The sequence below is a fragment of the Methanosarcina acetivorans C2A genome (assembly GCF_000007345.1).
Classification (GTDB): domain Archaea; phylum Halobacteriota; class Methanosarcinia; order Methanosarcinales; family Methanosarcinaceae; genus Methanosarcina; species Methanosarcina acetivorans.
The window spans coordinates 3921659-4037001 of the sequence record NC_003552.1 but is presented as its reverse complement, the minus strand read 5'-3'; the positions used below and the strand labels follow the sequence as shown (position 1 = coordinate 4037001).

Genomic DNA, 115343 nt, shown 5'->3' with positions numbered 1-115343 from the left:
TGCCTGCAACGCTTATTCGCTTCTGGCTTATCTGCAGGATTTTTGCCAGGGTCCGGGTAAAGTGGTGGGTATCCCAGTCGCGTTTTGTGAGTTCGAGAACAAGGTATCTCCCATCCTTTCCTTCCTCTCTATTTGTAATCTCTTTAACAATAAAATCCTCCACTTCCTGCCGGAGTCGACCTCCGAGACCTTCGGTGTTAGTAGAGTAAAGATTTATTCCGATCTGTTTTTCAATTTCTGGAACTTCCATGGGTTGCAAACACTCCTCTTTATAAATGGGTAAAATTTAAGGCTGGATTCTTTAAGTAAGGATAATTAAAAAGGTAAAAACTACTGATTAACAGCTAATCGGCTGATTGTCTGATGCAGATCCCTCCGGATATATTTTCTTCCTGAAAGGGTCTCACTTGTTAATATACGGAACCGATTTCAATCCCCGGGACTTATGTCAATGACTTTAACTGTGCTTGTGTTTATGAAGGTCCAGCTCCTGTAAGTTTCGTTTTCCCCGACGGCATGGACCTTTGTCTGGGCTGTTTTTCCGGGAAGCCCGCCTGCATAAAGGCTGGAAGTCGGGTCGAGCATGAGCCAGGAACCGTATTCGTCAGTCAGGTAGTTTACGTCAACATTTCCGTAATAAGCCCTTATTCCTTTAACTTCGGCTTCAATTGCATCGGTTCCGTTGCCTATATAAACGGCTGCAAAGGCATGGTTATCTGTCAGGTAAACCCGGGTAGTCCCTCCCACAGCTTCGATCATGGAGGAAAGAAGAATTGCCTGATCCTCGCAGTCTCCGGCTCCTATTCTCAGAGTAACATTGGCTGGTTCCCATATGTCGTTACCCCTCGGATCACTTACGTATTCGATATCTTCTTTTACCGTGTCAAAGAGGGCGCAGATCTGGTAGATATTATAAGCTCCGGGATATGAACGAGCTACTTCGGCTGCTCTGGCTCTCACGTCCGGTTCGGATGGCTCCACAAGTCGGTTTATTGTTTTAAAGTAATAGGAAGGGTTATATCGGTATTTCGGAGTAATTTTTTCGGGCATTGGCTTTAGATCGGTAACGACTCCGTTCATAAAATAGGGCTCGTACTCGTGCCATTTCCCTTCCGAGGTCGAGGCAAGCAGCCAGAGGACTATGTTGATGGTGGCTTTTTCTTCTTCAGGGACCTCAACTGCGATTACCCCGAGATTTTGCTCTTCCCCCGGAACAAGCAAAACTCCGCAGTCTTCGGAAAAGATACGGTTTACGGAGGCGTTAACCGAAACTCCGTACCTATCAATAAAGATCGGGTTTCGACCTTCGTTTTTAATGCTGATTTTAACATAACTTATTCCACCCTGGTAATACTCCGAGGTCTGGTAATTGCTGCTCAGAGAAAAACCGGGCTGCAATGGAGTTCTCAGGACTGGAGTAAGTTCTTTATTCGAAGTGGAGTACGAAGGGACTGCCGGAAAAGTAAAAGAAGCCCTCTCAGGTATGAATACCTCTTCAGAGATTTCAGGCTCCGCGCCCAATCCAAGATAACCTTTTAAGTCATTCGTAAAATTGCCAATTGACTCCGAAAAGAGAAACCCGATAATTGTAACAAGTACAAGGCATATAAATAAGACAGCAATAATCGAGAGTGCGTTTTTTTCTGGTGCGTTTTTTTCTGAAAACTCCGGGTTATTCATTGATGCCCTCCTGAATAGAATAACAGGCAGAACTTTTTTCTGTCCGTGGAAACATCTCTTCAGGTATCCTTTTCTCACTTTTTTAGAACGGGTTCAATCCTTTTTGTGGCATTTAAACAAGTTTGAGATCCCGCGTAACCTTATCTATAACCTCTTCTTTTGCCGGGCCTATCCCAAGCACCGTGACCGTCCCAGCCGGAATTTCCGTAAGGCCTGCGTCCTGTATCAGGGCTGTCGGGAGTCCTTCCCGTCTTGCTTTTTCCTTAAGTTCATACAGGTCCTTAATGGTGGGAACTCTCAGGACAATTTTTTTTTGTCCTCCTTCTTTCCATTTTTCAAGGTCGCTTTTGCTTGCCCATTCAGCCGCAGAAAGAGCTGCGTGAGCTACCTGTACGGCAAACTTACCTTTTGAAAGCTTCAGGTCGTCCCGGGTAACTATACACTGTTTGTATTCGCTCATCCTTTTCCTCGGGCATAGTCAAGGTCAACCTATATCTTAAATGTTTTCTGTACAGCTTTCCGGACCGAGCTTGACTGTTTCTTCAGGGGTTTCTTAAAGTCTTCTTTTAAAGCTTTGGTTTTACAGGCTGCTTACTGTTTTCACAGGTCAGATAGTTTACAGATATGGGGGATAGTTTATAGATATTGGTATATTTACAGAGTTGAAAATATCTCTATTGGAGATCTTCCTAATATTGGAGATCTTCCTAATATTGGAGATCTTCCTAATATTGGAGATCTTCCTAATATTGGAGATCTTCCTAAAATATGTTTACTATCCACAATAACATTTATAGTTAATTCATAAAATATTTTGCAGGTATTCCAGGATATATTCGGCAGGGTTAATCCCCCATGCATCGAAAATCCCTTTTCCTGAAGGCGTTCCGTTGACTTCAAGTATCCTGGAGCCCTGGCCAGTGCTTTTATCTTCAGTTTTTTTATTTTCATTGCCAGTTTGAGCTTTGGCCCCTTCTATTATATCAATACCCGCAAATGTCGTGCCTACTGCAAGGGCGGCTTTTTCCGCGATTTCTTTTTGTTCCTCTGCAAGTACACAGCGGTCTGCACTTCCTCCTCGGCTGAGGTTGTTTACCCAGGAACCTGCAGCAGCTTTTCGGTAAATTGCACCTATTGCTTTGCCTCCCACGACAAAAGCCCTGATGTCCCTCCCAGGGTTTTCTATAAATTCCTGAATATACAGCATCCCCCTCTCTTCAAGCAGCTTTTCAAGAATCTCTTCCACAGTTCCAGGTCCTGTTTTCCGGTCTGAAAACCTGATTTCTCCGTCTTTTACCCTTGCGATATCCTTTCCCTTATATCCAAAAACAGGTTTTATGACGGCATCTCCGAACCCGGACGCTGCCCTTAAGGCTGCTTCAACGCTCTGGACGGCTACAGTCTCAGGCACTGGCAGCCCGGCTCTTGCCAGGAGGTAAGAAGCATGGTACTTGTTTGCTGCATTCTGAATTGCTTCCGGAGAGTTCATGACCGTGACTCCTCCTGCCTCCAGTTCCCTCAGGATATCAAACCTGAAAGACACTCCTTCAAAAGCCCCTGCCCCTACATCTCTGACAATAAGGGCGTCAAGATCCGAGAGCAGGATTTCCCCTGCTTTAAAAAGAGTTGCCGGCTCGGAAGTTTTTGAACTTATGCTAACCTCTGCTATCCTGAGGTCCAGAATAAAAGGAAAAAAGCCTTTTTCCTTCGCTGCAGTGATGAGTGCCCGGGCTGTCCAGTCTTCCGGGTCGGTGATCGCGATCCCTATTTTTTTCATGTTTTTTCGTCCCGCTTTTGTATATTTTTAATTTTTCATAAGTTACCGATTAGTATTCAATTTAAAAATCAATCTCTTTTAACTGGTTTTGGCAAAGTTGGATGGTTACAATAGTTAAATGTCACAACAGTTCAATATTACAATAGTTAATTAGATATTTATTTCCAGTAGTTCTTGGTGGATATAGTTCCCCTCAATATGTTTTGCAGATATATATGCTGCATAATTGCTTGATTCTTTTGCATCACGTTTTCTATAGTACCTCGAAGCAATATAAGATGCAAAAAATACGTCTCCTGCTCCTGTTGTATCTACGACTTTTTTGACTCTATGTGCTCTATATTCTGTTCTTTTTCCGGAATCGGACACGATATATCCGCCTTTTTTTCCGGTGGTAACTACGATTTCTTTTAGATTATAGTGCTTAATTAGTTCTTCAGGAGTCATTTTATATGTTTTCAGGATTTCACCAAATTCTTTAATTTCAGCTTTTATCACATCTGACATATTTAGAACGTCATGTAAATTCTCTGAAACACAGTATTTGATTTTATTTTGCTCGGCTTTTCTAACATAACCCTGAACATCTAAGCTGACAAAGAATTTTTTCTCAGTTTCCTTAAAAAAAGATGGATGTATATCCTCAGGATGTAAAGGCCCCAAATGAATGTGTTCTACGCGATCTATCTCTTTCAACTTTGTACCAAGATCAATTGGAATGGCACAACAAGGCATTTCCTGTTTCCTATTTTCCTCATCAATATAGTTAATGAACTCAGTTGTTCTCTCGGTGTGTCCGTTTATGAATCTTATTTTTTGATTTAGAAAAAAATCAATAATGTCTTTATTGGTGTGAGATACATTTGATATAATAATAGGAGTTAAATTCTTTTTTTTGAATGTAATTCCTGCATAAGTAACAACTCCGCCTATTTTAACAGTTATAGTCCCTTTTTGGACAATTTTATCTACAGTTGCCGACCCAGCAATTACTATATTTTTATTCATTTCCCGGAATCCCAAATATCTCTAAATTTCTGATCTCGAAGTAATTTTCTGAAGCGAAGATTCAGAGGATAGAGTTTAGGTTCTTGAAATTCAACCCCTCCAGTTTGGATTACCTGTACTATTTTTTTTGCCTGACTGAAGAGGCCCGTATCTATTGTAGCTATGGCTGCGGAGTTTTTGCTTTCAACAAGAGATCTCATTTCTCTGGTAGCATCACAACCAACTACGAATACGTTATTTAGTTCGGAATCTTCCACTGATCTGATAACTGCAAGTGCAGTTTCGTCATTTCCAGCAAAAATTCCTAAACTTGTTTCAGAAGGACAGCTTTTGATTATTTGCGATATGTAAGGGAGACTTTCAAATCTATCGACATCTCCAATGGTAAAAACCTCAACCTCGTTATCTGGATCAAAAAATTTAATTCCGTCTATAAAACCTTTGTTCCTCATGTCTCCTCCTGGTCCTTCGATAGCACAATAAAGGCGGTCAGGCATTTTTGACATCCTGTCATATAGAGCAAATGCGGCCAGGATTCCAACTTTGAGATTATCTATTCCCACAAATGATATTCTATTTGAGGGATCATTTAGTAAATCTGATGGAGGTTGCTGATCTATAAATACCAATTTTCCCGATGGGCACTTTCTTATTATTTCTTGAAACAGTTTTTTTATTCGGAGATTGCTTAAATCTTTTGGGACGAGCAGCACAATATCATTTTGTTTTGTTATTGAGAGTATATTTTCAAGTTCCATGAATATATCATAAGATGTTTCACCCTGTGGTGGGCAAAAATGCCAGGTTGTATTTTTGACTTTTGATAGTTCAGCTTCTATAATTGTCTGAAGGCGAGAGTAGTATTCATTATGTGACAAAGTTGGAGAAACGTAGTAAATTTCGACTTGTTTTGGTTGAGATTTTTGAACTTCATATATTTCGGAACGAATTTTAGTAACAGCAGGCCCGATCTTTGGCAACAATTCTGTTATCGAATATTTTTTTAATTCTTTATTTTCATCTGGTTTACTGATGCGACACACAGTAACTCCTGCCAGGTCAGATGGTAATTTGACGTTTTCTTCATCGCAATAAACTATGAAAACACGTTTTCTTCCAAGGCGACCCATAAATAATCCAAGTTCAAATAATACGTTATCTCTTGGTAGTTGTACTACTTTATCTCTGCTAATTACAACATCATCGGGTGTTAATACCAGAATTGCAAACTCAAATTTTTCTAATGATTTTTCTAATGATTCAAGAGTTCCTTCATTAAGACCGAAGATCCCTTGATACCAAATGGTACAAGTTGCATATTCTTCCAGTTCAAGTTGAATTGCTTGTGCAATTCCCAGCCCTTCTTTTGAAGAACCTATAAAAGCCGAAACTTTTTTATTTTGCATTTCTGATCTCCCCTCTGATTATATAACCACACATGTTCACTTTAGATCCAGTTTGCCTACTTATATTACATTATTAAACTCAACGAAAATAATATAATATTTTTAATATTGATAACATAATCATATTTTTAATATTGATAACATAATTATATTTTTAATTTGAAAAATGACAAAATTGTTGTCTGCATTACTGTGCAAGTATTGTGCATTATATCTGTAATTAAGATTAGACTTGTGATTTATCCAATAAACTCTAATTTTTTATTATTATCTGTTTTAATTCTATTTCGAAAAACACTCACATATTCATTTAAGACCTACAATTTTGTGTATATTTTTAAACATTATAAATTAATCGAATTTATCAACATAAAAACAGTTGAATTAAACAGATTTCATACTGCATGTAAGAGGTTTGCCTGTTTGCTTGATTGTATCAAATTTTCAATACATTTTTTACTGCTATAGGAGCGCGGAGGGTCATGGTGTGCCACGAGGCTGCAGAAAAGATGAGGGTAGACCCCTCGGACTCGCTTTACAGGAAGTTATTCCAAACCACCCATAAGCTGCTTTGGTCAAAAGCCACGGTAGTGAGCATTATGGGAAAAGGCGAGGCTATGACTTCGTCAGGTGTGGGTTAAGGAGCCGAATGAAAATGAACCACTGAAGACGTATCGAAAACGCGATGATGTCGTCAAAACCAGGTGGCGTGACTAACCTGGGATAAGTCTGGAAGATACTCTGTTTACTGACCAGATGGTGACCGGTATATAGGTGGCGGGAACTTAACTCGTGCTTTTCTGTGGAACGTGGGAACCTGCTCATCGATGTAAAGAGAAACCTCCAAGCGGTGGACCCGCAAGGACAAAAGTATCGATGCGATGAACAGGGGCGGAACAATTCGTAGTAGTGATGAAGTGCCTGTAATGGGCATGGAGCGAAGGGATTGTATTATCCAGTTTTGAACTGCGGTCAACCTTGTCTTCAAGGGAGGAACCAATGGACAAAACAAGGCTTTATGGCTGGATAATGGGAGCCGTATGAATCGAGAGATTCAAGTACGGATCTGAGAGGGCCTGGGGGTGAAATTCCCCTGGGCTACTTACCAATGCCCAGACTTTCAAGTCTGGGATGAAGTGAACCCTCGCAGGTTTTTCGATATACACCTTAAAAATCTAAAATCGTTACTTTTTTCAATATAATGTTTTTTGACACCATAGCCACAGGGGTTTGCAGCCACCTATGGCTAGGATGTGATAAGCATTGGAATTGCGTAGTTTTAGCCATGGCTATGGTCAGACCACCTACCACATCGTATTGGCGCCTAAGTACAGATTCAAAATATTCTACAACAAGAAAGTTAAAAAGGATTGCGTCAATCCTCAAAAACATTTGTACTGAGAAAGGCTATAGAATACATGCCATGGAAGTAGTAGAAGATCATGTGCACTTGTTTGTGGAATTCCATCCAAGCACCTCACTATCCAAGGTAATTCAACACCTAAAAGGAGGAAGTTCTTACAGATTATTTAAGCTTCATCCTTAATTAAGGGAAAAATACTGGGGTGGAAGTTTATGGTCAAGTGGCAAGTTCTATAGATCAATTGGGAATGTAACTGCTGACACAATCAGGCATTATATTAACGAATCCCAAGGAAAACCAAAAAAAGAGATTAGATCTAATAGAATAAAGAAATCTGGACAATTGAAACTAACCGATTTCTAACTTCCCCAGAAATCGGCGGATGACCCGAAGCATACCCTACCTTTTAAGGTAGGGTGGCCGTCCGCAATTTGATTTTAATTCTTGCCACAAAAGGAAAGTAATCTATTCCACGAAGCAATCAATAATTTGGCATGAAAGTTCCGGGGTACTTTCATTTTTTGTGCCTGTAATTCGGGAATTTCATGTGCGTTTTTTAGAAATCGAGGTAAACCCACAATTCACAAATTTGGGTATGTAGAGTTCTTGAGATTGCTCCTACCCATTAATTCTTCTCTCTTATGTCGTGTCTTAATTAAAGTTGACTCTACAATGGGGATAGGACTTACTTATTAGATCTGAAAAACGGTGGCATTAAACTGGTAAATGTCTAAAGTGTAAAGTTTAAGCACAATGTCTAAAGTATTTGATTTAATACATAGGGATAGTAAGACTGATGTAATTATTTCACAGGTTGAATTTAATATCAACAATCTCCACTATCCAAATGTAGAAATGGTTGGTATTTTAAGGCAAGCTCTTACGGTTGATTTTACTGCTGTTTCATTTAAGAGGTTCAAGTCCCTGCTTTTTTCGGTAATCATTGATTGCCATGTGGGTTGCTTCTCTGGAAACTACAGAACACTCCAGTTTTCCCGGAGGAAGACCTTCAAGCGCTTCAGCCACGTCTTCGTTTGTAAGCTCCCAGGCTTCTTCAAGGGTCTTGCCTTTTATCAGTTCGGTTGCCATGCTGCTGGATGCGATTGCTGCTGCACATCCAAATGTCTTGAATTTTACATCTTCAATCCTGTTGTCCCGGATTTTCAGGAAAATTTTCATCTGATCCCCATGCGGGTTTCCGGCTTCTCCTATGCCGTCAGCGTCCTCTATTTCCCCCACGTTTCTCGGATTCATAAAATGGTCCATCACCTTTTTATTGTACACAAAAATCCCTCACCTTTTTATTATACACAAAACTTCCTCACTTTTCTCTAACTCCCTGGATTGCCATATATTTCTCTGGATTCTTTTCTCTGGATTCTCGATTTCCATCGGCTCTGAACTCTCTAACCGTTTCCGTATGCACGCATGATTCTGTATCACTTTTCACATTTACTTTCCGGCTTGTAGAATGGAGATATGGCCCTCAATTTTCCGACGACTTCAGGCAGCACTTCAAGGACATAATCGATATCTTCTTCGGAATTTGCATCTCCAAGGGTCAGGCGCAGCGTGCCCTGGGCAGTTTTCGGAGCTAGGCCTATTGCCCTTAACACATGCGAAGGTTCGGAAGAACCCGAAGAACAGGCGCTGCCTGTTGAACAGCAGATTCCCATCTGGTCAAGCATGAGCAGCAGGGATTCTCCTTCGATATATTCAAAACTGAAGTTCAGGTTCCCTGGAAGGCGTTTTTCCGGATGCCCGTTGAGCCTGCAGTAAGGAATTTCAAGGATTCCGGCCATGAGACGGGCTCTCATTTTACTGAGCTTTTCATTATGTGCCTCGATGTTTGCAGTTGCAAGTTCTATTGCCTTTCCCATGCCCACGATCCCTACAACATTCTCTGTCCCTGCGCGTTTTCCCCTCTCCTGCGCGCCTCCGTGCATGTAATTGTCGATTTCCGTCCCTTCTCTTATGTAAAGGGCTCCGATTCCTTTCGGCCCGTAGAATTTATGCGAGGAAAGGGAGAGCATGTCCACATCCTTATGTTCTCTCTGCAGGTCAAGGGGGACTTTCCCTATTACCTGTACGGCATCTGTATGAAAAGGAATCCCATGTTCTCTGGCAATCTTTCCTATCTCCAGAATGGGCTCGATTGTCCCGATTTCGTTATTTGCATACATGACCGAGATCAGGACGGTATCCTTTTTTATTGAGGCTTCCACTTCCGCAGGGTTCACAAGCCCGTATTCGTCCACAGGCAGATAGGTTACTTCAAATCCCTGCGTTTCCAGATACTCGCAGGGGTAAAGCACTGCATGGTGTTCAATTGGTGTGGTGATAATGTGCTTTCCTTTCTTCTGCCTGGAAAAAGCCGTGCCTTTGATAGCCCAGTTATCCGATTCGGTCCCCCCTGAAGTAAAATAAATTTCTTCAGGCTGAGCAGCCCCAAGAGCCTTTGCAAGTTTTTTCCTTGAGGTTTCCACAGCCTCCTTGCCTTCTCTACCGATAGAATACAGGGAAGAAGGGTTGCCGAAATGTTCTTTCAAAAAAGGCAGCATAGCTTCAATCACTTCCGGTTTTGTGAAAGTGGTGGCTGCATGATCCATGTATATTAAATGCGTTTCTCCCATCAGAACACCCAATGAAAATAGGAGTTTGCTCGATATGAATTTATTGTGTGCCTTTTGAAAACGTTCAGTTTGCATCATGAAGGTGTGAAAGTATCGTAAATGTGAATGAATCTGGGGAAAATAGTCTTGGGAAAATAATCTGGAGGAAAGCATCTGGAAGCCGATATATGGAGGTAAGTATCTGGAAATAGCAAATATCCCGGTTGTGTTGGGTCTTGGTTACACTGTAAATAATTTCTTAATTATTGAGAAGGTATTTATAATTCTATTTCTTTAGTCCAGTCCGAGTCAACAGGAGGCAAAAAAGGTTTTGCTAAAACAATTTTCGATTATTCTTGGCATATATTTTCTGGGTGAGTTCCTTCAAAAGATCTTCGGATTGCCTGTTCCGGGCAATATCCTGGGCATGTTAATCCTTTTTTTCGGCCTGTATTCGGGTGTGATCAAGCTCGAAATGATAGACAGGATCAGCGATTTTCTACTTGATAACCTGGCTTTTTTCTTCCTTCCGGCAGGAGTTATCCTTATAACCTGCTTTGCGGTGCTTGAGGGAAAATTGGTCGCAGTCATCGGGGTTTCCGTTATCTCAACAGTGATAATTCTGGGAGTAACCGGGCTGACAGTAGAGTTTGTCAAAAAATTCCTCCAAAGAAGGTCAATGAAGGAGGTCTTTTCTGGAAAAGGGAAAAGTAAGACAGGGAACATTCCTGAAAAAACACTTGCAGTCAAAAGAATTCAGGCATCCGGAAGAGTAAAGATACATAATAAAATGCAAACACGCGAAAGAAAAACAAGAGAGGTGAACTGAATTGCAGGCCGGTTTTTTGAGTGAGTTTGTGAATACACCCCTTTTTGGAATTCTTCTTTCTTTAGTTGCTTTCCAGATAGGTTCCCTGCTCTATAAAAAGACCCGTTCTTCGGTCTTCAATCCTCTTCTTATAGGTTTTGTGCTTGTGATCCTTTTTCTCCTTTATTTCAGGATAGATTTCGAAACTTACAATGTTGGTGGAGATTACATTTCCTTCTTCCTCGGGCCTGCAACCGTTGTCCTTGCCGTACCCCTCTACAAAAAAATCCAGCTCCTGAAAAGCAATTCCCTTCCCATAATAACAGGCATAAGTGCAGGCTGTATTGCGGGCATTTCAAGTATCTTCATCTTCTCCAGCCTTTTCGGGCTTGATGAAGTCATAACCAATTCCCTTGTCCCGAAATCCGTGACCACCCCCATCGGAATAGAGATCTCAAAACAGATAGGAGGCCTTCCTGCAATAACCGTAGCTGCAATTATAGTAACAGGAATCATAGGGGCTATACTCGGACCTTTCATTTGCCGTTGCTTCCGCATAAACGATGGGGTTGCAGTCGGTATTGCAATCGGTACAGCTTCCCATGCTCTCGGGACAACAAGGGCAATAGAACTCGGGGAAACCGAAGGAGCAATGAGCGGACTTGCAATAGGGATTGCTGGTTTGGTTACAGTTTTTCTGGCACCGATGTTGCTTTATCTTTTCTCAATCGTGTTCTAAGAATCGCAATGCGAACCTTAAGGCTGCCCCTATTAAAGAGGATATTATTTCTTAATATCCCGGCTCTTCTCTTTTTTTATCATGTTCCGCACAGAACCGGATTTAACCTGCCAGCCAGATACAAAAAAGAAAACCTGAGTTCAATAAAGGTACTTATATAGTGGTCGCAATCTGGAAGGAGTCTGCCAAAGGCTTAAGAAAATATTTCGTCTGACCACGAAACTTATCTCCTCTCCTCTTTCATCTTATTCTTCGTCTTTTTGGGAAAGACCGCTCTCCTGTGCCGACGGGCCAAAAACGACAAAATACAGCGAATAATGCTGTACGGATTAGATAGATCTATAATTTGGTCCGCATGAGTGAAGAGAAGAAGTAACGTTACTCGTCCATAGGTTGGTCCTCTTGAGCGAGCAAAGCCCACTGCTGGAACCTGTAAATTAGCCTTCTTGAGCGCAGCTCACTTCTCCATAAATAGTCTGCTTGAGCGGAGCGAAACAGACCGCGCACTGCAGAGCCGCAACTCTGCCGAAACAGACCGCGTACTCCCGAGGCGCAATTCGGAGTTACCTGAAATCCGTATACACTCGCATCTGGAAGTTGCCCTGTTCGATCTTTTTTCTGATGATTCCTTTTGCAATTCCCACATAGATTTCTCTGATCTGGGGAATTAACATGGAAAAGCCTATGGCGTCGGTCAGAAAACCGGGGGTCAGGAGGGCAAAACCCCCTATCAGGACAAAAAGCCCGTGCAGGAGTTCATTTCCAGGCATATATCCCTGTCTTGTTGCGTCCTGAATCTGGTGGAATACCCGAAAGCCCTGGCTTTTTGTCAGGTAAGCCCCAAGGCTTGCAGTAATCAAAATAACGAGCACGGTGTTAAAAGCTCCGATTATACCCCCTATCTTTATAAGGAGATAAATCTCCACAAGGGGAATAATCAGAAAAAGGGAAAATAGTTTGAGAAACATGGTGGTCAGTTTCAGAGATCCTTAAATGGTTATTAAGCGTTTATTTGTTTTTTTCGGTACTGAGCATTTCATTTTAAATTTCTAAGCAATAAAGAGAGTATAGTTCTCATATATTGTTTTTTTGGAGCCCTGTGTTTTTTGAAGCTTAATCCTGTAAGCTTCGAGACCTTACAGGCAGAAAGAATCAAAACTAAGAATCTGATATGGTTTTTTTGAGACTATATGCCTTCCAGCCCTTAAGGTAATTGAACTTGCTCCGGGTTGACTGGAGAGTTTTTTTCTGTTTTTTATCTTTACAGTTCTTCTGTTGAAAAGCCAGGGCTTTTGGAATTAACTTTTTTGACCCACAATGTAAGCTGCAATATGACCCGCAATATAATCTGCAATGTAACTTAAAACGTAACCTGAACATATAACGAATTTTATCTCCAGTTTAATACGAAACAGTAATTTTTCAATGTTTGATTTATGCCTTATTCGAAATTTTTTAAATACCTTCTCTTCGGGATAATACTATCATTTGATATGCTTTTTTTTTCCATTCGTATTTTTATTTATTTCTTTTTCAATTTTTCAATCTGGTTTATCGTATCATTTTTTATGTTTTTATATATCTTATTGTATTTTTATATTTTCTCCTTTCCTGCATCCTTGTTTTTTATCCTGCGAAATCTATTTTTTTAGGAAAACGCTGTCGTTCAATGCAATTAGTTGTTTTATTTTGGGTTGCAAAGGGATAAAGTGTTATATGATTATTGTAATATTATACTGATTCTCATATACACTATTCAAACACTAATATTATGTCAAATAGTCTTACGCACTATTCACTTACTAATATATTCAATTAATTGTAAAACTATACTCCGGATGTTACACTGACAACCCCCCTAAATCAATTAACACTCAGTTTTCTGAGGTGCCGGATAATGAACTTTGAAGCAATTGACGATTTCGTATACGAAGTAATTGGAATGATCGGATCCGATCAGAAAAATCTCCCCTGTGCAGTCGATTTTGCTCTGGAAAGCTCAAAAAAGAAAGCTTTTTCCCCAAAACTCTTACTTGACCTCTCCAGGGCATGCAGGCAGCAAAAAATGCATTTGGAAGAATACGTTTTAGCAAAAGTTTGCTTAATGCAGGCTTCCGGGAAGCTCCGTGAAGATTCCTGCTATGCGCTGGGCACTGCAGCACATGTACTGGGCTTTTCCCCTGAAGCCGAAGCAAGCTACTGTGAAGTTCTTAGCGAAAACCCTGAAAACGCAGATGTAAGATGCGCTTACGCTGAACTTCTTCTAGAGCTCGGAAGGATTCAGGATGCAGAAAATGAGTATAAAGCCGTACTTGAAGCCTCTCCTGAAAATGTGAAAGCAAACGCCGGGTACGCTTATCTCCTTACCGAATACGGGTATGGAATTGAAGCAGAAGAGTGTTATCTTCGAGCCCTTGCCGGAAACCCGGACTATGTCCCTGCCAGAGGCGGGTATGCAAACCTGCTATTTGAGCTTGGAAGGCTCAGGGACGCCGAAAAAGAGTACAGGCTCGCCATGAAGCTGGACCCCGAAGACCCAAGCCTCCACCACAATTTCGGTGTTTTACTCTCTTTCCTTGGGCGTTCTTCGGAAGCCGAGGTCGAGTACAGGAAGGCTCTTTCCCTTAACCCCAGGCACAGGAGAACTCTTTTCAACTACGGGAACCTCCTCGCAAGGGAAGGCAGAGTCTCGGAAGCTGAAGAACAGTACATGGAAGCCCTTGCCCTTGACCAGAACGATGCAAAAGTTCATTCCAATTATGCAAACCTTCTTGCCCGCTTCGGAAGAAGGTACGAGGCTGAACTGGAATACAAAAAAGCTCTCAGTCTTGACCCTGAAAGTGCTGAAGGACATTACAGCTACGGCAACCTTCTGACGGAACTCGGGCGCTTCCCCGAAGCAGAGGAAGAATACAAAAAAGCCCTTGCTCTCAACCCTTATTATCCCCCTCTCCACTACAACTACGGTCTGCTAATGAGAAAAATGAGGCGCTTTGACGAGGCCAAAGTGCAGTATACAAAAGCAATGCAGCTTGATCCGGATATCGGGAGCAAAATGACCGAGACCTGGATTATCCTGGACTAAGGACAACCAGGAAAATGTTTCAACATAACAGGGTATTTTTACTTGACAGATATTTCAACTTAATAGGATGATTCACCTGAAGAAGATCTAACAGGTTGTTTCAACTGAAGATGTTAAATTCATTATCTTGGTATCCAGATAAAAACGATTAACAATCCGGCATAATAAGCCTCCAGTTTGAAGTAGTGACTCAGCTGGAGCAACTTTTATTTTTCCCAACTTTTTTGCTTTAATCAGGTTGTGTCTTTACCTTTTCTGGCTAAAATTCTTTTCTGACCGAAATTTCTGTCTTATCGGTTCCGGTTTTTAAAGGTAATAATTTTTATTTCTCCTTTCTCGATAACGGCAAAAGCAGCAGCATTTCCAAGCCCCACATAATCCGGGCAGGAAAAAAGGGAAAGTAGTTTGCCGTCGAACCACCATTCATATCCGGTCCTGAGAGCGGTATGTCCTCTTACAATCCTTTTCAGACCATTTGTTTCCAGAAAGCCGTCAACAATATCCGGCCCGAATTCCTTTACCGTGGAACCCCTTAATGAAGAGCTCATCCCCGGGTGTTTTGAGGGGTCATTCCATAGATAGGGAAAAGCCCCTTCTTTTGTGATGGTATCGATACTTTCGATGCCATTGATTCCTCCGTGCACGCAGAAGATCTGTCCGGAGATCACCGCTGCTACCGGCAGCCTGTCATATGTCCTGCTGATATTCAGGAGAAAACCCCGGTCAAAACCAATTTCCTCAAAAAAGCCGTAATAGAGGTTCATATCCACGGTTTCGTGGTTTCCTCTGAGCAGGAAAATGTTTTGCGGCTCTTCAAGTTTCAACCGGAAAAGTTTTACCAGGACTTCTGTCCCCTGCATCCCGCGGTCCACATAGTCTCCCAGAAAAAGCATTTGTTTGCAGCCCAGTTCTTCTCTCATTCCCATTACAAAGTCGAGGGCATCAAGGTCCCCATGGATATCCCCTATAAGCATAATCGATTCCGCAGGTTCCGGGTCAATCCGGAGCACGGCAGGCTCGGACTCAAGTAAGTCATTTATCTTCGGGAGGAGAAGTCCAAGTTCTTCTTTCATTTTTGCCTTTTCATGGTTATTTGCTGATGTTACGGAACCACCCCGATATATTCCCTGAAAAAAAGTCCGCAGAGGCTTCAAAGCCTTCCCGGAGACTTCAAAGTCTGCCTGTCGGCAGTATTTTCTGTGAAGTAGTTTTTTCTCTAAACTAAGAGGAAGTTTTACTCGATAAGCATTTCTGGTAAGCATTCCTGAGTCAAGCACCGAAAGGTCAGTCTGCAGTTTTTATCTAATTATAAATTACTGCGCAAATATGCAGCTATAAACCTGATTACCTTCATATACTGAAACAGGAAAAGCCAGTAAGCAAAAAAACCAGTAAACAGAAAAACAGAAAATAGGAAAAAGAGGTAAAGAATAAAGAGCAGGATAAAGAGAGATATGCTAAGGAGTTGTCACAGAGCAAACTATGCACAGGTTTCAATTCGATGCCTTGATTTTCAAGATCGATATCATCAATTGAAAATCAACTTTATGAAAAATCTGCCTAATCTGTTTTGTGACAGTTACTAAGTTTAAGGATCTGAACGGGAGTATGGAACATGGAACTTGATATCAGTGAGCAGGACCCTGAAGAGATGGACCTTGCCGATGTTGCACTTGAGTATGAAGAGCTTGTCTCTGCAATATCTATTCTTGAAAAGAGGCGGGAAGAACTCAGGACCCGCATTATGAATACCTTTGCAGAAAAGGAAATTGATGTCCTGAGAGTGGGGCATGTTGAACTCAAACGGCACAGAGTGGACTGGAAACTCTGGCACGTAAGAAAGCTAAAGCCTTATCTCATGGAGCGCGAACTCTGGGATATGGTCGAATCGGTTGACAGGAAGACTCTCAGTAAACTGATAGAGAAAGGTTTTCTGACCGAAGAAGAACTCGAGGGTACGTATGATGTGGAAACAAGGTACAGTTTACATGTGAGCAGAGTTTAATTTAGTGATCGGATCTTTGCGGTACTGGAGTTCAATTTGTTACTTCATCTGGCTGGCAAGTCAGTCCAAAACCCGCAAGGTACAGGACGAGAATAGTGAAAGATAAACTTTCCGAACTGTTTTTCTTTTTGCCTTTCCTGCTTCTCCTGGCTCCTATTTTTGAGACTATCTTTTCTAATCTTTTAAATAATTTAATATAGCTAATCTTCTCTAGCCAGGCCATAGATACAATGGATCCCCTGGTAATGAAATGGTTTATGAAGCATCCTTGAATGCAAACGTCAGTAATTTCATTTACTTGGATGCACGTAGTGAATAGAATGATTTACAGGCTCTGTAGGGAAAAGGGGGAAATCGTACCAGCCTGTGCATGATCTCGCATCCGGGGGCTGCAAAGTAGTTCAAGAATACTATAAATCAATACAAGTATTAGCTTAATAGACATTATTTTGTGTTATTTTCGATTTTCATAAATACAGAATATGATTGCAGTCGAGTATTCATAAATATAATTTCTGGCCAGACCATCGAACTATTAACGATCAGGGAATAATTTTAGATTCAAAGCAGGTTGAAGAACGAATAGTTTGATGAGATGGTCAGAAAACATATAAGGAGTTGTATATGAGGAATTTATGGAGTTAAAATGTACTTTCCAGGTTCACATGAAATCCATAACAGATGCCCTAAGAGGCATGAATTATGTTAGCTTTGCCTTTATTTAAGCTTGCCTGATTCTGCTTCCTAAGGAATAAATAACTTAGGAGTTAAACGAATGATTAGGAATAAAATGGGAATAGGAATACTTTTTCTGGTAATACTGGTTGGTATGGCGTTGATACCAGCCGTAAGTGCACAGAAAGAGGACAATTATTCTGTAACTGCTGAAGAAGCCTTCAAACATGCAAATATGCGCATGATGACGTTAATAGCAACCGAAAGCTACTCTGAAAAATGGGAAGGAGCATCTATTGATCCCGAACCATTGGAGCTTTATGATATAAACGGTCAAAAATTGTATTATGAATTTTCAGTATATAATGAAAGTACTCTGATAAGCAGAATCGACATCGGTGCTAATAATACGCTGGGAAGTGCACTCCGACTCATCAAAATTAATCCTAAACCCTATAACGTGGTTGAAGTCATGGAGAAGTCAATAGAAACCGCCAGAACAAAATACCCAACTGGAAAAATCGTGTCAACGAATATGGTTGTATATGACTATCCTAGTGTAGGGGCAATGACCATAGTAAAAGATCAGACTACTGGAGTTGAACATCGGATATTTGTAGATGCATACACCCTTGAAGAGGTGCAAGACAAACCTGCGACTGAAACCGAACTTGGAGTTCGGTCGATGTATGAACAGGTATCAAAGAATAAAATAGACGAGAATTTAAAAGACTGGCAAAAGAGTGAACAGTTTACTAAAAAATTAGAACAGGAAGTAAATAATACAGGAATTGATACCAGTGCGCCAATTACTGAAGAAAATATAAAAAAACTAAGTAACAAACTAAACACCAGTTCAAAAGTGGTATCATCACCATGTAACTCAACAGTAATGCCCACAACAACTGAATATATAGGAGTAGAAGAAACTAATTTATCAGTCTCTAAAGAAATAACTGCTGTAGAACTCAATAATTCAAAAAATGATAATTCTGAATCTGATTATGGCAGTAGCTCAGACGGAAATGAATCGAGTAAAAATAACTCTATTCCAGGTTTTGGGTTATTGGGAAGCCTGGCCTGCCTGTGCGGTGGATGGAAGTTCAGGAAAAAGTAATGCAGGACTTGGATTCTCAGATTGCGGGTTTACATAATTATGGTTGTCCAGATCATGGATATATTGGCCCTACCTGTATAATGACTTACAGCTGTATGATGGATGAAGACTAACGGTGTACAATCTATGACCAAACTATCGAAACTAACAGAAATCATTTAAATTATTTTGTGCAGGATTAAATTCTGCACTTTGTTTCATAGTGTGCTTGGAGAGCTTATTTTATGAAAGCAAGGACAAAAACTTTAGCAGCTATTTCTTTTGCAGTTCTGGCAATATGCCTTATTTTCTTTTTGATGATTTATCAACCTGGAGCAGGCACGTATGTCCGCGCGGATAAACTTCAAGATACGCCAGAAAAATACGTGGAATTCAGTTTAGCAGATATCGCGAAATACCCATATGTCGAAGAAGCGATAAGTAATCCAGGAAAAGATATTAAGCTCCCTTCTGATTATAATGAAAATATGACGGAGTTTGCTAACATCATGTGGGATAATAGGACTGAATATATAAAACTGAATAATGAGTATTATCATATAAGTTATTATTCTGCTGATTAATAAGGTGGCGAAATAGTTAAGCACAATTAATGATACGCGCAATTTTTGACTCTTTTTTCTCTTTGGCTGAAAATGCTCTCAAGCATTTTCATTTTTTGTACCTGTAATTCGAATGCTATTCACGGCATTCACTGCACTCAGGACAGAATTTGGGGACAAGTTAGTTTCATTCTCCAGATGAAACCTGAAATCAATCCTCAGGTTCACAATTACCCGCTTACACAAGCCTTATTTTTGTTCTTTTTTGCTTCCACTTCTGCAAGCAATTCTTCGGGAGGCATGCCGGTGAAATTAACATATTTCTGGAAGCCAGGCAGATATGCTTTTCCGATCTTTGGTCGTTTGTTAACTATTTTTAGCCACTGTGCTACGGTTGGATCGTTTCGCAATTTGTCATCGGCTCCCTATTTTTATTGTCTTTATAAATATTATTAAACATTTATAGAACATATGGTGTCTTGAAATTTAGTGGCCGGACGAATATAAAAAGATATTTATTTATAGCCTGTCAAATAAATTAACTATAAAGGTAAAATTTAGGAGGTTTTTGGGCATGGAGATAGATGCCGTAGACAAGCTGGTTTTTCATGTAATCGAAAAGGTTGCAGAAGATGAATGTCTCCTCGATGAGGTCGTTGAGTTTGTCATTTCTTTTTCCCGTGAGCACTCGCTTTTGCCAGAAACCCTGCTGAAACTTTCCTTTATTTTCGGCAATGATAAGATGCACAGGGAAAGGTATGTATTTTCCAGGGCAAGTGCCTTACTTTTCTCCGGGAAAATGCAAGAGGATGCCCATATGGAGGCAGGGAAAACAGCTTCTCTGCTTGGGCTTGGGAACCTTGCGGCCAGGGAATTTGAAGAGGTTCTTGAGGATAACCCGGAAAATATAGAAGCTCTCTGCGGGTACGGAGCCATGCTCGCCAGGCTCGGGAAACTTGAGGCTGCAAGAGCCCAGTATGAAAGAGCCCTTGAAATTCATCCTTACCATATTGATACGCTCTGCCATTACGGTTGCCTGCTTTACAGGCTCAGGGACACGGACGGCGCTGAAGAAGCGTATAAAAAAGCCCTTCTCCTTGACCCGAGGCATGTGGGAGCACACTGCGGGTACGGGATTTTACTTTACAAGCGCGGGCAAATGAATGATGCTAACTACCATTTTTCCCGGGCACTTGAACTTGACCCCGGGCATGTGGAGTCCAATTTCCACTACGCTCGCCTCCTTGTAGAAAAAGGGGAGCCCCTCGAAGCGGAAACCTACTACATAGTAGCCCTCAAGGCCGATCCGGAAAACTCCAAACTGCACCTGTACTATGCCCGTCTGCTTGCAGAACACGGGATAGTTCATGGGGCAAGGGTGCACTACAGGTATGCCCTTAAAATTGATCCCGGGGATGTGGAAGCCCACTGTGAGTATGCAGGGCTGCTTGCCAGGTTCGGACACAGGCATGAGGCCGAAGTCCAGTACAAAAAAGCCCTTGAACTAGATCCCGGGCATTTCGGGAGCCTTCGCGGATACGGGGATCTGCTGAAAGAAAAAGGGCAGTACGCAGAAGCCGAAGAAATCTACAGGCAGGCCGAGTATTCCAGGCGGCATTCCTGGTAATAAGGCCTGGTAACAATATAATTAAAAAATAATAGTCCAATTTTCTTAGTCAAACTTTCCTGCCAGGTCAGGTGTGGTTTCAGGTTAGCAGAGCCCTGATTCAGAACAGCCTCACGGGTTCATTTCCTCTTTTTTCCATGAGGCAGGCCGGAATATCCAGGACCTGAAGGACTGAATCGATTACTATTCCGTCGGAGGTTGCGACAACAAGCTGCTTTTCAAGCTTTCCTCCTTCGGTTTTCAGGTCAAAGTCCGCAGTTTTTGAGGTATAGGCGCCTCCCGGAATCCCCTGTTCTTTAAGTTTGCGGCGGATAAAACCGGCAAGTTCTCCGCTCCTGCTGATCTGGGCATCAAGCAGGAAGGTCAGCGACTTCGGGCGAGCTTCGGAGATAAATTCAAGAACCAGGTCCAGAGCTTCCCCGATATCTTCAGCCTGCTTCGCCTTGCTGAAGTAGTAGCGGGTATCCCGGATATATCCGTCGTCGCAGAACCACATGGGCTCATTTTTCAGCAGGCTGTCCACACTCAGGAGGACATTGTACCCGTCAAGGAGGAGGTCCCGGTCTCTTATGCCGTTGCAGGCTATTTTTTTCCTGACCCTTGACACTACTTTATCTGGGGGCATGATCACCCTTGTGAGAATATGCCGTTCTTCGGCACTGAGCTGTGAGTGGTCCGCTACAAAGCGGATGGTTGCAAACTTGGGATAACCCCAGCGCAGAATGCTTCTGATGTCTCTTGCGGGCTTAAGTAATCTTTCTTTCAGGGCTGGCTCGGAAAAAACGGGAGACCTCTCTTGCATAATTTCCCCTTTCTGGAAGGAAGTTCTTTAAATGAGTGAAGATATATGTTATATATACTTATTTGCGCGAATAAAAATGGCAATTTGTGCTGTCTGGCAGTCGATGTGACTGTTTGTTTGCTGGTTTTTATTCCGGTTTTATTCGATTTAACCCTGGTTTTCAGTTGAAAGCCAGCTTATGTTTCGGCTGTGAGGAAGGTCTATGGCTCCGGTGGAGGATTCTGGTATGGAAGTTTTGTGGCTTGCTCAGGAGGAGGTAAAGAGCGTTGTTGATATGCATTCTGATATGCAGGTAGTGGAAAGTGCTTTCAGACAACATGGGCTTGGCAAGGTGCAGATGCCTCCCAAATCCTATCTTTACTATACGGTTTACAACGGCGACCTGAGGACGATGCCTGCATATCTTGAAGAAGAGGACATTACAGGCGTAAAAATCGTAAATGTCCACCCCGGAAATCCCATGCGTAACCTCCCTACCGTAATGGCATTAATCATACTCATCTCCCCTGAAACCGGAGCTCCTGTGGCAATTATGGACGGGACCTACCTGACAGACATCAGGACGGGAGCAGCCGGAGGGGTTGCTGCAAAATACCTTGCAAGAAAGGACTCAAAAGTCATAGGGCTTGTAGGGGCGGGAAACCAGGCAAGGACGCAGCTTGAAGCCCTCTGTGAGGTTTTTGAGCCCGAAACTGTGAGAATCACTTCAAGGACAAAGGAAAGCTGTGACCAATTCATAAAGGAAATGTCCGACTTCGTGCCCTGTGAAATCCTTTATGAAGAAAGCGTTGAAAAGGTCTGCGACTGCGATATCCTCGTCACGACAACCCCAACCAGAAAACCGATCGTAAAAGCCAGCTGGGTCAAGGAAGGAACCCATATCAATGCAATAGGGGCAGATGCCGTAGGAAAAGAAGAACTGGACCCCGAACTTCTCCTCCGTTCCAAGATCATTGTCGACGACATGGTACAGGCGCTCCATTCAGGGGAAGTAAACGTACCTCTCTCCAAGCACTACATCTCGGAAAACGACATTCACGCCCAGCTCGGAGAAGTTATAGTCGGCCTCAAGCCCGGCAGGACAAGCGAAGAGGAGATTACGATCTTCGACTCCACAGGGCTTGCTATTCAGGATGTAGCAACCGCACATATGGTTTATGAGAGGGCTGTCCGGGAAGGGCTTGGCAGACAGGTCCGGATGTTCTGAAATCTCTTTACCATTTCCACTTCTACTTTTTCTGCTTCCATTTTCTGTTTCCCTTTTCCTTTTCCCATTTTTTTCTGATTCTATTTTCTTTCACTTTCCGCTTTTGGATGGTGCCTGATTACTGTTTGATCAATTCCGGAACCGGAGAAGAAATTTTTCAGCTTTTCTATCCTTCGCTGCGCGAGATTTGTCTCAGTCGTCAGCCGGACAAAAGTGACGTACAAAGCGATACCTGAATGGAGAGACAAAATATTCTGAGGAAATGTTTCCGGGTTCAAGAAAATATTTTTCTCAATCCATAGAAACCATTTTTTAACTCCAGCTAAAAATAGGCGCCTCCGTCAGCTTGTCTGGCGGCCCTCACAAAAGGAAAGCTTGTTTTTTTCACAAAGGACGGGAAAGAACACGCGTTTCCCATTGATGGTATTGGAGCCGAAGAGCTCGGAAGAAAGGATTCCTGCCGCTACTGTCAGGTAAAGATCCCGACTAGTGCCGACCTAGCCTGGGGAACTGGGAAGTCTCCGGGGTTCTTGCGGGCAGGTGCACCTTTGTGGAAGTTATAAATGAAAAAGGGGTTGAGTTTCTCAGAAATGCTGTCAGTGCAAGTTTTGTCGAACTGAACCTGCACATGATCCGCAATCCAGGGGCTATTAAGATTCTTGCGGCTGCACATAACAGAATTATTATAACGAGGGGCTTCCTCTGAAATGTAAATCTTAAAATAAATCATCCAGTTAATATCTGCCGGACTTTCCATGCAGACATTAATAATAATATTTGATCAGTTGGGAGTTCCCTGAATTTTCTTTAAAAAGTATTTTTATTCTCAGATCTTACTTTATTAGTTTTAAAATTCTTGCCTACACCGGACCTTTTACAACATTATTTGAATTTTTAAAATATTCGGTTTTGACCTTGTATTGATCTGAGAGAAAAAAGGCCGGAGTTCCAGGAACTTTTTCTATGAAATCCAAGGTCAGGTAAACTGTTGCTGTCTGACTTGTAATGCTCTTACAGATCTGGAAATACCCGAAAATAGCCGCTACCCTTCAAACAGAAATAGAACTGTGGAATTGAAGGATTGATATAATAAGAGATTTTTCATACTTCAAACTTTTAATATATTCCTTATTTTTAAGGGTCGAGTTTTGTAAGAAAACTTCAAGCTTTATAAAAGATATTAGAGGCTTTTGAAGTTTGAGTTTGGTGATCTTAGATCAGTAAAATCAATTCAGAAGGCATAAATACTATGCAGCAAAAATAGGTACTGTTGAGCGGTTAACTTTCTGGGATTTATCGCCCTCTACGAGCAAACATACCTAGCCCCCAAATGGTATCAAATTTTCTTTCCCAAATACTCCCCATATTCTCTCCCCCCACAACCGCTCAACAACCTCTTTTTCAGATACTGGTTCTCAAAAAGCAGTGTAACATTTCTGTTTTCTACTCGCATAACCCTCTGTTTCCTCCGTCTCTTTCTCTCCCCCCTCCGGCAGAAAAACAGAATACAGAAAAAGAAGTCATACATTTCAGCAAAAACTCTTACAGACTGCCTTGCTTAATTTCAGACTGCAGTTTTTCCTTTAATGTTAATATCGGAGCAGATAATCAGGAACCTGTTCTTCGATTGTCCGGTTTCTTATTTCATTTAAGTAATACAAATTCACAATGCATAAATAGTTAGCAATAAAAATAATTGAATATTGAGCGGGTTTTGGACATAAGTTGTGCATCCCCTAGCATTACACTACCCCAATAGTGCCATTTTTCTTTCCGAGTATTCTCGTGTCCTTCCGGTCCCCGCTCAAAATCTGTTTTACAATTTATCTCAACGCCGAGAAGTTTCGGAGTTAGCTGTAAAGGTATTATATAAAAGGTTCAGGTACTGCAGGATAGCAGCGCCTGAAGAGAGTGTTTTCAGTCTTTTGTTTTTCTTTTCAGCGGTATTTTTCAGATCCCTGCAATCTCGTAGAGCTTTTCCATATCAATATTTTGCTCAAACCTATTTGCAAGTTCTTCATAGGCATCGTTTTCGCTTATGATCTCTTCAGGCCTGTACTCAAGCCCCTTTTTCTCACAGAGGTACCGGACAAGGGCATTTCTTATATTTTCGTTATCAAAGAGCCCGTGAAGATACGTGCCGATCACCAGGCCTTCTTCATCAATGGCGCCATCATCTCCGAAAACAGTCCGATTCGAATCCGTAACGCCCATGTGAATCTCATAACCCTTTATATCTTCCCCGTCTATGGATTTCAGGATAGGCCCATAACCGTTAACTTTTTTCGTTACCTGGATTGTTCTCTTTTTATACTCTCCGAACTTTGTCCCTATATCCAGGAGCCTGAGGCCCTCAAACTCTGCTTCGACGCCGTTTTCCACACCCGAGTCAAAGATAGTCCTGCCAAGCATCTGGTAGCCACCACAGATCCCAAAAATCGGGATTTTTCCTTTGAAAGCCTGGATTTTTTTGTCCATTCCACTTGCCCTGAGGTCAAGAAGGTCGTTGATCGTGTTCTTTGTTCCGGGAATCATGATAGCATCAGGGTTTCCGAGGTCTTCGTCAATGTCCACATAGTGGACCTTTACAAGTCCCTCAAGGGGTTCGAAATCCGTAAAATTTGAGATTCTTGGAAGGCGAATTACTGCGATTTCAACTTCTTTTTCGTTCTTTGCCCCTTCTTTATCCCCGAGGGAGACCGAATCTTCGGAAGGGATGCGGAGCTTGAAGTGAGGTAAGACCCCGAGCACAGGGATTCCGGTTATTTCCTCAAGCTGCTTGAGTCCGGGTTTTAGGATTTCAGGATCGCCCCTGAATTTGTTGATTATAAACCCTTTGACATTTTTCTTTACATCTTCAGGCAGAAGGGCAACAGTGCCGTAAAGGCTTGCAAACACACCTCCCCTTTCAATATCTCCTACAAGGATTATGGGAGCCTGGGTAAGCCTTGCAGTCCCTACATTTACGACATCCCTTTCATAGAGATTGATCTCTGCAGCCCCTCCGGCCCCTTCCATAACAATGATGTCGTGTTCCTTCCAGAGCCTTTCCAGAGCCCCTTCAAGTACCCCGTTCATCTCTTCAATGGAGTCATAATACTGGCCTGCACTCTTGTCAGCATAGGGTTCGCCCAGCAGGATTACTTGGGAAACACAGTCTCCTTTGGGCTTGAGGAGGACAGGATTCATGTCTGCAGTGGGTTCGGTGCCTGCGGCTTTTGCCTGGATTGCCTGTGCAATCCCGATTTCCTTTCCGTCTTTTGTGATCCAGGAATTCAGGCTCATGTTCTGAGCCTTGAAGGGGGCAACCCTGTAGTTTCTGGACAGTATCCTGCATATGGCAGTCACGACTGAACTTTTTCCAACATGAGAGGCGGTTCCCAGGATTAAGAGGCTTTTCTTCTCCATTTTTACCATACCTTCTGCTCGAACACGTATTTTCTATATTTCAGGTAAAGTTTTTCAGGTAAAGCTAAAAATTTCAGTGATAACGGCACTGATGTTTTTGTTCTCAGAGCGGCAAATCAAGTAAACTTGTTTAGATTTAATAATTGTCATCTTATACTTCAACTATAGAATAAATACTTTCGGATTCATTGCAGGTTTTGTTTATTTAATTCAAAAAAATCTTTATTTCCTCCAGTATTTTATCTTCTCAACCTTAATTGGCGGAGTTGCGCCAGCAGAGTTGCGGCTCTGCAGTGCGCGGTCTGTTTCGGCAGAGTTGCGGCTCTGCAGTGCGCGGTCTGTTTCGGCAGAGTTGCGACTCTGCAGTGCGCGGTCTGTTTCGGCAGAGTTGCGACTCTGCAGTGCGCGGTCTGTTTCGCTCCGCTCAAGCAGACTGATGGGTTAAGAAGTGAACTTCGCTCAAGCGGACTACTTGATGGGTTTTTGCAGTTAGTTTCGCTCAAGAGGACTAGTTTAACAATTATCAGATTCTCAACACAGGAAAGCAGTATTTCCCAGAAAAACTTAAAGAAAAAGGAAGAGGCAAAAATAATGACAATTGAGGACTCTATTGAATTAAAACGAGAACCTAACCGATCAAACCGGCAGTTATTTGGGTATTATTTTTCTTTCAAATCTGTTTTTCCGTCTCTTTTTGCAGGACTTCCAGACAGGCTGGTGGAGGCTTTTGTATTTACTGTTAATTGAAAAACAGTTTCCGGGTTAAGCAAAGTATTTGTCTGAATGGCTGGCCTGCTCAAGCCCGGTGCGGTGAAGGGTGAGAAAAATGAAAGATTCCCTTTGGGTACCGGAACATATCAGCAGTTAGTCAGGAACCACCTGTAATCTGGAAGGAGGAAATAGATTGTTTTTCCTGCTGCACTTCTTTTAAATAAGATCAGAACAATCTTTTTGTTAACGAATAGGGGAAAAAAGACCATGAAAGCCTTGTTTTTCTTACTTGTTTTATTTCTTGTACCGGTCTTCCAGGCCTCTGCAGCAGATACTTCTCAGGTCGACGGAACACGCCAGATCCGAATAACCGAACTCTTCAGTGACCTCGAGTCCTATGATGTGACACTCTACTCAAACCAGCCGGAAGAGGATCTGACCCTTGAGGTCTCTCTGGTCAGGCCGACCAGAGGGGATGAAGAGGTCATTGCCACACAGACATTCCCAACCGGAAGTTTTCCTGCGAACACGAGGGTCATAAAAGTCGGCTTATGGGATGTCAAAAATGCCGAACGTGGGGCTTATACTATAAGGGCAAGGCTTCTTGATCAGGGAAAAGCACTTTCGGAATCGGAATATGACTTTGTTTACGGCAGCAACTCCGCTTCCAGACTTCAGGTAGATGATCTTGTTCCCAATTCCGAAGGCATCACTGTTGCGCTCTCTCCCAACCAGGCTTCACTTTTTGATATCGAATATATGCTTGTAGACGGACATGATGTGCTTTACAGCACAAAAACCGAAAAAGCATCCCTTACCAGTGTTCCGGAAGCCTTTTCTGCCTCCTGGGGGACTCTCCTCGAAAACAATAAAGAGTATACAGGAAGAGTGAAGATTCAGATATATTCCCCCATGAGAGACTTTATTGCATCAGCAGAGAATTTCACAGCCATAGATGATGCAGAGATAACTGACATCTATGAAGATGAAACCGGAGCAAGTGCAACGGTTTTAGGGCGTTCCCAGGTGCCTTTTGAAGGAAACCTTGTTTTTTCCGTATATGAACTGCAGGAAAATTCAGGTAATGGCAGTTCCGTGTTTGTCGAGTCCGTCCGGGAAAAAGTTCCCGTACTGCTGACTGATGATGACGAGACGGTTGAGGTCGCCTGGACAGAAAGGCTTACGTCAGGAGTCTACAGGCTTGAAATCGAACTTCTCGGCAACAATGGAGATGTTATCGAACGCAGGGAAACCATTATTGAGTCTGACCTTTCTCCCTCCAATGCAAGTGCAGCAATTCCTGGTGCAGGAAATGAAAGCTCAGGAGAAAATGATGAAAACGGAATCCCTGGCTTTTCAGTTGCTGCCGGAGTTGCAGGGCTTGCAGTGGCTTTAGCCCTTTTCAAAAAGCTGCATTAAATCCTTTTGTGTGAAAACATTGAACAGATAAGAAACAATCTGGACAGCAAGCAATCTGGACAGTAAACATCCGGATAGGAAAAAATCCAAGTAAAGTTCAAAAGCCGTGAACCCCATGCGTTATGAACTCTTTATCGCCCTCAGGCAGATCCGGGCAAGAAAATTCCAGACTCTTCTTTCGGTAGGTGCAATAGCCCTTGCTGTGATGGTACTCACGATTTCCCAGGCGCTAATGGTGGGTTTTACCGAGGAGCTTTACGACACTACCGTCGACAAACTCCCTCAAGTCTCGGTCTCTCCGCAGGAAGGTGAAGATTACATCTATCTCTACGGGACACTCATGGAAGAGATAAGTTCTATCGAAGAGGTCACTGCAGTTTCTCCTTTTCTTACCGGGCAGGCTTCTTTCAGGTTCAAGGATAACTCCCTCAATGCCGAGCTCAAAGGTGTGATCCCTTTACGGGAAGATGAAATCAGTTCGATTGAAGCAGATATGGTTGAAGGTAATTTCCGTGAGCTCGAGTTTTCTGTAAATACAGTGGTTATAGGCTCAAAGCTGGCGGAAAAACTTGAAGTCAACGTGGGGGACTCCATAGATGTGTCTTTTCCGAATGCAAATCCCCTTTCACTTCGAGTTGTAGGGATCTTCCATACAGGCTCTCCTCTGGACGAATCCCTTGCTTACACCTCTCTGGATACTGCTCAGGAATTTTACGATGTTCCGGATGTGGTTAATGGCATCTCAGTCCGGCTCCAGGATTTTAACATGGATCGGGAAGTCGCAGCCGAGATCGGGAAAACCGGTTATGAGGCAAAAGGCTGGACCGAGACAAACCCTGCAATCCTCCGTACCATTGCTATCGAAAGCACTTCAAACAATGTCGTTTACGGGCTTATTATCGTCATAGCCTCTTTTGGAGTGGTCAGTACCCTGAACCTTTCGGTTATCGGGGCAACGGGTCAGATAGGCATGCTCCGTGCTATGGGAGCCCCTGTCTCAAGTATCCAGAAGATTTTCATCCTCCAGAGTGGGATTCTGGGCCTGCTGGGTGCCCTTTTCGGTACCTTTGCAGGAGTTCTTATATCCCTGGCTATAGGCGGGTATGAAATCCCGGCAGCTTCTTCGGATGTCTACGGTGGTATTTCCTTTATCCCGATTGTTGTCCGCGCTCAGGACATCGTTTTAATTATTGCCGCCGTTTTTTTGTTGAACCTGATTACCGGAGTTTATCCTGCGCGGCAGGCGGCAAAACTGGACCCTGTGAAATCAATAAGCACAAGGTAAAACTTCCGGAGTTCTGATCTGGATGTTCGAAGGGATATAACCTGCAGGAAATAAAGCCTGATAATCCGGCCTCCGTTAGAACAATAGGTATGGAAGCATGAAATGAAAAAGGTAATAACGAGTGCCGGTAAGACCTGAGTACAAAATGAAACCTCATGTAAAATAAGGAGCATAGATAAGTATATATGAATACATATTGGTATGACTGCGCAGATAAGTATAGTTGAACAGGTATGTTCTACGCACGGAAAACTGTCTGTTTAATTAGTACTTTTTGCCCTTTTTCAGCTTTTTTTCAGCCATTCATTCAAAATAGTTTTTGAATGCAAAAAAATTGGTGGTTGCCTTAAAATAATTGTTTGCATTAAACATTTCAACGCGAGACAATATGTCAGCCGGATTAAAATTTCAATCCCGGTAATTATATATCTTTTTTGACGAATGATTACTTACTTCGTAAGCATAGCGAACAATAGCGAACAAAAAGACCTTGTGCATGAATTCTCAGCAACTGATCACTGCATGGGAATTCTTTTTTCCTATTTTTCCTTACCGAATCCACCTTTCTTGGAACCGAATTTCTGAAATTGAATTTGTGCTATGTATCCTATAGTCGGCAGGTCGACATTAGATTTTAAGTATTTTTAATGATGGCGTTTTTCAAACATTATGTAATATATGTTGGGTTCAAAACTGGTTAACATATGACCCAAATCTCACGGCATATATAAACAATGAGTCGTTTTTGCAATAATGTCTAGTATCAGGAATAATGTGTTTTCTAGCAAAAACGCTATCAGTAAAAATATTACGAAAAAAACAAGTTACCTGCCGAAAGCAGGATGTATATTTGTGCTATGTATATTTGTGTTCTAAACCTGTAGCACAAAGTTAACATTTGAGAACGGATTCTCGGTCCCAGACCCCTGGAATCAGAAATTCTTACCTTTTATGCTCTGAGTTCCCAGGCTGTCAGCGTCAATTATCGGATACCTCCATCCGGATACTTCCTCTATTGGTCCTATAAATGTCCCACCAGTCGAAAGATACACCCATATCCCCTTAAAGTCTCTTGAAGAGCTCCTGGATATCGCTGCTCCAGACACCGGATACAAATATTTATATTCTTTGGTAGATAATTTTACTATAATGGACGATAGCAAAGAATACCAGCTTTATCTAGAAGCCCTTGACGAAGAGCGATCTGCTTGGTCGAGAAGGACCGCTGTAAAGAGGCTCAGCGAATTAAAATCTGAAGAGTCTCTCTACTACCTGAACGAGCTTGTTGTTGACAGATACTGCGTAGTCCCAGACTGGTTAAAAAAGGTTGCAAGAGAATATTACGTATGCCTTTGCCTTGAGTTTCTCTGAAAACTTAATTTTCCAATCACTTATTTTCGAATAATTGAATGATTTCTGATTGATTAGTTGGTATAATTCCAGAAGCTTTGCATACGGCATCTTCAGGCTATGTAGTCCCTTGTCAAGAATGATGCGTCCGTCTGTCGTGAAAAATATGGTAAAAACAGTGCTTTTAATGCGTGCTTAATTCTTTTTTTGTACGCGTGCCGATTTTTTTTCGATTTCATATAGTGATTGCTCTTTTCATGTCACTTTCATCTTATAGCTTTTATTTTCTCTTCTTTCTTCTTCTTAACACAAATTTGACAGAAGCACACATTTTGTAATGTTGAAATGGGCTTCATGCTTCTGTTTTCTTAATACAATTCAAAGTTTTGTCTTGCATCTTATGATTTTTGGACATTTTTTAATTTACTAAAATGTAGTGTGTCAATGCAATGTGTTTTGTGTAAGAAAATACTGTATTAATTAGCAGAATCTGTCAAATTAGGGTCTTAATTCGCCTTTTGGCATGAAAGTACTTGATTTGAAAAGTACTTTTATTACTTTGTGCCTGTTATTTGAAGAATTTCATATGCGTTTTGGAAAGACCGCCTTCCTAAGTCGAGCTTGGCAAGAACGACACAAGATGACGAATAAGGTTGTATGTGGGTCAAAGAAATAGTTCTTTATAACTCATAAATTAGCCCTCTGAGCGAAGTTTACTGCTAAAACCTATCAAGTATAGTCCGCTTGAGCGAGCGAAAATAGTGAAAAGGATCTCGTGCTGTTTCGATTGCATCGCAACTCCCAGAAAATCTTCGATTTCCCATGATCCAGAAGCAAAACTCGGGAAGCGAAACTCTTGAAGCAAGACTCTTGAAGCGAAAAACAGGTTCTTCTGAGGGTATCACGTTTTTCGAAATCAAAAACTATAAATTTATTTGGAGCTTAGAAGGCTGTACATACTTTAAGCATATAATTCGATAACCGATTCTCTTATAATATCCTGAGAATCGGCATTCTTAAGCTAAGAGAATTTGCTGGTGAACTATCTCAGGAGAGACTGTCTGTATGAGCAAGAAGGATACCGAGAAGATTTTGGGAGGACCGGCAGCAGTCCTGCTGCTTGTTGGAGTAGTGTTGAGTGTTATTCTCTTTTATTTTATGTTCCAGTTTGCTGAACAGGAAAATCTTTTCATGGTTCTCTTAACTGCAGTATTGATATCCATAATTTCAATAGCTGTTGCCAGGGGTCTTGTTTCTATATATAAGTACAAATAACTGCATTTAAGTCCATGTTTATTTTTATTAATGGACCCTTTTTTATCTATTTTTTATCCTTACTTTTGTATAGTTGCGCCAGCAGAGTTGCGGCTCTGCAGTGCGCTGTCTATTTCGGCAGAGTTGCGACTCTGCAGTGCGCGGTCTGTTTCGCTCCGCTCAAGCAGACTATTATTGGAAAAGTGAGTTTCGCTCAAGCAGACTATTATTGGAAAAGTGAGCTTCGCTCAGGCATACTAATTTGCGGTAATTAGCTGAGCATATGTACTATCTGTGAAGGCAGGGGATACAGATATAGAGGCTTGAAGCCCGAAGCGCATCCCGAGTGATACAGTCTATGTACTTTGTCTTCCGGGTACAATGGTTGAAAGTTAGGAAAGAATGAATTACAAGACTAGAAATAGTAAACCCGGGTAATAGTAAACCCTTGTTAAAGTACACTAAATTGAAGATCTGGAAAAAGAAGGTTATGAGATGCAAAAACGGGCATATTTATTGATTGCTGCAGGGGCTGTCCTGTGGGGTACGATTGGTATTTTTGTTCGAGGCTTTTATGGTTTCGGATTTTCCCCGCTTCAGGTTGTGACTCTCAGGGTTTTATCAGCGGCTGTTCTAATGCTTGTGTATCTTCTTTTTACCAGGCCGGAACTACTGAAAATAAGGATTAGGGATTCCCTTTATTTTGTGGGGACAGGCATCTTCAGCCTTGCTTTCTTTAACCTCTGCTATTTTACCACAATCAGGGAAACTTCGATTGCAATTGCCGTTACTTTGCTTTATACGGCTCCGGCATTTGTTGCAGTCCTTTCCAGGGTTTTCTTCGGGGAAAACCTGGGTGTAAAAAAACTTTTTTCTCTGGGGTTAACCCTTGTGGGGTGCGCTTTTGTGGCTGGTTATCTTCCAGGGATAGGGGATTCTCTTACCCTTTCATGGTCAGGGCTTCTCACAGGGTTGGGGGCAGGCTTTGGATATGCCCTCTACAGCATTTTCGGAAAAGCTGCTCTTGAAAAGTACCATACCATGACGATTGCAGCGTATACCTTCATTTTTGCAAGCCTTGCCCTTCTGCCTCTCGGCAACTTCGAAAATTCTGCAGGGGCTTTTTCCATAGGGGCTTTCTGGGTCTACCTCGCAGGACTGGGTTTTTTTCCCACCGTACTTGCCTATCTGCTTTACACAAAAGGACTTGAAGAAGTCGAGTCAAGCAGGGCATCCATAGTAGCAACCATCGAACCTGTTGTGGGCACCCTTGCAGGTTTTTTCATTTTCAGGGAAATACTGACAGGCTGGCAGGTAGCAGGGGTTCTGCTCGTACTTGTGGCAGTTGTAATGGTACAGGAACGAAAGTGAAATTTTTTTCAATGTTTTTCTCTCCGAACCTTTTTTCTTCAATGTTTTTCTCTCCGAACCTTTTTTCTTTAATGTTTTCTTACTGAACTTTCTTCCTTTAGTATTTTCTTCAATATTTTTTATTTATATTTCTCCTGATGTTTTTTTCCCGAGACTCTCTTCCCTCCCGGAATGGAGTTTTACGGAGCCACTTAAGAGCCACTTAAATTAGTGTAAAGGTTAATATGTCACTTCAGTTTAATATCTGGGCTATATTAATTCCATTACCTTCTCTATGCTTGCTATTATCCCGACCATTCTGATTATTCCAAATCTTTCTTTCAGGCCATCTGCAAGCACCCTGTCTAAAATAAATAGATGGCTAATTCAGGCGAAATAAATTACAATGACAAGGTCACAATCATATTGAGAATGAAAAAGAAGGTGTTTAGTCGATGAGGTTGAATCTTGAACATTTTGATATAAAAATCGGGCAACACAAAGTTATGTTCAATGTTGCCGATGCAAAGGAACTGGGAGTAAATCCGGGTGATAGGGTCCGCATCCGTGGGCATCAGAGCATTTCTGCCATTGTGGATACAACCGAGGATATGGTTCCTCCAGGTACTCTGGGCGTTTTTTCTGAAGTTTACGAGCACTTCGAGGACTGGGATAAGCCGGTTGAAGTTGTTCCGGCATTACGCTCAAAATCTTCAGGCGTTATCAAGAAGATGCTGGACAAAAAGTCTGTTCTTCAGGATGAGATCAAATTACTTGTAAACGATATCGTGGAAGAAAACCTCAGTGATGTCGAACTTTCGGCTTTTATAACAGCTTCTTATATCCACGGGATGACCGATGACGAGGTAGAATGGCTGACAAGGGCCATGATCGATACCGGAGATACGATCGAATTCGACACTCATCCTGTCATGGACAAGCACTCGATAGGAGGGGTACCCGGGAACAAGATTTCCCTTCTCGTTGTTCCTATCGTCGCTGCAAACGGGCTTCTCATCCCCAAGACCAGTTCCAGGGCAATCACAGGTGCGGGCGGGACTGCAGACCTCATGGAAGTTCTCAGTCCCGTTGAGTTCAGCTCAGAGGAAGTCAAGGAGATAGCTGAGAAAGTAGGAGGTGCGCTTGTCTGGGGAGGAGCCACAAACATCGCACCTGCGGATGACAAACTTATCAGGGTCGAATACCCCCTGTCCATTGACCCTTACTACCAGATGCTTGCCTCGATCATGGCAAAAAAAGGAGCTATCGGGGCCGAAAATGTGGTAATGGACATCCCCATAGGGCCGAGTACGAAGGTTCCGACGGTTCAGGAGGGGCAGAAACTGGCAAGGGACCTTATAAACCTCGGGCACAGACTTGGAATGAATGTCGAGTGTGCCATTACTTATGGTTCGTCTCCTATTGGGAGAAGAGTAGGCCCCTGTCTGGAAGTAAGGGAAGCCATGAAAGTGCTGGAAAGCATGGAAGGCCCGAACAGCCTTATTGAAAAAAGTGCTGCCCTTGCAGGCATTCTGCTTGAGATGGGAGGAGCGGCTCCAAGGGACCGCGGAAAAGAGCTTGCATTGGAAACACTCCGGAACGGAAAAGCCCTTGAAAAGATGAAACAGATCATTGAAGCCCAGGGCGGAGACCCTAACATTAAGTCCGATGATATCCAGGTAGGGCAGTACACTGCTGACATCTATGCTTCTACAGACGGGTATGTTATTGAGTTTGACAACAAGTGGATAATTGAGATTGCCAGGCTTGCAGGAGCTCCCAATGACAAAGGAGCCGGGGTTGCAATCCACAAGAAAATGGGAGAGCAGGTCAAAAAAGGAGATGCCATTCTCACAATTTATGCTGAAAAAGAATTCAAACTCGATCTCGCACTGACTACCGCCCAGAGGACAAATCCGATAATAGTCGAAGGCATGCTTCTGAAGAGAATCCCGGGAATTTATGGATTCCAGTGAGACCCATATTTCCTTTTTCTTCTTTTTTCAATGAAACTTCAATGAAACCCTTTAATACCTTGTAAGGGTTTTAGCCGGCATGAAGAGGATTGTATTACTGCGCCTTGGGCATCGCCCTGAAAGGGATAAAAGGATTACCACTCATGTTGGTTTGACCGCCAGGATGCTTGGAGCTGAAGGCATGCTTCTTGCTTCTGATGACCAGGGGATAGTGCATAGCCTTGAAGATGTGGTCCGGCGCTGGGGTGGAGATTTTTACATTAAAAATAACGTCAACTTCAAGCAGGAAATCCGAGCCTGGAAAGAAGAAGGCGGAAAAGTCTGCCACCTTTCCATGTACGGGGTTAACCTGCCGGATGTGACTGGGGAACTTAAAAAGTGCAAAAAGCTCATGATCGTCGTAGGTGCAGAAAAAGTCCCTCCCGAAATTTACCAGCTTGCGAACTGGAACGTAGCTGTAGGCAGCCAACCTCATTCCGAAGTTGCTGCAGTTGCAATCACAATGGACAGGATTGCTGAGGGCGAGCCACTTGAAAAAGAGTTTCCAGGAGCTGAACTGACAATTGTTCCCGCTGAAAGGGGCAAACATGTAATCGAAAATATTAGAGAATAAGCCTGGCGATAGATTTTCACTCTCTGATCTTTTTCGAAAATAGAGGGGTCTCTGAGAGTTAAAAGTCTTTAATTAGGTGCGATCTCGTCTATTATTACGAATTTTAAGATAAGTATTAAATAGAAGTTCCGCATAGGATGGATGTCATAGGCAGACCAGTCCTCCTGCTAATAGCAGTATCCGGTTTTCCCGTTTTCGTTCTTGCCAGAAGGGGCTGACAGGTACGATCCAATAACGGTTCCGGAATATTGAGGTAAGGTCCGGTTAAGGGGTGCATGTAGACAAACTTTTCCTGTCAGACACTTTATTTGTCGGGCATCCCTGCCGTTTTTCTATCCCGTTTTCTTGTTTTGTATTCTCCTCTTGTTTTTTCCTCCCTGTCTTTTTCTTGTATTCTTTACCTGTCTTCTGTTTTTTTCCTTCTCCTTTTCTTTATTCCTCTCTGCTTTTCTTTATTTTCCCTCCGTTTTCCTTACTCCTGCTTGTTTCCCTGACTCTTTTTCTGGTAGACCTTATGGAGTGAGCTTTAAATAGAAAGGTATGAGCCTGAACCTGTTTTCAGCAAACTTCTGACTTATTTTAATTGAAAACCGGGCCATAAAAAAGAATAAATTAAAATAATAGCGGGAAGTAAGGATAATGGACATATGGACTTGACAGTACAGGAAATGGATTTATTAGTTGGATCTGTATTTCTTCTGATAGTCCTGGCTATTTTTTTACACTTTTATAAAATCCGGATGCTCTCGCATTCCCTGAAACTCTGCAACTGGATCTGCGGGATGGCTATCAGTTCGGACAGCCCCTGGGTCAAAATGCTTGTACTCCATCTTGTGTTCCTCATCCGGGTTCTCATGTACCTTGCGATTATTTCCCTGGAACAGGTGGATAAGTTGACAACCTGGACCCTATTCAGGCATTATATCTCTGGCAGCAGTTTTGTCCTTTCGGAATACATATACGCCCTTCTGCACTCCTCAGAAGAGGTTGAAAAATGCATCTACAGCCTAAACTCCCTCAATCCTTCCGTGAGTAAAAAGGAACAGCATCTGAGAAAATAAGCTTCCTTAATACTCCATTTTTTACAAATCTTTTTTAGACATTTATTTTTTCTGTCCTTCTCCTTTTTGAATGCTTTTTTCGATTCTTATTTCTTCAAAGTTCCCATTTCTCTTTTTGCGGCCCTATAATGCAATAATAATCCTGATTGAGCCTGAATTTTGCCGCAGCCTGGCACTGCCCGCAAATGCATCCCTTATCTTTTTTGATGCACCTGTTTTTTCCGACTGCAGGGAAGCAGAATCCAATTTTCTCTGCACAAGGATCCCATGTAAGGCATGATTTACAGATACAGAGCTCCTGGATCTGTATTCTGGTTCCCTCTATTTCTTCGTGGCTCATTTCCCTGTAGTTCATTTTCCTTTCCCCTTTCTCCCGTTCCTCTAGTCCTTTTTTTCGATCCCCTGCCCTTTCAGCGTTCATTCTTTTTTCCAGCGTCATATTTTTTTTCTGATATTCCGCCTTTTTCCAGTGCCCCATCCTTTTTTGATATTCTGCACGGTTTCTAATGTTCTATTTTATTATGATTGGGAGCTTAATGCCTATAACTCTGAGCAGTTTGCGGTTTTGCAGCAAATTCAAATTTCAGCCTGTTGATCGAACTGAATTACCATTTCGGAAAACAGGTTTTTTTCACCGGAGGTTTTTCGGCTTTCCGGATTTTTTGTTTTCAGGTAAACTGCTGTGAAAATTATGTGCAGTTGTCCTGAAAATTCACGGCTTTTCCTGAAAATTTAAGTTCTTTTCCGGAATTTTTATCCTTTCCATGAAAATGCTGATGTTGTACCCTTTATATATCAGGAGATTATATTTTGTCCCGTAAACTTCCTATTATACAGGGAGTTATGCAGGGAATTCTCGGGCAGGAGCTTCCCTGTTTTTTTTTGGATTAAGGAAGCGGGTCCTATGAATATAACTTTAATTGGTATGGCAGGAGCGGGGAAGAGTACTATAGGCAAGGCACTTGCAAAACGCTTGAATTATACCTTTATTGACGTTGACGGGATTATTACGAAAAGGACAGGTATGCCCCTCCAGGCTCTGATTGATAAACAGGGGGATTCGGCTTTGATCCGGTATGAAGAAGAAGCTATTCTGGAACTTGAGCAGATGGACAACTGTATTATCTCTCCCGGAGGGAGCGTGGTTTATTCCGAAAAAGCCATGGAGCACCTGAAAAAAATCTCGAAGATAGTCTTTCTGGACGCTCCTTTCAGAAGCATCGTAAGAAGGATCCCTAACGCAAGAAAGAGAGGTATAGTAGGGCTCAGGGACAGGAGCCTTAAAGAGCTTTTTGAAGAGAGGCTGGTCTTGTATAAGAAGTATGCCGACTTTTCAATAAGACTTAAAGGAAAGGAAAATGTTCAGAGAATTGCGGGGAAGATAATTCAGCTCTGTTTTGGGTCAGAGCCCTGATCCGAAGATCAACTTTCAGAGGCTTGCAGGTTAACCTGTATTGTTTTATTTCCCAAAACCGACAACCGAAATTATAATTATTCCCCCCTTTACAAAAATATCAGTATATTAACGTCATTTGAGTAATAGTAAAGTATTAGCCAGGATTTACTGTTCTTAATAAATTAAGTTGATCTGCCTTGCTGGCAGAAGTGGTTATTCGGATCCGCATCTTTGAGACCATACTCTTTCCAGACATCACATGAATCACAAATGTATTGTCTGTCAAAGTTAAGGTCCTTACATAGGGACTTACCTTCCGAGCAAAATACACCCGGGATATACTCTGGATACGGGACGTCTCCTGCAGGCATATATTCCATTGCTTTTCTTGAACTTTTAATTTTATCCTGTGCGCACCGACTGTCAGCCTGGACCGGACACTCCGGGCACCTACATCTACTAATGTTTTCCCACACGTAAGGAACTGCAAAATCCGTACATTTTTCAAAAGTTATGTTCCCGCCTTTAGGTGCCATAGAGCTTTTTTCTTCGGTTGGTGTATCTCTCCCCATATAGTAGTCCCCAAAATTGATACCCGATTAACAACCCCTTTTATAATTTATATATAATAATAAAAATCCAAACATAAAAATCTTTGCATATTTATTACTCCAGGCAGTCAAAGAGCTCTTAAGAGAACTTTAACTAAACAATTGTTTCCAATTTATCCTGGAAAGCGGAGAACCTTCCTCCTCATTCATATTCCCAGGATATTTGCAGGCATCTTTACAGGCAATCTAAAGTCAAAACATCGTTTTTGAATTCAACTGTCTATATTATAGACTATTTGTTTCAGTGACTGATTTTTTATCTCATCGTGGCAAAAAAGCTTAACTATTAAAGCCGGTTTAGGGATATAAAGAAGATTTCCAGGGATAGTTATTATCTATCGGGTCTTCAATCCGGACAAAATTCTTTGTTTATAGCTTTCATTATAAACCTGCAAATAAAGGCAGGATCAACAGGAGATATTTCATGACATCAAGCCGTTTCATTATCACGGTTATTGGCAGCGACAGGGTAGGAATTGTTGCCAGAATTACCACGGTTATGGCCAGTTACAATGTAAATATTGTCGATATCAGCCAGACTATTATGCAGGGCATCTTTACCATGATCATGCTAGCAGAAGCCCCAAAGGAAAACTTTGACCTTGCAGCTTTCCAGCACGCTATGGACGCCGAAGGAAAGAGCCTTGGAGTCGAGGTCAAGGTGCAGCATGAGGATGTTTTCCGTTTCATGCACAGGATCTGAGCTGTGAGGAGGTTTTTTTCATGCTTATAAATCCGAACGAAATCCTGGAAACGATTATTTAAAACCGAATTGTTTCCTTTTGTGTCTGCAGAGGTGATAAGAAACAAAGCCTTGAAATTCCTTCTTTTCGGTTAACTCTTTAAAAAAATGGAACCGTGGAGTAAGCAAACATATTTGAAAAATTAAACAACTTATGTTTTATTGGCTTTCTTTTCTCTATGGCCATTTTATTGATGATATGTGTCATATTCCCTCCTGAAGGGAGAAGTTAGAATAAATACAACTAAACAGACACACAAAAAAGGAATTCCTATATCCCACAGGTAAAGTGCTATTTTTAAATACTTGGGATCGGTCCCGTTTTACATAAAACAGGTACACCATGCGAAAGCAGCTTGGCTTAGGGATTTATAATTGAGTTTTATGAATCATCCCTCATTCATCATGGTATTAGCTAATTTTCACTGGCTTTACATCACTTTGCTGAGGGTCAGCTTTCACTTTTCTATTTTTCGTCCTGTGAATAACTGCCAACCCTGCGGAAGCGAGGGTCAATCCAAGACCGATATATACACCTGTGTCGAATCCGGCAGATACCTTCATTATTACAAATCCAGCGAATGCAAAAAACGTGAGTATAAGCATTGTTTTATCTCTTGCTTTTAATTCTTCGGTTAGGTTCATTTTGAGAAACTCCATACGTCTCTTTTATAGCATGTCTTACAGCTTCAGAATTACTTTTAAACTGTTTGAACGGTCCAGTTACAGAGTCAAGCAGTTTGATAGATTCTTTATCTAAGTAAATACTTGACATAAGTAGTATATGTATTATGTACCACATATATACTTTACATTTTCCATTGCGCAAAGTCATATAAAACCACTGCATCTATAATGATTTGCAAAGGCATATAGATATAACTCGGAAACCCTATTGCTGCAAAGACCATACCAAAGCCTGCAAAAACAAAAACCAGAAAAGCAAGAACTATTTTTACAGCAAGAAAGATCACCAGATAAAACGCTGATATGTACTCTATCACCCCAGGGTTGGTAAGGTTATCAACCAGGCTAGAAAGGTCAGATTCCATATCCTCTAAAAAATCCGATGTTGAAACACCTGCTATTGAAATATGAACCTGGTAGATCCCTGTCATATCAACGAACGCCAGACTGACCTGGATCACTAACATAGTCAATGCATAGGCCCGAACAGAAGGAAGAGGCATAGAGACACCTCACCTTATTTTTATTTTCTTGAATCCTATTTTATCCCCAGATACTTTTTTTGCAACTCCTTCCAGGGAACCGAACTGATTTCTCAGATATCCTTTTTTCATTGTACCGGAAATACCAGGAGTGACAAATTTTTTAGGTTTATACTCGTCTTTTTTATCATTTCCAAATCTATCTATTTTGAAAATTGGCCTAGGACCTGGGGGAATTATATGACTCAATGATCTATCACTTCCTCCTCCACTATCACTTCCTCCTCCACCATCACTTCCCCCTCCACCATCACTTCCTACTCCGCTTATAATAGAACTTGGTCTGATAGAACTTGTATTGATAGAACTTGGAGAAATTGAACCTGGCCTGATCGAACTTGAAGGAAGTGACTCGAGTGAACTTGGAGAAATTGAACTTGGCTTGATCGAACTCGTAGGAATAGACTCAAGTGAACTTGGCCTGATCGAACTTGAAGGAAGTGACTCGAGTGAACTTGGAGAAATTGAACCTGGGCTAACCTGTTTAACTGGTGATATGTACCCAACATCTGAAAGTATACCTTTGTTTTCAATTGCTCCATAGGAATAGCTAGATTTTAAATCCTTAGCTTCTATGACTTTTGCCTTATCAATCATATTAGCTTTTTCAGGAGCGGATTTCGTTGCTTCAGTCACATACGATAATACAGGAATCCGTCTTCCTTTGAAACTTATATATCCTTCAGCTCCTGTCCGAACAAGTTTTGTTTTTGGTGTTATCACGGCCTCGGCTTCCGGACTGCCTCCAGCTTTTAAGCTACGTTCCAAAACCGGAGTAAGAAATGTTTTACCAGAGCCGGCATTTTCACGGAACATTTCCGTAGCTACATCATAATTATGTCTCGCCGTTTCTGGGAGCCTTTCAACTCCCTTTGATAGTTCAACATGCATGATTGCAGGTTTTAAAGGCTCAGAACCTCCAACTACAGAGGATACTGTTTTACTTACACCAGCTTTTACTTCCGAAGGATTAATGTTAATAATTCCTTGCCCTGTCTGTTTTATACCCTCAGCGAGACTTTTATAAGGGCTTCCAACTTGTGAAACTCTTGTAAAGTGAACAGAAGGACCACTTTGTTCAGGTGACACGTACAACCCCGGCATATCTGAATACCTGGTAACACTATCTGGAGTCGCTGTAACGTCTTTAAATTCTGCTGGAGTTGCATGATAACCTTTTGAGACTCCTTCAGGTGTTTTAAACGATTCAATAACACCTTTTGGAGTTGAATCTCTTTCAATTAATGGAAATGTATTTTCTCCTGATAGGACTTTAGAATCTACTATCTCAGTTATAGGTATTTCAGACATTCCGTGAGTTCTGGCAACGTCATAAGCTTTTACAGCTTTTTCCGCTCCATATTTGAACCCGATACCACCCACTGCAAGGCCTGCAACTTTTCCCCATCCCTCTTCATATGATTTTGAACTTGCTACGTCTTCAACTACTTACCCTGTAAGGATTACATTAGTAGCAGGTTCAACAATTCTGGATCCGTAACTTAACCCCTTAGCACCAAGAGCAAGAGCTTTTCCTGCAATGTTTCCACCTACAGCTTCTGCACCAGTACCTAAAACACTTGCCCCGGCTTCAGCTCCGGTTCTTAATACAATCATTCCTCCCTTAATTGCTGCTCCCATAGCTGCACCAATCGCAACCTCTCCGCTGATTTCAGTAAGAACATTAATAGGGGCTACGGCTACTTTTTTGTTGTACCAATTTCCGTAAGCGTCAGTAAGCCCTTTTAGAAGTTGGCTGCCAGGATGATTTGAGTTAGCATAATCAAGAACTCCCTCCTTCGGAGTCCAAGATTTAGGAAGCACTGAAGCTGTAGCGGTGTTTATGCCTTCATCCCAGGTTAAACCGGTCCCAAAAATTGAGGCATCCCGTTTACTTTTTTGGATGCTAAATTCATTCTCAAGTGCTGTTTTTTTCTCATTGAACAGGTTTAGCTGAATCTCGTTTAATCTTGCTGCATATTCATCATAATCTGCCCCCTGGGCGTTTATGGTGAAAATTCCATCCGCATAAGTTACCGGAATCCCTTCACCTTGAGCAATTCTTAGAGTGTCGGCGGACACGTCTATTGTTGCGTTAAGTTCCGGCTCTGGGATATATTTTACAGGAGACCTATTGTAAAGATCGTAAACAGCTGCCCTAGATTGATCGTAAAGTCCATAGTCCTGCAACGTTGGTTTTAGAGTATTTTTCCCGAAATTATACCCGGCTTCATATGCTGCAGAAAATACGGTTAGAGGTCCCAAAGAAATGCCCTTATTTGTTGCAGTTGCTCCTGTTTTTTCCCACCAGTAACTTGTTTTAGTGTCATAAATAGGATATCCATACTCACTTTTTATCCATTTCCCGGAAACTGTTCTGGTTTCATATACCCTCACGATTTCGACTTGTGTAGATTTGGATTTCAGAGTATACCCTTGACTTTCCAGTATAGCTTTTTCTTCAGGTGTTACATTTTCCCCTTTTGCGATGAGTTCATTTAAGCTAAATGATTGTGTTTTCTCTGGGTTAAGAAATTGCTCAACACCATTGACCACATAAGAGGCTCCTGACTTGATAGCTACGCCTGTCTGCTCGAAAAAGTTATCTTCATTTCTGTCTTCTGTTTTTTCTTCTGAAATCTCGTTCGCGTTTTCATACTGCTGCGGCTGCGTATATCCAGTAGAACCGGAACTCCAGTTTGTTTGTTGTGTAGCTCTTGGTGGAGGTGCATTTGGTTGATTTTGACTCCCCACCTGTACAGCTTCGGACATTGTAATCACCTTCCAATTATTTTTCGATTAACCACGACAAGAACGACCCTGCAAGACCCAGGCCAGCAAGAACATACAGAATACTGGAAACGCCTGCAGGAATTGTATGGACCCCTACCAGATCCGGACCCACAGCAAGACTGGAAAGCAGCATTATTGTGATACTCGTTGCTCCCAGGGACTCTGTTTTGGCGTACATCAACAGAGACAGGAATAAAATTATAATAACGTATAACCAGTACCCAAAAACCGGGACAAGGACCTCATTCACCGGAACAGCAACAGCCTGTGCAGACTGTGAGCTGTTCGTGAAACTAATCCTGGTGAAATTCTGGATAGCTGAGTAGTTAGAATAATCCGTAGCTGGTATAGTCGAATTACTGAGATTATTCAGGCTCTTGTAAGCTATATTCGGGTCAATTGTCGGAGGCCATTCTCCCCAGGCTGTCAGGGTCATTGTTCCCTCTGAGTCGAGTTTTTATTTTTTGTATAATCTCTTGTCGATTTTTATACATTTTATACAGTGAAAGAATTATGAAAGTTTTTATTATCACGATGTCACCCCAATACTTTTTTCTTAGCGATATACTCCCCACCTGCAACAAGGGCAGATAAAAAAATTATTACAGGTGTTTGGACTGTTTCCGGGAGGTTCAAAAATCCCCAGATATAAGAAGAAGCAAGAACAGCAGTTCCGAGGATCATTCCAATCTCAATGTAAGCCTTCCCGAACATCATCATACAGACAATTGCAGCAAATACCAGAATTCCGTTTATAATTCCTCGGGGCATGTCGGGAGGAAATATCGGATTACTTGAAGGAAACCCTCGAAAAAATAGAACAGGATAAGCCCCACTATACCTGTTTCCTTCATCATTCATTATATCAAAACTAACCAGGTAATTATTTCCAGCAGATCCGGTATAACTGAAGGTTCCGGACTGAGTGGAAACGTTGGAACTATAGACGGGTCCTGAATCGTCATAAATAGTGCAGTTAGCATAGTTTGTATTCCCCTGTGTAACCTCATAGTCTAATGTTATCGTTTTTGTATCAGCATCTGTTGTCAAATCAAATGATAACCAGTCTGAGGAATAATTCGTAATATTTTCATCCTGTACGATGTCCCCGGATTGAGTCAGATAAATATCCTGCCGGAGTGTGGTCCCGTTAATAATCGTGTTTGGCAGGGATCCTGTTGTATAACCGCTTTTTGAAACCGTTAAATCATAAACCCCATTATAAACCGGCCAAAAATAGTAATACCCGTCAGAGTCGCTTAAAATGGCTGCTGTAGCTGAGGAGTTAGAAAGCTGGCAATTTACACTGGAAATCGGCTCATTAGTATCTGCGTCGAAGACATACCCATAGATACCGCCATAGTTCGCTGGGTAGACCTGGATGTAATTTGTTTTTGTTTCAGTACCGGTCCCTTCGGCATTTGTAGCAGTATGTGTTATGGAGTATATCCCAGCATCATTGAATGTCACCGTCATGTCCTGGGTATCGGTTTGATAAACGTCGTCAATCTCCCATGTCCACGAGGTTGGGTTTCCAGTCGATGTATCTGTAAATAAAACCGTTAATGGGGCAGTACCGTATGTAACATTTGCTGTGAAATCCGTGCCCGCTATCGTTGGCTCAGAGACTGTAATGTAATTGTTTTTGACTTTGGTCTTTGAGTATGTGCCGTTTAATGCACTTGCCGTAAAAGTTACCGTGTAAGTTCCCGCACTTGTGTAAGTATGAACCGGATTTTGTTCTATGCTACTGCTTCCATCCCCGAAGTTCCAGGACCATTCATCTGGTGACCCGGTAGATAGATCCGCGAACTGAACGGTCAGGGGGTACTGGCCAGTAGTGACGTTGGCAGAGAATTCACACCCAAGACAACCCGGACCGCCGGATGTTATTGTTATGTAGTTATATTTTGTTGTGCTATCTGCATCGGTACCGTTATAAACGGTTAATGCAACCGAGAAGGTTCCGATCGTACCATACGTCACAATCGGGCTTTCTGCTGTCGAGTCAATTATCCCGTCATTCGTAAAGTCCCATTCCCAAGAATCCGGAGAGCCTGCAGAATCATCAAAAAACTGTACCTGGTTCCCAACTCCGGTTGATGTTGTATTGGCATGAAAATCAGCTGTAACACTGCCGCCGCCCCCGCTCCCAACTACAGTTATGTAATTTGTTTTATTTTCCCAATCCGTCGCAACCCCATCAGAAACAGAATGATTTACACTGTATATTCCACCCGATGTGTAAGTGTGAGAAGGGCTTTCACTTGCTGAGGTATATCCGTCTCCGAACTCCCAATAATAATCTGAAATATTGCCGAATGACGTATCTGTGAAATTAACCGTCAGTGGCGCATACCCACTTGTAACATCAGCGGTAAACGATGCCCCCACAGCGCCATTGGTTATAAAATCGTGACCAAATGTATACGAAGATGAAATTAGTCCCGGTATCGTATCGACTACGCTATTAGTTGAAACATCAATTACATATATCGTGTCGGATGAAGCAGAGTGAGCATAGAGTAATGTACCTGCCGCATTGAAGTCCACCCCAACTATAGACGATCCAATGGCGATATTTGTAACGATTGCATTTGTTGATGTATCCATAACGGTTACACCATTAGATGTGCCAGCATACACCATCGATCCATCCGATGATATTTGAATACAATAATCTTGGTATAGTACCGGCACGCCTGTTATTATCGTATCAGATGTCGTATTTATAACGACTATATAACTTCCCGCATAAGCCGCAGCATAAGCACGATCCGTCGTTGGGGAGAATATAACGTCATAAGTACTACCATATGTGTTATGCATTTGACTTTCATATGTACCAGTCGCTGAACTCGTTAAGTTAATAATATAAATGTAGTTTGCTGCTGCCGTTATGTACATTTTATTTCCATCACTTGATATGTCCAACCCCCGGCAGTAATCCAGATTCGCACTTGTTATGGTTCCAATAAGTGTATTGTTTAAAGTCCAGAATACATCTATGTGCCCTGTCGTTGATGCCTGCTCTACAGCATAATATTTTTCACCATCTTTTGATACAATTATGTGATTTCCGGTACTTGACCCATATCCACCGGTAAACAAAGCATCAACTGTACCAGTCTGTTGATCTATTACAATTATTTTATCATCAGTTGATGTCTGGCCCAAGAAACGAACGACACCGGTGATAGGATCAACACACATATTATTTACATTGTAGACAGTGCTTGTAACCGAAATGTTCGTTATGTTCCCGCTACTAAGTTCAACTGCCTGTACTTCGTGTGCTGACGATGAAGACGTTCCTATATACGCATATTCAGCGGCGTGTACGACACCTGCACTACACAGACTAATAAAACATATAAAGAACAATATCAGTCCTATTTTTCTAAATATATTCATCTCCTTCCCCGCCTAGTCCCATTGAAACCCCTTGACATCCTGTATGTTGAATTGTCCTCAACTCCGAAGACTTCCAGGATTCCAGAAATAACCGCGAGAATTACAAAAGTAAAAAGTACAAACTGTCTGTTCCCAACCGCAAAAGCGTAATTTTCTTCTGCTTCTCCCCCCATACCCTGAGCAACAGATTTCTGATAATCAAAAGCTGGCTGGGTATAGAGGAAAATAAGTCCTATACCAAAAATTGTAGCAAGGAATTTTACTGCAGCTCCGAGTGCTCCTACCATTTGACCACCTTACTTTGGTACAAATTGTGTACCTGCTGCAGCTGCTCCGGTTGCAGCTCCCCCGCCATTCAGGTAAAGTAAAGCCAGAAGGGTTGCACCTGTGATTATAATCACGATAATGATTAGTTTTTTCAGGTCGTGATTCGCGCTTGCTTCTGCTTTTCTTTTTATGTATATCTCATTGGCTGCGTAGGTTTCAGGGTTGTGCCTATCGATATAATCCTCGACATCATGAATCCGTATGACCTTAAAACCATTGAGAACCAGGCCCCCGTCTTTAATATCTTTGTACTTTGTGAGAAAATCCCGGGTTTCCTGGTCTATCTGCTTATCCCAGAAATCATCAAAAGAAATTTTAATAAATTCATTCTCTCCAGTCTTTTCGTTTTTCTTCCAATATCCCCCATCATTGGTGACATTTTTCAATAGATCAATGAGGTAATTAGCTCGAAGGATTGCGTTTTCAAATTCTCTTTTTGTTTTCAATCCCATCTCGGATTTCATATAACTAATGAGCTCGTTTATTTCGGGTCTTACTGCTCTTGTGTTGTCTTCGTTCACCATGATCGAGGGCCTGCCAAACAAAATGAAAACGTCTTTTGGGTCTGATTCGAATTCGTGTGTTACCATTGCTTTTTTTCCGATCCCATCAAAGACTTTCCAGAGATTTGACTCCATTTTTGCCGGCCGTATATCAAGTACGATATCATCTCTAAGCATGCATACAAAATTACGCCGTTTTACAATAGTCCAGAAAATCGGAAATGCATCCGGGAACTTCACGAAGAACAGGACCATAGCCACGGGAAACAATGCAAGAAGTTCAACAATTACAATTAAATAATCGGGTACATTCATCACAGTCATTTTACATCATTCCCTCGTTGCTGTTTTCTTTTCTTCCGAATAGCATTTCTTTCAGACTTGCTCGGTTGTTCTGGGTTTCAGACTGCTGGATTATTCTGCTTTCACTGGACCTGGTCATCAGGAAACCGCCCTGAGACAGGCTCTTTTCTCCGATATAGACCATAGCGAGGTTGTCGAAGGCCCTTTCATCGAAGTTTGAGAGCTCTTTCCGGGATAATTTCGAAAACGACTTCGCCCGGATACTATCAAAATAGAAATCCAGATCTGCAATGTCTCCGGGAACGAAATTCCCAAGACTTATAATTTTAGAAGTAGGACCCCAATGCTCTTCCGAGATTTCCTTAGGGGCATTGAATTGTGAAACGAATTTTAGAATTTCAACTCCTGAGCCTCCACCATATCCCATGTAAGGGTATTGAGCAGGGTTGAAAGTGTTCATGTTAATCGGAGTATTCGGCTGCTGCATTTTTCACACCTGTTCAAACTTTTCCTTTTGTGATTTTTTCCCAGATTTTCGAGAAGTCAATTTTTGTATTTTCCTCTGCTAAAATTGCAAGTTTGGCGAGGGCCATAAGGAAACATAAGCCGGATAGTAATCCGTAAAGTCTCGCGAATACAATCGACCGCTGTGTAACTGTATAATCGATAGCGGTACTGTTTGAGATGACTACGTATGTCCATGTAATCTCGGAACTACTAAGAGCAAGAACTAAAAAAATTGCTGAACTTAATATCAGAAAAATAAAATTAACCCCGTTCATTTGCCAGCCATAAAACATCAGGAAGAGTGCGATTAAAGATAGAAAAATAAAAAAAGTAATATCCATGCTGGATACTCCTTTAGAAACTTTCTTGTTTTTATCCTAACATTGTCAAAACCGACAACACCACCACTACACCGAGAATCTGAGGGATGATACCGATTGATTTCGTTGTAGATATGGCCTGGTCACTCTGTTTAGCCTGGAGAGCTATCCAATCTGAGTCGTTTGTAGAGGCCACCGCAGCCGCCGATGCCTGGTCGACCGGTGCTATCATGCTGGGTATGTACATATTTATCATTATCAGCATCACAACACCGATAACAAGACCAATGATACCCAGAGCCGCCTTTTCGTCTTCGAAAAAACCCTTTATTAGAGTCTCCTGTGATCTGTTTATACCTCTGTGTTTTTCGTGAAACTGTTTAGATTTTAAAGACCTCGTATTTTCACCTCATAAAAATTTTCGTCTTATGTTCTATATACTACATCTAACATATATGTTATATATGTTATAACTCTGTTTTTCTCTTACAAAAACATATATCTGAAAATAACTATATATAATTATGCAACTGAGTGGAAAACTCGGTCTATCTATAAAAACAACTTTATAAAAAACATAACATAAAAGTGATAAATGATGTACGGTACACCACGTGAACGTTCAGAGCCATATGTTGTCAGACCGTTTGTTGCATTTTTGGATGCAGTTACAGATGCGGAAACTGCAAATGATCCTGTGGCGCTTGGGAACCTTTCTGAAATGGGTTATACCCTGGGATCACTTGTTCTAAAAGAAGAAGAAGGGGAGGCTATCAGGGCCCTGAAAAAAGAAAAAATGTCTGCTCAGCTCAGAGTATTCAGACACTACGAAAATTGGATTAAGTCCGAAAAAACCGAAAATCCGGATTTCAAGGCCAGGATGCTGCAGGAGCGAGATTACGTAAAGTATGAGGTTTCGAAGATAATTGAGAGATACATCATAAGGATCTGTACATATTCGTTTAAGCGCGGTCCGTTGAAAATGGTATCCGTTGACAAGGATTATGAAAACAAGCTATTTTTTGAAAAAGAGGATGCAGTTGCGGACGCAAAGGAAGAGCTAGAGGATTTAATGAGATTGTACCGGATCGGGGTGTAATATGGTAGCAATCGGCGAAGCTCCTGATGACATAGAAACTTTCGGGGAGTTTGAAAAAACCAAAATGGTTGACCCTGACGATGTTTCTAGGAAATTCAACCAGTATAACATTTTCATAAATAACACAAGAATGAAAATTTCTCCCAGAATCGACGACTCTGCTTTTTTGGCGCTGATTGGTCCCCGCCGAACCGGAAAGAGTGAACTGTCACTTGCTACGGCTTTTGCAATCGATCCGGATTTTCCCATTGATAATATTTGTTTTAGTTTCGATGAGCTTAAAGCATTATTAACCGATGACACGATAAGGAAGCAACCGGTCGTATGGGAAGAAGCTTCGGTTACTGCATATAACAGGGAATTCATGGACGAGGTAAATATTTTACTTAATAAATATTTCCAGGTCTTTGGGTTCCGGAACCTAGCGGTTATCGCAAACTTCCAGCATATCAATCTACTTGACTATCAGGTCAGGATGCAACTTGATGTGTTGTTGAGATGCAAGTCCTATTATGGCACAGATCCGCAAGGAAATACCTTTACTCGAAAAACAGTGTTTCCCTTCAAGGTCCTAAACGATGGAATCAATGAGCCATTGATTGTAAAATATAAAGTGCCTGGTGATATGGGATACGATGTTATAGGGGAAATCCCGGTGCCGCAAATTGATATCCTCCACAAGATGTACGGAATAAAAAATAGGGCATTGGTATTTAATTATAGTTATATATTATGAAAACCTATATTTCTGCATGAACTGCCCAAGATGCAAAAGTTCCAATCACACAAAAAACGGTATAGTTTGTGGACGTCAACGCTACAAATGCCACGATTGTGGATATAACTATTCAGTCGAGCTAAAATCAACTGCTAGTTCTCCTTTAGTTAAGAGACAGGCTTTGCAACTTTATCTTGAGGGATTAGGATTTCGTTCAATAGGACGATTTTTAGGGGTAAGTCATGTTTCTGTCCAAAAATGGATAAAGAAATTTGGTCAGGAGATAGAGGAGCTAAAAAGCGAAAATGAGCTATCTATTGTTGAACTGGATGAGATGCACACTTACATCGGTAACAAAAAAAATATTGCTGGATCTGGATTGCTGTTGATAGAGTTGGGAAAAAATTCATCAACTGCTCTTTTGGTAGCAGAGGAACGAAAACTGGACAACTACTCTGGGAAAAATTAAAGAAGAAAGAGATTGGAGAAGTGATGACTGATCACTGGAGGGCATATGCAGAGTTTATTCCTGAAACCATTCATACTCAATCCAAAGCAGAAACGTATACAGTTGAAGGATATAACGGCATACTAAGGCACTTTCTGGCAAGGTTGAGACGAAAGACAAAGTGTTATACGAAGAGTCTTGAAATGCTAAAGTACTCTGTTCTTCTATTGATGAAAAACAGAAATAAAGAGTTATCTATATTTAATTAAAAATACCCAATTTTTAATTCATTTCCAACAAGAATAGATTCATTTTTATCACTCTCTCTTCTTTTCTCGTCTGTTCAGTATAAAATAGCATGCTGGAGTGGTTTTGCAAACCTGGACTTCTACTTAGGGTAATAGGCAGGAGAATCTGCACTGTGGACTGCAACAGGGCAGTTGATTTTCTTTTTTAAGATGGAAATCGGTATGGATTTTTCTGTATATAATATTCTAAAATATATGTTAGTTTCAGAAGGCAACGCCTTGAAACTACGCATAGCAACCTTCAACCTTGAAAACCTTGATTTCCAAAATCCCGGCCAAAAACCGACACTGGAAAGGTGCATTCATTGTTATGCTCTCAACTACAGAGAATCAACGTTGACATTCTTTATCTCCAGTGAGATACATAGATAGAAAAGGTGAAAAGCTCGCCACTTATGCCATCAAGAATTACCAAGTGGTATTGATTTTCTTTTATGATATGAGATTTATGTTCAGGTGTTATCAAATATTGAATGATAGCAACGAGCGAGTAAACATTCTGAAATTAAAACTAATAAGGGGAGATTGATGAACGAAAATAACTAATTTTCAGGTACAGTTATAAACGGCCAGCTCCAGCTTTTGCAACCTGAAAACTTAGCAGGTACCTCTGTTCGATTGACTCGTATACAGATGCAGGAAGCTCAAACTCCAGAATCCGCCGAACTTGACTTGACCGAATATGAAGAAAAAGAGATCATGATTCGAGGCCATGAAGGCGATAAATGGATTTTTTCCGCTGAGGTAATCGATCAGTCGGGGCTAATTCTTACGGCTGTTGTAAAGAAACTGTTCAGTCAATAAGAATTCGATTCTCTTTCTAAGCAGTTTCAACTAGTAATTAATGACAGTTGAGATGAGATGACAAATTTCAAAATTATTTCTTATAGAACTCTGTAGAGTATTTGAGTCACCTTTTGGCTTAGTGCCTATCCGAAAAGTCGGTAATGCGATCGAAAAGTTACAGCAGGTCTATAATAGCAGGGCATCCTCTTCGGTTTTGCATATTGCTAATGGTAAGTTACAATAGGTCACAACACTTTTCGGATAGGCTCTTATTACAGGGTTATTTTTCAATTAATCTTCAGGAGGTAAATTTTTGAAACTACGCATAGCAACTTTCAACCTTGAAAACCTTGATTTTCAAAAGTCTAACAAAGAACCGACATTGGAAGAGCGCATTGCAGTTATGCGACCTCAACTACAGAGAGTCAATGCCGATATCCTCTGTCTTCAGGAAGTCAACGGCCAGGAAGAGGTAGGCCATCCTCGCCGCCTCCTGGCTCTGGAAGCTCTTCTCAAAGATACGCAATATGCCAGCTTTAACAGGGTATCGACAGTGGACGAAGGCGGGTCACAGGTTTACGATGAGCGCAATCTCGTTATCCTGAGCCGCTGTGAGATCCTGGAGCACCATCAGTACAAACACAATTTTGCTTCCGCTCCACTTTACAGGATAGTAACAGCAATAGCGAACGGCGGGGAAGAACAAACTGCTAAAGAAATCACCTGGGAGAGGCCGATCCTTCACGCCAAAATCAAGGTTGGAGAAAAAGTTATGGATGTTATCAATCTTCATCTAAAATCCAAAATACCTACGTATATTCCAGGCCAGAAACTGGACAACTACACCTGGAAAACAGCTTCAGGCTGGGCAGAGGGCTTTTTTATCTCTTCCATGAAAAGAGTAGGACAGGCTCTGGAAGCCAGGATGTTAATTGATGATTTATTCAATAAAACTGAAAATCCCTGGATTGTAGTCTGCGGAGACTTCAATTCGGAATTCGATGACGTGCCTGTGGAAGCTATTCGGGGGAGGGTTGAAAATACAGGAAACGGCGAACTGGCAAGACGCATCATGTTTCCCTGTGAAATGAGCATCCCTGAATCAACCCGTTTTTCGCTTTATCACCAGGGAAAAGGGAATATGCTGGACCATTTGCTGGTATGCAGGGATATGCTGGCGTACTATAAGGGTTCCGAGGTACATAACGAGCTTTTGCATGATGAATCGATCGCCTTCGCGACAGACATTAAATTTCCGGAATCGGATCATTCACCGGTGATTGCGGAATTTGAAATGCCTGATTGAACTACCCGACGATTTTTAAACTAAACTTGTAACCGTTCCATATTCTATGTATAAAGATGATTCCTGTACGGACAAGAGATGATAGATGACCGGAAATTCTCGGACAATATCTACAGCGCCAGTGTTCACAGCCACGAGCTGAGTGCAAGACGAGGCTTTAAGGGTTTGATGAAAAAGTACAGGCAGCGGTTCAGGAAAATACTTGAAGGGATGAGGAGTAAAAGACTTCACTTCACCAAAATAGTGACGTAAAAAAGATCTATGATCGAACCCTCTCCTTCCCAGTCACGCCAGTTTTTAATGCTAAGCTTGTAAGATCCCGTTCCAGGTGCGCGAAACTGGAACACTCGCACGCCTGCTGCACCAATTGCATCTCCCGTTTTCTCAAAGCTGTCACCTACCATTTCCAGTCCTCCGGCAGTTTCAATTTCCCATCGGTAGCCGGTGGTGGGATTCTCATTTAAGCGTACATTTATGAGGCTCTGAGCCTCAACCTCTAAGGTACGGCCCTTGTCCTGTTCATTTAATATCATCGCAAACTTCTCCGATAAAGGCTTCATGCCTCTATTTTCTAAAAAAACAGCTGCAGAGACGTCTGTTTTAGCAGACTCTTCTAAGTTTACATCTCTCATCGAGACGCTTCCAATCTGTACCGGGTGTGATTCGGTCTTTCTGGATCTGAAGAATGCAGGAAGATATTCTCGTACTATGGCTAAAGTCAACACTATGGTTAAAGTCAACACTATGGCTAAGGTCAATGTTTGTCTGCTTTGTCTTTACCAGCATATTATATTGTTTTATCAGGAGACCACCGGAAGTCTCCTGAATAAAAGGATATATTGGACAGATATCCTGTTCCTATAATCTCTCCTTTTTTCTATTTTTCCTGTTTTATGCATGGGGCAGAGGCATGTCTCGGCTGAGAGTTTCGCGAGCTCTACTCCTGGAACTCTCGAGTTCAAGTCCGAAATTCCCTGTTTCAACCCATTTCATTGAGATAAGAGACCAGAAGTCCAGTGCAAATTTGTTCAGGGCATATTCATAAGGCAGCCATCCATACCCCTTATCACCCCAGGCTGTGCCCCAGGAATTGCGGATCAAAAAGGCACCGGTGGTTTCTTTGTTGCTGAGGGTATTTCTGATCTTCATGTTATCATCATAGCCGACTGCAACGACCGCGTGGCCCCATATTGACCTCTCATCGGGACCCGGGAAAGGAATTCCACCTTTAACATCTGTATCCTTAAAGGAGGGAAACCCGTAAAAGCCGAACATTGAGGGAATTCCTGCCGCAAGGTACTTCTTCACGCTGAGGATGACATCTTCAGGTGGTAAATTCATGCCCTGCGGGTCATGGCAGAAGTAGTTAAGGGCTTCGAAGTTGTCGGCAAGCGAATATACAAAGCTTGAAGGTTCGTCGTCAAATGTCGGTTCTCCGTCCGGTCCCGGAGTTTTCCTGCTGGTGTAGGGAAAATACTTTTCAGGCGGGACACCGCAAAGAGCCAGTGCTCCCATGGTGTTCCGGAGCCAGGCTCCGGTGTCTCCCTTGACTCCCATCAGGTTTCTGGTCGTCTTGTAGACAAAAAATCTTGACCCGTCAATATGTTTCCCAAAGGCTCGTCGCTCAAAGTACTCTACCACTCCTACACCTGCGTGGGCGGTACAGGAGCCCAGATCCATTTGATCTTCAATCGGCGAACACCAATTCCTGAAGTCTATGGAAACAGGCAGTTCCAGAGTTTTTGTTTCCTTTCTGGAAGTCGGAATTCCGAGTTTTTCTGCCATCTCGGGAATCTGAGCGCTTTCTTCTGTGTAATCTTTTAAGGACGGTAACGGAGGGAGCCAGCCGGTTCCAAAACTTTTTCCCATTTCCGGAATTTTCACCTTTTCGAAGGCAGCTACTATTCCAATCATTTCATTACCCCACTCATTTTGCTTTACTGCTTTTTGTATCCCACAAAATAATCCGTCTACTTTAACTATTAATTATTTCCAATTGTATGTTCGTATCACGCTTCTGATTTTCTGCTCTGTATACGTCTCTGTTCCTGCACCAATTAAACCTGGAAAATGACCGGTTCGGAAAAGGCATTTAGGGTGTCTGCGACTCGTCAACACCAAGCAGCCTGAAAGTAACAGCTAAATTCATCCGGACAATGTCCAGTGCAAGACCGCAGTTGATGTGATCAAGCGTATCATTAGCGGTATGTACGTTGGTATTTGAACTATCAGTTCCTTCAATCGTGAGAACTGCAGGGATAAGCTCATCGATGAAAGGTACGTGATCACTTGCAAAGGGGTTCTCTGATGTCTGGACAGCCAGTGATGTGTATGTCGAAGCTGCTTCGGCAAGTTCTCCCATTATAGTCCTTGAAACTGGAGCTCCTTCGAGCAAGACAGTTGGCGATGCGGTATTTAAGGTCGCAACCATGTCCATGTTGATAACTGCACTGATACGGGCGCGTTCACTGGTCGCCAATCCGCTGACATATTGTTTGCTCCCGTGAAGGCCCTGTTCCTCCCCGCCAAAAAGAATGAGACGCAGGTCTTGTTTTGCAGGATGTTCAGCAAGCACGCGTGCGATCTCCAGAACCCCTGCAGCACCGCTTGCATTGTCATCCGCACCCGGGGCGGGTGCCTCCCTTCCCCCGGTGAGGTTTACCGAGTCCAGGTGAGCAGTAACAAGTATCAGTTTACGGGCTCCACTTTCATTGCCCGAACGATCCGCAATGACATTATAGCTTTCGCCACTTCCAACATTTATTGGAATCAATTCCACCTGGTAACCAAAGTTTTGCAACTGATCTGTCGCCCAGGTTGCTGCGCTGGTAAATTGAGAGCTTAAGGAATGACGAGTCAGGAAATTCACCAGCGAACTCAGATAATAATTGTATGTGGATTGTGACACAGCTTCAATGTTTGCCTGCATCCTTGGAACGGCTTCCCGGGCTTCAGGTTTGATTATATCCATAACCACGCTGTCCATTGCCAGCGGACGTATCGTCCACCAGTCCCCCTCGCCTTCAGTGAAACGGCTTACTTCCTCGGGGAGCAAATCGACTACTAAATAACGGCCTTTTTCTATGGCTACCCTGGCTTCAGGATATGTATCCTGGAATGCCCTCCCGATCTGAATGATAAGATAAAGCTGGCCTTCCAGCTCTCGACCTTCTACCCGGTCAAGACTTATGCCTGCCTTTCTGGCTTTATTGGTGAAAGCGTTCCATTCTTCGGAATCTGTCCATACTACAGTCTGATCCCCAAGCCGAACCCAATGTGCTCCAAAATTCCTCGCCGCCGATTCCTCAGCACTGTGTTTTTCGCCGGAGTCCGAGAGTACTATATACCTCCCCGTTATCTCACCTCCGAATGCAGGTCAGGAAGATGCTGGCAACTGCCTCACCTTCAGAATCTCCGCATCAATCTGAAGGATTTCCAGGATTCGAGGTGGCCGGGCATTGCCTTCAAAAGATACACGCACTCGCCCGGGGCCCTCCATCTCCCAGTGTCCGTTAATTCCGCGAGAGGCATCAGTAGGGCCAATTTCCCAATCGATGAACACTCCATCTGGCCTGAACTCAATCCCCCCCCTACCGCGAGCTCGCGGAAACTCGTACTCAACTGGCCTGTATACAGTTATTCCATTCGTATCTTCCTCAAAGGAGTGTATCCATATCCGGAAGATCTCTTCAGGTAATTCGGTCATATTTTATCCTTTATATTTGCCCTTGCCAAAAGAAGTCATCAGTTACCCGGTCCATATATTCATAGCCGGTTACTGACAGGCCCTATTTTTTGAGTTATCCATTATTTATGATACGGGGAAGAACCGATACCGAGGACGAAACGTCAAGGTATTCCGCCCTCAGACGATACGACATCTATCTTCCTCAGAGATACTTCACATTGGCATAGGCATTTCACCTTCAGACTATGCCCTTTCCATTTTGTCCACAGGCGTTTTACCTTGGCATAGGCATTTCACGCTTGGATGGTGCTTCTTTCTTTTCTGTTTCTTCCACTCTCGCCAGGAACGATGATCTTGGTCCGTCAAGACATGCATTTACACGAGTTGCCTGGCCCTGTGTGAACATAACCATACATTTATCGTCTACGTAATCCATGTAATTCATGAACATATCGCCATTTGGTCCATTGCTGCAGCTGACATGTGGATAACTTGGACAGCCAAAATTAGGATCTGCCTGATTTGGAGTATCATCAACCTCATCTGAACGTGAACATGGATCCTCAAAACGCAATTCGTCACCCCAGATATGGTAGAGGTTTAACCAGTGTCCGATTTCATGGGTTGCCGTTCGTCCCTTGTCAAATGGCGGTAAGGCAGTTCCAGTGGTACCAAAAGCTGCATCAACAATAACAACACCATCGGTTTCAGCGGGCCCACCTGGAAATTGCGCGTAACCCAATATGTCTTGACCTATCTCACTTTTAAGCACATGACATACCCAAATATTCAGATAACGATCGGCCGGCCATGCATCCTCACCCCCACTGGATGCGAATTTCACTTCATCGCTGGTAGTGAAAAAGGTCACTGAAGTTTGAGTGCGAGTTATTCCTGTAGTCTGATTTCCATTCGGGTCTTTTGTTGCGAGGAAAAACTCAATCCCCAGGTCTGCTATGAGATTACTCCAGACAGAAGGCACCTGTGACACGTCGGAATTCAACTTGCGGAAGTCTTTATTGAGAATATCTATCTGGCTCTGGATCTGAGCGTCAGAAATATTCTCCTCTTCTTCATTCCATACGACATGAACAACCACAGGGATCTTGACAATTTCCATCCGAGATATTGCTCGAAACCCTTGTTTATATTTGAGAGCCAGATTTTCAATTTGATCGCGTTCTCTGACGTACGACGCAGACCTTAGCAGCCTGTGGTGAACTTCCATTGCTCCGCATCTACGTTGAGTTGGCACTTCAGATGACGCTTCCTCTATCCCTCTACTTTCAAATTTTTCTGCCATTTATACATCCCCCCACTTAGTTATATATTCGGAACATTATTCGGAACTCCAGATGTGTCGATTAATTAGATTCTTTTTGATGGTATCCTAAATTGCTCGCATTTTGATGGACCTGATTATCTATTAATCAACCTATCTGAATCTGAATATGTTATAAATAGATCAATGATACATCTAAAATTTTGATTATCTGTTACATCTGTTACAAACGATTCCTGATTCCGCCACAGACAAATAATGTTTGATTCAGGCAGTTTATTCCACTCTTTCAGCTAAAAATAAATTGAGCTGCTGGTGTCCCATCAATTATATAATTCATATAATTATTATATAACTATTATAGAATTAAATGTACTCAACAATGATCAGAATAAATCAGGACTCTTACTTTTTTATTCAAATTTTTCTCTCATAGGGAAGAACCAGTGTGGGAGGGAGTTAATTAGATATCTCAAAGGTCCCATTAAGGCTCTATTAGTCTATTTTATTCAAAGAATCCTGAACTGTAAATCTAAAAAGAAATATGAAGCATTGGGAGATTTAGCTATTTAACTTTCAATAATATCCCATCAAGTCCAGTCGGACAGATGGTGGATACTTTGTTTTTCGATCGAAAATTTTAAGAGAAGCTCAAATACTCCGGGGCTTTCTATAAGCTTCAAAAGTTTCCTGACAACTTCCGGAGATTTCAACCAGTGTAAGCCTGTTGATTATCCGTTGCCTTATTTCCAATCAGAATCAAATTTGATCGTCTGACAATATGATAAGTAAAAGTCTATGTCAGATGTAAAAGTCTATGTCAGATAGCGGTGAGAGAAGATAATCTGGCTGAAAACGGAGAAACCATAGACCTGTGCGATCAATAAGTGATACTTTATGGAGTAATCTCATTTCCAGATTGGAATATAGAGCTCTCTGTTATGGCAAGATACTCTTATGAGTCGGTATTTTTGAGCCGTCTTTCAAGTTCTGCAATGCTTGCGGCTATCTCAACTCTTATCTGATTTAAACGGAATAGAGATCGGATTCGCTCTGTGTGGGACCAGACGCGATAGAGATATAAATGCTGCGATCAATATAAAGAGTATTGCACTTCGATATGGAAATAATTCACCTTACTATGGCAGGATAAAGCCTGCGGACTTATTCTCGGCGGGAAACGTACGAAGCAGGAAGAATAATCGGATAGTGGGAAAATTATTTCATATCACGAAGAATATATACAATAAATTGAGTCCCGACCCTGTATCTGGTAATTCTATCTTTAGGTCGTCTATCATTCAGGATTGGGGTGCCAGCAGCCGTGCCGTACGGACGCACATATACGATTCCTCTGCACGCTGACCGGAGTAGTTATAAACTAAAACAGCAAAAGTCTCAGACGTTTCAAGTATTGCAGGTGATTTTATGAAACCGATGTTATTGGACTTTTCCGCAACATGGTGTGGACCTTGCAGGATGCAAAAACCTATTCTTGAAGAGCTCGAAAAAAAGTATGGGGATAAGGTTGAGTTCAAGGTTGTCGATGTGGATGAAAACCAGGAACTTGCCTCAAAGTACGGCATACATGCTGTCCCGACCCTGATCATTCAGAAGGATGGGACTGAAGTAAAGCGCTTTATGGGTGTTACCCAGGGCAGTATACTGGCAGCTGAACTTGATAAGCTTCTCTGATCCCTGTATTCTTCTGGATAAAGCCTCCCGGGTTCAGCGAACCTGAGGGAGCACAACTTTTTACCTATTTCTTTTTAGAAGCCTTCTGGCGCAATTTTTCATTCCCAGCCGGAGGTTTTTCATTCTGAAATATTCCTTTGAATGTTCTTCTGTCGTTCTCCTGCTATTTTTTCTTTAACTCCAATATGAAATTTAACTTCTGTCTGAAATTTCTCACGGAGTTTTCTCTGGTACTCCAAGCCCCATGAATTTTTTCTAATTGTTATTGCAGCTTTCTCTGTCCTTCTTTGAGCAAAATCTCAGTTGAATTTCAGACTGAATCTATAATATTCAGGAATTAAAGATCTGAATTATTCAAGTAGTACGCAAAAATATTTTTAGTATGAAAAAAGACTAAAAACTATTTGGAAATTATAATTATACCTGTGAATAGTGTCTTTATTCTTTTTTAAGGCTTTTTAAGGCTCTTTCTCTAATGCCTGACAGAACCGTACTAATCGCTATACTATCCAAATAATATTAGTTCAATGAGATAACTATTTATAACAAGTGTATGTACTTTCTAATATAGTAAAAATGAAACAACTCAAAACATAAAACAAATTAAACATAAACGAACAGTGGGGGGAAAACATGAGAATAAGAGTGGTTAGTTCAAGAGAAGAAATCTTTACACTTAATCCGAATGAGCGTATCGTACACTTGGCTTTCAGGCCTTCGAACAAGGACATTTTTGGACTGGTTGAAACCTGCCCGAAGATTGAGGTAATTCAGCTACCTAAATCTTACATGCGCACAGTTTCAAAATCCATAGAAATGTTCCTTCTGATGCAGAGAATACAGCTTCTTGAAGGCGACGTCTGGGGTCACAGGAAGGACATCAACGAATATTATGCAATTCCATCCTCAGTGATTGAAAAGATTAAAGCCATGAAAATTGAAGGCAAACCAGCCGAGGAGATTGAGAAAAAAATTTCAAGGGAAAGCAAGCTGAACCCTGAAATGGTCGCTTATATCCTGAATAAGGAAGCTTCTGTCTGATTCTTTTCGGGGATGTCCTTAAGACTTTGCTGGAGATTAGGTCGTACAGTTCATCGATTCCTCATTTATTATCTGGTCTCCAGCCCAAAATCTTCCGCTTGAAGAAAGAAGAAGATTTTATTGGAATTTTGAAGACCTGGACGGAGTCATTTCCCGCAGGCCAAGATTACGATTCTGATGTTTCACTTTTCAACCATTATCAGGTAAATTGGGGTTACTCAATTGCTTTTTTGAATCGGTTTTATTTACTCCGGGTTGCCACTTTAATTTCCCCATGGCAATCTTCGGAAATTTTTTGATTTTCCTCTTTGAATTCCAGTATTTCGGAGACTTTTTATTATTTTCTGGTTTTTCGTTTTCCCTCTATATCGTGCAAAACAATAAAATTTTAATTATATTGATATATTTTTTCTATTTATGGGAAAAGGAAACATTGCAATAGATAAATCAATGATAAAAACGATAGTTGACGGCAAAATAATAATTCCTTTGCCAAAAGTTTTGGTTGGAAATCGATACTATCCCATGTTCTCTATATTCTCCCCTACTCAGTGTGATAGTTGTGGAAGTAAATTACATGTTAACTCTCATCACACTTGTTTTATTATATCACGTTACGGCACTATATCTCTCAATGTTACATACTGGCTTTGTCCCACTTGTAAGAAACATTATCATGATCAGGTTATTGGTGTTCAGGGTTCTGCAAATTACAGTTCTGAATATTATGATACACAAATAAATGTCAGATACGATGGACGATGCAGTCTGCACAATTCTCGGCGAATTGGGGAAACATATACAGAAGGAGTAATAAATGTCTGTGGAAGAGCTCCTTGTCCCACTTCATTGTGGTTATATGAACAGAAACTAGCAAAACTTTCAAAGCAAGAACTTTTGAACCAAGGAGTTAGCTTTGAAGAAACATTGTATGTTGATGGGAATTGGATCAAGAATGGATGGAAAAAAAAGCTTGAAGAATTTATTGGAACGAAACTCACAAAGAAAGAATGGAAAAAAATGCGATATAAATCTGTTTACGTTGTTGCTACCAAAGAGAAGGTCATTTTAGATTTTGAAGTAACTGAGAGGTTACCAACAATTGAGGCTCTGATGCCTCTTTTTATACGAATAAAGAACCGATTTCCTGAAGATAAAATCAAAAAGATTGTTTCTGATGAGGATAAAGCGATCATTGGAGCCGTAAAAATGGTCTTTCCTGAAGTGACTCATTCTTTTTGTGTGTTTCATCAATTAAAAAACGTTAGTAAGAGGTATTATGAGGAATTCAGTTCTATTGAAGAGATTCCAGATAACGATAAGATTACCTACAATGAGATATCTCAATTGATACTGTCTGATACGGTTATCAGTGCTGTTGCGCATATTCAGAAGATACGAGAATTTAACTCTGATCTTGAACTTTCTGAAGCGTCTCATAAAGCGATTTCTTATGCCGAAGAGATTTTCAGCAAGAATGTGAGCTTCTTGAAAAAAGGTTTTACACCTGAGACAGATAATACAATGGAACAGATATTTTCTTTGATATGTGATATAGTAGACAAAGCGAGGTCATTCAAAACCAATAATGGACTAACTAATTTTTGTTACAATCTATTTACTTTTTTCAACAAACGGTGTTTCAGCACTGGAAAATGGAAAGGTTTCTCACCTTTAATGAGAGCAAGATTCCAATATGGATAATGCTAGAATTGGAGAATAATTAGTTCTTAAACTTGATGGCTTATAGCTGTAGCTGTCGGAAATTCCCACAAAAATAGTTCCACAATTTGGAAAATTTTGGTGAATGCTTGTGTAAATGAATCAACATTTTTAAATGAGTGAATTGATTTGCTCAAATTGGGATGAAATTTTGTGGTTGTCTTGAAATTGAAGAAAAACCAGAAAAAATTAAAAAGACTCGTATTTCGAAATCAAATATTTCTGCAAATTCCCTGATCAAATCATCGAAATTTTCAGTATATTCAAGCCCCGTATTGATCTTTGCAACCTTTTTGTAGCCGATCATTTCACGGGTCTTTTTCATTATTTTCAATACTTTAGCCGGATCGTGGTGTAACCGGTCCAGTTCAATCGGTTCTCTCCAGCTTTTGCTGTACGTGGGCGTAAAAAGATATGTTCCAGAGTCACTGACACTTTTTAGTATCTTCAGGTAGTTATCCACCCCTCCTACGAACCGGGCAGGGGAAAGCCCTTCTTTCAAAGTCTTTTTCGACATTTCCCAGGACGTTTCCGCATAAACCGTAAAAAAGCAAAATCCCGGAAGAAAAGGAGCTGAGATTCTCTACGTTCTCGTATACCCTGTTTTTCAACTCTCTGGGATTTCTATGTAGCTCCGGCTCCATAGGCAGATCAGAATCGTATATTTCTCACATTCACCATCTGTCCCGGAGAGTAAGGGAATTTTTTTCGGTGGGAAGTATTTTGTGCAGGAGGTTTACCTTATCTTTCAGGGTGTAATCAAAATAATATTGAAGCTGCTCACGGGCAGAACACTGCAAAAAGTTCCCTGCATAATGGAGTATCTGTTGATTTGTTTGTTCATCTCTTCCATAGTAGCGCACTTACTTCTCAGTAAGTATACAAACGGGATCCCTTCTATAAATGTTAGTTTATCGGTTTCCCGGATTGATAGGACGGTCATACCGGAGGCTAGAAACTCAGCTTGCACATATGAATTTTATTTGTTTTTCATTCCAGCCAGCGTGTGACCTTTTCTACCGGCGGGCGGGCCGAAGGAGGCAGTTCTTTGACCGGGTAGCCTATCGCACATCCCATAAGAGCCCATTTCCCTGGAGGAAGCCCAAGGAGTGTGCAGAATGCCGGGTTGTCCGCCATTTGAGCTGTAATGGAGACCAGCTGGAATCCTAGGCCAAGCGCAGTTGCCTTCAGCCACATGTTCTCCAGACAGTGAGCAAGTGCCTGTTGTTCTACCGGGGGAAAACCTTTCCTCTCGGCCACCACTATGAAGTAAGGAGCCGTACCGACTCCGGGAACCTGTCCCATTTTTTTGATCATTGTAAGCCGTTTTGCAAACCCGCTGGCCTGTGTGCGGAGCACCGGGTCGCTCTCCACAGCACGTTCGAGATTTGAAGCTGTTGTCATAGCTTCTTCAAAGATAAGGGAAGCTGCTGCTTTCAGACTTTTTGAACCCTTTTTCAAAACAAAAAATCTCCGGAAATAATCCTCTGTTTCACCCACAGCTGCAGCAGCAAAAGGTGCATGAAGCCCGGTACGTATGATTCCCCTTATATCTTCTTCTGGCGGGAATTCCTGCTTAAACTGCCTGTAAGACCTTCTTTCCACAAAGATTTTGTCCAGTACAACGTTTTGCTGATCAGGTGTTATTGCATTCATATCCAGATCATATCCTCATTTGAATAAAACCTGATAGGTATTTTAATCACAGGATGTCATTAAAGATGCTTATCAAATAGTAGTAAAGAGAACAGGATATAGTGAAAAATCATTTTTATTCTCTGATGCCTCCAATTTACTTCGTGCCTTTAATTGGTCTAATGCCTCTAATTTACCTAATGCCTTTTAATTTACCTAATACCTCTAATTTACCTAATTCCTTTAATTGGTCTAATGCCTCTAATTTACCTAATGCCTTTTAATTTACCTAATACCTCTAATTTACCTAATTCCTTTAATTGATCTAATGCCTTTAATTGATCTAATGCCTTTTAATTGACCTAATAATGCCTTGATACATCCTCCCAGAATTTTGCTGAGACATTATTATGAAGTCAAACTATAGTGATAATTCAAATCTTAGCTTTTTTCTTTTAGTGTTGAGTAGCAATTGGTGCCTTCAAGGAGGAAGCACTTAAATTGTGTTAGATTCAAGTATTGAATAATTGATATTTGGGTTAACTTTTGATTCGCTGTCAGAATATCTCAGTCTGGGATGTAATTGACCTCCCAGGCTTGTGATCCTGGATTTATGCGGATTAAAATCCGGTTTCTGAAGCTATTAGTTGATAATTTTGGAAGTAGGGAACGAAAATGAGACTTCACAGTATTCAGGGAAAACTTTTTCCGGCAACTCCTTTTGATTTTTCGAAATCTCTAAATTTTATGGGTATGTTTGCTCCTGCGGAAGGGGAACAGACTGTCACTGGCTTTTCATTTACAAAGGCAGTTTACCTGGAAAATAAGATTTTAGCCTTCAGATTGAAAAACGAAGGCACTGTTTCGGAACCGGGCTTATCTTACATCTTTTATTCCTGCGAAGAAATAAGCGAAGAAATAAAATCTGCACTTCTGGATAGAATAAAATTCTTTTTGAGCCTTGATGATGATCTGCAACCCTTTTATGTTCTGGGAAGCAAAGATCCCCAATTTGTCCCTGTGCTGGAGGAGCTTTACGGCCTGCACCAGGTAAAATTCTTAACTCCTTTTGAAGCCGCAGCCTGGGCGGTGTTGAGCCAGAGAATATCCATGAAAGTAGCCCACAAAATAAAAAACAAGCTCACTGAGGCTATAGGGAATAGCATTCAAATTGAAGGAATTGTGTACAGGACTTTTCCTTCAGCCCGGCAAGTAAAAAATCTGGGTGTGGAAAATCTGGCTTCCATTATAAAAAACGAAAGAAAATCAGAGTATTTAATAGCAGTTGCCGATGCCTTTGATAGGGTGGATGAAAATTTTCTAAGGCAAGGTAATATAAAAGATGTAAGAGAGTGGCTGATGAATATATGGGGTATCGGGGAGTGGTCAGCTCATCTGATACTTATAAGAGGTCTCGGAAGAATGGAAGAACTTTCAGAGCACGAAAAAACTCTTCTCAATTGCTTTAAAAGATTCTATGGCCCGGAAGCTACAGAAGATCAGTTTAGGCGAGTTGCCGATAGTTATGGAGATTTTAAAGGTTATTGGGCTTATTATCTCAGGGCAGCCTGTTGAATAAATTAAGATCATCTGAGATCATTTGCAAGCAGGGTATTTGAAGAAGGATTTCCCTGTAAACTCCCAATTTACATCCTTATTCACGCGGTTCAGGGTAACAAAGCTGTTTCTAATATGGTTTCCAATATAGTTTCTAATGTAATATCTCCGGAATTTACGAGGTTTCCCTAAACTTAAATATGTTAAGTGTAATCTCCTCAGAGATTGGCGTGATTTCTAAAAAACTAATTGATCTTGGTGTGCTGGCGCTCAGGCAGCGCAACTCACGAGGAAACTTCAAGCCCCATGTCTCAATCCGTTTCAGGAACAATGCAGGAGAGTTACGTACTTTTTCCATCGACACTACCCGGAGTCCGGGAAAACAACCCCAGCCAGATGCATACCTGATCACTCATGCCCATTCCGATCATCATGGGAAATCGGCTATGCTCTCTCCGCGGGCAGTCTGTACGGATAAAACCGCAACTGCTCTTGAAATCAGGCACGATAGAAAGTACGTGGGAAGCATGTGCAGGCTCGGGGACGAGATTGAAATCGAGGGTGTCAGGGTAAAGACTTACCCCACGGCGCACACTGCCGGTGCCGCAGCTTTTTACTGGGAAAACGATGTGGGGACAAGGATTCTGGTCACGGGGGATGTCAAGAATGCCAGCAAGCTTCCTCCCTGCGATGTCCTTATCACCGAAGCTAACTACGGGGACCCTGAAGATCCTTCCTGCCACTTTGCGGACGACCTCGAAAGTATGAAATGCGCCCTTTTTGAGAGCGGCCCTGTTGCTTTCGGGGCATACGAGTTCGGAAAAGCCCAGCGTGCCGTTGAATTAATGAGGGGCTTCGGATATGAAGGCGCCATTCGTATGGAAGCCCGGACAAGGGCACTTACACGGAGCATGCTTGAGGATGCCGGAGAACTTGCAGGGATTGACTCCAGAGGGGAGGATGAGGTTTTCGTGGTGGCTCCCTGGGATCTTGACAAGCTCCCGCGAAATGTGAAAAAGTACGTACTGAGCTGCCGTGCGGATTACCCGTATCCTATTATCAAGATAAGCGACCACCTTGATGCCTGCGGGCTTGAGGATATGGTTCGAAAACTCACCCCTGAAGTCACGCTTGTTTATCATCCCGGGGGTCACAGACCTTCCAAATTTTCAAAACATTTAAATTCAATAGGGATCGATTCGATATCCATAGATCAGATCGGTAATGTTTTAAGCAATGAATTTATTTAAATCTCTGAGATTCGGTTCTAATAATTTAACTCTAAAAATTTAAATATGATCATTTAAATCTGGTACTTTAATTTAATGATCCGGGTCCGGTAGGTTTCAATTCAAATTCAGACTGCGGTTTGAGGATCCGATCCGACGATTTAAGTTCCAGGCTAATAATTTAAGGCTTCAAGGTCCATTTAACTCTATTTAATCAGCTCTAATTTAACCAACACTATTACTCAAAATCTAATACTCAAAATCTAATACTCAAAATCTAATACTCAATATCTGATACTCAAAATCTGATGCTCAAAATCTAATTTAACCAGTATACCGGAGTCAAATTTAGCTCTAATTAACCAGACCCTGTTTAATCAGTATCACCAAATCAAATATGATCATTGAAATTTATAATCCCATTTTTAGTCCTTTTAAGCTTTTAACTAATACTACATCCCCAGGAAAGATAATTGCCGTTCAGGAGAGAATGCAGGTTGAGTAAACAATCCCCAAAGTCAAAGTCCAGAAAGGAGCCCGCAACTGCTAAAAAGGCTCCCGTCGAAATTGACACAGCAAGTGTTGAGGCTCCCGAAAAAAAGAGTCTTCCCAAGCAAAAGACCCCCGAAGAAAAGCAGAAAGCTCACAGGGACGACATTATAAAAACAGTTGTTGCTGCAATACTTGGAGTAATCTTCGGAGTTGTAATGTTCGTCCAGTACGGGGCAGGCGAAGACCGTATCTGGTATGCCATACTTATGATCGTTATCGGAATCACGTATTATGCTCAGAAGCTTTTATACATCCCGCTTAAAATAGACGCCAAGGAATTCAAGTTTAAGGACTGGTTTTTTGTCGAGTTCGTAGTTATGGATTTCTTCCTTGTGACCTGGACGTTGCTCCTGAATTGAAAAAAATTCTTTTCCTGGGCTTCAAAAAAGGCTTTCCCAAAAAAGAAGGCCTTTTTACCCGGGCTCTTTTGCTATTGTTTTTTTCCTTCATTTTTAATAATGCTCTTTACCACGGAGATATTTCCTGCCTGCAACATTCCAACGGTTCATATACCAGAGCAGGCATTTCATAACCGATAACTGCCGTATAGCCTGACTGGTTTATACGTGGGCATGAACTCGATCATAAGTATCTTTACTGAATAGAAAAGAAACTCCCAGGACTGGGATCAGATAACTATACCACATTATAATACCACATTATAAATTCATACAGTATTAGATTATAACGCATTACTAATCTCATTAACACGTTACGAATTCATAAAACTTGTACAAATGAATCCAATTACGCAAACGGACCAATTACACAAACGGGTCAATTACACAAACGGGTCAATTACACAAACGGGTCAATTACACAAACGGATCAATTACACAAATGAACCCATCTCACTGAATTCATTTTATGTTTTAACCAATCAAAAAACGTAATTTTCGGGGACTATTATGAGAATAGCTATACTTAACAAAGACAAGTGCCAGCCCAGAAGATGCAGCAAGGAGTGCGAAAAGTACTGTCCTAGAGTCAGGACAGGAGACGAAACCATTGTTTTTGAGGACGACGGAAAGCCGGTCATCTCCGAGGAACTCTGTGTGGGCTGCGGGATATGCATTAACAAATGTCCTTTCGATGCCATCATGATCATAGGGCTTCCTGAAGCCCTGCAGGAACCCACGCACAGGTACGGACCAAACGGTTTTGCCCTTTTCGGGCTCCCAGTGCCGAGGATAGGAAAGGTGACCGGGATTCTGGGCCCGAACGGGATAGGGAAGAGTACTTCTGTCCAGATCCTTTCCGGAACCCTGGTCCCTAACTTCGGGCAGGGGAAAGGGGACTGGGATACGGTACTCGAACACTATGCCGGGACCGCGCTTCATGATTATTTCAAAGATGTAGTGGACGGGAAGGTAAAAGTCTCCCAGAAGCCCCAGTACGTTGACCTGATCCCCAAAGCTTTCAAAGGCAAGACCTCGGAACTGCTTGAAAAAACCGATGAAAGAGGATTTCTTGACGAGCTTATCGATAGGCTTGACCTGAGAGGGGTAGTCGAGCGAAAAATTTCGGAATTGAGTGGTGGGGAACTTCAGAGGGTAGCGATTGCAGCCTGTGCGGCAAGGGATGCCCAGTTCTACTTCTTTGACGAAATAAGCCCCTACCTTGACATTTACCAGAGAATTAACGTTGCCCGCCTGGTTCAGGAAATCTCAAAGGACAGGGCAGTGCTTGTAGTCGAGCACGACCTTGCGATTCTGGACATGCTTACGGACGTCATTCACATAGCCTATGGTGAACCCGCAGGTTTCGGTGTGATCACCCTCCCGAAAAGTGTGCGGGTCGGGATCAACCAGTACCTTAAAGGCTATCTCCCTGAAGAAAACATCCGGATCCGGCCGGAAGCCATCAGGTTTGAGGTCCATCCCCCAAGAGAGGACGCCCAGTTTCAGTCTATGGTCTCCTTTAACAGCTTTTCAAAGCAGTATGGGGACGGCTTCTCCCTCAAGGCAACAGGCGGAAGCCTGCGGGAAGGGGAAGTGCTCGGGATAGTCGGGCCTAACGGGATAGGTAAGTCAACTTTCGTAAAAGTCCTGGCAGGGGAAATCAAACCCGATGAAGGGGACCCGGGAATCGAGGTTAAAATTTCCTACAAGCCCCAGTACATTAAAGCCGACACTCCTGTAAGTGTCCAGGACTTCCTGCGAGGCATTACAAAGCGTTTCGGGACCAGCTACTATGAGGTTGAGATCGCAAACCCCCTCCAGCTTGAAAGGATCTATGAAAGCTTGCTTACCGAACTGAGTGGCGGAGAACTGCAGAGGGTGGCAATTGCTGCCTGCCTATCCCAGGAAGCCGACCTCTATATCCTGGACGAACCGAGTGCCCACCTTGATGTGGAGCAGCGTTCCATGGTCACCAAAGTCATCAACCGCTTTGCCGAAAATAACCAGAAGACAGCTATGGTCGTTGACCACGACATCTACATGATCGATATGCTCAGTCAGCGTCTCCTTGTTTTTGAAGGCAAACCTTCTGTTTACGGTGAAGCCCACGGGCCTTTCAGCATGGAAAGCGGCATGAACAGGTTCCTGGAAAACCTCGGCATCACCTTCCGCAGGGACGAAGAAACGAGGCGTCCCCGTGTAAACAACCTCGGCTCAAGGCTTGACCGGGAACAGAAGGAAAGCGGAAACTACTATTATTCCGCTAAAGACTGACCTGTTAAGGACTGATATGTTAAGGATTGACCTGTTAAGGACTGACCTGTTAAGGACTGATTCAAAGACTGATTCTGCAAAAGACAGTTATTCCAATTTCTGATAAATTCCAATTTCTGAATAACTCGAGGGTTTCCCTAAAACGGGGACCCCGACTTTTTGCAGGAAAACGGTTTTCTGACAACTGAATTGCGGTTTCAAAATAGTTTTTTATCATATGTGGGAGTTTCTGGTTTTTAATGAAAATAGAAAGTCTCGACCTGCCCGATGAAGTAAAGCGTTTTTATGAAAACTCCGGGATTCCTGAACTTTATCCCCCCCAGGCAGAGGCTGTTGAAAAGGGACTGCTTGAGGGGAAAAACCTGCTTGCTGCAATCCCGACGGCTTCGGGGAAGACTCTGCTTGCGGAGCTTGCAATGTTGAAATCCGTGCTTGCAGGAGGAAAAGCCCTTTATATCGTGCCCCTGCGAGCTCTGGCTTCCGAGAAGTTCAGGCGTTTTCAGGATTTTTCCGAACTGGGTATAAGGGTCGGGATCTCAACAGGAGACTACGACAGGCGGGACGAAGGGCTCGGCATAAACGACATCATTGTAGCCACGTCGGAAAAAACCGATTCCCTGCTCAGGAACGAGACTGCCTGGATGCAGGAGATCTCGGTTGTTGTGGTCGATGAAGTCCATCTTATCGATTCTGCGGACAGGGGCCCCACCCTTGAAGTCACTCTGGCAAAGCTGCGGAAAATGAACCCTTTCTGTCAGATCCTTGCCCTTTCGGCAACGGTAGGGAATGCCGATGAACTTGCAGCCTGGCTTGACGCCGAACTTGTGCTAAGTGAATGGAGGCCCACTGACCTTATGGAAGGAGTGTTTTTTGACGGGACCTTTTTCTGCAAGGATAAAGAAAAGCTCATTGAACAGCCCACAAAAGATGAAGCCATAAACCTTGTGCTCGATACCCTCAGGGAAGGTGGACAGTGCCTTGTTTTCGAAAGCAGCCGGAAAAACTGCATGGGTTTTGCAAAGAAAGCTACTTCCGCGGTAAAAAAGACCCTTTCTGCCGAAGACAAAGAAAAGCTTGCAGGGATTGCCGATGAGATCCTGGAAAATAGTGAAACCGATACCGCATCGGTTCTTGCATCCTGCGTTCGGGCAGGGACAGCTTTTCACCATGCAGGCCTCACCTCGCCTCTGAGAGAACTTGTAGAAACCGGCTTCCGGGAAGGGTACGTAAAGCTTATCTCAAGTACCCCAACCCTTGCAGCAGGGCTTAACCTGCCTGCCAGGCGTGTAATTATTCGGAGCTATCGGCGCTATTCTTCGGATTCAGGTATGCAGCCTATCCCGGTGCTAGAATACAAGCAGATGGCAGGAAGAGCCGGAAGACCGAGGCTTGACCCCTATGGGGAGGCTGTACTGCTGGCAAAGTCCTATGAGGAACTGTTATTCCTTTTTGAGAAATATATAGAAGCCGGGGCCGAGGATATCTGGTCCAAGCTCGGGACGGAAAACGCCCTCAGGACACATGTTCTTTCCACGATTTCTAACGGGTTTGCCCGGACAAAAGAGGAGCTTATGGATTTTCTGGAGGCGACTTTTTTTGCGTACCAGTACTCAAACTTCGGGCTCTCCGTGGTTGTGGATGAGTGCCTGAACTTTTTACGGCAGGAAGGGATGCTTGAGCAGGACTCCGATGCTCTAATTTCCACAATGTTCGGAAAACTTGTTTCCAGGCTCTATATTGACCCACTTTCTGCAGCCCTCATTGCAAAGGGCTTAAGAGAAGCCGGGACCCTGACCGAGCTAACTCTTCTTCACCTGGTCTGCAGTACGCCCGATATGCGCCTGATGTATATGCGGAGCCAGGACTATCAGGATATCAATGATTTCGTAATGGCACACGCAGAAGAGTTCTCAAAGGTGCCGAGCCCCTTCAATATTGTTGAGTATGAGTGGTTCCTGAGTGAGGTAAAGACTTCTCTTTTGCTGATGGACTGGATCCATGAGAAACCTGAAAACGAGATATGTTTAAAATTCGGTACAGGGGAAGGAGACATCCACACGACTGCAGACATTGCCGAATGGATCATGCACGTGGCCACCCAGCTTGCCCGCCTCCTGGACCTGAAAGGAGCAAAAGAAGCTGCAGAACTTGAAAAGCGCATCCATTACGGGGCAGGCCCGGAACTGATGGATCTGCTCGATATCAGGGGCATCGGCCGTGTAAGGGCAAGAAAACTTTATGGGGCAGGCTTCAAATCCACAGCAGACCTTGCAGGAGCTACTCCTGAAAAGGTAGCTGCCCTTGTCGGCCCAAAAATTGCTGAGAGGATCTTCAGGCAGATTGGGAGAAGAGAAGCAGTTTCTGAGATCTCTGATTCTGAGCGCCTTGAAAAAAGTTCCCAAGACGGGCAGAGTACAATCAGCGATTTTTGATCGTTTCTTGATTTTCCTTATGATCATTAATCTTTCATTTTTTATTCTTTAATTCCCCGCGTCTTTGATAATCGTTTTGTCTCTTCCGGAAGTCAGAGCTGTAAGCTTTCAGTTTTCTCTCCCTGCGCCACAAATGGCTGGGCTGGTCTGCCTGCCAAAAAAAGGGACCTGTAACACGGTGTTACAGTTATGAGAAACAATGTACTTGAGACATACTCCACGGAGCTGAGAAAATACAATCGTTTGCCAAAATTTGCCCCGTTCTCTCAAACTCACAAGCATCTTGGCAGCTTTACTTTCTGTTCTTATATTCTTTCGTCTCTTCTTTGTTTTTGCGGGAAAGACCGCTCTCCTGCGTCGAGCGGAAAAGAACGGCCCGATATAGTGAATAAGGTTGCACGGTTCAGAGAAACCGTAGTTAGTTCTCCAATCCTCTTGATTATTCTTATTTTTTCAGTTCTTTCAAGCCTGTGCTTGGGGTAAAATCTTAAATGAGATCAGGGATTTAATGAGAGCAGATTATATCAGATTATATCGTTTATACAGGGCTTATACCAAACTTATCGGATCAATCGGATCAGGTTTTACCAGGTAATCTCAGAGATGGTCACAATGTTATTCAAAAAGTTGTCTGATGCTTCGGAAGCTGAAATGAAAAAATTAATTTCCCGGGGGTCCGGGCTTGCAGATGTCGGAGAAACCGTTTCTTCCGTACTTTCGGATGTGCGAGTGAGGGGAGACGCAGCACTCAGGGAGTATACGAAGAAGTTCGACAAAGTTGAGCTTGCCGGTTTTGAGGTAAGTGAGGCAGAGTTTGAAGAAGCGCTGTCAGGGGTCGGTCCGGAACTGCTTGAACACCTTAAAGTCGCAGCTGCAAACATACGAGTTTTTCACGAAGCCCAGCTGCCTGAGACTACCTGGTTTATGGAAGTTCAACCCGGGGTTGTTCTGGGGCAGAAGGCAACAGCTCTTGAAAGTGTGGGAGCCTATGCTCCGGGAGGCCGGGCTTCCTATCCTTCAACGGTGCTGATGACTGTAATCCCTGCGAGGGTTGCAGGGGTTAAGCAGGTTATCGTTTGTACTCCTCCGAGGGCTGACGGGTCTATACACCCTCTTACGCTTGCTGCAGCAAAGGTAGCAGGGGCAGATAAGGTCTTCAAGCTCGGGGGCGTGCAGGCAGTAGGGGCAATGGCTTACGGAACCGAAACAGTCCCGAAGGTGGACAAAATTGTAGGTCCGGGAAACGTTTTTGTGACATCTGCCAAGATGCAGGTGAGGAATGTTGCCGAGATTGATTTCCCGGCGGGTCCGAGTGAGGTTCTTATCATAGCGGACGATTCTGCCGATGCTGCAATGGTTGCCTCGGATATCATAGCCCAGGCAGAACACGACCCGAATGCAGTGTCGGTGCTTGTGACAACTTCAGAAATTCTTGCAGAAGCTGTAAGGCAAGAAGTGCTTCTTCAGGCTGAAAATACGGCAAGAAGTGAAATTGTAAAAACTTCACTTGAGAATGCTGCAGTCCTGATTTCCGACACTCTTGAGCAGAGCATTGACTTCAGCAATAAATTCGCTCCCGAACACCTGGAAATTATGGTGGAAGACTCCGATTTCGTACTTAACAGGATCAAAAATGCCGGATCGATTTTTGTAGGGAACTATGCGCCTGTCCCGGTTGGAGACTACGCTTCCGGTACCAATCACGTGCTGCCTACGGCAGGATATGCCAGGATTTATTCGGGGCTGAATATCAACCACTTCCTCAAATACTCCAGTATCCAGAAAATCAGCAAGAGTGGGCTTGAAAGTCTGAAAGAAACTATAATCGCATTAGCTGAGGAAGAAGGTCTGCAAGCACACGCTGACGCTATAAGGACTCGTTTTGGGTACAAACCCTCTAAATAATATTTCTGCTATTCGATATGTATATAAAATGTAAGTGCGTAACCAAATTTTGATTTATAAATAAATAAAAGTTTGATTCTTAAATAAGAGTGGGGATAATATGAAAATCAGAGTAGTTAGTTCACGGGAGGAAATTCCTACCCTAAATCCGAATGAGAGGGTTATCCACCTCGCTTTCAGGCCGTCTAACAGAGATGTATTCATGCTTGCCGAAACATGTCCTAAAATTGAAGCTATACAGCTTCCTAAATCTTACAGAAGGACTGTTTCCAAGTCAATAGAGATGTTTCTGGAAATGCAGAAGATCAATCTCCTTGAAGGAGATGTATGGGGACACCGGAAGGACATAAACGAATATTACAACGTTTCTCAGAACGTTCTGGAGAAAATTCAGGAATTAAAAGCCGACAGGTTCTCCAATGAGATGATTGCCGATAAACTTTCAAGGGAAAGCAAATTGAATTCGGACATGATTCTCTACATCCTCAGCAAGAAGAGTCTGGAACTATCCTGAAGCGTGGATTCGCCTGTCTTTTCAGCCATAATTTTCGGGGTATGTAGGTATTAATTCTGTACCCTTGAAGGATAACTTAACTGGAGGTGGAGGGCAACTTTTTAAGACTCTGTCTTAAAAAGTTTTCCATATATTTCCGGACTTGTTTTTCAAAAGAGTTCCCGGGATCGAACTCTGACCTTTAATAAACTTTTCTCTAATTATTCTATAGTTTCTCCAGTTTTCTCGGTTTTTCCCCTTGAAAATTATTTCCTCACTTTCTCTTTGAAATCATTTCCTGTTAGCTATTATCTTCATTCTTTTTTTAATCAATTTAACCGGCGAACGCAACGGTAAAAGAGTTTTAGCTTTGATTTCTCTTGTCGAAAAACGATTAATTATTTTTAGACACATTTTTTATATTTATTCAACAATGTAAAAAATTTAAGCTTAATTTCGGTCGTAAAGTCCTATATTTTTGTTTATTAAATTTTATTTTTGCTTTTCTATATGCCTTTTTTTCAAATATGTTTTTTTTACAATGATACCTTTTTTAGCCATAACATCGAAAAATATTTAAATATTGTCGTATAATGGGTTTTATTGATTCTTTAACGAAATTAGGGTCTGGGGAATGGTATGAAAATACGAGTTGTCAGTTCAAGAGATGAAATTCTCTCCTTAAACCCGAACGAAAGAGTAATCCACCTCGCGTTCAGGCCGTCAAATAAAGACATTTTCCTGCTTGTTGAAACATGTCCTAAGCTCGAAATAGTCCAGCTTCCTAAATCGTATCAAAAGACTATTTCAAAGTCAATGGAAATGTTTCTGGAAATGCAAAAAATCCAGCTGCTTGAAGGAGATGTATGGGGCCACAGAAAGGATATAAACGAATATTACACCGTCCCTCCTTCAATAATTACAAAAATAAGGAACATGAAAGCAGAAGGAATTCCAAGTGAAAATGTTGCCGAAAAAATGACTAAAGAAAGCAAGCTCAGCCCGAAGATGATCCTTTATATCCTTAACAGAAAACCAGTTGAGTAAAAGGTTCCTTTTAAAGTACATCCAGGATGTATATTTTGCATCCGGGGTGTATGGATAACGGCAGCTGAATAAGAACATTAACAACAGGAAATCTGAATAAGAATAGTATCTTCATCGATAAAGTACCTGCATCGATAAAGTACCTGAATAAATAGTACTGCATAAATAGTACCAGAATACCTTTTAACGGTACAGGGAAGCATCTATACAAAAACATTTTAAAACAAATTTTCTGGAAAATAGTTCTCTAAGAAACAGAGGACGCCTGAAAGGCATCTTATCTGTCCCATACTCTTTAAGATTTAGCCTGAATATCTATCTTACACTTAAACATATATATTTCAGTATATATCTTTCAGGCTTAATTTTTTTGTTTTTTCAGAGCAAACTTTTTACTATCGGTTATTTCAGGCAGGTTCTTTTACATAAGTTCCCCGCTGAAATATTTGTCATAGGAGGACATGTCAAAGTGCCCGTGCCCGCTCAGGTTGAAGAGGATAGTCTTTTCTTCTCCGGTCTGTTTGGCAGCAAGCGCTTCGTCAATCGCACAGCGGATGGCGTGGGAAGATTCAGGTGCAGGAACGATTCCTTCGGTCCTGGCAAACTGTACGGCTGCATCAAAAACTTCCTGCTGGTCATATGAAACAGCTTCCATAAGCCCTTCGGAGCAGAGTTTGCTTATGATCGGAGAGTCCCCGTGGTAGCGGAGTCCCCCGGCATGGATGGCAGGCGGTACATGCTTGTGGCCTAGTGTGTACATCTTAAGGAGAGGGGTCATCTCGGCAGTGTCTCCGAAGTCGTACCTGTACTCTCCCTTTGTCAGGGACGGGCAGGCTGAGGGTTCGACTGCAACCACTCTTGCGCTGTGTTTTCCTTCAAGCCTGTCTTTTATGAACTCAAGCCCTATTCCTCCGAGATTGCTTCCACCGCCACAGCACCCGATAACCACGTCAGGGTATTCTTCGACCTGCGCAAGCTGCTGTTTGCACTCTGCACCTATTACGGTCTGGTGCAGCACAACATGGTTAAGCACACTTCCGAGGGAATACTTTGTGTTCTCATGAGCTATTGCGTCCTCGACAGCCTCGCTGATCGCAATCCCGAGGCTTCCGGGGGTGTCAGGCTGCTCCTGCAGGATCTTCCTCCCGAATTCCGTGTCCGGGCTTGGGGAAGGCACGACGTTTCCTCCCCATAGGGTTATAAGGGATTTTCGGTAAGGCTTCTGGTAGAAACTGGAACGGACCATATATACCTTGCACTCGAGATCGAAGTAATTGCAGGCAAGAGAAAGTGCACTTCCCCACTGGCCGGCGCCGGTTTCGGTTGTGAGCCTCTCGGTCCCCTCTTTCATGTTATAGTAAGCCTGGGCGATCGAGGTATTTGTCTTGTGGCTGCCTGCAGGGCTAACTCCTTCGTATTTGTAGTAAATTTTTGCCGGGCTCTTGAGGACTTTTTCCAGCTGGTGAGCTCTGAACAGCGGGCTTGGTCTCCAGAGCCTGTAAACATCAAGCACTTCCTCAGGGATATCGATATACCGGTCGCTGCTCATTTCCTGCATTATCAGGGCTTTTGGAAAAATGGGCTCAAGAGCATCCGGGCTTATAGGCTGCCAGGTTCTTGGATCCAGAGGCGGGTCAATCGGAGATGGGAGGTCGGCAAGGACATTGTACCATTTCTTTGGCATCTCGTTTTCGTCAAGGATAATCTTTGTCTGTTCCATGGAAATCTCCTTCACATCATTTCTGTACAAGATCGAACTTTGATGTATTTAAGTATTGTCTGCTTTGCAATTCTGGTTTACATAGGACATCATTATACTTTACGAAAAATCGAATACGGAATGCAGTCGGGGATTGAGATGACGAAAAAAGGAGAATGTGCCAGAAAAGCGAAAAAAGAAAATCTGTGCCGGCTTTTCTCCTGCTGTTACTCAATAGCTATTACTCAAACCTATTACTCAAACCTATTACTCAGTTACTTGATAGCTATTACTCAAACTATTACTCAATTACTCAATAGCTATTACTCAAACTATTACTCAATTACTCAATAGCTATTACTCAATAGTTATTACTCAATTACTCAATAGCTATTACTCAATTTTTCTGGAAAGTTCCACTGCAAGTTTTGCAAGTTCTGAGGCCCCTGTACCGAGAAGCCTGACCATGGGTTCTTTTCCCACTCCGCCTTCATCATAGATTACTCCAGGCACTCCTCCGTATTCTTTTATTGTTTCGGAACTGCCCCAGTCCATGGTGCGGGCTCGTTCAGGTTCTTTTACCCTGTCAAATGAGGAGATTCCAAGCCCCAGATCCCTGCAGGCTGCGAGGATTTCTTCCGAATATTTTAAATTTATGGCAGCTCTGATTTCGGGCTTCTCGCGAAAGGCTGCAAGGATGACCCCTGCCACATGCCTGCTGACTCCAAAGTCAACACATCCCACAGGTTTTGTCCTCCCCCTGTACCTCACTATCCCGCCTTCCACAGCCGCAACGTCCTCATAATTTCTGGCTCCCGGAATTGCCATTCCTATGTTGCAGCCAAGCTCGGGGATGAGCTTTGCAAACTCAGGGCTGTCGGCAAGGATTAAAACCGCTTCTTTTACATCTTCCAGGGCAAGGTAACGCTCTTTGTCCTCAAGGGTCTTTCCGAGAGGGTTCACAGGCCCGACTCCCCTGCCAACGGGCATACTCCTCTGGATTGCCTGCACCACAAAGTCCTTTGCTTTCTTGGCAGAGGTTTCCAGGCTGTCCTCACGGGCAAGGCAAGCGGTCATTGCTGCCGAGTAGGTGCAGCCTGAGCCGTGTGTTCCTCCGCTGACAAAGGTTCCGGAGATACGGGTAAAGGTGTCAGAGGCAGGCTCGTAGATGAGGTCGCTTGCATCGAGGTGCCCACCTGTTACAATTACGGCTTCAACTCCGAGATCTGCAATTTTTCTTGCCGCAAGTTTTGCATCCTCAAAGGTTTTGACGGGAATTCCAGCAAGGATCCCTGCCTCAGAGGCGTTTGGAGTCGTAACCTTGCAGAGGGGCAGCAACTCTTCGATAAGGACCGAAAGGGCTTCTTTTCGCAGGAGGTCTCCTCCGGCTTCGGCAGCAATGACAGGGTCGATCACCAGGGAAAGCCCGTGCTTTTTTACCTGCTTTGCAACTTCCTTTACAATTTCTGCCGAAGCAAGCATGCCGGTCTTTGCCCATTCAATCTTCATATCCGAACAGACCGCCTCGATCTGGCTCGCAACAGCTCCGGGAGCAAGGTCAAATGTTTCAAGCACCCCTCTTGTATTCTGGGCGGTTACGGAAGTTATGGCACAGGTCCCGTGCACTCCGAAGGCGGCAAAGGTTTTCAGATCAGCAGCAATTCCGGCTCCTCCTCCTGAATCCGAGCCTGCAATGGTCATAACAATAGGGGTTTTTGCTAAGGGGTTTTCTGTCATTCTATTCCTCTGTACTCCTCTTTTTTCCTCATTTTTTAATCTGTTCAAAATACTGGCATATGCTGACTTTTCCGGGGCCTGCTCTTCTACCCTCTGGAAATGGAATTTCTATTTTAGTCTATGGTTGGTCCGGAAATGTTGTAGAGCCTTCCCGGAGGCTGGCTTTTAAGAAGCCGGCTTTTGGAAAACTGGTTTACATAAAGTTTCCGTAGCTTTGATGAAGAACTTGCTTTTGCAGGTTTAAATTTCTGAAAATTTATAAAATCATTTCTGAGAGCGTTGATTGAAGGGTTTTAGTAATATTGTGCTCTCAACTCTCCATTTCTCCCGAAAAGATCATTTTTTCCTGATCTCCGGGTTCGTTTATATGTTAGAAACTGAAAAGGGTATATTGCTTCGATACATTTATATATTGTATTTGCGACTTTGATGCAAATAATCAACTACTTAAGCGCAGCGATCAGTTTAAGTCTGGATTAACTATTTATATTGATATAGATATGACTTGATTTATAATGTTTTAAGGGGATTGTAAGGATGGCAAACCGACCTCTGGATATTTTGAACAACGCACTGGACACACCTGTAATCGTTAGATTGAAAGGAGCACGTGAGTTTAGGGGCGAGTTGAAAGGATACGATATTCACATGAACCTCGTGCTTGACAATGCTGAAGAATTAAGAGATGGAGAAGTCGTAAGTAAATTCAGCAGTGTCGTTATCCGCGGTGACAACGTGGTATACGTATCTCCGTAATCTATATCAAGCACTTCGTCTATTACGTTAAACCTCGGTTAGATGCGGAACCTGCATGACTGAGAATCTATTCAGAAACGAAATCGCTTCGAATTATCGAATATCGCATGCTAACAAGTTGATTTTTATCAGGAGATTTAGTAATGAGTAAAGGTACTTCATCAATGGGAAAAAGGCAGAAACGCACTCATGCCAAGTGCAGAAGATGCGGCAGCGTTTCATTCAATGTGCATACAAAACAGTGTACTTCATGCGGCTTTGGAAAGACATCTCGCATGAGAACTTACAAGTGGCAGGCAAAGTGCAAGTATTAAACCTGCCTGCTCAATTTTCTCTATTTTTTACCTGCACCGGAGGTCAAGATTGAAAGAAGAATGCGGAGTTGCAGGCATAATCCTCCCTGACGACAGGTCTCAGTCAAATACTGTCGCATTCAAGCTTTACTATGCCCTGTACGCCCTCCAGCATAGGGGACAGGAATCTACGGGTATAATGGTGCATGATGGGACATCTCCCCTCTCCATCAAGGGTATGGGGCTTGTGCCGGACGTGTACAACAAGGATTCTCTGGGGCGCCTTATAGGGAATGCAGGAGTCGGACACGTCCGCTACTCTACGACTGGCGGGTCAAGGATTGAAAATTGTCAGCCTTTTATCCTTAATTTCAAGGGTGGAACAGTTGCCATTGCCCATAACGGGAATCTGGTAAATGCAAGAGCGCTCAAAGACGAGCTGGAAAACGAAGGCCGAATTTTTATAAGTAATTCCGATACCGAGGTTATCGGTCACCTGCTTGTGAAGGAACTGATAAGGCACGATCCTATCGAGTCTATCAGGAATGTAATGCGCAAGCTTGTTGGATCTTATTCTCTTGTTATCTTCATCAACGGTGTTGTGTACGCTGTCAGGGACCCCTTCGGCCTCAAGCCCCTCTGTTTTGGAGAAGTTGACGGCGGATATGGAATATTTTCGGAAAGTGTTGCTATTGATACCCTGAACGGCACCCTTATCCGGGATGTCAGGCCAGGCGAGGTAATGGTCTTTACGAGTTCAGGCTTTGAGAGCCACCAGCTCACAAATGAGCCCCACCCGGCACATTGTGTTTTTGAGTTTATTTACTTTGCAAGACCCGATTCCGTCATAGACGGCAAACTCGTCTACAAGATCCGGGAAAGAATCGGAAGAGAGCTTGCCCGTGAGCATGATGTTGAAGCGGATATCGTTTCTCCTGTCCCTGACTCGGGAATTACGTCTGCAATCGGCTATGCAAGAGAGTCCGGAATCATGTATCTGGAAGGTCTTATGAAGAACCGCTACATAGGGCGCACATTTATTCTTCCGGGACAGGACCTGCGCGAAACTGCAGTTCGGCTCAAGATGAACGCCATTCAGGAAAACGTCAAAGGAAAGCGTGTAGTCCTTGTCGATGACAGCATTGTCCGCGGCACAACTTCCCGGCGTATCATAGATATGGTCAGGAAGGCAGGTGCGTCAGAAGTCCATGCAAGGGTCGGAAGTCCGGCAATTATTGCCCCCTGCTATCTCGGGATCGATATGGCAACCCGGCAGGAACTTATTGCCTCATACAAGACTATAAAAGAGGTTGAAGGGCTAATAAATGCCGACTCTCTCGGTTATCTCAGCATTGAAGGGCTCATGAGAGCTCTTGAGTGCGATAAGAACGATATGTGCATCGGCTGCCTTACAGGTGAGTATCCTGTAGACATCCCCGGCGAGAAATGCAGAAAAAAGCAGTCCCGCCTTGATGATTTCAGTAAGGACGCAAGTTCCTCTAAGTAAGTCTCTTCAGGCAACCCTTAAGGGACTTTTTTCTTTACTTTTCTTATTTTGATGTTTTTTCTTATTTTGCTGTTCTAATTTGTTTTTTGCTGCTTGTCCCTTACGCGATCTTAAGAATCGTCAGGTTTACTGTCCTTTGCCTCGGGCCGTCCATTTCAGCAAAAAAGATACTTTGCCAGGTGCCGAGTTCCAGTTTGCCCTGTACAACTGGCAGGGTTTCGCTCGTCCCCAGCAGGACGGCTTTGAGATGAGCATCGGCGTTGTTGTCTATGCGGTCGTGCTTATACCCGGCTCCAGGAGGAACAAGTCTTTCCAGAAGGTTCAAAATGTCTTCTTTTAATCCGCTTTCATTCTCATTAATTATAATCCCTGCAGTTGTGTGTCTGGCACTGATGATGCATATACCTTCCTGTATCCCGCTTATCCTTACCTCTTCCTGGGCTTCCTGGGTAATGTCTATCAGCTCTATGCGCTTTGAAGTTTCAATCTTGAGTTTCAAGTCCTGCCCCCTAACCTGATGTAAACTATTGTATTTTCGGCTGAATTTAAGGATTTTCCGCTCCTGAGTTTCGCTTCCCGAATTGCGCCTCGGGAGTACGCTGTCTGTTTCGGCAGAGTTGCGGCTCTGCAGTGCGCTGTCTGTTTCGGCAGAGTTGCGGCTCTGCAGTGCGCTGTCTGTTTCGCTCCGCTCAAGCAGACTATTTATGGGTTAAGAAGTGAGCTGAGCTCAAGAGGACCGACTTAAAAACAATGGTAAAATAAAGAGACGCAGGAGAGCTATCTAGAGCTATCTTTACCAAAATGAAACCAAGAGAAGAGAAAAGCGAAAAGAAAATAGGTATCAATTTCTAACAAATCAATTGAATACCGACTAGAGAATAGTTTAGGACAGAATAGAAGAAAAGAATTCGAAAGGTTACGTTTTTCGGAAAAGAACTGGAGTTTTGTTTCCAGTTCTTTCCTTTCCCTTTCCCGGTTGTTGAACGTTTTTTGGGCAGGGTTTATTTTCACGCTTACCGTTTTTTAGATGTTGGTTATTACTCCAGGGATGGAGCTGTTGGTGTCTCGCATTATTTCTTCAAATTATTCTGGCTTCATTTGTTGGGTGTCGCGTTGAAATATATTTTTTGAAGACAGATTTGAAGACTTTTTTGGGAAGACTTGTATCTGAGTATTTCTGGCATTCTCGTCCTTTATAACCGTTTTTAGAATCTGTTTTTTGGAATCTGTTTTTATAGAATCTGTTTTTTGGAATCTGTTTTTATAGAATCTGTTTTCTGAAATGCATTTTTAGACCCCGTTCGTTTTTTAGATTCCGTTCGTTTTTTTAGATTCTGTTCGTTTTTTTAGATTCTGTTCGTTTTTTTAGATTCCATTCGTTTTTTTAGATTCCATTCGTTTTTTTAGATTCCATTCGTTTTTTTAGATTCCATTCGTTTTTTTAGATTCCATTCGTTTTTTTAGATTCCATTCGTTTTTTTAGATTCCATTCGTTTTTTTAGATTCCATTCGTTTTTAGAGATTTTTACCAGGTCGTTTTTTATTTGTTTATCGGAAGCTTTTTCAGGTAATTTTTCAATTTTCAAGGGTTGAGTTCGGGCAATTTTTGGCTTTATGGGCTTTGTTTTATGGGGTTTCTCTGTCAATTGGTTGGGTAGGTTCGCCGTTTTTCGGTGGAGGAAATTTTTTTAGCTTTGTTTGTAAACGTATCCGCCTTCCGAATAGTTTTTTATTTTTTTATTGCTTAGGAGGTAAGCTCTTCCTGCATTTCAGGGAAGTTTTCGGGTTTATGTTTTATTTGTTGAAAGAAACCCGAAGAGCTTCAGGATTTTTATCTTTGAGGCTGGGAAGAATGTGCTGTCACGGAGCAGGAAACCGTGTAAAACTGGTTCCAGCGGCTTCTGTGGAACTGTTTCTTTCATTCTGGCTCACCTTTTAGACATCGAATTTATTCTTTCAGTTTGCCGGCAGACGGTAACTTATTACCTATTCTTTCTATATAAATATTTGTATCTAATGGATAAACTGCTTTTCAGAACCGCTGTATAAAATATATTTTCAAATTCCCTGTTCTATGGGCTTGTTCAGGGGTCCTGTTTTTAGGATTGTGCTGAGGTAGAGCCTTGCCCAGACAAAGGTCACTCCGGCTCCCATCCCATTCCCTACAACAATTCCCCACCAGGCCCCTACCTGGCCCATATCAAGAGTGAAAGCGAAAATAGCCGCAAAGAGCGGGATAAATACTATGGTTCTCAGGAGGTTTGCAGTAAGGGCGTTCATGCCTTTTCCTGCGCCCTGGAAGAAAGAGGTCGAAAGCATCCCTAAGGAGACTGAAGGGTAGAAGATGCAGATCACGCGCAGGAAGTGGACGAGGTCAGGTGCTATATGGGCGGCTTCTTCTGTCTGCGTGAAAATGGCTGCAATCTGCGGGGCAAAAATGAAAGTAAATATGGCAACTCCGCTTTCGATAAGGAGCCCCAGTTTTATTGCATAGGTGTGGGCTGTTTCGGCTTTTTCAAATTCCCTCGCTCCGAAGGCAGCTCCGGAAACAGAAACGACAGCTGTTGCGATACCTACGAGAGGAGCAATTGCAATTGTAGCAACCCGCCAGCCAGTGGAGTAGACTGCAACTCCGTCGGTATTGCTCACATTCACGATAATAAGGTTGAGGATAAGCATGGACAATGACATGGAAAGCTGCTGGGTCGAGGCAGGGATTGTTACTTTGAAGATGTCATTCACAATATCTCTTTCAAAACTAAAGCCTTTAAATTCGAAGGAAACGAAAGTATTCTTCCTGAAAAAGAGCCAGTTCAGCATCATCAGTGAAGATATGAATAACGAAAGAAGGGTTGCCCAGGCTGCGCCTGCAATTCCCATGTTAAAGGTGTATATGAATATAGGGTCAAGGACAATATTCAGGGCTGCGCCGAGGACCATTGCCTGCATTGCCCGCTTTGAATCCCCTTCGGCCCTGAGGATGGCGTTAGCTACGTTCGTAAAGAAAACTACGAAGCTTCCGAGGAATATCACCCTCGCGTAAGCTACTGCAAGGTTTGTTGTTCTTCCCGCTCCTACCAGAGAGAAGATCTGGGGGGCAAAAGCATAGAAGGGTATGGTAAATATCAGCACGAGCAGCAACATCATTACAATCGTATGTACGGCTACGTTGTCTGCTCCTGTTTTGTCCCGGGCGCCTATCCGCCTGGAAATTGCAGCCCCTCCTCCTATTCCAAGCCCGTTGGAAAGAGCCATGCTTATGAAAAAGAAAGGAAATACAAAGCCCATCGCAGCTAGGGCATCTGCCCCAAGCCCTGAAACCCAGTAGGTGTCTACAAGCTGGTAAATAGTCTGGACAGACATTGCGACAATCATCGGGACTGAGAGTTTGATAATTGCTTTTTTCGGGTCTCCCGAAAGGATTTCAACTCCACTTGTCCCCGGCCCTTTTTCAGAATCGAAGGGATTTGAATTTACGGCAGTACTGGGTTTCATTTAGTTATCATCCTTTTAATGTGTCCTTTTCCCTTTTCCTCTTCGGATGGCTTGATTCTTTTCTGGAGCTCAGGGGACTCAGACAGGAATTAACAGCACATGTTTTTTATGCCGTAACCTGCAGAATTAAGTTCCTTCAATGTTTCCTGCAGGGAGAAAAGGAATTCGTCTTTTAACTTTTCAGTTAGTTTTTCCGGATCAATGCAGCCGGAATATGCCGGAGTTCTTTCTATGCCCTCTATATATTCCTTTTTTGCATTCTTTCCCAGTGTAGCGTAAATTTTTGGTCAGGGAACATACGTAAGCTCATGGATTTCTCTTGCTGTCGCATCAACCGTGATAAGTAGCCTTATATAGATCTTCACGTCATTTTCCGTTAATCCGAGCTTCTTGATTTTGCTTACGAGCTCCGGGTACATTGAAGATCTCAGTATTGTTTTAGGGATCTGTTTTTCCTTTTCAGGCAGTTTCATCCAGTTTCTTCAATGTGTCGAGTATTGTCTTCAGGCTTTCCTGATAGGCTGCAATATCCTCTTCAGCAAGTCTGGTCATAACCCCTGAATAATTCTTTTCAAGCTCCTCTGTAAACCATTCCCGATAAGCTTTTCCTTTTTCCGTGAGTGAAACCAGGATTTTTCTCCGATCCCCGGGATCTCCATTTCTGCAGACAAGCCCCTTCTTTTCCAGAGCATCGATCATACTGGTCAGGCTTCCTTTCTGAAGGTCCAGGCATTTTCCAAGATTTGTGGGCATGATCTCGCCTACACCCCCTATAATCAGGATAGCTTTATTCTGATTTTTGTTCAGGTTATATTGGCTGTTACCTGTCTGATGAAATGCCTTAAAAAAATTTTTATGAAGAAGGTGGATCATCTCAATCTGAAGTTTTACAGTTTCTTTTATTCTTTCTTCTTTCATCGGTCATCACGGCGAGGCGCTTTTTACCAGTCCTGATCCGGATGATAATGCCAGGGCCAGTGACCATCAGAAGTTTTTTTGGAGGCGTTTTTGATCTTGTAGGTCTGTTTGTGAGGCGTGCCTGATTAAATCCTCTGATGGGTTCGGACTGGTTTTTACTAATTCTTTTGGATTGTACCGAAATGTACTGAATTTTATCCGATTTAACTGTTTTTCCTGGGTATCGAATACTTTGGGTTTGACTGGGTTTTTTCTATCGTTTCATCCGAATCATGACTGTATTAAATCTTATTATTTACTTTTCTTACTGTTCAATTTCAAACTAATGAAGGAACAGGTTTTATTTATATTTTATGATTTGATAAATGAAAATATATTCAAATATCGGGAATCCCTATCAGACACCCTTATTAAGAATTCTTGTCAGAGAGACTTTATCGGGGTCCGCATCAGGCCTCCTCCACAGTCTCCCTTATCAGGTATTTGATCTTGCTGCCATTTTTTCCAGATTTTGTGCTCTTTTGCTGTCGATTAATACCATAAATCTAAAAAAGTTAATAAGAAGGGATGAGTAAAACTCTTACAGCCAGGAGTTTACCTTATTCTCCCTCAATTCCCCTTCAAGTTCTCGCATTTTTTCCTGCTTAGCCTATTATTTCCTCATTTTCAGCTTTCCAGGCTGGTTGATCTATCACAAGAAGGAGAAGAGAAGAGTTTTCCGTATTTTCTACATACCGAACTTCATTTGCAGGAACAAGGACGAGTTTTCCTTTTTGAAGGGTGACTGGCACGTCATCGATGTAAAGCGTCCCGTTACCTTCAAGCGTGTAATAGGTTTCAGGGTTTGAAAGCCTGTGTGGGAGGTTTTTTTCTCCGGGACCCACAACCGCATATGCAATGCTGTAGTTGATTCCGGGGTTGTTTTTCATCCTCTCCGGGTGCATCAGTTCGCACAGGGAAACCCCTGTTGCATTGATGAATTCGCAATTTTCGGTATCTCGCGTAAATAGGTAATCTTCGATATAGAAGCCCGAACCCACAAGATACGTTTCCCCCCCGAAAGTAGCTCTTTTTATGAAACCGTATTTAGTTGAAGGTTTTGCTTCCCCGAGTTTTGGCCATTCGTAGGATACCCAGCCTTCTCCACTTTCGCTCAGGGCGGTCTCGATGAAAAGCTTTCCTATGGGCTTGCCGTTGACATCCGTAATCCCACTTACGTCCTGTCCTTCCCCTTGAATGTCCGGAGGATAGACAACTCTGATAGCCCTTGTTCCATTAAGTCTCCAGACATAGATGTAAAAATCATCATAAAGCCATTTGCTGCCATTTACCCTGAATTCGGGAAAAGATCCTTCTCCTTTTTCTTCCACAAGGCTTGCAGCTTCACGGACCTTTAAAGCAACAGTATCCTTCTGAGTCGAAAGCTCTGATTGTAGCTGAACTTGCGTGTAATTTTTGTCCCTGTCCTGTTCCCTGACCTGATCTTCCTGCTGAGAGTAAACTGAAGCGCTCAGGAGCAGAAGAACCAGAGAAATTAGAAGGGCAAACTGAATAAAGATTTTTGAGGCTCTCATATTCCAACCTTGATTATTATTTCTTTTTATATGTTTGAACGAAAGCCCTGATAGGAGTTTGAGCAGGATTCGTTTTTGAACTCTATATCCCCAGCCCTGTATCCCCTGCGTGCCAGAAAAAATGATTCGAATTTAAGAATCAATGGCTTCGTATTTTTGAGGGCTTTATTATAATTCTGATGCGTGCAAAATAGCATATAATTTTGGAAACAGGGATTCTTAAAAAAGATACTGAATGAAATGAAGAGGGCAGGGTCTGCCTGTTATAAAATGCTTTGGAGAAAATCTCTGAATTCTTGAGTCATTTTTCTTTGAGTTAACTATCCTACTTTGAGTTAACTATCCCACACTAGTTGCGGGATGTTTTCGCATCAGTACAACTTTGATTTCTTCTATTTTCCGCTTTTTTCTAGTCTTACTGTATAATATATGTTCACACTTTCACAATATATTGGTATATTTGTTATTCCTTTATTCGAGTACAATTATAACTTTTTTATAAATTTAGACTGTTGGGAAGTGTCTTATACCAGAAAATACATTGTATATTTGCTTCATCACTTGAAATCTTTTGCTTGAAATAGTCCTGCAGGCGATTTTCCAGAAAGATTGTGAGAAGATTCAAATCCAAATAAATTGGAGGTATAGTATGGAGAAACCCACATTATCTGAAAATGCGCAAAGTAAGGTGCCTGAGTTCGTAAAACTGGTAAAGGATGAACTGCAAAAGAAGAATATTAATGTTTCAGAACAAGATCTTGAAAGTTCGCTGCTTGCGGCCCAGGAAAAAGTAGGTTGCGACCAGTGTTCGAATGGTATGCGCTGGTAAGCTGAATTTTGTAGTGCATCACTCTCGGATGCACTCTTTACTTTTTTTGGTTGTTGATCTCATATGCAATTTTGTGAACAGGACTTCCCCTATTTAGCAGGAAACAGTATCTTAAGAAACGATGGAGAATATGTTGTCGCTTATGAAAGCACTGTTGAGAAAAACAAATACTTTGTTTTGCCTCTTAATATAGCCCTGATTCTTCCTTTCTTTGATGGCACCAGCAATCTATCGGATATCAAAAAACATGCTCTGGAAATCTTTTCCGGTCTTTATGAAACAGTTCATCCGGAATGCCAGGAAAACAACAGTAAAAAGTTGTCCGAGATCGTTGATCAAACAATTGCAGCAATTCTCAATTTAAATATTCTGGTGCTTGAGGGTGAAAAAAGTCCTTCGCTCAGCAATCTTGAAAAATTGATTCCTGATATTGAAGGGTATCAATTCCCCATAGTGAGATTATCCCGACCTCTGTCTGTGAGCATATCGTTTACAAACCGTTGCCATTATGACTGTATATACTGTTATGCAGAGAGGAAAAAGTGCGAGGAAAAAGAGCTCAGTCAGTGGAGCAGAATTTTTGATGAACTTCAGGAAAATGAAATTTTCCTTGTAGATATCGGCGGAACCGACATTTTTGCACGCCCGGACGCACTTGAGATATTGCAGGCAATGGTAGACAGAGATTTTGTTTTTTTGCTTTCGACAAAATCCTTTATTGATGAAAATACGGCTAAGTGCCTGGCATCAATGCATATTGGTATCGGGGATGAACCCGAACACCTGTTCCGATATGTCCAGCTAAGTATAGATAGTGTTGATGCACCAACTGCAGGTTATATGGTCAAAAAGAAAGACCATTACGAAAAAACAATTCAATCGGTTAAGAATTTAATGAAAGTAGGGATATGTCCCAAAATAAAATGCGTTCTCACCCCTTTTAATTATCTTGAAATGTCTGCTATTGTTGACGAGTTTGCGAACCTTGGAGTCAGGGATTTTCAGTTTGTTCAATACAGTAGAAGTAAATACCGACATAATAATGATTTATTTTTATCCTCTAAGCATAAAGAGTTCATCTCTAACTTTGCAGAGTACGTAAATCAAAATTACCCTCTTCTTAATATAAGCGTTGAACAAAATTTGACCACCGGAGGAAACCGAAACCTTTCTCCTGAGAAATGGAAAGATCGGGCGGTATGCTCCGGGGGCCGTTCGAATATGATTATCCAGCCAAATGGAGATGTTACTTTATGCGAACAGATTCCTCACAGGGAAGAGTTCATTGTGGGCAATGTGTTTGATGAAGGAATCATGGGGGTATGGAACTCCAAGAAAATCACTGATTTTATATACCCTCCCCGTGAAAAATTCAAAAATTCCGTATGCTATGACTGTTTAGAATTCGAAGCTTGCCATCGAATTAAAGGGTACTGTTACAGAGATGTACTTTCTTCATATGGCACAATTTATGATGCACAACCGGAATGTCCCGTTCAGACGAAACTGCCTGTTAGAGAAATTTGATAAAGCATCTCCCTAATTTTAAACAATTTGCTAATTTTTGATAACAGTTTAATTTTGACAACAGTTAAATTGTGGTTCTATGAATGAGCATATCAATCTAATCAAAAGCGGGTCAAATGGAAGTACCGTTGGAAAAGTTCTGGACTTTTATTCTTCGATTGAAGAAATGTATGCTTGCTGGGGAGTTTCCTATTCTCCTATGGTTGAAAGTTCCGTTAAGATAAGTTCCGGTTCAATAAGTTATAACAGATACTCCATTCCGATTTTTGGAATAAATGGCACTGAAATATGGCAAAAAAAAGAAAAGTTACTCGATTTGATGGCTGCCCCCGAAGAGCTATATGATCTGATAAAAAACAGGCACAATGAAAATGTTCGGATAATTGCGGGCATAAATTTCGATATGAACGCTAAAAGAGTTTACTTCCACGAAGCAAACGAAGGATATGGCTATGAATTTGATTCAAATGGTAACTGGGTCCTGAAAACCTATTCCCTTGTCACTCCTGACAATTATGCCCAGGTGATTGAGGATTTAAAAAAACTGATTCCATCGCCCCGTATATTTGATGAAATAATGAAACTTATCCCTCCGGATGACTGGAATCAGATCAGTACCAGAAATGCCTCGGGCCTGGTTCTTGGATACCATATCTCCACGGGTTCCAAAATTTGCCTGAAAGCCCTGGAAAAATCTATTTTTTATCTGGTTTCTGACCTGAATCCCTGTTCGCAAGACTTTTTTATCTGGTTTGAAAAAAATAAAAATGCATATTTGCACTGGTTAGGCATCGGTTATACTGAAAAAACAGGCCTGGAAGTAACGCTTTATCTCCGCTGCAATGAGGAATCCTGGGATAGTCGTTACCCGCCGTTAGATCTTGTTACATATCTGGATAAGAGGGTTTTCAATCTTGACAAATGAACAGGTATTAAATAGCCGGATTTTGAGTAACCGGATATTAAACGACAGGATTTCAGATAAAAATATCTTAAACGACAAGATCTCAGATAACCGGATATTAAACGACAAAATTTCAGACAACCAGATCTTTAACAACCGGATGTTAAATGCTGTTGAACTGGCGATAGGGAAGGCAAGTAATTTTATCATTTCAAATCAGTCCGACGAAGGTTACTGGCTGGATTTTTACATCCCGGGAATGGGAAAAAGTTCTCAGTGGGTAACTGCTTACATCGCATACAGCCTTTCCAGGCTCCCGAATACGGATAAATCTGTTCAAAAAGCAATAGTCTGGCTGCTTCACACAAAATTTTCTTCCGGAGGCTGGGGATACCACCAGAACTGCCTTCCTGATGCGGATTCTACAGCTAACGTGGTACGTCTTCTGGCATATTACTTCAAAAAAGAAAATCTTCTTACTCAGGAAAATTTTGTTTTTTATCTGCATGAATTTGCTGACCTGCTCGCCTCTTACCAGGATAGAAACACAGGCGGTTTTTTAACTTATTTGCCAGGTTCAAACGGGAAATATCATACAATGCCAGACAGTGCCTGGTGTATTTCCGAGCCTTCAATAACAGCAATGGCAGGAAATGCTTTTTTGACCGCAGGTCCGGAATGGTTTGAGCAGGAAATCTCGAAGGCCAGGGAATTTCTGATAAGCAGGCAGAATTCTGCCGGATACTGGGACTCTTACTGGTGGGACTGCAGGATCTACGGAACGAGTTTAGCCTGTAATTTTTTAAAGCAACTAGGAGAAATTGATCCGGTCAAGAAGGCTATCTCCTGGTTAAAGAGCATATTTGTTCCGTCAAAAGGGTGGGGAAACGGTTACGAAGCTGTCCCTTATCCTTTTTACACAGCCCTTTCCTTATCTTCGCTCCTTTTATTCGAGAACAACATCCATTCAAGAGAAGTCAAAGACTCGGTCTTATGGCTAATTGAGAACCAGAACGAAGATGGCAGTTGGTTTTCAAAACCGATACTTAGAGTTCCCGATCCGCAGGTTCGTGAACCGTGGGTTGGTTCGAATCGCGAAAAGTGTGAAGTCGTAACCGATGTTAATCTCTTATTTACAACAGCAACAGTAATGGGTGCACTATACGATTTTCTTAACTTATCAGGCTATTATTCCGGATCTGCTTCTCACGAATGACTGATCTTTCATCTTTGTGGGTGCACTGTCGCAATCAGGTTTCTTTATGGACTGGTTGCTGTTTGTGGACTATGAAATTCCAAAACGGATGTTTTTTTCAACATTTCTCCCCTATCCCCTCTTCCTTTATCATACACCCCAGATAGACCTGAGCCCATGCAAAAGTGATCAGTGAGCCAATAACCGTACCTGCAACCAGTCCCCACCATACCCCAAGCAGCCCCCAGCCTAATTCGTATGCAAAAAGCACGGCAAAGAGGGGAGTCAGGACCAGACTTCTCAGGAGAGTGGCAATAAGGGCGCTTGTTCCTTTTCCTGCTCCCTGGAAGAGAGAGGCAGAGAGCATTCCGAAGGTAACCGCCGGGTAAAAGACCGTCATAATTTTCAGGAGTCTGGTCAGTTCCGGAGCAATACGGGCGGCAGTTTCAGCCTGAGTGAAAACGGCTGAAATCTGAGGGGCAAATACGTATACGGCTATGCCTATCAGGGCTTCGGCAAGAAAGCCGATTTCCGTTGCGTAAATGAGGGCATGCCGGGCTTTTTTAAAGTTCTTTTCTCCGAAGGCGGCGCCACTAATCGAAACTACGGAAATTGAAACTCCTATTAAGGGAGCGACCGCAATGCTTGCAACCCTCCAACCTGTGGCATAGACTGCAACTCCGTCGGTGTTGCTGACATTGACAATGATGAGGTTCATGAGCAGAGCGGTCATTGCCAGGGCAACCTGTTCGACTGAAGAGGGTATTCCGACCCTGAAGATGTCATTGGCAATTGCCAGGTTAAACTTGAATGAATGAAAATCAAAAGACACATAGGTGTCCTTTTTGACGAAGAACCAGTAAAACATCAGCAATCCCGAACATGCAAAAGAGACTACCGTTGCCAGGGCTGCTCCTGCGACCCCCAGACCAAGGACGTATATGAAAATGGGGTCGAGCCCTATGTTCAGGACGGAGCCCAGGATCATGGACTGCATGGCTCTTTTTGCGTCCCCTTCACTTCTCAGGATGGAGTTTGAAACGTTTGCAAAAAAGAAAACAAAACTACCTGCAAAGATAACCCTGGCATAAGCAACTCCGAGGTCCGTAGTCCCTCCGGCCCCGCTGTACATAAAAAGGTCTCTTACGAAGGCAAGTCCGAAAATCGTAAGGGCAACCGTGAGGATTACCATGAGCACAAAGGTATGCACTGCAACATTATCCACGCCTGCCTTATCCCTGGCCCCTATCCGTCGGGAGATTGCAGCCCCTCCACCCACACCAAGCCCGCTTGTAAGCGCCATCTGGATAACGAAAAAAGGAAAAGAGAACCCTATGGCAGCCAGGGCATCTGCCCCTAATCCCGCAACCCAGAAGGTATCGGTCAGGCTGTAGATGGTCTGTACGGACATTGCAACTATAATCGGAATCGAGAGCTTGACAACAGCTTTTTTGGGGTCCCCGAGAAGTACGTCCACTCCCTCTGTAACTTTTTGAGAGGGGATGCTTCCTGTTTTTTCCTTTCCATCCCGGCTTTCTTCTAATTTTTCCTTTTTTGCCTTTTTTTCTTCTGTGTTCCCTTTTTCTTCTGCCGTTTCCATACTCATTTTTCCCGCCGTTTTTGGACTTGCATGTTTTTTATTCAATCATATGTTTTTATCCTGTTCTTCTTTGATCTTTCTGCTTACGCATTTCACTTATTCTTCTTTGATCTTTCTGCTTGCATGTTATATTCTAATCTTCTTTGATTTCTCTGCCTTTTACATTTTCTTATTTGAAACGAAATGTTTTTTATTTTCCGTTCATATGGATTGATTTAAAAGTAAACCTGAAAAACACATTTTGTGGAGTGGAAAACTCAAACCCGCTTAATCTTCCTGGTGCTGGTCAAACTCGATTTATCTATATAAGGGGCAGGGTTTTTATATCCGAATCTATCTCTGAAAAAGCAGTTCCCAGCATCTTCTTATTACAATACAATTTGCTTTAAGGTTGATCAAACAAAATACAGACTATCAGAAGCCATAGGCGAATTTTAAATGAGGATGGGAAATTCGCGAGTTAAAATGCCTGTAAATTCGATTCCTTTTCACTCCTTTTGGGCCAGAGTAAAATCATGATTTGTTGACATAAAGTTTCAATCCACGGGACTTCCACCTCGGATCAGATTTTTGCTAAATTCATGGATCAAATAAAGTGATATGTTATGTTTTCAAAATCCGATTTCAGGGGAATAATAAATTCGATGGGGCTTGTTTTTGGAGATATCGGAACCAGTCCCATCTATACCCTTACGGTTATATTCCTTCTAACAAGGCCTACGGAAGTTCATGTGATAGGCGTTTTATCTTTAATTATCTGGACCCTTATCACACTAGTAACCGTGGAGTACGCCTGGCTTGCGATGAGCCTGGGAAAAAAAGGAGAAGGAGGGACTATTGTTTTAAAAGAACTGCTCGTCCCTCTCATTAAATCCGGCCGAAATGCGGCTTTTATCACGCTGTTAGCGTATATAGGGGTCTCTTTTCTTGTAGGGGACGGGGTCATTACACCTGCAATCAGCATCCTGAGTGCCGTTGAAGGCCTGAGGATCATACCTGATTTCCAGGACATCGGGCAGGGGGCTATTATGTTCATTGCCGGCATAATCGCAGTAGCTCTTTTTTCAGTCCAGAGCAAGGGAACGGAAGAAATCACCTGGGTCTTCGGTCCAGTAATGGTTTTATGGTTTGCATCCCTCGCATTTTCAGGTATTGCCTCAATATTTTACACTCCTGGTGTGCTAAGAGCCATAAACCCTTATTATGCTATCAGTTTTCTCCTACATAACGGGTTTACGGGATTTTTTGTATTATCCGAAGTTATCCTGTGTGCGACCGGAGGAGAAGCACTGTACGCCGATATGGGGCATCTGGGAAGGGAGCCGATTCTGAAAGCTTGGAGACTTGTATTTTCCGCACTGGTCTTGAATTATTTAGGACAGGGAGCATTTATCATTAGAAACCCGGAGTCAAAAAATATTCTCTTTGAAATGATAAATCAGCAGGCAGAGGTCATATATATCCCATTCCTTATCCTGAGTATCACAGCTACGATTATTGCTTCTCAGGCCATGATCAGTGGCATGTTCTCAATAGTATATCAGGGCATTACGACCCGGATAATTCCCATGCTGAAGATCGATTATACTTCAGGCAAATTGCGGTCCCAGATATATATCGGTGCAGTAAACTGGCTTCTCCTTATTTCCGTCTTATTTATGATTTTTGAGTTCAGGGACTCCCACAGACTTGCAGCTGCATACGGGCTGGCAGTTACGGGAACCATGTCAATTACGGGCCTGATGATGACTTTGATTTTTTATTTAAAAGGGAGGATGTTCAGGTCTTTTGTATCTCTTTTTGTGACCGTTATCGACGTAGTATTTCTCCTTTCGAACACTTATAAAATCCCTCATGGAGGTTACTGGTCCATTGTGATAGCAGCAATTGCATTTTCTTTGATCATTATATACACTTCCGGACAAAAGAAGCTTTATGAACTGATGAACCCCATGAAGATTGGTGATTTCCTTGAAAAATATAAGCAGGTGTATGCCAGTGAAAATAAAATCAGTGGGACTGCTCTTTTCTTTGCCCGAGACATAAATTATGTTCCCAGGTACATTTCCAATGTAATGTTTGAGAACAACATTATTTATGAAGACAACATCTTTATTTCAATTATCAAATGTGAAAGTCCTTTCGGAGTAAAAAGCTCTTTTGCAAAGGATCTGGCAAAAGGGTTGAGAGTTTTTGAGATAAATGTGGGGTATATGGAAGTAATTGACGTTGTTCAGATCCTTAAAGATAAAGGCATTCAGGAAAAAACAATATTTTACGGAATAGAAGACATTCTTACCAGTAATCTTATATGGAAAGTCTTTTCTGTAATTAAAAAACTGTCCCCTTCTTTTGTCCAGTTCTATAAGCTTCCTTCTGATAAGCTTCATGGGGTTTTGACAAGGTTTGAAATGTGATAGCAGAACAGGAAATATGGAATAATGTTTTGTAATATGAGCGTAGGTCAGGAAATATGAAAGCAGGGCTGCATTTTCAAGTACTTAAGCCTTTCAAATACCTGAGCGGAAATTTTTATGTTTAAATCAGATACATTCAGGTAAAAAAGCCAAATCCTATTCTCTCAGCCCCCTAATTTAATAACAAATTTATGCTCCTCGTGAAAAAATTAATTTAATCTGACTATTTATGGAATTATCATTAAAATCGAAAACAACTATGACACTATATGTCCAACTTCTCTTATACGGATCAATTGTTCCTAATTACCTATATATTTGAATTCAGTACATTATGTATTTATTAAAATCCAGATTTTGGGTTCTTGCTTTTTTGTACCAATTTATTATACAATATGACAGATTTCAGCTAATGAATATTGGAAAATGTCTTTATAACGTAAACAACTGTCACTTCTGGGTACTGTTTCTAAATTCGGATTTTAATAATAGTTGCTATGTTTGAATGAATGAACTCACAAATTCTGGGGTTTTTTAGGGAAAATTGGCGAATACGGAGGGATGTAATTGAATAAACAATGCATGTTATTTTTTGCTGCAATTCTTCTAGCGTTTCTCATAATTTCACCTGGAATGGCAGCAGCAAGCAAATGCACATACACAAATGTGACTGCCTGCGATGCTAGACAGATGATCGAAGAAGAAGATATATTTATTCTGGATGTTTGTACACCATCTGGATATGACGATGGACAAATTGAAGGGGCAGTACTGATACCACTGAGAAATTTAAAATCAGACCCTGATGCGTTATCCCCTGATGAGCTGTTACCGGCAAGAATGAAAGAGTTACCGTGTAATAGAAATACAAAAATACTTGTTTATTGCAAGGTAGGAAAAAGAGGCGCTGAGGCGAGCAGTCTGCTGGTAGACGCTGGTTACAAAGAGGTATCTAACCTGGAAGGCGGGCTCACCAAATGGGTACAGGAAGGATATCCAATTGTAGCAACCTATGACTCATGGAAGAATGTGTGGTATCTCTTATTGTCGCCACAATAAAAGTGTTAGTTGTGATTAAAATATCTGGAATAACCTTCAAGACATTAGATCAGAAAAATGTGAAAGAACCGATTGGTAATTGAGAGGTCGTATCCTGTGAATTATATTTGATGATTTAATGACAGAGAATAATTGAATCCATTAACTTTTTTATATTTGTTGCAAATCTATGCTGGCCCTTTATCCGGTATAATCCTGCAAATCTGGTTTTCAAAGCAATTTCTGGTTTTTTATTTCTGATTTTTCACTTTTACATGCCCCTTCTCGGAGCTACAACGTGAGCATACTTCGTTGCTCGCAGCGGGGTGAGCCAGCAAGGGTGGGCCAGCGCAACTTTCATTTTCAATTTTTCGAAAAACCTCATTTTTTATATCTCCTCGCTATTCATACAACATTTTCACTTTATATGAAAAAGTATAAATCCAGTAACTCATAATATTACATGTTAACACAGAAATTGATTATTATGTTACTGAATTAAATTAGTAATATGGGGAAAAAGTATTTGTGAGGGGTAAATTCATGAAGCAGGAAATTCAGGGAACAGGAACAAAAAAGACTTCGTTAACGAAAAACCCCGTTTTTCATGTATCCGGGATAAAGGGAAATTTATCATCTGCAGCTTCCCCTTTCCCATATCTTGTCCCGGCATTTGTTCCTGTTTCGTTTCCTGCTTCTGAATACCTGTTTTTTTCTCCCGGGCTTCTCCAGCTTGACCTGAACATTTACCGGGAACCAATGATAAAATCCCTTATTAAAGAACAGAGTGAGGACCTTTACCGGCTGATCAAAAAGGTGCACTTTGACGGGAAATATTACAGGGTAAAAAGTGTGCGTTCCGGAGGATGGGAACACTGCCTGGAGCTTGCAGTCCGGGTACAGTTTTTAGGAAAGCTGCAGGGATTGACTTTTGAGCCGAAGAAGACCGTTTCCAGAAAAGATAAGAAAATAACCTACAGATCCCTCATCCTGGTAAATCCTCATGAACTGTGGGATGAAGAACTGGTTGAAAGGTTGTGGAACCTTCAGGAGAGGATCGAGTTTCTTATAGCAAAAGTCCTCTTTCACGAATGCATCCACGTCCTTATTCTCCTGGGAAAAACTCTGCCTTCAGGATTCGGGCAGACGGATATTTTCCTTGAATTTCGGGAGATGCTTGAGTTTGCCAACTCTGGAAAACTCTACCCCGAAAGCTCCGGAGTCAAGTACCGGCTCCGGAATCTGGCTACTTTCTCTCCGGAATTTCCCGAAAGCTCCGGAGAAAAACCTGACAGGGTTTCTGAACTATATGAGTTTTTAATTCACGAAAAGTACAGCATCAAAAAAACCGATCAAGCTTTCGGCCTCTCCTGGAGCAACCGAAAAATTTCCCGCAACTATGCGCGGATGGCAGCTGTGAAGATAGGGTCCTGTCCCAATTCCGATAAAAAAGATTGGGAAAAGGAAGTCTTAAGGCTTCACAGGGCTTTGAAAGAGCTGTACGACAGAATCGATGAGCAACATCGATCTGATCGGAATCTGGGTTGAGAGATCTCCTCAAAAAGTCTGGAATTCCGACAAACAGTTTCCAGCTAGCCGTTTTATTTTTCTCCCTTTCCTCCCTTTTCCGCGCGAATTCGGATGAAATCCATTAAATCCGACTTCAAATATCTCTCGATCTCTTCCCAGCTATTGTCTTCTGTTTCGGTAAAAAGAAATGCAAAAACCGGATACTGCCTGTAGTCAAGCTTCCTGAGCTCTAGGGGCTTTTCAAAACAGGAACGAAGACCCTCGTAATCGAATGTTTCGATCTTTTCCGTTTTAATTTCATCCGGCTTTTTAGCAATCAAAAGACAGTAGGTTCTGCCATTCCTCTCTTTATCTCTTAAAACCTCTTCCCAGTCGGGTTCCAGTCCCTCGCAAAAATACCTGTGGACATTGATCCCGTATGCATAATATGCAATGTCGGTTGTGCACCACCCAGCAAACCTGATCGGGTTTACTTCTATGGGTATCAACCTGTCCATTTTATCTACCCTCAGCTCGATATGCAGCGGGAAATCCCTCAATCCCTTTCCTTGTACATCAGGTAGTTCAAAATTTCGCAGCTCCGAGTCTCTTCTTTCATAATCCCTTACATCAGAATCCTGTATTTCAAAATCCTTTATATCAAAATCCCACAGTTTTGCAACTTCATTTATCTTGCAAAGCAATTCAGTTACGGCTTCCAGGTAGTTCTCAATAGTCTTTTTTGAAGTCGTGTAGACCTTATCTTCAACATCATCTTCCGAAGGAAACAAATGTTCCAGAATATTCAGGATAACCGGCTTTCCTTCGCTGTTATAATAAGCATCTACCGCAAGTTCCGGCCCATCAATGTGGTCTTCGAGGACAAATTTTCCGGAGTTAAAGACCTGAGGCGGGAAAAGGTCTTCTATGTCTTCCATTTCCTGCTTTAAGGCTGGCAGGACCTTTTCCCATTCTTCTGGGGTATCGACCCTGTATACCCCTGCACTGAAGAAGCCGATTGCAGGTTTGATTATGAACGGTTTTTTGACGGCTCCAATGTCCAGCTCGTCCAGGCTGGCAAAATCCACTCCTTGATAGGAAAAATCAGGATAGATATGTCCCATCAGTTCCCTGAATCTGAGCTTATCTTTAAAAATCCCGATCTTTTCAGGGATGCCTGTAAACCCGAGGTTGTTTGCTATCCAGGCAAGGGAATTTTCGGAATTGCTGTAAATTTTGCGGGAATTCTCGGTTTTGAAAAGTTCGATAAATTCGGCGTCTTTCAGGAGGTTTATTTCCTTGCTTAAGCCCAGGCGTTCAGAGGTTGAGTTTTTCAGGACAGGCAGGTTCATTTCTACAATGGTATCCCTCAGAATTTGAGAAACGTATGGCTCATCAAGTATGATCAACTACTTTACTCCCCTGGATTATGAATTTGGATTTTTGAATATACATTTTTATCGAGGAACTAACCCTTAATTTCCTCATTTCTCCAGCAGAACCTTCAGATTCTCCCCTTCTTCTCTCATATGCACCCTGATAGCTTCAACTCTCTTCCCGGCAAGCTTCGAAAGCACCCTGCCAAACCGGAAAGAAAGTGTGGCAGTAAAAACACTCCCACCATCGGCAGGCTTTATGGAAAACGAGCCCTTCGAACAGATTATGGACTCCGGGAACAATACCTTATACTCGATAAGTTCATTCGGTACGCAATTTGTAATTTCAAAGCTCAACTTTTCCAGTTTGCCCCCAAGGTATTCCTCGGCATAAAGCACGGAACCTTTTTCAAAATTTCTTCCTTTGACCCACCTGGCAAGTACGTGGTCTTTGTGCCAGGCTTTGCAGTTTTCCTCAAAATGGGCAAACCATGAAAAAACAACTTCCGGCGGTCGATTTATTACGACGGAATCTTTCAGCGTTATCATGTTTTGCTTTCCCATTCTCCCTTTGTTTATTGGCAGTTGAAATACTTGTTTTTTATCTCGCAAATCATCCGGTACTTTTTGATTCCAGATTGCATAGTGTTTTATGCCGTTTTCAACTTTGATTTTTCACTTTCTTTTTGCTGGTAAATACTAATGGGCAATAAATAGTCCTCTTGAGCGAGCAAATACCTCCTGTGTGTGCCCCTTTTGTACGGGAAATACGTTTGATGTTTCGATTTGACTGCTAAATCAGGCTTTTTATTTTTCCTGCGGTGTTCAGTCACCTTTCAGGATAAATACAGCCAGTAGCCCGAATACTGCCATATCTGTTTTTTTCAAATCCGGGACATAGCTTTTTCTTGAATATAGGACTTTACTTTTACTTTCCCTGGAAGATCAAGAATATAGCCTCCTTCATCCTGACTATGTTAGCCAAAATAGTAAACATTTAGATCTTTAACATTATAAGTCCATGTCCGTTAGATTCAGTCTTTATCTTAATAGTCATTCTTTAGAAAAAAATAGAAATGAAAGTCAAAATCACAATTCTTATCTGTACAAATCCTGTTTAATTGAAAGGTAGTGTTTTGAGGGCGCAGGGAACTCAGGAGTCTGATCCGTAAGCTCATTCCCATTTATTTTCCTGGGGAAGCAGTTCAGAGGTTCTTTTTACGCTGTCGGTCTTTAGCTATTTGGACCTGTTTCTTTTGTTTTGCACTACTACTTTTGACGTTAAAACGGGGAATAATAGGGCTTATTTTAAAACGTATGGTTTCTTGAGTCCATCCAGTTCAAAATATTGATAGGTGAAAACATGAAAACGCGAATAAATTTAATTGTTTCCTTCTTCGTTCTGTTAGCGGTTTCTTCTCCGGTTTCAGCTGCAGTTCCGGATTTACAGATTGGGAATATTCATACCCGGCTGGACAAGCTGGGAATTTCGTATACCTCTGCTCCGTTTACTGTTTCACAAGCTTGTCTGCCTTTTACAGAAAGCAGTAGAATAGGACCTGTTTCCGGGAATGTGGTAGAATATAAAATTAAGGTAAACGTCGGGCCCGGAGAATATGACAATATAACTCTTACAAACTATGTGCGGGAGAAAAGGCCCTGGACTACAAAAGCAGATAAGAATCTGGTGATTCTGCCCGGGCATGCTTTGACCGAGGAATTCTATTCCGACATGGCGATATACTATGCTCAGCAGGGGTACAGCACATATATCCTGGATAGGAGAGAAACAAACGTTCAGGCAGATGAAACTGATTTCAGTTTTATGCAGGATTGGACTTTCGAGGAATACCTTCAGGACACGTACAAAGGTATCAATACCTCAAGAAGCCATACAGCTCTCTTAAGCGGTAAATCTGCAGAAAACATAGAGGTTACGGCAATCGGCCACAGTCACGGGGCAATGCTTCTTACGGCTTATGAGGCAAGTGAGTATGACGATCTCCCTGCAGGCTCTGTTGACAGAGCAGTGCCGGTTGATATCATTATCGAATACAATCCCGAAAATTCCGAATTAATACAGAATCAGATGCAGGAATTTGCTTCGATTACCGAAAGTATCGAAAATGGGGTCTACGCTGATGATAGTATGGCAGGAATGATGTATGTAGCCTGTATGGCTTCTACAGAGCCTGAAGGATACAATTTTTCCGAACTTATTACAAACAGGCAGTTTTTCAGGCTCATGGCAAGCCAGACATATAGTTTCTCCGCATATCCCTATACTCCGGATTATCACTACTGGAGCGGGAATCTTAGCGGCCTCTATTATGTTGACGAAAACCGGCTGCTTAATTTGACTCTGACCGGGGGTGCCGTACCTTATGCGCCAAAGTATCTGGACCAGTATATGGCCGGCCTGATGGGCAATGTTGAGGGTTATGAAATTAATTCTTCCCGAATAGATTCTCCGGTACTTTATGTCGGACTTGGGGGAGGTTTTGGCGATTACGGTGCATGGTGGTATGAAAACGAGGTCGGAAATACAAACAATCGGGTTACTACTATAAGCTGGAACGACCAGGGACATAGCAGCTTGTTGATCGACAACAATTCCTCTGAGCTATGGACACTCATAGATGATTGGATTGATGACAATAAAAGCCTGAACAATTAAAGACTCCTAACAAAAGGAATTTGAACAAGGAAAAATTCCAAATAAAAGAATCTATAAAAAAGGAAAAATTCCAAATAAAAGAATCTAAAAAAGGAAAAATTCTGAATAGAAGAATCTAAAAAACTCCGAATTAAATCTTCTACGATTTGCCCCATATTGCATTGACATCTCCTGCCCCTCTGAAAAATAAATTAATGGGAGAGCTTCTGGTTTCCGGCTCTTCAGGCTTTAATATCCTCTGCTCTTCCCATAGCTCTTTTTTTAATTTGCAGCACTGAAAAAGGAGTCTTCAATGCCGGGGAAGATTCCCCGGACATATGGCCTGCAGATCTGTGCTCTGTCTGCAGGTCTTTTGTTTTTTCTCCAGGGTTCCCGGTTACTCATACCTGAGGGCGTCCACAGGTTTCAGTTTTGAAGCCCTGTATGCAGGGACTGCTCCCGATATTACCCCGATCAGGACCGCAAGAGTCAGCCCGAAGGTCATCAGGCCAGGGGAAAGAGAGATGCTAGTCCCGCTTCCTCCTCTCATCAGAGTCACGCCAAGGTAAGGGAAGAGAGCCGAAACCAGCCCTCCCAGCATAACTCCAAAGATCCCTCCGACAAAGCCTACCATTGCGGAGTTATATACAAAAATCATAAGAATATCCCTGTTTTTCGCTCCAATGGCTTTCATCGTGCCTATTTCCTTTGTCTTTTCAAGGACAGAAGTAAACATGGTGTTCGCAATGCCCACTGCCCCTACCAGCAGGGACACGGCTGCAATTGCCCCGAGGAAAAGGGTGATGGAATCCGTCATCTCTGTTACGGATTCGGCCATAGACTTTGAGGCGGTTACGGAAAAGTCTCTGTCGTCTTCCCTCACAATATGGCGGGAAATCATAAGTTTGTCTTCAATCTTCGTGACCACACTGTCTACCAGCTCTTCACTCTGGGCTTTTACCGTGATAGAATCAAAGACGTCTTCTTCCGCGTCCTCGATCACGTATACTGCGGCATCGATTGGCATGTAGATCTGCCTGTCTTCACTTCCCCCTTCCTCAGCCAGGATTCCTACTATGCGCACGGATTTGCCGTTGATCGTTACCACCTGGTTTATCCCTACGTCCTGGTCATAAATCCCACTGGCAACTCCACTCCCGATAACTGCGACATACTTATCCGAGGGTTTGAGCATTCTTCCTGATTCGGTTTCGAGGGTGGTCATGTACTGCCAGACCTGCGGGTCCACACCTGTGATGGAAAGAGTTGCCGTTTCTCCTGTATACGTTACTTCCTCCCTGCCGGAAATCTCGCCTGTGATGTACGCTATGCCTTCTATGCCCTGCAGTGCCGAAACGTCATCATCGGTCAGTTCGGTATCGGTCGTAGAACCTCCCCCCCACCCTCTTCCGGGTCCCGGCATGTTCGACTGGGCTCTTGAGTATCCGGGTGAAATAGTGATTTTTGTCAGGTCCATGTCAGCAAGCCTGCTCTGCACGTTTGCCTCCATAGCATCTCCGAGGGAGATGATACCCACCACTGCCCCAACCCCTATGACAATCCCTATGATTGTCAGCCAGCTCCGAAGTTTGCTGTGCAGGAGCATATTCAGAGCCATTTTCATGTAGGTCGAATTTCTCATGAAACGTCCTTCGGTTTTTATTTTTCAGTATTTTTACTCTCAAAGGATGTGCTTCCCTTCTTCCGGCTTTTCTTCCGGTTTTTTATCTCCCGATCCTTTTTCAATTTTTTCCAGCCTTTTCCTGCGGTACAGTATTACTCCTGCTCCTGCAGCTATTATTACCACTATATAGGTCAGATACGAACTCAAGCTGCTGCCGGAATCTCTTGCTCCGGGCCTGCCCCCGGGTGCTGTGGTTCCCGCAGCTGCAGTCATCTCAATTGGAACATCTTTGTCGACAGTTATTCTTTCTCCCCTTGCATCCGTATATTCGATCCTGACTTTCAGCGACGGCTCAACCCCGAAAGAGGGAGATTCATTTCCCGGGGCAGCAGTGGCTCTTCCCTCTGAGTTTTCAGCATCCTGGTTTGCAGTCCGGGCGCTCATTACATTAAAAGTAGCAATAGTGTAGTCCCCTTTTTCAAGGTTTCCGACAATAGTTGAGGAACTTCCCGAGACTCTGTACTCATCCTGGTCCGGGATCGATACTTTCACCGAATATGCAATATTATTGCCCACGTTCGCAACCGAAAGGGAGATCTCTCCCGCATCACTTTCGGAAAAAGAGACATCGAAGTCGGTTTCTCCTCCTACAAAGATTCCTGCCGTTGTCCTGATGTTCTTTGCATTTGACTCGTAGTCTTCAAAAGTAAGGTTTATGTCCAGAGTGTAAAGCCCGGGATTTGCGTTTACATCTGCCATTACCGAGTAATAAAGGGTTATGGAATTTCCGGGTTCGAGGTACTTAATGTACTTGGTGTTGTCAGAGTATACCGGTAGGATCACTCCTTCAGGGTCTTTCCAGGAGATGACCATGTTCTTGAGGGGGGAGTTTCCGGTGTTTGTTACAATGAACTCAAGGGGTTCTTCCTTTGCCACGTCGATATTTGCCTTGCTTATGGTCACTATCTGGGCATATTCTTTCCCCCTTACCTCCAGATAAACGGTTTTTGTGGTTGTGATGATACTCGAGGATGACCCATCTACCGATTTTGCAGTTGTGGTTATGTCTATTTCGTATGTGCCCTCAGAAGCGTTGGAATCGGTCATGAGCTTGAACTTAAGGACGCCTGCACTGTCTTCGTCCTGTCTTGCATTCAGGTAAGCTATCTCTTTTTTTAGCGCTTCTCCCGACACTTTGCTGAATGGGTACTCGGGGGCAATTTCGACAGTTATGTCTTCAAGGTCTTTATTCCCCACGTTTTTTATGCTTACCGTGAGTTCCACGGGCTCGCCTGGCCTTGCAGCATCAGGGTTCTGGTTGGTAAGGCTTACCTGTACTGAGGAGGAGTCTATCAACCCGCTGGCGAGAGCCGTCCCGGCGTTTAGCGGTATGATTGATAAAAGCAGAACCAGGAGCATTAATATGAAATTTTTTTTCATTTCATTTCCCCTTCATGTTTTTTCTATTGACATGTTCGATTTTTTCTATCTTTCCGTCTCTGATGTACACGACTCTTGTTGCGTGTTTTACAAGATCCAGGTCGTGGGTGACAATGATAATCGTCTTGCCTTCTTTTTCATGTAATTTTGCCAGAAACCCCAGAATGTAGTCCCCTGTCTTGCTGTCCAGGTTTCCGGTCGGTTCATCGGCAAGGATTATAGGTGGGTTTACGGCAAGAGAGCGGGCAATTGCAACTCTCTGCCTCTGTCCGCCTGAAAGCTGGGAGGGAAGGTTTCGTTTCTTATCCGAAAGCCCTACAACCTCAAGCAGGTATTCTCCCCTTTCTCTTGCCCGTGCGGGGTCTTCTTCCTGAAATTCCAGGGGCAAAAGGATGTTTTCCAGCGTGTTAAGCGTCGGGATCAGGTTAAAGCTCTGGAAAATGAACCCTATCATCTGTCCCCTGATGCGGGCAAGTTCGGATTCGTCAAGTCTGGAAATGTCCCTTGAGTCAAGAAAAACAGTCCCTTTTGAGGGCAAGTCCAGGCAGCCCAGCAGGTTCATGAGTGTACTTTTTCCGCTTCCGCTCGGGCCAAGAACCACCACAAATTCCCCCCTGTAGATCTCCAGGTCGATCCCGCTGAGGGCTGCAAAATCAATCTCCCCCATCCTGTAGATTTTCCAGACGTCTGTCAGCTTGATAAGGGGCTTTTTTCCTGACCCGGCAGTAATGTCGTGAGCATCAGAATAGTCTTCAGTTTCAAAAGAGGCTTCCTGAACAGTGGAACTTAATGGCATTGTCGCTGTCTCTGCGAGATCGGCTTGCATTTTGATTCCCTCAAAAACTCCCGTGGGCAGGGATCTTTTTAAGTTATTTCTTATCCAAACCCTTCATCTCTAAACTTTTCTCTTTTTTACATCGGGTCCAATGTTTCATTTCAAAATATTTGATTTTTAAATGTTTAACTTCACAATTATTTACTTCATATTCGCACTATTGTTTCAAAAGTTCTTTGAAATCTGTACTTATTAAGGATTACTATTAAACAATCTATTAACAAATCTTATCCGTTCTCTGCAAATATTGTATTCCAGAGTAACTTCGTATCTTTAAACTATTTTTCTGGATAAACGAGTGATTTTTAGGATAAACTATTGGTTTTCAGGACAACTTGTTGAGTTTATTTGCAGAAAATAAATTCTTCTGCTAATTTTTGATTGCCATATTAGTGTTACACTGCCTTCCGGACCGGAACCTTGATTCTCTGTTCATTCTTTTTCTCAAGAACGTCCCGAATGTATTTGGTTTTCAACTTTCCGGGTGCAGTTCTATGTCCCATCTTTTCCCTTATAATTTTCAATGTCTTTTGCATTCAAAACATTTTCATAGACTTTCGATATATTCTGGACACCTGTTATATATATGTGCTGTTTTTTGTCCTTCTCACGTTTTCCTCACTCTTGCAAAATCTCATTTTTGAAAAACCCGGATCAATAGGAAAGATCAACAGGAAGAAGATGGCTCTGGCTGCTGAAGCGGGCTTAATACGGACAAAAGTGTGCGATTCTGAATCCGAACATCCTGAAAAGAAATAGCCGGATTCAGGGAACTTCAGGGTTTAATATTAAGTGTAACAAAAAGAGAATTTTAATGCCTGAGCGATAACATATGCAATTGATTTAACAGTAACCCTTCGCCTTTTAGTTTGGGTTGCAAATTGAAATAGGATCAGGGAATTTTGGTAAGTATGGCATGATACCTGTATTCATAGTACACTGATTTCGCATACTCCATCTGGAAGCCGTTTTTTCGTGCAATACTTTCAATCTGGTTAGGGTTGTATGAATTCCCGATTATGTCAGCAGGTCTGTTTTCCAGGAAGGCTGAGACCCTTTTTACGCAGCAGGTACATACTCTGAGCAATATATCCCGGGGTATGAAGTCTTGTGAGAACCATCCTATTTTCCACAAAGAATATAGCTTAGGGTCAATTATGTCAAAAAAAGATATTTTTCCGCCTTCGCTCAGATACGCGGAAGCATTTCGGATGAAACTGTCAACCTGTTCCGGGGTCAGATACTGAACCACCCCGGCTGCAGTTATCTGGTCAAATTTTGTGTCTAGCTTCTCCCATACCGTTCTGTCGTCTGCAAGAAGCAGATCCACATTTTCATATTTACGCTTCAGGACCTTTTTTTTGGCTTCAAGGAGCATGGACCTGGAGAAATCAACCCCTACGACTTTTTCATAGTATGGGGCGTAATATATGAGTAGCTCCCCTGCCCCACACCCGAAGTCAAGAAGAGTCTTCCCGCCATTAAGGTGGAATAGCTTCTCTTTTGCTTCTTTAGCAAGGAACTCTTCTGTTGAAAATCTGTGTCCGCCTTTCTTTTTATCTGAAAAATAATCTTCCCAGGAGAATTTTGATCTTTTAAACACTGTTTCCACGCTAACCATCCTGTTCTTTGTTATCGTTCACATTTCCGGGCCATTTCTTGGAGAGAAAACAGAAGGTGAGACCAAAGTTCGAAATAATTACAAACGATTCATTTTTCTGAGGTTTATTAAGGAATAATATATTTTATATTCATAATTTAATTAACTATTATAAGGCTTTTGAAATACTTTTTCTGATTAAAAATCCTGTTTACTCTGCGGGACTATGTCTTTCTCAATCCTGCAGTCTTGTCCTCAGTTCCAGATCCTGTCATCTTATCATTTGCAAGGAAATGATGGAAATGCTCTATTTAGGAAATGCTCTATTTACAAAAAAGTGCAATTAACTTGGCAGAAACTATAATAGAGTCCTGCAGTAATATATTTATTAGAGTAACATAGCCCTGAAAATTCTGAAACTCAGATGCATACGAACCTAAGAGAACAAACGAGGGGAGATCGTTATAGAGGACATGTTCAAATTTGCCGACGAACTTGGGCCGTTTAAGATAATTCATGTTTACGAACCGTCGGTTGGACTGAAAGCAGTACTTGTGGTGGACAACGTTGCAAGGGGGCCTGCCATTGGTGGAGTAAGGATAGCCCCTGATGTGAGCACCGAAGAATGTTTCAGGCTGGCAAGGGCCATGACGCTCAAGAATGCGGCTGCAGATTTGTCTTATGGAGGGGGAAAAGTTGTCATATACGGGGACCCGAAAATGCCTCTGGAAAAGAAAAGCCAGATTCTTAGGGCTCTTGCCAGTGCCCTCCGGTATACTGAGGAGTACATCTTCGCCCCGGATATGGGGACGGATGAGGTGTGCATGGCCTGCATAAAAGATGAGATCGGAAGGGTGGTAGGCCTGCCCTGCGAGGTAGGAGGTATTCCTCTTGATGAAGTAGGGGCTACGGGCTGGGGGCTTTTCCATGCGACTGAAGTTGCGTTGCAATACTGTGACTTCGAATTGAAGGGAGCTCGTGTAGCTGTTCAGGGTTTCGGAGCCGTCGGAAAACATGCTGCCCGTTTCCTCACCCGAAAAGGAGCTGTCCTTGTTGGAGCTGCCGATTCCCAGGGTACGATCCACGACTTGGAAGGGCTTGACGTGGATACCCTGATCAGGCTTAAGAGAGAGGGGAAAAGTGTGCTTGACTACCCCGGAGGGGAAAAGCTTGGCTGTGATGAAATTCTTTCTGTGCCCTGTGACATCTGGATTCCGGCAGCCCGTCCTGATGTGATCAACGAGGGCAATGTCCATCTTCTGAAGGCAAAACTGGTGGTGGAGGGAGCAAACATCCCTGTCACCGAGGGAGCGGAAAAAATCCTCTATGAAAAGGGGATTCTTTACGTGCCGGACTTTATCGCAAACGCAGGGGGAGTGATCTGTGCGGCTTCGGAGTACCAGGGAGCTACCAGATGCACGGCTTTCGGTTCAATTGAAGAAAAGGTCAGAGGAAATACGGAACAGGTCCTGGAAGCTGCAAAAACAAAAGGAATCTTGCCAAGGGAAGCTGCTGTTGAACTTGCAGTAAAAAGAATTAAAAGGGCTATGAGGTACAGGCGCTGGTCAATCTTTTCATCCGCACCGGGATTTGTGTAACCTCTGCACGCTTTCCCGATCCGATCCTTTATTTTTCAAATTTCTGGCAGTTTCAGTTTTTTTGCGCTCAAATTTTATTTCAGCTTTTTTTGATCAAATTCATTTCAGCTCTCTTGATCTGATCTTATTTCAGCTTACCATTTCCCCTGCAAAGCACTGCTGCTGCCCTTACTGCACTCTCAGGAGTAAAAAAGACCGGCATTCCGAAATCTGTAAATGCTGAAGCCATTTTCCGGCTGTAACTTCCATCAGGGGAGCTGATCAGGATAGGTTTTCCGCAGCTGTCGGCAAAATTTCGGATTTTTTCCGCAACCCCCTCGGTAAGAAGGGGCGGACCCCAGAGCAGGCTGACGATTGCAAGGTCATATTCTCCTGATAGAACTTCCTCCAGGCCAGCGACATAATGTTCATCTCGCACACTGCCTGTCAGGTCTATCGGATTCCTTACGGAAGCGAAAGGAGGAAGCTTTTCCTTCAGCCTTTTTGCCGCAGTTTCGGAAAGTTCAGGGACTTTGAGCCCTGCCTCCTCACAGGAGTCGGCAATGGAGATGCCTATCCCTCCCCCATCGGTTATTATCAGGACTCTTTTTCCTGCTACGGGGGGATACCTGTTAAGGACCTTGCAGGCAGCTTTTAACTCTTCGTAACTTGCAACTTCGATTATACCCGTTTTCCGGAAGGCGGCTTCATAGGCTTCGTACCTCCCGCTAATTGCTCCGGTGTGCGAACTTGCTGCCCTTGCTCCCGGTTCCCGTTTTCCGACCTTGAGTGCCACCACAGGTTTCTTTTTTACGCAGTTTGAAGCAGCTTCAAGGAACCTTCGCCCGTCTCCTACGGACTCAATGTAAAGGGCAACTGCCTTTGTGGCTTCGTCCTGCGCAAGAAAGTCAAGACAATCGCTTTCATCCAAATCAACCTTGTTTCCATAGCTTACGACCCTTGCAACGCCTGCCCCTTCATTTGCCAGTTCGTCCATTATCACAGCGGCAAAAGACCCGCTCTGCGTAAGCACGGAAATTCCGCCTCTTGCAGGCCTTTCTATCTTTTCCCCTTCTATGAAAAAGGTGTCCACTTTTGAGATTGTATCATATATCCCGAGGCAGTTGGGACCCATAGCCCTGATGCCTTTCTCTTTCAAAAGAGCCCTGAGCTCTTCTTCCATTTTCTTTCCGCCGGCCCCCATCTCCCGAAAGCCGGAGCTTACAATTACAGCTCCTTTTATGTTTTCAACGGACCCTTTGAGAATTTCAAGAACAGCTTTAGCCGGGACTGCAAAAATAGCAATATCGATCCTGTCCTCAATCTCCCCGGGCGCCGAATAACATTTCAGCCCCTCAATCTCTTTGTATCCGGGGTTTACAGGATAGAGTTTTCCTTTAAAGCCTATTTTTCGGAGGCTTTCCAGAACCGTGTGGGAAAGTTTCTCCGGGTTAGGGGATGCTCCTATCAGGGCTATGTTCTCAGGCTTGAAGAAAAAATTCAGGTTTTTTTCAGTGCCAGTTTTTTCTTTATCCGTTCCCTCTTTACTCATTCAAAACCTCACAGGGCTTTCTTTAAGAGAAGAGGAACCTGAGAAACTTCGCTGGTCTCTGCAGTATGAAGTCTTCTCCGCTTTTTCCCTCTATTCTTATATTATAAACAACATCTTTAAAGTACTACTGTTAAAAAACTCCTGAACTATGGAAGTATAATTTTCCTGAATGTCCGTTTGGAAGGATAAGACGGAATAATTGTTATGTAGAGAGGCGATACCTATGAAAAGTACCATTCCTGAAAAAAATGCAATCATTCAGCGCGACGGAGAAACATATGTAATCGCTCCCAGGACCCCTGGAGGAATAGTCGACCCTGCAACCCTGAGGAAAATTGCGGACGTTGCGGAGAAATACGGGGCTGCAACCCTGAAAATGACTTCCGAACAGAAGATGGCAATTGTAGGTTTAAAAGAAGAAGATATTGATGCCGCCTGGTCAGATCTCGGTATGGATGCCGGAATTGTTACCGGACCTTTTGTAAAGGGCGTCAAGTTCTGCCCTGGCACAACGTTCTGCAGGAAAGGCCAGCAGGATGCTGTGAGCCTTGGGATGAAACTGGAGGCTCGGTATAGAGGGATGAAACTCCCTTACATGATGAAAATGGCTGTATCCGGCTGCCCCAGTTCCTGTTCCGAACCTGTGATTAAGGATGTAGGGGTTATGGGTACGGCAAAAGGCTACATTCTCATGGTGGGAGGCGCTGCCGGACTTAAACCAAGGCTTGCCGACGTCGTAGCAAAAGGGCTCTCCGAAGAAGAAATCCTGGCAGCCGTTGACAGGATAGTAGAGTTCTTTAAAGACTATGGGGAAAACAGGAAAAGACTCGGAACGATTATAGACGAGATTGGCCTGGAAGAGTTCAAAAAGGAAGTAGGTCTCTGGGAAAAGTGAAAAACGTGTTTTTACTCTCTTTTTCCCTTATTTTTTCTATCTTTTTTGCCCTTAATGTTCACAGTACTTACAAATTAATTTCTCACACTCTTCATTCTGGAATTTCCATTTTAGCCCCCAGCGTTTGATTGCATGTATTATCTTTATGAAATCTGTCCCGCTTTCGGTGAGGTAGTATTCCGATTTTGGGGGGTTTGTAGAGTCATCGAATTTTTTTGTGATCAGGCCTTCATTTTCAAGCTCTGTAAGCCTTTCCGAAAGGATCTTCGGAGTTATATACTCCAGCTTTCTTTTCAGCTCATTGAAGCGTTTTTCTTTCTTTTCTCCTTTGTGAAGCTCAAGGAGGATATGAATGGTCCATCTTTTCCCGATGACGTTCATCGTCTTGTAGACGGTGCAGTCTTTCATAGTATAAACATAGAAACTGTCTGATATATAAATTAGTATCTCTAATATACTGGTATCAAAAGGATACTATTATAAAATCAATTTTTATAAAAAACGCTTTTAAATGATAGATCTCTGTACAGTGTACGGCCGGGCAGAGTATCATAAAATTCGGGCTGTATTAAAGCCTGCTTAAAAAACGTATCAAAAGGTGTTGCCTTATTCGTTATGCAACTGCCTGATATTTTGAACAGGTTCAAAATACCAGCATTCAAGTTTGAGGAGAAAGGATCAATCATGAAAGACAATTTACCCGAAAAAGGCGCAATCGTTCAGAGAGACCGTGAAACATACGCAATAGCTCCCCACCTCCCTGGAGGAGTCGTTGACCCGGACACTCTCATAAAAATAGCGGAAGTTGCGAAGAAGTACGGGGCAGCTGCCCTGAAAGCAACCTCTGCCCAGAGAATTGCAATCGTGGGTCTGAAAGAGGAAGATCTTGATAATGTCTGGGCTGACCTTAACATAAAGCCCGGAGCAGCAATAGGGCTCTGCGTAAGAAGTATCAAGATCTGCCCGGGGACGACTTTCTGTAAGCAGGCTAAGCAGGACTCACTGGGTCTTGGCCTCAAACTTGATGAAAAATATCACGGGATGCCCATGCCCTCAAAACTTAAAATCGGGGTTAGCGGCTGCCCGAATTCATGCGCTGAGCCTGCTATCAAGGATATAGGGATAATGGGTACGGCAAAAGGCTATAATCTCATGGTCGGAGGTTCTGCTGCTGCAACGCCCAGGCTTGCAGATGTCGTGGCAAAAGGGCTTTCCGAAGATGAGGTTCTTGATGCTGTTGAGAGAATCCTTACCTACTACAAAAACTCCGGCACAAAAAAGAGGCTCGGAAAATTCATTGATGGTATGAGCCTTGAAGAGTTCAAAACCCAGGTCGGACTGTAACTTGGTTGGGCTGAAACTCTCAGGCTTTTGCCTGAGTTCCGGTAACCATTGTTCAGCTATCCGCCATTATGCAGTTAGACTTTTTCAGGTTAACTGCTAACGGCGGGTTAATCAGAATAGTTCCCCATCGGTGCCTTTCAGGAATTTTGCCTCTGAACCTCCCGGTTTGCTTCCGGAGAAAATGGGAAAAACACCTGACAGTTCTACTGATGTGGCTGATCCGGCAGAAAGAAACGTATCTAACAAATTTGCAGCGATCAGGCATTTATGGAACGGATGCCAGAATGAATTATATCGGATACTAAAATCTCGGATAATAGACTCCGGGGAAAAATCTCGGAAAAATAACGGATGAAAACGGGCATCCGGTTGAAAATGTTAAATGTGACATACAAAACGCGGTTGAAAAAAGCAGAAAAATGGTCAGAAAGGGGAGAACCATATGAAAGTTGTTGAGATGAAATCCTCACCGGAAAAGCCGAACCCTCATAATGTGAGCGTACGGATGCTCTATGACACGGAACATGCTCAGGCAGTGCACATCGAACTCAAACCGGGGGAAGTCTTAAAAAAACACATAACGCCTGTGGATGTGTTTTTCTATGTCCTGGAAGGCATCGGCATAGTTGAGATAGGGGACGAACAGGAAGAAGTCAGCAGGGACATGCTGATCGAAAGCCCTGCAAAGGTCCCTCACCGCCTGCTGAATCCTGGAGAGGGGATATTCAGGGTGCTTGTTGTAAAAGTTCCGAGGCAGACTGAACAAACCCGTCTGCTGTAAAGCGGTTTATGACTGAAGAGTA

General features: G+C 42.6%; 106 protein-coding genes and 1 pseudogene (1 of these 107 cut by a window edge). 54 read left to right on the top strand and 53 right to left on the bottom strand.

What is annotated here, in order from left to right:
• The 6 genes from truD to MA_RS24750 all read right to left on the bottom strand — a co-directional run.
• Positions 1–250, bottom strand: the 5' portion of a protein-coding gene (gene truD, locus MA_RS17070; protein WP_048065655.1) for a tRNA pseudouridine(13) synthase TruD. The gene continues 1067 nt to the left of window position 1, outside the view; the window shows 250 of its 1317 coding nt (coding positions 1–250); it begins with the start codon at positions 248–250; its stop codon lies beyond the left edge, outside the window.
• A 179-nt stretch (positions 251–429) separates the two neighbouring features.
• Positions 430–1680: a transglutaminase-like domain-containing protein gene (locus MA_RS17065; protein ID WP_048065654.1), complete on the bottom strand. Its 1251-nt coding sequence runs from the start codon at positions 1678–1680 to the stop codon at positions 430–432.
• Between the two features lie 112 nt (positions 1681–1792).
• Entirely contained in the window at positions 1793–2140 is a 348-nt protein-coding gene (gene pth2, locus MA_RS17060) for a peptidyl-tRNA hydrolase Pth2 (protein WP_011023203.1), read from the bottom strand.
• A gap of 342 nt (positions 2141–2482) precedes the next feature.
• Entirely contained in the window at positions 2483–3457 is a 975-nt protein-coding gene (gene mptN, locus MA_RS17050) for a tetrahydromethanopterin:alpha-L-glutamate ligase (protein ID WP_011023202.1), read from the bottom strand.
• A 150-nt stretch (positions 3458–3607) separates the two neighbouring features.
• Positions 3608–4465 (bottom strand): carbohydrate kinase family protein, encoded by an 858-nt coding sequence (locus MA_RS17045; RefSeq protein ID WP_048065652.1) that lies wholly within the window; start codon positions 4463–4465, stop codon positions 3608–3610.
• On the bottom strand, positions 4462–5871 hold the full coding sequence (locus MA_RS24750) for a TIR domain-containing protein (RefSeq protein WP_011023200.1): 1410 nt from the start codon (positions 5869–5871) through the stop codon (positions 4462–4464). The genes MA_RS17045 and MA_RS24750 overlap by 4 nt, the downstream gene beginning before the upstream one ends.
• 482 nt (positions 5872–6353) lie before the next feature.
• On the opposite strand from MA_RS24750, the gene MA_RS27355 reads away from it, so the two are divergent.
• Entirely contained in the window at positions 6354–6512 is a 159-nt protein-coding gene (locus MA_RS27355; protein ID WP_157860294.1) for a hypothetical protein, read from the top strand.
• A gap of 622 nt (positions 6513–7134) precedes the next feature.
• Positions 7135–7597: pseudogene (gene tnpA, locus MA_RS25795) on the top strand (IS200/IS605 family transposase).
• Positions 7598–8137: 540 nt separating this feature from the next.
• On the opposite strand, the gene nifU reads toward tnpA, so the two are convergent.
• From nifU to nifS, 3 genes are read right to left on the bottom strand one after another with little or no spacing between them, the layout of a single operon-like run.
• Complete coding sequence (nifU, locus tag MA_RS17035) at positions 8138–8518, bottom strand: Fe-S cluster assembly scaffold protein NifU (RefSeq protein ID WP_011023199.1); 381 nt, start codon at positions 8516–8518, stop codon at positions 8138–8140.
• Between the two features lie 37 nt (positions 8519–8555).
• Entirely contained in the window at positions 8556–8684 is a 129-nt protein-coding gene (locus tag MA_RS29515; RefSeq protein ID WP_282678917.1) for a hypothetical protein, read from the bottom strand.
• The gene (gene nifS, locus MA_RS17030; protein WP_048065651.1) at positions 8674–9867 is read right to left on the bottom strand and encodes a cysteine desulfurase NifS; all 1194 of its coding nucleotides are present in this window, start codon (positions 9865–9867) and stop codon (positions 8674–8676) included. Before nifS ends, MA_RS29515 begins: the two co-directional genes overlap by 11 nt.
• 310 nt (positions 9868–10177) lie before the next feature.
• Between nifS and MA_RS17025 the strand changes: the two genes are divergently transcribed.
• On the top strand, positions 10178–10675 hold the full coding sequence (locus MA_RS17025) for a CidA/LrgA family protein (RefSeq protein ID WP_011023197.1): 498 nt from the start codon (positions 10178–10180) through the stop codon (positions 10673–10675).
• Between the two features lies 1 nt (position 10676).
• Positions 10677–11393 carry an LrgB family protein gene (locus MA_RS17020; RefSeq protein ID WP_011023196.1) on the top strand — a complete coding sequence of 239 codons (717 nt, stop codon included), beginning with the start codon at positions 10677–10679 and terminating at the stop codon, positions 11391–11393.
• Positions 11394–11956: 563 nt separating this feature from the next.
• Here MA_RS17020 and MA_RS17015 read toward each other — a convergent pair.
• Positions 11957–12361 (bottom strand): FxsA family protein, encoded by a 405-nt coding sequence (locus tag MA_RS17015; RefSeq protein WP_011023195.1) that lies wholly within the window; start codon positions 12359–12361, stop codon positions 11957–11959.
• A gap of 929 nt (positions 12362–13290) precedes the next feature.
• On the opposite strand from MA_RS17015, the gene MA_RS17010 reads away from it, so the two are divergent.
• Positions 13291–14478 (top strand): tetratricopeptide repeat protein, encoded by a 1188-nt coding sequence (locus MA_RS17010; RefSeq protein ID WP_011023194.1) that lies wholly within the window; start codon positions 13291–13293, stop codon positions 14476–14478.
• A gap of 290 nt (positions 14479–14768) precedes the next feature.
• On the opposite strand, the gene MA_RS17005 is transcribed toward MA_RS17010, so the two are convergent.
• A complete protein-coding gene (locus MA_RS17005; protein WP_157860293.1) occupies positions 14769–15551 on the bottom strand; it encodes a metallophosphoesterase in 783 nt (260 codons plus the stop codon).
• Between the two features lie 542 nt (positions 15552–16093).
• On the opposite strand from MA_RS17005, the gene MA_RS17000 reads away from it, so the two are divergent.
• The 3 genes from MA_RS17000 (at position 16094) to MA_RS16985 (ending at position 18838) form a co-directional block, all read left to right on the top strand.
• Complete coding sequence (locus MA_RS17000; RefSeq protein WP_011023192.1) at positions 16094–16483, top strand: hypothetical protein; 390 nt, start codon at positions 16094–16096, stop codon at positions 16481–16483.
• Between the two features lie 775 nt (positions 16484–17258).
• A complete protein-coding gene (locus MA_RS16990) occupies positions 17259–18275 on the top strand; it encodes a hypothetical protein (protein ID WP_011023191.1) in 1017 nt (338 codons plus the stop codon).
• A 224-nt stretch (positions 18276–18499) separates the two neighbouring features.
• Positions 18500–18838: a hypothetical protein gene (locus tag MA_RS16985; RefSeq protein ID WP_011023190.1), complete on the top strand. Its 339-nt coding sequence runs from the start codon at positions 18500–18502 to the stop codon at positions 18836–18838.
• A gap of 209 nt (positions 18839–19047) precedes the next feature.
• On the opposite strand, the gene MA_RS16980 is transcribed toward MA_RS16985, so the two are convergent.
• On the bottom strand, positions 19048–19227 hold the full coding sequence (locus tag MA_RS16980) for a hypothetical protein (protein ID WP_048065649.1): 180 nt from the start codon (positions 19225–19227) through the stop codon (positions 19048–19050).
• 164 nt (positions 19228–19391) lie between these two features.
• On the opposite strand from MA_RS16980, the gene MA_RS16975 reads away from it, so the two are divergent.
• Entirely contained in the window at positions 19392–20444 is a 1053-nt protein-coding gene (locus MA_RS16975) for a tetratricopeptide repeat protein (protein WP_048065648.1), read from the top strand.
• 100 nt (positions 20445–20544) lie between these two features.
• Here the strand turns inward: MA_RS16975 and MA_RS16970 are convergent, their stop codons facing one another.
• Complete coding sequence (locus MA_RS16970; protein ID WP_011023187.1) at positions 20545–21246, bottom strand: DUF434 domain-containing protein; 702 nt, start codon at positions 21244–21246, stop codon at positions 20545–20547.
• A 226-nt stretch (positions 21247–21472) separates the two neighbouring features.
• On the opposite strand from MA_RS16970, the gene ala reads away from it, so the two are divergent.
• From ala to MA_RS27350, 3 genes are all read left to right on the top strand, one after another.
• Positions 21473–22453 (top strand): alanine dehydrogenase, encoded by a 981-nt coding sequence (ala, locus tag MA_RS16965; RefSeq protein WP_011023186.1) that lies wholly within the window; start codon positions 21473–21475, stop codon positions 22451–22453.
• A 350-nt stretch (positions 22454–22803) separates the two neighbouring features.
• Positions 22804–23016: a Coenzyme F420 hydrogenase/dehydrogenase, beta subunit C-terminal domain gene (locus tag MA_RS29830; protein ID WP_394295991.1), complete on the top strand. Its 213-nt coding sequence runs from the start codon at positions 22804–22806 to the stop codon at positions 23014–23016.
• Positions 23004–23159: a hypothetical protein gene (locus tag MA_RS27350; RefSeq protein ID WP_157860292.1), complete on the top strand. Its 156-nt coding sequence runs from the start codon at positions 23004–23006 to the stop codon at positions 23157–23159. The genes MA_RS29830 and MA_RS27350 overlap by 13 nt, the downstream gene beginning before the upstream one ends.
• A 1244-nt stretch (positions 23160–24403) precedes the next feature.
• Here the strand turns inward: MA_RS27350 and MA_RS16955 are convergent.
• On the bottom strand, positions 24404–25861 hold the full coding sequence (locus MA_RS16955; protein ID WP_011023184.1) for a cobyric acid synthase: 1458 nt from the start codon (positions 25859–25861) through the stop codon (positions 24404–24406).
• A 483-nt stretch (positions 25862–26344) separates the two neighbouring features.
• On the opposite strand from MA_RS16955, the gene MA_RS16950 reads away from it, so the two are divergent.
• From MA_RS16950 to MA_RS16905, 9 genes are all read left to right on the top strand, one after another.
• Positions 26345–26608 carry a hypothetical protein gene (locus tag MA_RS16950; protein ID WP_011023183.1) on the top strand — a complete coding sequence of 88 codons (264 nt, stop codon included), beginning with the start codon at positions 26345–26347 and terminating at the stop codon, positions 26606–26608.
• A 231-nt stretch (positions 26609–26839) separates the two neighbouring features.
• Positions 26840–27991 (top strand): hypothetical protein, encoded by a 1152-nt coding sequence (locus MA_RS16945; RefSeq protein WP_048065646.1) that lies wholly within the window; start codon positions 26840–26842, stop codon positions 27989–27991.
• 115 nt (positions 27992–28106) lie between these two features.
• Positions 28107–29276, top strand: a complete 1170-nt coding sequence (locus tag MA_RS16940; protein WP_048065645.1) for an ABC transporter permease — start codon at positions 28107–28109, stop codon at positions 29274–29276.
• A gap of 1149 nt (positions 29277–30425) precedes the next feature.
• Positions 30426–30647, top strand: coding sequence for a hypothetical protein (locus MA_RS16935; RefSeq protein WP_226990638.1), 222 nt, complete (start codon positions 30426–30428; stop codon positions 30645–30647).
• A gap of 1044 nt (positions 30648–31691) precedes the next feature.
• Positions 31692–31901 (top strand): hypothetical protein, encoded by a 210-nt coding sequence (locus MA_RS16930; protein WP_011023179.1) that lies wholly within the window; start codon positions 31692–31694, stop codon positions 31899–31901.
• 474 nt (positions 31902–32375) lie between these two features.
• A complete protein-coding gene (locus MA_RS16925) occupies positions 32376–33251 on the top strand; it encodes an EamA family transporter (protein ID WP_011023177.1) in 876 nt (291 codons plus the stop codon).
• Positions 33252–33685: 434 nt separating this feature from the next.
• Positions 33686–35206 carry an AMP phosphorylase gene (locus tag MA_RS16920; protein WP_011023176.1) on the top strand — a complete coding sequence of 507 codons (1521 nt, stop codon included), beginning with the start codon at positions 33686–33688 and terminating at the stop codon, positions 35204–35206.
• A gap of 79 nt (positions 35207–35285) precedes the next feature.
• Positions 35286–35819, top strand: coding sequence for a tRNA (cytidine(56)-2'-O)-methyltransferase (locus tag MA_RS16915; RefSeq protein ID WP_011023175.1), 534 nt, complete (start codon positions 35286–35288; stop codon positions 35817–35819).
• Between the two features lie 647 nt (positions 35820–36466).
• Entirely contained in the window at positions 36467–36880 is a 414-nt protein-coding gene (locus MA_RS16905; protein WP_011023173.1) for a hypothetical protein, read from the top strand.
• A gap of 94 nt (positions 36881–36974) precedes the next feature.
• Here the strand turns inward: MA_RS16905 and MA_RS16900 are convergent, their stop codons facing one another.
• Entirely contained in the window at positions 36975–37319 is a 345-nt protein-coding gene (locus MA_RS16900; protein ID WP_157860291.1) for a DUF2769 domain-containing protein, read from the bottom strand.
• A gap of 465 nt (positions 37320–37784) precedes the next feature.
• Here MA_RS16900 and MA_RS16895 point away from each other — a divergent pair, with 465 nt between their 5' ends.
• The gene (locus tag MA_RS16895; RefSeq protein WP_048065644.1) at positions 37785–38294 is read left to right on the top strand and encodes a shikimate kinase; all 510 of its coding nucleotides are present in this window, start codon (positions 37785–37787) and stop codon (positions 38292–38294) included.
• A 164-nt stretch (positions 38295–38458) separates the two neighbouring features.
• On the opposite strand, the gene MA_RS16890 is transcribed toward MA_RS16895, so the two are convergent.
• Positions 38459–38848 (bottom strand): DUF2769 domain-containing protein, encoded by a 390-nt coding sequence (locus MA_RS16890; protein WP_011023170.1) that lies wholly within the window; start codon positions 38846–38848, stop codon positions 38459–38461.
• Between the two features lie 463 nt (positions 38849–39311).
• Here MA_RS16890 and MA_RS16885 point away from each other — a divergent pair, with 463 nt between their 5' ends.
• The gene (locus MA_RS16885) at positions 39312–39590 is read left to right on the top strand and encodes an ACT domain-containing protein (protein WP_011023169.1); all 279 of its coding nucleotides are present in this window, start codon (positions 39312–39314) and stop codon (positions 39588–39590) included.
• 450 nt (positions 39591–40040) lie between these two features.
• Here MA_RS16885 and MA_RS16880 read toward each other — a convergent pair whose 3' ends face one another.
• From MA_RS16880 to MA_RS16830, 11 genes are all read right to left on the bottom strand, one after another.
• Positions 40041–40274 (bottom strand): hypothetical protein, encoded by a 234-nt coding sequence (locus tag MA_RS16880; RefSeq protein ID WP_048065643.1) that lies wholly within the window; start codon positions 40272–40274, stop codon positions 40041–40043.
• A 164-nt stretch (positions 40275–40438) separates the two neighbouring features.
• A complete protein-coding gene (locus tag MA_RS16875; protein WP_011023167.1) occupies positions 40439–40819 on the bottom strand; it encodes a hypothetical protein in 381 nt (126 codons plus the stop codon).
• Between the two features lie 9 nt (positions 40820–40828).
• Complete coding sequence (locus MA_RS16870) at positions 40829–42241, bottom strand: hypothetical protein (protein ID WP_011023166.1); 1413 nt, start codon at positions 42239–42241, stop codon at positions 40829–40831.
• Positions 42242–42307: 66 nt separating this feature from the next.
• Positions 42308–43630, bottom strand: a complete 1323-nt coding sequence (locus MA_RS16865) for a hypothetical protein (protein ID WP_048065642.1) — start codon at positions 43628–43630, stop codon at positions 42308–42310.
• Between the two features lie 16 nt (positions 43631–43646).
• Positions 43647–44087: a hypothetical protein gene (locus tag MA_RS16860; RefSeq protein ID WP_011023164.1), complete on the bottom strand. Its 441-nt coding sequence runs from the start codon at positions 44085–44087 to the stop codon at positions 43647–43649.
• A 101-nt stretch (positions 44088–44188) separates the two neighbouring features.
• Positions 44189–47065, bottom strand: coding sequence for a PKD domain-containing protein (locus MA_RS24745; RefSeq protein ID WP_011023163.1), 2877 nt, complete (start codon positions 47063–47065; stop codon positions 44189–44191).
• Positions 47062–47352, bottom strand: a complete 291-nt coding sequence (locus MA_RS16850) for a hypothetical protein (RefSeq protein ID WP_011023162.1) — start codon at positions 47350–47352, stop codon at positions 47062–47064. Before MA_RS16850 ends, MA_RS24745 begins: the two co-directional genes overlap by 4 nt.
• A 9-nt stretch (positions 47353–47361) precedes the next feature.
• Positions 47362–48219: a hypothetical protein gene (locus tag MA_RS16845; protein WP_011023161.1), complete on the bottom strand. Its 858-nt coding sequence runs from the start codon at positions 48217–48219 to the stop codon at positions 47362–47364.
• A 1-nt stretch (position 48220) separates the two neighbouring features.
• The gene (locus MA_RS16840; RefSeq protein WP_011023160.1) at positions 48221–48685 is read right to left on the bottom strand and encodes a hypothetical protein; all 465 of its coding nucleotides are present in this window, start codon (positions 48683–48685) and stop codon (positions 48221–48223) included.
• 13 nt (positions 48686–48698) lie between these two features.
• The gene (locus MA_RS16835; protein ID WP_011023159.1) at positions 48699–49046 is read right to left on the bottom strand and encodes a hypothetical protein; all 348 of its coding nucleotides are present in this window, start codon (positions 49044–49046) and stop codon (positions 48699–48701) included.
• A gap of 31 nt (positions 49047–49077) precedes the next feature.
• Positions 49078–49290 (bottom strand): hypothetical protein, encoded by a 213-nt coding sequence (locus MA_RS16830; protein WP_048065641.1) that lies wholly within the window; start codon positions 49288–49290, stop codon positions 49078–49080.
• Between the two features lie 330 nt (positions 49291–49620).
• On the opposite strand from MA_RS16830, the gene MA_RS16825 reads away from it, so the two are divergent.
• From MA_RS16825 to MA_RS16800, 5 genes are all read left to right on the top strand, one after another.
• A complete protein-coding gene (locus MA_RS16825) occupies positions 49621–50124 on the top strand; it encodes a hypothetical protein (protein ID WP_011023158.1) in 504 nt (167 codons plus the stop codon).
• Between the two features lies 1 nt (position 50125).
• Positions 50126–50860 (top strand): hypothetical protein, encoded by a 735-nt coding sequence (locus MA_RS16820; RefSeq protein WP_011023157.1) that lies wholly within the window; start codon positions 50126–50128, stop codon positions 50858–50860.
• Between the two features lie 16 nt (positions 50861–50876).
• Positions 50877–51559 (top strand): IS1-like element ISMac16 family transposase gene (locus tag MA_RS25790; RefSeq protein ID WP_085984852.1). Its coding sequence is split into 2 segments (ribosomal slippage): positions 50877–51197 and positions 51200–51559, totalling 681 coding nucleotides; the frame shifts between segments, so codons are not numbered across the junction.
• 657 nt (positions 51560–52216) lie between these two features.
• On the top strand, positions 52217–52402 hold the full coding sequence (locus MA_RS27345) for a hypothetical protein (protein WP_157860290.1): 186 nt from the start codon (positions 52217–52219) through the stop codon (positions 52400–52402).
• Positions 52403–52697: 295 nt separating this feature from the next.
• The gene (locus MA_RS16800; RefSeq protein ID WP_011023154.1) at positions 52698–53690 is read left to right on the top strand and encodes an endonuclease/exonuclease/phosphatase family protein; all 993 of its coding nucleotides are present in this window, start codon (positions 52698–52700) and stop codon (positions 53688–53690) included.
• Positions 53691–53917: 227 nt separating this feature from the next.
• Here the strand turns inward: MA_RS16800 and MA_RS28900 are convergent, their stop codons facing one another.
• From MA_RS28900 to MA_RS16775, 5 genes are all read right to left on the bottom strand, one after another.
• Positions 53918–54448, bottom strand: a complete 531-nt coding sequence (locus MA_RS28900) for a protease inhibitor I42 family protein (RefSeq protein WP_011023153.1) — start codon at positions 54446–54448, stop codon at positions 53918–53920.
• A gap of 133 nt (positions 54449–54581) precedes the next feature.
• Positions 54582–55604, bottom strand: coding sequence for a C1 family peptidase (locus MA_RS16790; protein WP_011023152.1), 1023 nt, complete (start codon positions 55602–55604; stop codon positions 54582–54584).
• Positions 55605–55782: 178 nt separating this feature from the next.
• On the bottom strand, positions 55783–56745 hold the full coding sequence (locus tag MA_RS16785; protein ID WP_011023151.1) for a M28 family metallopeptidase: 963 nt from the start codon (positions 56743–56745) through the stop codon (positions 55783–55785).
• Positions 56746–57066: 321 nt separating this feature from the next.
• Positions 57067–57396, bottom strand: coding sequence for a hypothetical protein (locus MA_RS28895; RefSeq protein WP_048065638.1), 330 nt, complete (start codon positions 57394–57396; stop codon positions 57067–57069).
• Positions 57397–57652: 256 nt separating this feature from the next.
• The gene (locus MA_RS16775; protein ID WP_011023149.1) at positions 57653–58681 is read right to left on the bottom strand and encodes an ulilysin; all 1029 of its coding nucleotides are present in this window, start codon (positions 58679–58681) and stop codon (positions 57653–57655) included.
• Between the two features lie 1407 nt (positions 58682–60088).
• Between MA_RS16775 and trxA the strand changes: the two genes are divergently transcribed.
• From trxA to MA_RS16760, 3 genes are all read left to right on the top strand, one after another.
• On the top strand, positions 60089–60355 hold the full coding sequence (trxA, locus tag MA_RS16770) for a thioredoxin (protein WP_048065637.1): 267 nt from the start codon (positions 60089–60091) through the stop codon (positions 60353–60355).
• 633 nt (positions 60356–60988) lie between these two features.
• Positions 60989–61396, top strand: coding sequence for a DUF1699 family protein (locus MA_RS16765; RefSeq protein WP_011023146.1), 408 nt, complete (start codon positions 60989–60991; stop codon positions 61394–61396).
• A gap of 417 nt (positions 61397–61813) precedes the next feature.
• Positions 61814–63100: a transposase gene (locus MA_RS16760; RefSeq protein ID WP_011023145.1), complete on the top strand. Its 1287-nt coding sequence runs from the start codon at positions 61814–61816 to the stop codon at positions 63098–63100.
• Between the two features lie 151 nt (positions 63101–63251).
• Here the strand turns inward: MA_RS16760 and MA_RS29510 are convergent, their stop codons facing one another.
• The 3 genes from MA_RS29510 to MA_RS16750 form a co-directional block, all read right to left on the bottom strand.
• The gene (locus MA_RS29510; RefSeq protein WP_011023144.1) at positions 63252–63581 is read right to left on the bottom strand and encodes a DUF1638 domain-containing protein; all 330 of its coding nucleotides are present in this window, start codon (positions 63579–63581) and stop codon (positions 63252–63254) included.
• The gene (locus tag MA_RS29505; RefSeq protein ID WP_282678896.1) at positions 63574–63762 is read right to left on the bottom strand and encodes a DUF1638 domain-containing protein; all 189 of its coding nucleotides are present in this window, start codon (positions 63760–63762) and stop codon (positions 63574–63576) included. Before MA_RS29505 ends, MA_RS29510 begins: the two co-directional genes overlap by 8 nt.
• Before the next feature lie 346 nt (positions 63763–64108).
• Complete coding sequence (locus tag MA_RS16750; RefSeq protein WP_011023143.1) at positions 64109–64774, bottom strand: nitroreductase family protein; 666 nt, start codon at positions 64772–64774, stop codon at positions 64109–64111.
• Positions 64775–65428: 654 nt separating this feature from the next.
• Here MA_RS16750 and MA_RS16745 point away from each other — a divergent pair.
• From MA_RS16745 to MA_RS16710, 8 genes are all read left to right on the top strand, one after another.
• Complete coding sequence (locus MA_RS16745; protein WP_011023142.1) at positions 65429–66328, top strand: DNA-3-methyladenine glycosylase family protein; 900 nt, start codon at positions 65429–65431, stop codon at positions 66326–66328.
• Positions 66329–66540: 212 nt separating this feature from the next.
• Positions 66541–67560 (top strand): MBL fold metallo-hydrolase, encoded by a 1020-nt coding sequence (locus tag MA_RS16740; protein WP_048066456.1) that lies wholly within the window; start codon positions 66541–66543, stop codon positions 67558–67560.
• Positions 67561–68036: 476 nt separating this feature from the next.
• Entirely contained in the window at positions 68037–68450 is a 414-nt protein-coding gene (locus MA_RS16735) for a hypothetical protein (protein ID WP_226990637.1), read from the top strand.
• Positions 68451–68999: 549 nt separating this feature from the next.
• On the top strand, positions 69000–70766 hold the full coding sequence (locus MA_RS16730) for a ribosome biogenesis/translation initiation ATPase RLI (protein WP_011023139.1): 1767 nt from the start codon (positions 69000–69002) through the stop codon (positions 70764–70766).
• Between the two features lie 239 nt (positions 70767–71005).
• Entirely contained in the window at positions 71006–73198 is a 2193-nt protein-coding gene (locus tag MA_RS16725) for an ATP-dependent DNA helicase (protein ID WP_011023138.1), read from the top strand.
• A 603-nt stretch (positions 73199–73801) separates the two neighbouring features.
• Positions 73802–75103 carry a histidinol dehydrogenase gene (hisD, locus tag MA_RS16720; RefSeq protein WP_011023136.1) on the top strand — a complete coding sequence of 434 codons (1302 nt, stop codon included), beginning with the start codon at positions 73802–73804 and terminating at the stop codon, positions 75101–75103.
• 100 nt (positions 75104–75203) lie between these two features.
• On the top strand, positions 75204–75617 hold the full coding sequence (locus MA_RS16715; protein WP_011023135.1) for a DUF1699 family protein: 414 nt from the start codon (positions 75204–75206) through the stop codon (positions 75615–75617).
• 618 nt (positions 75618–76235) lie between these two features.
• Positions 76236–76643, top strand: coding sequence for a DUF1699 family protein (locus tag MA_RS16710; protein ID WP_011023134.1), 408 nt, complete (start codon positions 76236–76238; stop codon positions 76641–76643).
• Between the two features lie 421 nt (positions 76644–77064).
• On the opposite strand, the gene MA_RS16705 is transcribed toward MA_RS16710, so the two are convergent.
• Together MA_RS16705 and thiD are read right to left on the bottom strand one after the other, a co-directional pair.
• On the bottom strand, positions 77065–78363 hold the full coding sequence (locus MA_RS16705; RefSeq protein ID WP_048065635.1) for a TrpB-like pyridoxal phosphate-dependent enzyme: 1299 nt from the start codon (positions 78361–78363) through the stop codon (positions 77065–77067).
• 372 nt (positions 78364–78735) lie between these two features.
• Positions 78736–80079, bottom strand: a complete 1344-nt coding sequence (thiD, locus tag MA_RS16700) for a bifunctional hydroxymethylpyrimidine kinase/phosphomethylpyrimidine kinase (protein WP_011023132.1) — start codon at positions 80077–80079, stop codon at positions 78736–78738.
• Positions 80080–80616: 537 nt separating this feature from the next.
• Here thiD and MA_RS16690 point away from each other — a divergent pair.
• From MA_RS16690 to purF, 3 genes are all read left to right on the top strand, one after another.
• On the top strand, positions 80617–80835 hold the full coding sequence (locus MA_RS16690) for an LSm family protein (RefSeq protein ID WP_011023130.1): 219 nt from the start codon (positions 80617–80619) through the stop codon (positions 80833–80835).
• A gap of 143 nt (positions 80836–80978) precedes the next feature.
• Entirely contained in the window at positions 80979–81149 is a 171-nt protein-coding gene (locus MA_RS25780) for a 50S ribosomal protein L37e (RefSeq protein WP_011023129.1), read from the top strand.
• Positions 81150–81198: 49 nt separating this feature from the next.
• Positions 81199–82635 (top strand): amidophosphoribosyltransferase, encoded by a 1437-nt coding sequence (gene purF, locus MA_RS16685; RefSeq protein ID WP_048065634.1) that lies wholly within the window; start codon positions 81199–81201, stop codon positions 82633–82635.
• A 100-nt stretch (positions 82636–82735) separates the two neighbouring features.
• Here purF and MA_RS16680 read toward each other — a convergent pair whose 3' ends face one another.
• From MA_RS16680 to MA_RS24735, 7 genes are all read right to left on the bottom strand, one after another.
• Positions 82736–83134: a secondary thiamine-phosphate synthase enzyme YjbQ gene (locus tag MA_RS16680; protein ID WP_011023127.1), complete on the bottom strand. Its 399-nt coding sequence runs from the start codon at positions 83132–83134 to the stop codon at positions 82736–82738.
• Positions 83135–84095: 961 nt separating this feature from the next.
• A complete protein-coding gene (locus tag MA_RS16670) occupies positions 84096–84281 on the bottom strand; it encodes a hypothetical protein (protein WP_048065632.1) in 186 nt (61 codons plus the stop codon).
• Positions 84282–84422: 141 nt separating this feature from the next.
• Entirely contained in the window at positions 84423–84557 is a 135-nt protein-coding gene (locus MA_RS29500) for a hypothetical protein (RefSeq protein WP_281085298.1), read from the bottom strand.
• A gap of 136 nt (positions 84558–84693) precedes the next feature.
• The gene (locus MA_RS16665; protein ID WP_011023126.1) at positions 84694–86130 is read right to left on the bottom strand and encodes an MATE family efflux transporter; all 1437 of its coding nucleotides are present in this window, start codon (positions 86128–86130) and stop codon (positions 84694–84696) included.
• A 287-nt stretch (positions 86131–86417) separates the two neighbouring features.
• Positions 86418–86549: a helix-turn-helix domain-containing protein gene (locus MA_RS28890; protein WP_226990636.1), complete on the bottom strand. Its 132-nt coding sequence runs from the start codon at positions 86547–86549 to the stop codon at positions 86418–86420.
• 40 nt (positions 86550–86589) lie between these two features.
• Positions 86590–87048 (bottom strand): MarR family winged helix-turn-helix transcriptional regulator, encoded by a 459-nt coding sequence (locus tag MA_RS16655; protein WP_048065631.1) that lies wholly within the window; start codon positions 87046–87048, stop codon positions 86590–86592.
• Between the two features lie 644 nt (positions 87049–87692).
• The gene (locus MA_RS24735) at positions 87693–88622 is read right to left on the bottom strand and encodes a cupin domain-containing protein (protein ID WP_011023123.1); all 930 of its coding nucleotides are present in this window, start codon (positions 88620–88622) and stop codon (positions 87693–87695) included.
• A gap of 649 nt (positions 88623–89271) precedes the next feature.
• On the opposite strand from MA_RS24735, the gene MA_RS16640 reads away from it, so the two are divergent.
• From MA_RS16640 to MA_RS16625, 4 genes are all read left to right on the top strand, one after another.
• Positions 89272–89451, top strand: coding sequence for a hypothetical protein (locus MA_RS16640; protein ID WP_157860289.1), 180 nt, complete (start codon positions 89272–89274; stop codon positions 89449–89451).
• Between the two features lie 63 nt (positions 89452–89514).
• Positions 89515–90978, top strand: coding sequence for a radical SAM/SPASM domain-containing protein (locus MA_RS16635; protein ID WP_011023121.1), 1464 nt, complete (start codon positions 89515–89517; stop codon positions 90976–90978).
• A 79-nt stretch (positions 90979–91057) separates the two neighbouring features.
• Positions 91058–91903: a hypothetical protein gene (locus tag MA_RS16630; RefSeq protein ID WP_011023120.1), complete on the top strand. Its 846-nt coding sequence runs from the start codon at positions 91058–91060 to the stop codon at positions 91901–91903.
• Complete coding sequence (locus tag MA_RS16625; protein WP_048065630.1) at positions 91893–93098, top strand: prenyltransferase/squalene oxidase repeat-containing protein; 1206 nt, start codon at positions 91893–91895, stop codon at positions 93096–93098. Before MA_RS16630 ends, MA_RS16625 begins: the two co-directional genes overlap by 11 nt.
• A gap of 97 nt (positions 93099–93195) precedes the next feature.
• Here the strand turns inward: MA_RS16625 and MA_RS16620 are convergent, their stop codons facing one another.
• Entirely contained in the window at positions 93196–94683 is a 1488-nt protein-coding gene (locus tag MA_RS16620) for an MATE family efflux transporter (protein ID WP_048066453.1), read from the bottom strand.
• Between the two features lie 599 nt (positions 94684–95282).
• Here MA_RS16620 and MA_RS16615 point away from each other — a divergent pair.
• The 3 genes from MA_RS16615 (at position 95283) to MA_RS16605 (ending at position 99680) form a co-directional block, all read left to right on the top strand.
• Positions 95283–97094 (top strand): KUP/HAK/KT family potassium transporter, encoded by a 1812-nt coding sequence (locus MA_RS16615; RefSeq protein WP_011023116.1) that lies wholly within the window; start codon positions 95283–95285, stop codon positions 97092–97094.
• Between the two features lie 567 nt (positions 97095–97661).
• A complete protein-coding gene (locus tag MA_RS16610) occupies positions 97662–98153 on the top strand; it encodes a rhodanese-like domain-containing protein (RefSeq protein WP_011023115.1) in 492 nt (163 codons plus the stop codon).
• Positions 98154–98675: 522 nt separating this feature from the next.
• Positions 98676–99680, top strand: a complete 1005-nt coding sequence (locus MA_RS16605) for a hypothetical protein (protein ID WP_048065629.1) — start codon at positions 98676–98678, stop codon at positions 99678–99680.
• 53 nt (positions 99681–99733) lie between these two features.
• Here MA_RS16605 and MA_RS28885 read toward each other — a convergent pair whose 3' ends face one another.
• The gene (locus MA_RS28885) at positions 99734–101050 is read right to left on the bottom strand and encodes an ATP-grasp domain-containing protein (protein ID WP_011023113.1); all 1317 of its coding nucleotides are present in this window, start codon (positions 101048–101050) and stop codon (positions 99734–99736) included.
• 75 nt (positions 101051–101125) lie between these two features.
• On the bottom strand, positions 101126–101566 hold the full coding sequence (locus MA_RS16595; RefSeq protein WP_226990635.1) for an SRPBCC family protein: 441 nt from the start codon (positions 101564–101566) through the stop codon (positions 101126–101128).
• 814 nt (positions 101567–102380) lie between these two features.
• Here MA_RS16595 and MA_RS16590 point away from each other — a divergent pair.
• Positions 102381–103694 carry a hypothetical protein gene (locus MA_RS16590; RefSeq protein WP_226990634.1) on the top strand — a complete coding sequence of 438 codons (1314 nt, stop codon included), beginning with the start codon at positions 102381–102383 and terminating at the stop codon, positions 103692–103694.
• Positions 103695–104070: 376 nt separating this feature from the next.
• Here MA_RS16590 and MA_RS16585 read toward each other — a convergent pair whose 3' ends face one another.
• The 4 genes from MA_RS16585 to MA_RS16570 all read right to left on the bottom strand — a co-directional run bounded on the left by MA_RS16585 (position 104071) and on the right by MA_RS16570 (position 109193).
• The gene (locus tag MA_RS16585; RefSeq protein WP_011023110.1) at positions 104071–105315 is read right to left on the bottom strand and encodes an ABC transporter permease; all 1245 of its coding nucleotides are present in this window, start codon (positions 105313–105315) and stop codon (positions 104071–104073) included.
• Between the two features lie 39 nt (positions 105316–105354).
• On the bottom strand, positions 105355–106737 hold the full coding sequence (locus MA_RS16580) for a COG1361 S-layer family protein (protein WP_011023109.1): 1383 nt from the start codon (positions 106735–106737) through the stop codon (positions 105355–105357).
• Between the two features lies 1 nt (position 106738).
• The gene (locus MA_RS16575) at positions 106739–107563 is read right to left on the bottom strand and encodes an ABC transporter ATP-binding protein (RefSeq protein WP_011023108.1); all 825 of its coding nucleotides are present in this window, start codon (positions 107561–107563) and stop codon (positions 106739–106741) included.
• 901 nt (positions 107564–108464) lie between these two features.
• A complete protein-coding gene (locus tag MA_RS16570) occupies positions 108465–109193 on the bottom strand; it encodes a class I SAM-dependent methyltransferase (protein ID WP_011023107.1) in 729 nt (242 codons plus the stop codon).
• A 452-nt stretch (positions 109194–109645) separates the two neighbouring features.
• Here MA_RS16570 and MA_RS16565 point away from each other — a divergent pair, with 452 nt between their 5' ends.
• The gene (locus MA_RS16565) at positions 109646–110770 is read left to right on the top strand and encodes a Glu/Leu/Phe/Val family dehydrogenase (RefSeq protein ID WP_011023106.1); all 1125 of its coding nucleotides are present in this window, start codon (positions 109646–109648) and stop codon (positions 110768–110770) included.
• Positions 110771–110894: 124 nt separating this feature from the next.
• On the opposite strand, the gene MA_RS16560 is transcribed toward MA_RS16565, so the two are convergent.
• On the bottom strand, positions 110895–112301 hold the full coding sequence (locus tag MA_RS16560; RefSeq protein ID WP_011023105.1) for an acetate--CoA ligase family protein: 1407 nt from the start codon (positions 112299–112301) through the stop codon (positions 110895–110897).
• Between the two features lie 223 nt (positions 112302–112524).
• On the opposite strand from MA_RS16560, the gene MA_RS16555 reads away from it, so the two are divergent.
• The gene (locus MA_RS16555; RefSeq protein WP_048065627.1) at positions 112525–113196 is read left to right on the top strand and encodes an NAD(P)/FAD-dependent oxidoreductase; all 672 of its coding nucleotides are present in this window, start codon (positions 112525–112527) and stop codon (positions 113194–113196) included.
• Between the two features lie 51 nt (positions 113197–113247).
• Here MA_RS16555 and MA_RS16550 read toward each other — a convergent pair whose 3' ends face one another.
• Positions 113248–113604 carry a winged helix-turn-helix transcriptional regulator gene (locus tag MA_RS16550; RefSeq protein ID WP_048065626.1) on the bottom strand — a complete coding sequence of 119 codons (357 nt, stop codon included), beginning with the start codon at positions 113602–113604 and terminating at the stop codon, positions 113248–113250.
• A 276-nt stretch (positions 113605–113880) separates the two neighbouring features.
• On the opposite strand from MA_RS16550, the gene MA_RS16545 reads away from it, so the two are divergent.
• Together MA_RS16545 and MA_RS16535 are read left to right on the top strand one after the other, a co-directional pair.
• Positions 113881–114540, top strand: coding sequence for an NAD(P)/FAD-dependent oxidoreductase (locus MA_RS16545; RefSeq protein ID WP_048066452.1), 660 nt, complete (start codon positions 113881–113883; stop codon positions 114538–114540).
• A 442-nt stretch (positions 114541–114982) separates the two neighbouring features.
• The gene (locus MA_RS16535) at positions 114983–115321 is read left to right on the top strand and encodes a cupin domain-containing protein (RefSeq protein ID WP_011023100.1); all 339 of its coding nucleotides are present in this window, start codon (positions 114983–114985) and stop codon (positions 115319–115321) included.
• Positions 115322–115343: the final 22 nt, after the last annotated feature.

Bases quoted from the DNA above. Each gene is read 5' to 3' on its own strand.
- MA_RS17065 (WP_048065654.1), bottom strand. From the start codon at position 1,680: ATGAATAACCCGGAGTTTTCAGAAAAAAACGCACCAGAAAAAAACGCA.
- pth2 (WP_011023203.1), bottom strand. From the start codon at position 2,140: ATGAGCGAATACAAACAGTGTATAGTTACCCGGGACGACCTGAAGCTT.
- mptN (WP_011023202.1), bottom strand. From the start codon at position 3,457: ATGAAAAAAATAGGGATCGCGATCACCGACCCGGAAGACTGGACAGCC.
- MA_RS17045 (WP_048065652.1), bottom strand. From the start codon at position 4,465: ATGAATAAAAATATAGTAATTGCTGGGTCGGCAACTGTAGATAAAATT.
- MA_RS24750 (WP_011023200.1), bottom strand. From the start codon at position 5,871: ATGCAAAATAAAAAAGTTTCGGCTTTTATAGGTTCTTCAAAAGAAGGG.
- MA_RS27355 (WP_157860294.1), top strand. From the start codon at position 6,354: ATGGTGTGCCACGAGGCTGCAGAAAAGATGAGGGTAGACCCCTCGGAC.
- nifS (WP_048065651.1), bottom strand. From the start codon at position 9,867: ATGGGAGAAACGCATTTAATATACATGGATCATGCAGCCACCACTTTC.
- MA_RS17015 (WP_011023195.1), bottom strand. From the start codon at position 12,361: ATGTTTCTCAAACTATTTTCCCTTTTTCTGATTATTCCCCTTGTGGAG.
- MA_RS17010 (WP_011023194.1), top strand. From the start codon at position 13,291: ATGAACTTTGAAGCAATTGACGATTTCGTATACGAAGTAATTGGAATG.
- MA_RS17005 (WP_157860293.1), bottom strand. From the start codon at position 15,551: ATGAAAGAAGAACTTGGACTTCTCCTCCCGAAGATAAATGACTTACTT.
- MA_RS17000 (WP_011023192.1), top strand. From the start codon at position 16,094: ATGGAACTTGATATCAGTGAGCAGGACCCTGAAGAGATGGACCTTGCC.
- MA_RS16990 (WP_011023191.1), top strand. From the start codon at position 17,259: ATGATTAGGAATAAAATGGGAATAGGAATACTTTTTCTGGTAATACTG.
- MA_RS16985 (WP_011023190.1), top strand. From the start codon at position 18,500: ATGAAAGCAAGGACAAAAACTTTAGCAGCTATTTCTTTTGCAGTTCTG.
- MA_RS16975 (WP_048065648.1), top strand. From the start codon at position 19,392: ATGGAGATAGATGCCGTAGACAAGCTGGTTTTTCATGTAATCGAAAAG.
- MA_RS16970 (WP_011023187.1), bottom strand. From the start codon at position 21,246: ATGCAAGAGAGGTCTCCCGTTTTTTCCGAGCCAGCCCTGAAAGAAAGA.
- ala (WP_011023186.1), top strand. From the start codon at position 21,473: ATGGAAGTTTTGTGGCTTGCTCAGGAGGAGGTAAAGAGCGTTGTTGAT.
- MA_RS16955 (WP_011023184.1), bottom strand. From the start codon at position 25,861: ATGGAGAAGAAAAGCCTCTTAATCCTGGGAACCGCCTCTCATGTTGGA.
- MA_RS16945 (WP_048065646.1), top strand. From the start codon at position 26,840: ATGAAAGCCTTGTTTTTCTTACTTGTTTTATTTCTTGTACCGGTCTTC.
- MA_RS16940 (WP_048065645.1), top strand. From the start codon at position 28,107: ATGCGTTATGAACTCTTTATCGCCCTCAGGCAGATCCGGGCAAGAAAA.
- MA_RS16935 (WP_226990638.1), top strand. From the start codon at position 30,426: ATGGACGATAGCAAAGAATACCAGCTTTATCTAGAAGCCCTTGACGAA.
- MA_RS16930 (WP_011023179.1), top strand. From the start codon at position 31,692: ATGAGCAAGAAGGATACCGAGAAGATTTTGGGAGGACCGGCAGCAGTC.
- MA_RS16925 (WP_011023177.1), top strand. From the start codon at position 32,376: ATGCAAAAACGGGCATATTTATTGATTGCTGCAGGGGCTGTCCTGTGG.
- MA_RS16920 (WP_011023176.1), top strand. From the start codon at position 33,686: ATGAGGTTGAATCTTGAACATTTTGATATAAAAATCGGGCAACACAAA.
- MA_RS16915 (WP_011023175.1), top strand. From the start codon at position 35,286: ATGAAGAGGATTGTATTACTGCGCCTTGGGCATCGCCCTGAAAGGGAT.
- MA_RS16905 (WP_011023173.1), top strand. From the start codon at position 36,467: ATGGACTTGACAGTACAGGAAATGGATTTATTAGTTGGATCTGTATTT.
- MA_RS16900 (WP_157860291.1), bottom strand. From the start codon at position 37,319: ATGACGCTGGAAAAAAGAATGAACGCTGAAAGGGCAGGGGATCGAAAA.
- MA_RS16895 (WP_048065644.1), top strand. From the start codon at position 37,785: ATGAATATAACTTTAATTGGTATGGCAGGAGCGGGGAAGAGTACTATA.
- MA_RS16890 (WP_011023170.1), bottom strand. From the start codon at position 38,848: ATGGGGAGAGATACACCAACCGAAGAAAAAAGCTCTATGGCACCTAAA.
- MA_RS16885 (WP_011023169.1), top strand. From the start codon at position 39,312: ATGACATCAAGCCGTTTCATTATCACGGTTATTGGCAGCGACAGGGTA.
- MA_RS16880 (WP_048065643.1), bottom strand. From the start codon at position 40,274: ATGAACCTAACCGAAGAATTAAAAGCAAGAGATAAAACAATGCTTATA.
- MA_RS16875 (WP_011023167.1), bottom strand. From the start codon at position 40,819: ATGCCTCTTCCTTCTGTTCGGGCCTATGCATTGACTATGTTAGTGATC.
- MA_RS16865 (WP_048065642.1), bottom strand. From the start codon at position 43,630: ATGTCCGAAGCTGTACAGGTGGGGAGTCAAAATCAACCAAATGCACCT.
- MA_RS16860 (WP_011023164.1), bottom strand. From the start codon at position 44,087: ATGACCCTGACAGCCTGGGGAGAATGGCCTCCGACAATTGACCCGAAT.
- MA_RS24745 (WP_011023163.1), bottom strand. From the start codon at position 47,065: ATGAATATATTTAGAAAAATAGGACTGATATTGTTCTTTATATGTTTT.
- MA_RS16850 (WP_011023162.1), bottom strand. From the start codon at position 47,352: ATGGTAGGAGCACTCGGAGCTGCAGTAAAATTCCTTGCTACAATTTTT.
- MA_RS16845 (WP_011023161.1), bottom strand. From the start codon at position 48,219: ATGACTGTGATGAATGTACCCGATTATTTAATTGTAATTGTTGAACTT.
- MA_RS16840 (WP_011023160.1), bottom strand. From the start codon at position 48,685: ATGCAGCAGCCGAATACTCCGATTAACATGAACACTTTCAACCCTGCT.
- MA_RS16835 (WP_011023159.1), bottom strand. From the start codon at position 49,046: ATGGATATTACTTTTTTTATTTTTCTATCTTTAATCGCACTCTTCCTG.
- MA_RS16830 (WP_048065641.1), bottom strand. From the start codon at position 49,290: ATGCTGATAATGATAAATATGTACATACCCAGCATGATAGCACCGGTC.
- MA_RS16825 (WP_011023158.1), top strand. From the start codon at position 49,621: ATGATGTACGGTACACCACGTGAACGTTCAGAGCCATATGTTGTCAGA.
- MA_RS16820 (WP_011023157.1), top strand. From the start codon at position 50,126: ATGGTAGCAATCGGCGAAGCTCCTGATGACATAGAAACTTTCGGGGAG.
- MA_RS16790 (WP_011023152.1), bottom strand. From the start codon at position 55,604: ATGATTGGAATAGTAGCTGCCTTCGAAAAGGTGAAAATTCCGGAAATG.
- MA_RS28895 (WP_048065638.1), bottom strand. From the start codon at position 57,396: ATGACCGAATTACCTGAAGAGATCTTCCGGATATGGATACACTCCTTT.
- MA_RS16775 (WP_011023149.1), bottom strand. From the start codon at position 58,681: ATGGCAGAAAAATTTGAAAGTAGAGGGATAGAGGAAGCGTCATCTGAA.
- trxA (WP_048065637.1), top strand. From the start codon at position 60,089: ATGAAACCGATGTTATTGGACTTTTCCGCAACATGGTGTGGACCTTGC.
- MA_RS16765 (WP_011023146.1), top strand. From the start codon at position 60,989: ATGAGAATAAGAGTGGTTAGTTCAAGAGAAGAAATCTTTACACTTAAT.
- MA_RS16760 (WP_011023145.1), top strand. From the start codon at position 61,814: ATGGGAAAAGGAAACATTGCAATAGATAAATCAATGATAAAAACGATA.
- MA_RS29505 (WP_282678896.1), bottom strand. From the start codon at position 63,762: ATGGAGCCGGAGCTACATAGAAATCCCAGAGAGTTGAAAAACAGGGTA.
- MA_RS16750 (WP_011023143.1), bottom strand. From the start codon at position 64,774: ATGAATGCAATAACACCTGATCAGCAAAACGTTGTACTGGACAAAATC.
- MA_RS16745 (WP_011023142.1), top strand. From the start codon at position 65,429: ATGAGACTTCACAGTATTCAGGGAAAACTTTTTCCGGCAACTCCTTTT.
- MA_RS16730 (WP_011023139.1), top strand. From the start codon at position 69,000: ATGAGAATAGCTATACTTAACAAAGACAAGTGCCAGCCCAGAAGATGC.
- MA_RS16725 (WP_011023138.1), top strand. From the start codon at position 71,006: ATGAAAATAGAAAGTCTCGACCTGCCCGATGAAGTAAAGCGTTTTTAT.
- hisD (WP_011023136.1), top strand. From the start codon at position 73,802: ATGGTCACAATGTTATTCAAAAAGTTGTCTGATGCTTCGGAAGCTGAA.
- MA_RS16715 (WP_011023135.1), top strand. From the start codon at position 75,204: ATGAAAATCAGAGTAGTTAGTTCACGGGAGGAAATTCCTACCCTAAAT.
- MA_RS16710 (WP_011023134.1), top strand. From the start codon at position 76,236: ATGAAAATACGAGTTGTCAGTTCAAGAGATGAAATTCTCTCCTTAAAC.
- MA_RS16705 (WP_048065635.1), bottom strand. From the start codon at position 78,363: ATGGAACAGACAAAGATTATCCTTGACGAAAACGAGATGCCAAAGAAA.
- thiD (WP_011023132.1), bottom strand. From the start codon at position 80,079: ATGACAGAAAACCCCTTAGCAAAAACCCCTATTGTTATGACCATTGCA.
- MA_RS16690 (WP_011023130.1), top strand. From the start codon at position 80,617: ATGGCAAACCGACCTCTGGATATTTTGAACAACGCACTGGACACACCT.
- MA_RS25780 (WP_011023129.1), top strand. From the start codon at position 80,979: ATGAGTAAAGGTACTTCATCAATGGGAAAAAGGCAGAAACGCACTCAT.
- MA_RS29500 (WP_281085298.1), bottom strand. From the start codon at position 84,557: ATGAAAGAAACAGTTCCACAGAAGCCGCTGGAACCAGTTTTACACGGT.
- MA_RS16665 (WP_011023126.1), bottom strand. From the start codon at position 86,130: ATGAAACCCAGTACTGCCGTAAATTCAAATCCCTTCGATTCTGAAAAA.
- MA_RS28890 (WP_226990636.1), bottom strand. From the start codon at position 86,549: ATGTACCCGGAGCTCGTAAGCAAAATCAAGAAGCTCGGATTAACGGAA.
- MA_RS16655 (WP_048065631.1), bottom strand. From the start codon at position 87,048: ATGAAAGAAGAAAGAATAAAAGAAACTGTAAAACTTCAGATTGAGATG.
- MA_RS24735 (WP_011023123.1), bottom strand. From the start codon at position 88,622: ATGAGAGCCTCAAAAATCTTTATTCAGTTTGCCCTTCTAATTTCTCTG.
- MA_RS16640 (WP_157860289.1), top strand. From the start codon at position 89,272: ATGGAGAAACCCACATTATCTGAAAATGCGCAAAGTAAGGTGCCTGAG.
- MA_RS16635 (WP_011023121.1), top strand. From the start codon at position 89,515: ATGCAATTTTGTGAACAGGACTTCCCCTATTTAGCAGGAAACAGTATC.
- MA_RS16630 (WP_011023120.1), top strand. From the start codon at position 91,058: ATGAATGAGCATATCAATCTAATCAAAAGCGGGTCAAATGGAAGTACC.
- MA_RS16620 (WP_048066453.1), bottom strand. From the start codon at position 94,683: ATGAGTATGGAAACGGCAGAAGAAAAAGGGAACACAGAAGAAAAAAAG.
- MA_RS16615 (WP_011023116.1), top strand. From the start codon at position 95,283: ATGTTTTCAAAATCCGATTTCAGGGGAATAATAAATTCGATGGGGCTT.
- MA_RS16605 (WP_048065629.1), top strand. From the start codon at position 98,676: ATGAAGCAGGAAATTCAGGGAACAGGAACAAAAAAGACTTCGTTAACG.
- MA_RS16595 (WP_226990635.1), bottom strand. From the start codon at position 101,566: ATGATAACGCTGAAAGATTCCGTCGTAATAAATCGACCGCCGGAAGTT.
- MA_RS16590 (WP_226990634.1), top strand. From the start codon at position 102,381: ATGAAAACGCGAATAAATTTAATTGTTTCCTTCTTCGTTCTGTTAGCG.
- MA_RS16585 (WP_011023110.1), bottom strand. From the start codon at position 105,315: ATGAGAAATTCGACCTACATGAAAATGGCTCTGAATATGCTCCTGCAC.
- MA_RS16580 (WP_011023109.1), bottom strand. From the start codon at position 106,737: ATGAAAAAAAATTTCATATTAATGCTCCTGGTTCTGCTTTTATCAATC.
- MA_RS16575 (WP_011023108.1), bottom strand. From the start codon at position 107,563: ATGCAAGCCGATCTCGCAGAGACAGCGACAATGCCATTAAGTTCCACT.
- MA_RS16570 (WP_011023107.1), bottom strand. From the start codon at position 109,193: ATGGTTAGCGTGGAAACAGTGTTTAAAAGATCAAAATTCTCCTGGGAA.
- MA_RS16565 (WP_011023106.1), top strand. From the start codon at position 109,646: ATGTTCAAATTTGCCGACGAACTTGGGCCGTTTAAGATAATTCATGTT.
- MA_RS16560 (WP_011023105.1), bottom strand. From the start codon at position 112,301: ATGAGTAAAGAGGGAACGGATAAAGAAAAAACTGGCACTGAAAAAAAC.
- MA_RS16555 (WP_048065627.1), top strand. From the start codon at position 112,525: ATGAAAAGTACCATTCCTGAAAAAAATGCAATCATTCAGCGCGACGGA.
- MA_RS16550 (WP_048065626.1), bottom strand. From the start codon at position 113,604: ATGAAAGACTGCACCGTCTACAAGACGATGAACGTCATCGGGAAAAGA.
- MA_RS16545 (WP_048066452.1), top strand. From the start codon at position 113,881: ATGAAAGACAATTTACCCGAAAAAGGCGCAATCGTTCAGAGAGACCGT.
- MA_RS16535 (WP_011023100.1), top strand. From the start codon at position 114,983: ATGAAAGTTGTTGAGATGAAATCCTCACCGGAAAAGCCGAACCCTCAT.